The sequence below is a fragment of the Streptomyces sp. UC4497 genome, assembly GCF_054871485.1.
The window spans coordinates 1-111,007 of the sequence record NZ_JBTYHB010000013.1 but is presented as its reverse complement, the minus strand read 5'-3'; the positions used below and the strand labels follow the sequence as shown (position 1 = coordinate 111,007).

111 protein-coding genes (1 of these 111 cut by a window edge) are annotated in these 111,007 nt (G+C 71.1%); 64 read left to right on the top strand and 47 right to left on the bottom strand.

Features of this window, described 5'->3' with window-relative positions; all coding sequences use genetic code 11:
- The 3 genes in view from ACYSUO_RS20190 to ACYSUO_RS20180 are tightly spaced (each overlapping or abutting the next) and all read left to right on the top strand, a layout consistent with a single transcriptional unit that may run on beyond the window.
- Positions 1-377, top strand: the 3' portion of a protein-coding gene (locus ACYSUO_RS20190; RefSeq protein WP_461777561.1) for a PadR family transcriptional regulator. Its footprint begins 148 nt before the window's first position; 377 of the gene's 525 nt are visible here — the last part of the coding sequence; its start codon lies off the left edge, out of view; the stop codon is at positions 375-377.
- The gene (locus ACYSUO_RS20185) at positions 374-1,069 is read left to right on the top strand and encodes an ABC transporter ATP-binding protein (RefSeq protein ID WP_461777560.1); all 696 of its coding nucleotides are present in this window, start codon (positions 374-376) and stop codon (positions 1,067-1,069) included. Before ACYSUO_RS20190 ends, ACYSUO_RS20185 begins: the two co-directional genes overlap by 4 nt.
- On the top strand, positions 1,066-3,354 hold the full coding sequence (locus ACYSUO_RS20180) for an ABC transporter permease (protein WP_461777559.1): 2,289 nt from the start codon (positions 1,066-1,068) through the stop codon (positions 3,352-3,354). The genes ACYSUO_RS20185 and ACYSUO_RS20180 overlap by 4 nt, the downstream gene beginning before the upstream one ends.
- Positions 3,355-3,391: 37 nt before the next feature.
- On the opposite strand, the gene ACYSUO_RS20175 is transcribed toward ACYSUO_RS20180, so the two are convergent.
- Positions 3,392-4,300, bottom strand: a complete 909-nt coding sequence (locus ACYSUO_RS20175; RefSeq protein WP_461777558.1) for a LysR family transcriptional regulator — start codon at positions 4,298-4,300, stop codon at positions 3,392-3,394.
- 144 nt (positions 4,301-4,444) lie between these two features.
- Between ACYSUO_RS20175 and mdlC the strand changes: the two genes are divergently transcribed.
- The 5 genes from mdlC to ACYSUO_RS20150 all read left to right on the top strand — a co-directional run bounded on the left by mdlC (position 4,445) and on the right by ACYSUO_RS20150 (position 11,044).
- Positions 4,445-6,028 (top strand): benzoylformate decarboxylase, encoded by a 1,584-nt coding sequence (mdlC, locus tag ACYSUO_RS20170; RefSeq protein ID WP_461777557.1) that lies wholly within the window; start codon positions 4,445-4,447, stop codon positions 6,026-6,028.
- 2 nt (positions 6,029-6,030) lie between these two features.
- Positions 6,031-7,488 (top strand): benzaldehyde dehydrogenase, encoded by a 1,458-nt coding sequence (locus tag ACYSUO_RS20165; RefSeq protein ID WP_461777556.1) that lies wholly within the window; start codon positions 6,031-6,033, stop codon positions 7,486-7,488.
- A 112-nt stretch (positions 7,489-7,600) separates the two neighbouring features.
- The gene (locus ACYSUO_RS20160) at positions 7,601-8,833 is read left to right on the top strand and encodes an MFS transporter (RefSeq protein WP_461777555.1); all 1,233 of its coding nucleotides are present in this window, start codon (positions 7,601-7,603) and stop codon (positions 8,831-8,833) included.
- A 68-nt stretch (positions 8,834-8,901) separates the two neighbouring features.
- The gene (locus ACYSUO_RS20155; protein ID WP_461777554.1) at positions 8,902-9,387 is read left to right on the top strand and encodes a GNAT family N-acetyltransferase; all 486 of its coding nucleotides are present in this window, start codon (positions 8,902-8,904) and stop codon (positions 9,385-9,387) included.
- A 100-nt stretch (positions 9,388-9,487) separates the two neighbouring features.
- Entirely contained in the window at positions 9,488-11,044 is a 1,557-nt protein-coding gene (locus ACYSUO_RS20150; RefSeq protein WP_461777552.1) for an MFS transporter, read from the top strand.
- Here the strand turns inward: ACYSUO_RS20150 and ACYSUO_RS20145 are convergent.
- From ACYSUO_RS20145 to ACYSUO_RS20125, 5 genes are all read right to left on the bottom strand, one after another.
- Positions 11,028-11,972 carry a PDR/VanB family oxidoreductase gene (locus ACYSUO_RS20145; protein WP_461777551.1) on the bottom strand — a complete coding sequence of 315 codons (945 nt, stop codon included), beginning with the start codon at positions 11,970-11,972 and terminating at the stop codon, positions 11,028-11,030. The two genes, ACYSUO_RS20150 and ACYSUO_RS20145, sit on opposite strands and share 17 nt — an antisense overlap.
- Positions 11,969-12,139, bottom strand: a complete 171-nt coding sequence (locus ACYSUO_RS20140; RefSeq protein WP_426895741.1) for a hypothetical protein — start codon at positions 12,137-12,139, stop codon at positions 11,969-11,971. Before ACYSUO_RS20140 ends, ACYSUO_RS20145 begins: the two co-directional genes overlap by 4 nt.
- Positions 12,136-13,158: an aromatic ring-hydroxylating dioxygenase subunit alpha gene (locus tag ACYSUO_RS20135; RefSeq protein ID WP_461777550.1), complete on the bottom strand. Its 1,023-nt coding sequence runs from the start codon at positions 13,156-13,158 to the stop codon at positions 12,136-12,138. The genes ACYSUO_RS20140 and ACYSUO_RS20135 overlap by 4 nt, the downstream gene beginning before the upstream one ends.
- Before the next feature lie 95 nt (positions 13,159-13,253).
- A complete protein-coding gene (locus ACYSUO_RS20130) occupies positions 13,254-14,021 on the bottom strand; it encodes an IclR family transcriptional regulator (protein WP_461777549.1) in 768 nt (255 codons plus the stop codon).
- A 9-nt stretch (positions 14,022-14,030) separates the two neighbouring features.
- Positions 14,031-14,843 carry an alpha/beta fold hydrolase gene (locus ACYSUO_RS20125; protein WP_461777548.1) on the bottom strand — a complete coding sequence of 271 codons (813 nt, stop codon included), beginning with the start codon at positions 14,841-14,843 and terminating at the stop codon, positions 14,031-14,033.
- 177 nt (positions 14,844-15,020) lie between these two features.
- On the opposite strand from ACYSUO_RS20125, the gene ACYSUO_RS20120 reads away from it, so the two are divergent.
- The 3 genes from ACYSUO_RS20120 to ACYSUO_RS20110 all read left to right on the top strand — a co-directional run bounded on the left by ACYSUO_RS20120 (position 15,021) and on the right by ACYSUO_RS20110 (position 17,861).
- Positions 15,021-15,878, top strand: a complete 858-nt coding sequence (locus ACYSUO_RS20120) for a Cof-type HAD-IIB family hydrolase (RefSeq protein ID WP_461777547.1) — start codon at positions 15,021-15,023, stop codon at positions 15,876-15,878.
- A 177-nt stretch (positions 15,879-16,055) separates the two neighbouring features.
- Positions 16,056-17,393: a lipase family protein gene (locus ACYSUO_RS20115; protein ID WP_461777546.1), complete on the top strand. Its 1,338-nt coding sequence runs from the start codon at positions 16,056-16,058 to the stop codon at positions 17,391-17,393.
- Positions 17,394-17,453: 60 nt separating this feature from the next.
- A complete protein-coding gene (locus ACYSUO_RS20110; RefSeq protein WP_461777545.1) occupies positions 17,454-17,861 on the top strand; it encodes a RidA family protein in 408 nt (135 codons plus the stop codon).
- Between the two features lie 67 nt (positions 17,862-17,928).
- Here ACYSUO_RS20110 and ACYSUO_RS20105 read toward each other — a convergent pair whose 3' ends face one another.
- The 3 genes from ACYSUO_RS20105 to ACYSUO_RS20095 all read right to left on the bottom strand — a co-directional run bounded on the left by ACYSUO_RS20105 (position 17,929) and on the right by ACYSUO_RS20095 (position 20,408).
- Positions 17,929-19,410: a SulP family inorganic anion transporter gene (locus tag ACYSUO_RS20105; RefSeq protein WP_461777544.1), complete on the bottom strand. Its 1,482-nt coding sequence runs from the start codon at positions 19,408-19,410 to the stop codon at positions 17,929-17,931.
- A gap of 8 nt (positions 19,411-19,418) precedes the next feature.
- The gene (locus ACYSUO_RS20100) at positions 19,419-20,000 is read right to left on the bottom strand and encodes a carbonic anhydrase (RefSeq protein ID WP_461777543.1); all 582 of its coding nucleotides are present in this window, start codon (positions 19,998-20,000) and stop codon (positions 19,419-19,421) included.
- Positions 20,001-20,078: 78 nt separating this feature from the next.
- Positions 20,079-20,408 (bottom strand): hypothetical protein, encoded by a 330-nt coding sequence (locus ACYSUO_RS20095; protein WP_461777542.1) that lies wholly within the window; start codon positions 20,406-20,408, stop codon positions 20,079-20,081.
- A gap of 203 nt (positions 20,409-20,611) precedes the next feature.
- On the opposite strand from ACYSUO_RS20095, the gene ACYSUO_RS20090 reads away from it, so the two are divergent.
- The gene (locus ACYSUO_RS20090; RefSeq protein WP_461777541.1) at positions 20,612-21,346 is read left to right on the top strand and encodes a nitroreductase family protein; all 735 of its coding nucleotides are present in this window, start codon (positions 20,612-20,614) and stop codon (positions 21,344-21,346) included.
- Positions 21,347-21,355: 9 nt separating this feature from the next.
- Here the strand turns inward: ACYSUO_RS20090 and ACYSUO_RS20085 are convergent, their stop codons facing one another.
- The 5 genes from ACYSUO_RS20085 to ACYSUO_RS20065 form a co-directional block, all read right to left on the bottom strand.
- Positions 21,356-23,008 carry an ABC-F family ATP-binding cassette domain-containing protein gene (locus ACYSUO_RS20085; protein WP_461777540.1) on the bottom strand — a complete coding sequence of 551 codons (1,653 nt, stop codon included), beginning with the start codon at positions 23,006-23,008 and terminating at the stop codon, positions 21,356-21,358.
- 81 nt (positions 23,009-23,089) lie between these two features.
- Positions 23,090-24,724, bottom strand: coding sequence for a ribosomal protection-like ABC-F family protein (gene abc-f / locus ACYSUO_RS20080; protein ID WP_461777539.1), 1,635 nt, complete (start codon positions 24,722-24,724; stop codon positions 23,090-23,092).
- 214 nt (positions 24,725-24,938) lie between these two features.
- A complete protein-coding gene (locus tag ACYSUO_RS20075) occupies positions 24,939-25,427 on the bottom strand; it encodes an HPP family protein (protein ID WP_461777538.1) in 489 nt (162 codons plus the stop codon).
- A 148-nt stretch (positions 25,428-25,575) separates the two neighbouring features.
- Entirely contained in the window at positions 25,576-25,755 is a 180-nt protein-coding gene (locus tag ACYSUO_RS20070) for a hypothetical protein (RefSeq protein ID WP_461777537.1), read from the bottom strand.
- 131 nt (positions 25,756-25,886) lie between these two features.
- Positions 25,887-26,444 (bottom strand): Dps family protein, encoded by a 558-nt coding sequence (locus ACYSUO_RS20065; protein WP_461777536.1) that lies wholly within the window; start codon positions 26,442-26,444, stop codon positions 25,887-25,889.
- A gap of 143 nt (positions 26,445-26,587) precedes the next feature.
- Here ACYSUO_RS20065 and ACYSUO_RS20060 point away from each other — a divergent pair, with 143 nt between their 5' ends.
- From ACYSUO_RS20060 to ACYSUO_RS20050, 3 genes are read left to right on the top strand one after another with little or no spacing between them, the layout of a single operon-like run.
- Complete coding sequence (locus ACYSUO_RS20060; protein ID WP_461777535.1) at positions 26,588-27,460, top strand: ABC transporter ATP-binding protein; 873 nt, start codon at positions 26,588-26,590, stop codon at positions 27,458-27,460.
- Positions 27,457-28,440, top strand: coding sequence for an ABC transporter substrate-binding protein (locus tag ACYSUO_RS20055; protein ID WP_461777534.1), 984 nt, complete (start codon positions 27,457-27,459; stop codon positions 28,438-28,440). The genes ACYSUO_RS20060 and ACYSUO_RS20055 overlap by 4 nt, the downstream gene beginning before the upstream one ends.
- A 4-nt stretch (positions 28,441-28,444) precedes the next feature.
- Positions 28,445-30,499: an iron ABC transporter permease gene (locus tag ACYSUO_RS20050; protein ID WP_461777533.1), complete on the top strand. Its 2,055-nt coding sequence runs from the start codon at positions 28,445-28,447 to the stop codon at positions 30,497-30,499.
- Positions 30,500-30,557: 58 nt separating this feature from the next.
- Here ACYSUO_RS20050 and ACYSUO_RS20045 read toward each other — a convergent pair whose 3' ends face one another.
- Complete coding sequence (locus ACYSUO_RS20045) at positions 30,558-31,031, bottom strand: peroxiredoxin (protein ID WP_461777532.1); 474 nt, start codon at positions 31,029-31,031, stop codon at positions 30,558-30,560.
- Positions 31,032-31,152: 121 nt separating this feature from the next.
- Between ACYSUO_RS20045 and ACYSUO_RS20040 the strand changes: the two genes are divergently transcribed.
- The 3 genes from ACYSUO_RS20040 to ACYSUO_RS20030 all read left to right on the top strand — a co-directional run bounded on the left by ACYSUO_RS20040 (position 31,153) and on the right by ACYSUO_RS20030 (position 32,507).
- On the top strand, positions 31,153-31,359 hold the full coding sequence (locus ACYSUO_RS20040) for a hypothetical protein (RefSeq protein ID WP_306321985.1): 207 nt from the start codon (positions 31,153-31,155) through the stop codon (positions 31,357-31,359).
- 280 nt (positions 31,360-31,639) lie between these two features.
- On the top strand, positions 31,640-32,110 hold the full coding sequence (locus tag ACYSUO_RS20035; RefSeq protein WP_461777531.1) for an SsgA family sporulation/cell division regulator: 471 nt from the start codon (positions 31,640-31,642) through the stop codon (positions 32,108-32,110).
- A gap of 112 nt (positions 32,111-32,222) precedes the next feature.
- The gene (locus ACYSUO_RS20030) at positions 32,223-32,507 is read left to right on the top strand and encodes a hypothetical protein (RefSeq protein ID WP_426895706.1); all 285 of its coding nucleotides are present in this window, start codon (positions 32,223-32,225) and stop codon (positions 32,505-32,507) included.
- A gap of 90 nt (positions 32,508-32,597) precedes the next feature.
- Here the strand turns inward: ACYSUO_RS20030 and ACYSUO_RS20025 are convergent, their stop codons facing one another.
- Positions 32,598-33,344 (bottom strand): IclR family transcriptional regulator, encoded by a 747-nt coding sequence (locus ACYSUO_RS20025; protein ID WP_461777530.1) that lies wholly within the window; start codon positions 33,342-33,344, stop codon positions 32,598-32,600.
- 179 nt (positions 33,345-33,523) lie between these two features.
- On the opposite strand from ACYSUO_RS20025, the gene ACYSUO_RS20020 reads away from it, so the two are divergent.
- The 10 genes from ACYSUO_RS20020 to ACYSUO_RS19975 all read left to right on the top strand — a co-directional run bounded on the left by ACYSUO_RS20020 (position 33,524) and on the right by ACYSUO_RS19975 (position 40,883).
- Positions 33,524-34,684: an amidohydrolase/deacetylase family metallohydrolase gene (locus tag ACYSUO_RS20020; protein ID WP_461777529.1), complete on the top strand. Its 1,161-nt coding sequence runs from the start codon at positions 33,524-33,526 to the stop codon at positions 34,682-34,684.
- A 45-nt stretch (positions 34,685-34,729) separates the two neighbouring features.
- Positions 34,730-35,125 (top strand): hypothetical protein, encoded by a 396-nt coding sequence (locus tag ACYSUO_RS20015; protein WP_461777528.1) that lies wholly within the window; start codon positions 34,730-34,732, stop codon positions 35,123-35,125.
- 24 nt (positions 35,126-35,149) lie between these two features.
- Complete coding sequence (locus tag ACYSUO_RS20010; RefSeq protein WP_266718416.1) at positions 35,150-35,518, top strand: SFCGS family glycine-rich protein; 369 nt, start codon at positions 35,150-35,152, stop codon at positions 35,516-35,518.
- Complete coding sequence (locus ACYSUO_RS20005; protein WP_461777527.1) at positions 35,515-35,850, top strand: DUF4312 family protein; 336 nt, start codon at positions 35,515-35,517, stop codon at positions 35,848-35,850. Before ACYSUO_RS20010 ends, ACYSUO_RS20005 begins: the two co-directional genes overlap by 4 nt.
- Before the next feature lie 4 nt (positions 35,851-35,854).
- Positions 35,855-36,643, top strand: a complete 789-nt coding sequence (locus ACYSUO_RS20000) for a DUF4311 domain-containing protein (protein WP_426895695.1) — start codon at positions 35,855-35,857, stop codon at positions 36,641-36,643.
- A 13-nt stretch (positions 36,644-36,656) separates the two neighbouring features.
- The gene (locus ACYSUO_RS19995; RefSeq protein ID WP_461777526.1) at positions 36,657-37,412 is read left to right on the top strand and encodes a DUF4310 family protein; all 756 of its coding nucleotides are present in this window, start codon (positions 36,657-36,659) and stop codon (positions 37,410-37,412) included.
- A 26-nt stretch (positions 37,413-37,438) separates the two neighbouring features.
- Positions 37,439-38,542 carry a DgaE family pyridoxal phosphate-dependent ammonia lyase gene (locus tag ACYSUO_RS19990; RefSeq protein ID WP_461777525.1) on the top strand — a complete coding sequence of 368 codons (1,104 nt, stop codon included), beginning with the start codon at positions 37,439-37,441 and terminating at the stop codon, positions 38,540-38,542.
- A complete protein-coding gene (locus tag ACYSUO_RS19985) occupies positions 38,539-38,802 on the top strand; it encodes an HPr family phosphocarrier protein (RefSeq protein WP_426895689.1) in 264 nt (87 codons plus the stop codon). The genes ACYSUO_RS19990 and ACYSUO_RS19985 overlap by 4 nt, the downstream gene beginning before the upstream one ends.
- Before the next feature lie 29 nt (positions 38,803-38,831).
- Positions 38,832-39,425 carry a bifunctional 4-hydroxy-2-oxoglutarate aldolase/2-dehydro-3-deoxy-phosphogluconate aldolase gene (locus ACYSUO_RS19980; RefSeq protein ID WP_461777524.1) on the top strand — a complete coding sequence of 198 codons (594 nt, stop codon included), beginning with the start codon at positions 38,832-38,834 and terminating at the stop codon, positions 39,423-39,425.
- A gap of 84 nt (positions 39,426-39,509) precedes the next feature.
- Positions 39,510-40,883 carry an FG-GAP repeat domain-containing protein gene (locus ACYSUO_RS19975; protein ID WP_461777523.1) on the top strand — a complete coding sequence of 458 codons (1,374 nt, stop codon included), beginning with the start codon at positions 39,510-39,512 and terminating at the stop codon, positions 40,881-40,883.
- Here ACYSUO_RS19975 and ACYSUO_RS19970 read toward each other — a convergent pair.
- Both ACYSUO_RS19970 and ACYSUO_RS19965 read right to left on the bottom strand, forming a co-directional pair.
- Positions 40,880-41,296 (bottom strand): 5-carboxymethyl-2-hydroxymuconate Delta-isomerase, encoded by a 417-nt coding sequence (locus ACYSUO_RS19970; protein WP_461777522.1) that lies wholly within the window; start codon positions 41,294-41,296, stop codon positions 40,880-40,882. The two genes, ACYSUO_RS19975 and ACYSUO_RS19970, sit on opposite strands and share 4 nt — an antisense overlap.
- 182 nt (positions 41,297-41,478) lie before the next feature.
- Positions 41,479-42,843: an FAD-dependent oxidoreductase gene (locus ACYSUO_RS19965; RefSeq protein WP_461777521.1), complete on the bottom strand. Its 1,365-nt coding sequence runs from the start codon at positions 42,841-42,843 to the stop codon at positions 41,479-41,481.
- Between the two features lie 251 nt (positions 42,844-43,094).
- On the opposite strand from ACYSUO_RS19965, the gene msrA reads away from it, so the two are divergent.
- The 3 genes from msrA to ACYSUO_RS19950 all read left to right on the top strand — a co-directional run bounded on the left by msrA (position 43,095) and on the right by ACYSUO_RS19950 (position 45,665).
- Positions 43,095-43,604 carry a peptide-methionine (S)-S-oxide reductase MsrA gene (gene msrA / locus ACYSUO_RS19960; protein WP_461777520.1) on the top strand — a complete coding sequence of 170 codons (510 nt, stop codon included), beginning with the start codon at positions 43,095-43,097 and terminating at the stop codon, positions 43,602-43,604.
- Between the two features lie 83 nt (positions 43,605-43,687).
- Complete coding sequence (locus ACYSUO_RS19955; RefSeq protein ID WP_461777519.1) at positions 43,688-45,415, top strand: MFS transporter; 1,728 nt, start codon at positions 43,688-43,690, stop codon at positions 45,413-45,415.
- A 100-nt stretch (positions 45,416-45,515) separates the two neighbouring features.
- Positions 45,516-45,665 carry a hypothetical protein gene (locus ACYSUO_RS19950; protein ID WP_266718429.1) on the top strand — a complete coding sequence of 50 codons (150 nt, stop codon included), beginning with the start codon at positions 45,516-45,518 and terminating at the stop codon, positions 45,663-45,665.
- 8 nt (positions 45,666-45,673) lie between these two features.
- Here the strand turns inward: ACYSUO_RS19950 and ACYSUO_RS19945 are convergent, their stop codons facing one another.
- From ACYSUO_RS19945 to ACYSUO_RS19930, 4 genes are all read right to left on the bottom strand, one after another.
- Entirely contained in the window at positions 45,674-46,840 is a 1,167-nt protein-coding gene (locus tag ACYSUO_RS19945; protein WP_461777518.1) for a MalY/PatB family protein, read from the bottom strand.
- Between the two features lie 3 nt (positions 46,841-46,843).
- Entirely contained in the window at positions 46,844-48,433 is a 1,590-nt protein-coding gene (gene malX, locus ACYSUO_RS19940) for a maltose/glucose-specific PTS transporter subunit IIBC (protein WP_461777517.1), read from the bottom strand.
- Between the two features lie 133 nt (positions 48,434-48,566).
- Entirely contained in the window at positions 48,567-49,166 is a 600-nt protein-coding gene (locus tag ACYSUO_RS19935) for a cysteine hydrolase family protein (RefSeq protein WP_461777516.1), read from the bottom strand.
- 7 nt (positions 49,167-49,173) lie between these two features.
- Positions 49,174-50,142, bottom strand: coding sequence for an LLM class F420-dependent oxidoreductase (locus ACYSUO_RS19930; RefSeq protein ID WP_461777515.1), 969 nt, complete (start codon positions 50,140-50,142; stop codon positions 49,174-49,176).
- A gap of 177 nt (positions 50,143-50,319) precedes the next feature.
- On the opposite strand from ACYSUO_RS19930, the gene ACYSUO_RS19925 reads away from it, so the two are divergent.
- Together ACYSUO_RS19925 and ACYSUO_RS19920 are read left to right on the top strand one after the other, a co-directional pair.
- The gene (locus tag ACYSUO_RS19925) at positions 50,320-50,913 is read left to right on the top strand and encodes a TetR/AcrR family transcriptional regulator (protein ID WP_461777514.1); all 594 of its coding nucleotides are present in this window, start codon (positions 50,320-50,322) and stop codon (positions 50,911-50,913) included.
- A 26-nt stretch (positions 50,914-50,939) separates the two neighbouring features.
- Positions 50,940-52,181 (top strand): NADH:flavin oxidoreductase, encoded by a 1,242-nt coding sequence (locus ACYSUO_RS19920; protein ID WP_461777513.1) that lies wholly within the window; start codon positions 50,940-50,942, stop codon positions 52,179-52,181.
- A 26-nt stretch (positions 52,182-52,207) separates the two neighbouring features.
- On the opposite strand, the gene ACYSUO_RS19915 is transcribed toward ACYSUO_RS19920, so the two are convergent.
- From ACYSUO_RS19915 to ACYSUO_RS19905, 3 genes are all read right to left on the bottom strand, one after another.
- The gene (locus ACYSUO_RS19915; RefSeq protein WP_461777512.1) at positions 52,208-52,861 is read right to left on the bottom strand and encodes a dihydrofolate reductase family protein; all 654 of its coding nucleotides are present in this window, start codon (positions 52,859-52,861) and stop codon (positions 52,208-52,210) included.
- Positions 52,862-52,939: 78 nt separating this feature from the next.
- Positions 52,940-53,680 (bottom strand): hypothetical protein, encoded by a 741-nt coding sequence (locus ACYSUO_RS19910; RefSeq protein WP_461777511.1) that lies wholly within the window; start codon positions 53,678-53,680, stop codon positions 52,940-52,942.
- Positions 53,681-53,831: 151 nt separating this feature from the next.
- A complete protein-coding gene (locus ACYSUO_RS19905) occupies positions 53,832-54,626 on the bottom strand; it encodes an SAM-dependent methyltransferase (RefSeq protein ID WP_461777510.1) in 795 nt (264 codons plus the stop codon).
- Positions 54,627-54,923: 297 nt separating this feature from the next.
- Between ACYSUO_RS19905 and ACYSUO_RS19900 the strand changes: the two genes are divergently transcribed.
- Positions 54,924-55,649, top strand: coding sequence for a GntR family transcriptional regulator (locus tag ACYSUO_RS19900; RefSeq protein WP_461777509.1), 726 nt, complete (start codon positions 54,924-54,926; stop codon positions 55,647-55,649).
- 118 nt (positions 55,650-55,767) lie between these two features.
- A complete protein-coding gene (locus tag ACYSUO_RS19895; protein ID WP_461777508.1) occupies positions 55,768-56,529 on the top strand; it encodes a sulfite exporter TauE/SafE family protein in 762 nt (253 codons plus the stop codon).
- 42 nt (positions 56,530-56,571) lie between these two features.
- Here ACYSUO_RS19895 and yicI read toward each other — a convergent pair whose 3' ends face one another.
- A complete protein-coding gene (yicI, locus tag ACYSUO_RS19890; protein WP_461777507.1) occupies positions 56,572-58,800 on the bottom strand; it encodes an alpha-xylosidase in 2,229 nt (742 codons plus the stop codon).
- Between the two features lie 369 nt (positions 58,801-59,169).
- On the opposite strand from yicI, the gene ACYSUO_RS19885 reads away from it, so the two are divergent.
- From ACYSUO_RS19885 to ACYSUO_RS19870, 4 genes are read left to right on the top strand one after another with little or no spacing between them, the layout of a single operon-like run.
- Positions 59,170-60,411, top strand: coding sequence for an ABC transporter substrate-binding protein (locus tag ACYSUO_RS19885; protein WP_461777689.1), 1,242 nt, complete (start codon positions 59,170-59,172; stop codon positions 60,409-60,411).
- A 15-nt stretch (positions 60,412-60,426) separates the two neighbouring features.
- On the top strand, positions 60,427-61,377 hold the full coding sequence (locus ACYSUO_RS19880) for a carbohydrate ABC transporter permease (RefSeq protein WP_461777506.1): 951 nt from the start codon (positions 60,427-60,429) through the stop codon (positions 61,375-61,377).
- A gap of 5 nt (positions 61,378-61,382) precedes the next feature.
- Entirely contained in the window at positions 61,383-62,207 is an 825-nt protein-coding gene (locus tag ACYSUO_RS19875) for a carbohydrate ABC transporter permease (RefSeq protein ID WP_461777505.1), read from the top strand.
- Positions 62,208-62,215: 8 nt separating this feature from the next.
- The gene (locus ACYSUO_RS19870) at positions 62,216-63,604 is read left to right on the top strand and encodes a GH1 family beta-glucosidase (RefSeq protein WP_461777504.1); all 1,389 of its coding nucleotides are present in this window, start codon (positions 62,216-62,218) and stop codon (positions 63,602-63,604) included.
- Positions 63,605-63,641: 37 nt separating this feature from the next.
- Here the strand turns inward: ACYSUO_RS19870 and ACYSUO_RS19865 are convergent, their stop codons facing one another.
- Complete coding sequence (locus tag ACYSUO_RS19865) at positions 63,642-65,180, bottom strand: cellulose binding domain-containing protein (RefSeq protein ID WP_461777503.1); 1,539 nt, start codon at positions 65,178-65,180, stop codon at positions 63,642-63,644.
- 429 nt (positions 65,181-65,609) lie between these two features.
- Here ACYSUO_RS19865 and ACYSUO_RS19860 point away from each other — a divergent pair, with 429 nt between their 5' ends.
- Positions 65,610-66,188 carry a TetR/AcrR family transcriptional regulator gene (locus ACYSUO_RS19860; protein WP_461777502.1) on the top strand — a complete coding sequence of 193 codons (579 nt, stop codon included), beginning with the start codon at positions 65,610-65,612 and terminating at the stop codon, positions 66,186-66,188.
- 68 nt (positions 66,189-66,256) lie between these two features.
- The gene (locus tag ACYSUO_RS19855) at positions 66,257-68,236 is read left to right on the top strand and encodes an oxidoreductase (RefSeq protein ID WP_461777501.1); all 1,980 of its coding nucleotides are present in this window, start codon (positions 66,257-66,259) and stop codon (positions 68,234-68,236) included.
- A 58-nt stretch (positions 68,237-68,294) separates the two neighbouring features.
- Here ACYSUO_RS19855 and ACYSUO_RS19850 read toward each other — a convergent pair whose 3' ends face one another.
- Positions 68,295-69,215 (bottom strand): helix-turn-helix domain-containing protein, encoded by a 921-nt coding sequence (locus tag ACYSUO_RS19850; RefSeq protein ID WP_461777500.1) that lies wholly within the window; start codon positions 69,213-69,215, stop codon positions 68,295-68,297.
- Positions 69,216-69,375: 160 nt separating this feature from the next.
- Between ACYSUO_RS19850 and ACYSUO_RS19845 the strand changes: the two genes are divergently transcribed.
- Complete coding sequence (locus ACYSUO_RS19845; RefSeq protein WP_461777499.1) at positions 69,376-70,194, top strand: phytanoyl-CoA dioxygenase family protein; 819 nt, start codon at positions 69,376-69,378, stop codon at positions 70,192-70,194.
- A gap of 36 nt (positions 70,195-70,230) precedes the next feature.
- On the opposite strand, the gene ACYSUO_RS19840 is transcribed toward ACYSUO_RS19845, so the two are convergent.
- Entirely contained in the window at positions 70,231-70,554 is a 324-nt protein-coding gene (locus tag ACYSUO_RS19840; RefSeq protein WP_461777498.1) for a hypothetical protein, read from the bottom strand.
- Between the two features lie 185 nt (positions 70,555-70,739).
- Between ACYSUO_RS19840 and ACYSUO_RS19835 the strand changes: the two genes are divergently transcribed.
- On the top strand, positions 70,740-71,387 hold the full coding sequence (locus ACYSUO_RS19835) for a GNAT family N-acetyltransferase (protein WP_461777497.1): 648 nt from the start codon (positions 70,740-70,742) through the stop codon (positions 71,385-71,387).
- Between the two features lie 61 nt (positions 71,388-71,448).
- Here the strand turns inward: ACYSUO_RS19835 and ACYSUO_RS19830 are convergent, their stop codons facing one another.
- Both ACYSUO_RS19830 and cynR read right to left on the bottom strand, forming a co-directional pair.
- Positions 71,449-71,526: a 50S ribosomal protein bL37 gene (locus ACYSUO_RS19830; RefSeq protein WP_370443954.1), complete on the bottom strand. Its 78-nt coding sequence runs from the start codon at positions 71,524-71,526 to the stop codon at positions 71,449-71,451.
- A gap of 87 nt (positions 71,527-71,613) precedes the next feature.
- Positions 71,614-72,555 (bottom strand): transcriptional regulator CynR, encoded by a 942-nt coding sequence (cynR, locus tag ACYSUO_RS19825; RefSeq protein ID WP_461777496.1) that lies wholly within the window; start codon positions 72,553-72,555, stop codon positions 71,614-71,616.
- A gap of 183 nt (positions 72,556-72,738) precedes the next feature.
- Here cynR and ACYSUO_RS19820 point away from each other — a divergent pair, with 183 nt between their 5' ends.
- From ACYSUO_RS19820 to ACYSUO_RS19805, 4 genes are all read left to right on the top strand, one after another.
- Positions 72,739-73,248 (top strand): nucleoside deaminase, encoded by a 510-nt coding sequence (locus ACYSUO_RS19820; protein ID WP_461777495.1) that lies wholly within the window; start codon positions 72,739-72,741, stop codon positions 73,246-73,248.
- A gap of 84 nt (positions 73,249-73,332) precedes the next feature.
- Positions 73,333-74,769, top strand: a complete 1,437-nt coding sequence (locus ACYSUO_RS19815; RefSeq protein ID WP_461777494.1) for an MFS transporter — start codon at positions 73,333-73,335, stop codon at positions 74,767-74,769.
- A 118-nt stretch (positions 74,770-74,887) separates the two neighbouring features.
- A complete protein-coding gene (locus tag ACYSUO_RS19810) occupies positions 74,888-75,733 on the top strand; it encodes a PP2C family protein-serine/threonine phosphatase (RefSeq protein ID WP_461777493.1) in 846 nt (281 codons plus the stop codon).
- Between the two features lie 100 nt (positions 75,734-75,833).
- Positions 75,834-76,820, top strand: a complete 987-nt coding sequence (locus ACYSUO_RS19805; RefSeq protein WP_461777492.1) for an MASE1 domain-containing protein — start codon at positions 75,834-75,836, stop codon at positions 76,818-76,820.
- Positions 76,821-76,826: 6 nt separating this feature from the next.
- Here the strand turns inward: ACYSUO_RS19805 and ACYSUO_RS19800 are convergent, their stop codons facing one another.
- The 4 genes from ACYSUO_RS19800 to ACYSUO_RS19785 form a co-directional block, all read right to left on the bottom strand.
- Positions 76,827-77,585: a class I SAM-dependent methyltransferase gene (locus ACYSUO_RS19800; protein WP_461777491.1), complete on the bottom strand. Its 759-nt coding sequence runs from the start codon at positions 77,583-77,585 to the stop codon at positions 76,827-76,829.
- A 139-nt stretch (positions 77,586-77,724) separates the two neighbouring features.
- Positions 77,725-78,174, bottom strand: a complete 450-nt coding sequence (locus ACYSUO_RS19795; RefSeq protein ID WP_461777490.1) for a Fur family transcriptional regulator — start codon at positions 78,172-78,174, stop codon at positions 77,725-77,727.
- Positions 78,174-78,380, bottom strand: coding sequence for a DUF2180 family protein (locus tag ACYSUO_RS19790; protein WP_461777489.1), 207 nt, complete (start codon positions 78,378-78,380; stop codon positions 78,174-78,176). The genes ACYSUO_RS19795 and ACYSUO_RS19790 overlap by 1 nt, the downstream gene beginning before the upstream one ends.
- A 109-nt stretch (positions 78,381-78,489) precedes the next feature.
- The gene (locus tag ACYSUO_RS19785) at positions 78,490-79,821 is read right to left on the bottom strand and encodes a family 43 glycosylhydrolase (protein ID WP_461777488.1); all 1,332 of its coding nucleotides are present in this window, start codon (positions 79,819-79,821) and stop codon (positions 78,490-78,492) included.
- Between the two features lie 301 nt (positions 79,822-80,122).
- Between ACYSUO_RS19785 and ACYSUO_RS19780 the strand changes: the two genes are divergently transcribed.
- From ACYSUO_RS19780 to ACYSUO_RS19760, 5 genes are all read left to right on the top strand, one after another.
- Entirely contained in the window at positions 80,123-81,373 is a 1,251-nt protein-coding gene (locus ACYSUO_RS19780; RefSeq protein ID WP_461777487.1) for an ROK family transcriptional regulator, read from the top strand.
- A 19-nt stretch (positions 81,374-81,392) separates the two neighbouring features.
- Entirely contained in the window at positions 81,393-82,205 is an 813-nt protein-coding gene (locus tag ACYSUO_RS19775) for an ABC transporter permease (protein ID WP_461777486.1), read from the top strand.
- Positions 82,202-82,981 carry an ABC transporter ATP-binding protein gene (locus ACYSUO_RS19770; RefSeq protein ID WP_461777484.1) on the top strand — a complete coding sequence of 260 codons (780 nt, stop codon included), beginning with the start codon at positions 82,202-82,204 and terminating at the stop codon, positions 82,979-82,981. Before ACYSUO_RS19775 ends, ACYSUO_RS19770 begins: the two co-directional genes overlap by 4 nt.
- A gap of 63 nt (positions 82,982-83,044) precedes the next feature.
- Positions 83,045-84,031, top strand: a complete 987-nt coding sequence (locus ACYSUO_RS19765) for an aliphatic sulfonate ABC transporter substrate-binding protein (RefSeq protein ID WP_461777483.1) — start codon at positions 83,045-83,047, stop codon at positions 84,029-84,031.
- Positions 84,032-84,045: 14 nt separating this feature from the next.
- Positions 84,046-84,858 carry an MOSC domain-containing protein gene (locus ACYSUO_RS19760; RefSeq protein WP_461777482.1) on the top strand — a complete coding sequence of 271 codons (813 nt, stop codon included), beginning with the start codon at positions 84,046-84,048 and terminating at the stop codon, positions 84,856-84,858.
- A gap of 107 nt (positions 84,859-84,965) precedes the next feature.
- On the opposite strand, the gene ACYSUO_RS19755 is transcribed toward ACYSUO_RS19760, so the two are convergent.
- Positions 84,966-85,943 carry a LacI family DNA-binding transcriptional regulator gene (locus ACYSUO_RS19755; RefSeq protein WP_461777481.1) on the bottom strand — a complete coding sequence of 326 codons (978 nt, stop codon included), beginning with the start codon at positions 85,941-85,943 and terminating at the stop codon, positions 84,966-84,968.
- Between the two features lie 254 nt (positions 85,944-86,197).
- Here ACYSUO_RS19755 and ACYSUO_RS19750 point away from each other — a divergent pair, with 254 nt between their 5' ends.
- From ACYSUO_RS19750 to ACYSUO_RS19740, 3 genes are all read left to right on the top strand, one after another.
- The gene (locus ACYSUO_RS19750) at positions 86,198-87,559 is read left to right on the top strand and encodes an NCS2 family permease (protein ID WP_461777480.1); all 1,362 of its coding nucleotides are present in this window, start codon (positions 86,198-86,200) and stop codon (positions 87,557-87,559) included.
- A 47-nt stretch (positions 87,560-87,606) separates the two neighbouring features.
- Entirely contained in the window at positions 87,607-89,325 is a 1,719-nt protein-coding gene (locus tag ACYSUO_RS19745; RefSeq protein ID WP_461777479.1) for an adenine deaminase C-terminal domain-containing protein, read from the top strand.
- Between the two features lie 172 nt (positions 89,326-89,497).
- Entirely contained in the window at positions 89,498-89,842 is a 345-nt protein-coding gene (locus ACYSUO_RS19740) for a WhiB family transcriptional regulator (RefSeq protein WP_461777688.1), read from the top strand.
- Between the two features lie 56 nt (positions 89,843-89,898).
- Here ACYSUO_RS19740 and ACYSUO_RS19735 read toward each other — a convergent pair whose 3' ends face one another.
- The 5 genes from ACYSUO_RS19735 to ACYSUO_RS19715 all read right to left on the bottom strand — a co-directional run bounded on the left by ACYSUO_RS19735 (position 89,899) and on the right by ACYSUO_RS19715 (position 95,868).
- Positions 89,899-91,245: a DUF3100 domain-containing protein gene (locus ACYSUO_RS19735; protein ID WP_461777478.1), complete on the bottom strand. Its 1,347-nt coding sequence runs from the start codon at positions 91,243-91,245 to the stop codon at positions 89,899-89,901.
- Positions 91,246-91,249: 4 nt separating this feature from the next.
- Positions 91,250-92,467 (bottom strand): amidohydrolase, encoded by a 1,218-nt coding sequence (locus ACYSUO_RS19730; RefSeq protein WP_461777477.1) that lies wholly within the window; start codon positions 92,465-92,467, stop codon positions 91,250-91,252.
- A 10-nt stretch (positions 92,468-92,477) separates the two neighbouring features.
- The gene (locus ACYSUO_RS19725; protein ID WP_461777476.1) at positions 92,478-94,034 is read right to left on the bottom strand and encodes an aldehyde dehydrogenase family protein; all 1,557 of its coding nucleotides are present in this window, start codon (positions 94,032-94,034) and stop codon (positions 92,478-92,480) included.
- A gap of 13 nt (positions 94,035-94,047) precedes the next feature.
- Complete coding sequence (locus tag ACYSUO_RS19720; RefSeq protein WP_461777475.1) at positions 94,048-94,917, bottom strand: NAD(P)-dependent oxidoreductase; 870 nt, start codon at positions 94,915-94,917, stop codon at positions 94,048-94,050.
- A 78-nt stretch (positions 94,918-94,995) separates the two neighbouring features.
- On the bottom strand, positions 94,996-95,868 hold the full coding sequence (locus ACYSUO_RS19715) for a MurR/RpiR family transcriptional regulator (protein WP_461777474.1): 873 nt from the start codon (positions 95,866-95,868) through the stop codon (positions 94,996-94,998).
- A gap of 157 nt (positions 95,869-96,025) precedes the next feature.
- On the opposite strand from ACYSUO_RS19715, the gene ACYSUO_RS19710 reads away from it, so the two are divergent.
- Complete coding sequence (locus ACYSUO_RS19710; protein WP_461777473.1) at positions 96,026-97,072, top strand: enoyl-CoA hydratase/isomerase family protein; 1,047 nt, start codon at positions 96,026-96,028, stop codon at positions 97,070-97,072.
- A gap of 18 nt (positions 97,073-97,090) precedes the next feature.
- Here ACYSUO_RS19710 and ACYSUO_RS19705 read toward each other — a convergent pair whose 3' ends face one another.
- The 4 genes from ACYSUO_RS19705 to ACYSUO_RS19690 all read right to left on the bottom strand — a co-directional run bounded on the left by ACYSUO_RS19705 (position 97,091) and on the right by ACYSUO_RS19690 (position 101,262).
- On the bottom strand, positions 97,091-97,567 hold the full coding sequence (locus tag ACYSUO_RS19705; protein ID WP_461777472.1) for a nucleoside deaminase: 477 nt from the start codon (positions 97,565-97,567) through the stop codon (positions 97,091-97,093).
- 65 nt (positions 97,568-97,632) lie between these two features.
- Positions 97,633-98,418 (bottom strand): SAM-dependent methyltransferase, encoded by a 786-nt coding sequence (locus tag ACYSUO_RS19700; protein ID WP_461777471.1) that lies wholly within the window; start codon positions 98,416-98,418, stop codon positions 97,633-97,635.
- Positions 98,419-98,466: 48 nt separating this feature from the next.
- Positions 98,467-100,023 carry a purine-cytosine permease family protein gene (locus ACYSUO_RS19695; protein ID WP_461777470.1) on the bottom strand — a complete coding sequence of 519 codons (1,557 nt, stop codon included), beginning with the start codon at positions 100,021-100,023 and terminating at the stop codon, positions 98,467-98,469.
- Positions 100,024-100,053: 30 nt separating this feature from the next.
- The gene (locus ACYSUO_RS19690) at positions 100,054-101,262 is read right to left on the bottom strand and encodes an ROK family transcriptional regulator (protein WP_461777469.1); all 1,209 of its coding nucleotides are present in this window, start codon (positions 101,260-101,262) and stop codon (positions 100,054-100,056) included.
- Positions 101,263-101,428: 166 nt separating this feature from the next.
- On the opposite strand from ACYSUO_RS19690, the gene ACYSUO_RS19685 reads away from it, so the two are divergent.
- From ACYSUO_RS19685 to ACYSUO_RS19670, 4 genes are read left to right on the top strand one after another with little or no spacing between them, the layout of a single operon-like run.
- Positions 101,429-102,370: a carbohydrate ABC transporter permease gene (locus ACYSUO_RS19685; protein WP_461777468.1), complete on the top strand. Its 942-nt coding sequence runs from the start codon at positions 101,429-101,431 to the stop codon at positions 102,368-102,370.
- A gap of 16 nt (positions 102,371-102,386) precedes the next feature.
- Positions 102,387-103,307, top strand: a complete 921-nt coding sequence (locus ACYSUO_RS19680) for a carbohydrate ABC transporter permease (protein ID WP_461777467.1) — start codon at positions 102,387-102,389, stop codon at positions 103,305-103,307.
- A gap of 10 nt (positions 103,308-103,317) precedes the next feature.
- Positions 103,318-104,658: an ABC transporter substrate-binding protein gene (locus tag ACYSUO_RS19675; RefSeq protein WP_461777466.1), complete on the top strand. Its 1,341-nt coding sequence runs from the start codon at positions 103,318-103,320 to the stop codon at positions 104,656-104,658.
- A 31-nt stretch (positions 104,659-104,689) separates the two neighbouring features.
- A complete protein-coding gene (locus ACYSUO_RS19670) occupies positions 104,690-105,892 on the top strand; it encodes a Gfo/Idh/MocA family protein (protein WP_461777465.1) in 1,203 nt (400 codons plus the stop codon).
- A gap of 43 nt (positions 105,893-105,935) precedes the next feature.
- Here ACYSUO_RS19670 and ACYSUO_RS19665 read toward each other — a convergent pair whose 3' ends face one another.
- Positions 105,936-106,679 (bottom strand): VOC family protein, encoded by a 744-nt coding sequence (locus tag ACYSUO_RS19665; protein ID WP_461777464.1) that lies wholly within the window; start codon positions 106,677-106,679, stop codon positions 105,936-105,938.
- Positions 106,680-107,027: 348 nt separating this feature from the next.
- On the opposite strand from ACYSUO_RS19665, the gene ACYSUO_RS19660 reads away from it, so the two are divergent.
- The 3 genes from ACYSUO_RS19660 to ACYSUO_RS19650 all read left to right on the top strand — a co-directional run bounded on the left by ACYSUO_RS19660 (position 107,028) and on the right by ACYSUO_RS19650 (position 109,181).
- Complete coding sequence (locus tag ACYSUO_RS19660; RefSeq protein ID WP_461777463.1) at positions 107,028-107,444, top strand: STAS domain-containing protein; 417 nt, start codon at positions 107,028-107,030, stop codon at positions 107,442-107,444.
- 53 nt (positions 107,445-107,497) lie between these two features.
- On the top strand, positions 107,498-108,601 hold the full coding sequence (locus ACYSUO_RS19655) for a DUF4037 domain-containing protein (RefSeq protein WP_461777462.1): 1,104 nt from the start codon (positions 107,498-107,500) through the stop codon (positions 108,599-108,601).
- Positions 108,602-108,716: 115 nt separating this feature from the next.
- Positions 108,717-109,181: a hypothetical protein gene (locus tag ACYSUO_RS19650; protein ID WP_461777461.1), complete on the top strand. Its 465-nt coding sequence runs from the start codon at positions 108,717-108,719 to the stop codon at positions 109,179-109,181.
- A 51-nt stretch (positions 109,182-109,232) separates the two neighbouring features.
- Here ACYSUO_RS19650 and ACYSUO_RS19645 read toward each other — a convergent pair whose 3' ends face one another.
- Complete coding sequence (locus ACYSUO_RS19645) at positions 109,233-109,547, bottom strand: hypothetical protein (RefSeq protein WP_461777460.1); 315 nt, start codon at positions 109,545-109,547, stop codon at positions 109,233-109,235.
- Positions 109,548-109,733: 186 nt separating this feature from the next.
- On the opposite strand from ACYSUO_RS19645, the gene ACYSUO_RS19640 reads away from it, so the two are divergent.
- Positions 109,734-110,786, top strand: a complete 1,053-nt coding sequence (locus ACYSUO_RS19640; protein ID WP_461777459.1) for an LmeA family phospholipid-binding protein — start codon at positions 109,734-109,736, stop codon at positions 110,784-110,786.
- Positions 110,787-111,007 lie beyond the last annotated feature (221 nt).

Sequence of the window (111,007 nt, the reverse complement as noted above, 5' to 3'; positions counted from 1 at the left end):
ACGGGAAGGTGGCGGTCGGCGAGTCCGAGCCGGGGGAGGGGCCGGACCGCAAGCGGTACGTGATCACCGACAGCGGCGTCACGCAGGTGGAGGCCTGGCTCGTCGAGCCGGTCGCCCCCGAACAGCACCTGCAGACCGTGCTGTTCACCAAGGTCGTCCTCGCGCTGCTCCTGGAGCGGGACGCGCAGGCGTACCTCGACACCCAGCGGGCCGCCCACATGCAGCGGATGCGCGAGCTGACCGAGCTGCGCCGCACCGGGGGACTCGTCGACAGGCTGCTCGCCGACCACGGCCTCTTCCACCTCGAAGCCGACCTGCGCTGGATCGACATGACCGTGGCGCGGCTCGGCGCGCTCGCGGCGGAGGTGCGCTCATGAGTGCGGTGACAAGCCTGGTCGAGGCGCGCGACGTGGTGCTCTCGTTCGGCAGCACCCCCGCACTGCGGGGCGCCGAACTGTCCGTGGAACAGGGTGAGATCGTCGCCGTGACGGGACCGAGCGGCTCCGGCAAGTCGACGCTGCTGCACTGCCTCGCGGGAATCCTGGTGCCCGACGAGGGCGAGATCCTCTACGACGGGCGGCGCATCGACGCCCTGCGCGAGACCGAACGCAGCGCGCTGCGCCGGGACCGCTTCGGCTTCGTCTTCCAATTCGGCCAGCTCGTACCCGAGCTGACGGCCGAGGAGAACGTGGCGCTGCCGCTGCTCCTCGCGCGCGGCCGCCGGTCCACCGCGCTGCGTGAGGCCCGCGGCTGGTTCGAGCGGCTCGGTCTGGCCGGTCTCGAAGGACGCAGGTCCGGCGAGTTGTCGGGCGGGCAGGCCCAACGGGTCGCGCTGGCACGGGCGTTGGTCGCCCGGCCGCGGGTGCTCTTCGCCGACGAGCCCACCGGCGCCCTCGACTCGCTCACCGGTGAACAGGTGATGGACCTGCTGGTCGGCTCCGCCCGCGAGCAGGGCACCACCGTCGTCCTTGTCACCCACGAGCCGCGCGTCGCCGCCTTCGCCGACCGGGAGGTCATCGTCCGCGACGGCAGGGTGACACCGCTCTCCATCGAGCGGGCCGTCTCATGATCCGGCTCGCGCTCCGCCTCACCGTCGCGGGCGGTCGCGAGGCGCTGGTGCGGCTGACCGTGATCGCCGCCGCCGTGGCGGTGGGCGTCGCGCTGCTGCTCTCCACACTTGCCGCCATCCAGGCCACCCGGACCCAGAACGACCGCAACGCCTGGCTCAACACCGGCGGCGAGTTCACCCAGAGCCGGAGCGCGCGGGCCGCGGGCGCCGACCCGCTGTGGTGGCTGCTGCGGGCCGACCACTACGACGGCGGGCTCATCGGCCGCGTCGACGTGGCGGCAACCGGGCCCAGCGCGCCGGTGCCGCCGGGCCTGCCACGCCTCCCGGGCCCCGGCGAGCACTACGTCTCCCCGGCGCTGGCCGAGTTGCTGCGCGCCACGCCCGCCGGTGAGTTGGCGGACCGCTACCCCGGCCGCCGGGCGGGCACGATCGGGAGGTCCGCGCTGCCCGGACCCGACTCCCTCGTCGTCGTGGTGGGACACCGCCCCGGCGACCTTGCGGGGAAGGAGGGTGCCCGGCGCGTCACGACCATCGAGACCCAATCACCCAGCAGTTGCAGCGGCCCCAACTGCGACATCGCCGCCGGTATCAACGCCCAGGGCATGGCGCTCATCCTCTCGGTGGTCGCCCTGGCGCTCATCTTCCCCGTGCTGATCCTGACCGGCACCGCCAGCCGCCTCGCCGCAGCCCGCCGCGAGCAGCGCTTCGCCGCGATGCGTCTGGTCGGCGCGACACCGGGACAGGTGTCGCTGATCTCCACGGTCGAGTCCGCGGTCGCCGCCGTCGCCGGTACGGCGGTGGGCTTCGCCCTCTGGTACGCCCTGCGGCCCCTGGTGGCGCGGGCCGACCTGACCGGCACCCGGTTCTTCACCGGGGACATGTCGCTCGGCGCGGCCGAAGTGCTGCTCGTCGCCGTGGGTGTGCCGGTGGCCGCGGCGGTCGCGTCGCGCGTGGCACTGCGCCGCGTGCGGGTCTCACCGCTCGGTGTGACCCGCCGGGCCACGCCCCGGCCCCCGAGGGCCTGGCGGCTGATCCCGGTGGCGCTCGGCCTCGGGCAGCTGTGGTGGGTCATCGGGCGTGTCCCCGAGGGCAGCTCGGGCCAGATACTCGCCTTCGTCCCGGGCATCCTGCTGATCCTGGTCGGCATCGTCCTCGCGGGCCCATGGCTGACGATGGCCGGGGCGCGGCTGCTGGTGCGGTTCACCCGTCGGCCGGCGCTGCTCGTCGCGGGGCGGCGCCTCGCGGACGACCCGAAGGCCGGGTTCCGCGCGGTCAGCGGCCTCGTCCTCGCGCTCTGTGTCACCAGCACGGCGGTGGGCATCATCACCGCGGTGGTCGCGGAGAGCGGAGTGCCCGAGGACAAGGTGGCGTTCGGCAGTTCGGTGGTCGGCGAGTACGACCGGCAGTTCGGGTCCGGGCCCACCCGGAAGCCCCCGGCAGCACTGCCCGCCGCGACCCGGTCGGAGCTGGAGTCCGTGCCCGGCGTCCACAGCGTCATGGTGGTCCGCACGAATCCGCTCGGCATCCCGGATCCCGTCGAGCCGACCCCGCCGAAGGGGGAGCCGCCGATCCTGGCGGGCCTGGTCCCCTGCGCCGAGCTGGCGCGGATGCCCGCACACAACAGGTGCCCGGCGGGGGCCCGGGCCGCCGCGATCCCACCGGTTTTCTCCCGGTTCGGCGTGCAGGAGGATCGGGCCTGGCCCGCCGTATGGCCCGCGGCGAAGATCGAACCGCAGCGGCTCGAGTCCCTGCCGGTGAGCGAGATCATGGTGACGACGGACGGCTCCACGGCGGCGATCGAGCGCGTTCGCACGCTCCTCACCGCGGCGTACCCCGATGAACTGCCGCCGTACACCGTCGAGGAGGACTACGCGCAGCAGTGGGGCGACATCGCGGGCTACCGGCAACTGGCCACCGTCGTCATCGTGATCAGCTTCCCGATCGCCGGATGCAGCCTGGCGGTCGCCGTCGCCGGCGGACTGAACGAACGCAAGCGCCCCTTCGCCCTGTTGCGGCTGAGCGGAGTACCGCTGAGCACCCTGCGCCGGGTGGTGCTCCTGGAGAGCGCCGCGCCGCTGCTGATCGTCGCGGCGCTCGCCATCGGGCTGGGCTTCCTGACCGCGCAACTCTTCCTGCAGGCGCAGTTCGACTACTCGATACGAGCGCCGGGGCCGGGCTACTACGGCCTGACCCTCGCCGGGATGGTCGTCTCGCTCGCCGTCATCGCCTCCACGCTGCCGCTGCTGCGGCGGATCACGGGACCGGAGACGGCACGCAACGACTGACACCGCGGCGCCCGCCCTTCAAAGCGGGCACCGCGCTTCACGCCTGCGTTGCGTCGACCAGCGTGTCCCGCATGAAGTCCACCAGCCAGTGCTGCGCCGGAGTGAGGGCGTGCGCGTGCCGGGCGTAGACCGAGACCTGCGCCGGTTCGATGTCGATCGGAAGCTCAAGGAGCCGCACCCGGTGGTCGGCGGCGAACATGCGGGCCACCAACCGGGGCGCCACCGCGACGAGTTCGCTGTCCTGGATGAGGTACGGCAGGCCCGCGAACCGGGTCACGTCAAGGACCACGCGGTGCAGCAGACCGTGCGCCTCCAGGGCGCGGCGCGGCCCCTCGTGCCCGGCGGGCCCGGAGACCGTCACATGCTGCTCGGCGCCGAGCGCGGCCAGGTCCACGGAGCGGCCGCGCAGGCGCGGGTGATCGCGGGCCACCACGGCGACGTATCCCTCGGAGAACAGCGGGATCCGTGCCACCCGTGCCGAGCCGAGCAGCGGCGAGGCGATGAACGCGTCGATCTCCCCGCGGCCCAACTGGTCGGCGGCGCCGCGGATGTCGAGCGGCCGCACCGTGAGCGTGGCGCCCGGCGCCTGTCGCGGCAGGGCGGCCATCAGGCGCGGCAGCAGGGCCACCTCGCCCAGATCGGACAGGCACACGGTGAACGCGGCGCGCGCCGTCGCCGGGTCGAAGGAGTGGGAGCCGCTCACGGTCGTCTCGATCTCCGAGAGGGCGCGGTGGAGCGGCTCGTACAGGGCGCGGGCCGTGGTTGTCGGGGCGAGCCCCGCGCCCGTGCGGCGGAAGAGTTCGTCGTCGAAGCGGCGGCGCAGCTTCTGCAGCCCATAGCTCACGGTCGGCTGGGTCACGTGCAGGGCCTCGGCGGTCGCCGTCACGCTGCGGGTCTCGTAGAGCAGCACGAAGGTCCGTACGAGGTTGAGGTCGAAGTCCCGCATGGTCACTCCCGTCCGCTGCCTCATTCGCCTGCTGCCCCCATTATCGATCCTGTCTATGAAACGGGTAGGCAACATTGATTGGAGCACGGTCGGCTTTATTTCTAGGCTCAACCACATCACCGCCGGTCAAGGAGGAGTCTGCGCATGCCGACCGCACGCCGGATCGCCCACGCGTTCCTCGAGCGACAAGGCCTGACCACGATCTTCGGGAACCCCGGATCGAACGAACTGCCCTTCCTGGCAGGACTTCCCGAGTCCTTCCGCTACGTCCTCGGCCTGCACGAAGGCGTCGTCGTCGGCATGGCCGACGGATACGCCCAGGTCACAGGACGCCCCGCACTGGTCAATCTGCACGCCGCCGCCGGCTCCGGCAACGCGATGGGCGCGCTCACCAACGCGGTGTACGCGCGCTCGCCCCTGGTGCTCACGGCGGGCCAGCAGGTGCGCTCCGCCGTCGGCCTGGAGGCGATGCTCGCCAACGTCGACGCCCCGCAGCTGATGCGCCCGCTCGTCGGCCACTCCGCCGAACCGGCCTGCGCCGCCGACGTCCCGCGCTCGCTGGCCCAGACGGTCTTCGAGGCCGAGTTGCAGCGCCGCCCCAGCTATCTCTCCGTGCCGTACGACGACTGGGACGCCGACGTCGACCCAGGGGCCTGCGAGGTCCTGGAGCGGCGGGTGCGGCGCGGGCTCGCCCCGGACGAGGAGCAACTCGACGACCTCGTACGGGACGTGGGCGCCGCCCGCGATCCCGTGCTCGTCCTCGGCGGTGACATCGACGCGGCCGGGTACTTCGACCGGGCCGTGGCCTGCGCCGAACACCTCGACCTGCCGGTGTGGGTGGCGCCCTCGCCGCACCGCCTCCCGTTCCCCAACCGGCACCCGCTGCTGCGTGGGGTGCTGCCCGCCGGAATCGGCTCCGTGTCGTCGGCGCTGGCCGGGCACGACCTGGTGCTCGTCGTCGGCGCGCCCGTCTTCCGCTACCACCAGCACGTGCCGGGCCCCTACCTGCCGGACGGCGCCCGGCTGATCCAGGTCACCGACGACGCGGGCGCCGCGGCCCGCGCGCCGATGGGGGAGGCGCTGGTCGCGGATCCGGGTCCCGTGTTGACGGCGCTGGTGGACCGGCTGCCGCAACGGGCAAGCGGGCCAAGGGAGTTCACGCCCCCGTCCGACCCCGCCACCGCCTCCGGCGGCGCCCTCCACCCCGAGGAAGTCTTCGCCGCCCTCCGCGACACCCAGCAGGCCGACACCCGCTACGTCGTCGAGTCGACCTCCACCAACGGCGCCTGGTGGCGGCAGATGGACCTGCGGCGCCCCGGCTCCTACTTCTTCCCGGCCTCCGGCGGGCTCGGCTTCGGTCTGCCCGCCGCCGTCGGCGCCGCGATGGGCGACCCGGACCGCCCGGTCGTCGCGGTCGTCGGCGACGGCTCCGCCAACTACGGCATCACGGCGCTGTGGAGCGCCGCCCACTACCGGGTACCGGTCACCTTCCTCATCCTGCGCAACGGCACGTACGGTGCGCTGCGCTGGTTCGGGACGCTGCTCGACACCCCGGACGTGCCGGGCACCGAGATCCCCGGCCTCGACTTCACCGCGCTCGCCGCGGGGTACGGGGTGCCCGCCACCGCCGTGACCGAACTCGCCGACCTGCGCGAGCAGTTGAAGAAGAACGCGACCGACGGGCCCCGGCTCATCCAGGTCGACACCCACCCCACCTCACCGGAGTGAACATGACTCTCCTCGAAGACCCCGTATGGCACGAGCGGATCCACCTCGACGGCTGGACCGAGGGAAGTGGGGGCACGTCCGCCGTCGTCGAACCCGCCACCGGTCGGCAGCTCGGGTCGATCGGCAGCGCCACCGCCGACGACGTCGCCCGCGCCGCGACCCGCGCCGCCGAGGCGCAGCGGGAGTGGGCCCGCACCGCCCCCGCCGAGCGCGCCGCCGTGCTGCGCCGGGCCGGTGACCTGTTCGCCGAGCACGCCGAGGAGATCAAGGGCTGGATCGTCCGCGAGGCCGGCTCGACGCGCGCCAAGGCGACCGTCGAGACCGACTTCGCCGCCGCCGAGTGCTACGAGGACGCGGCCCTGCCCGCGCACCCGCTCGGCGACGTGCTCAGCAGCGGCGAGCCCCGCTGGTCGTTCGCGCGCCGCGTACCCGCGGGCGTCGTATCGGTCATCGCCCCGTTCAACTTCCCGCTGATCCTCGGCATCCGCTCCGTCGCGCCCGCGCTCGCCCTCGGCAACGCCGTGCTCCTCAAGCCGGACCCGCGCACCGCGGTCTGCGGCGGTGTCACCATCGTCCGCATCTTCGAGGAGGCGGGCCTTCCCGAGGGGCTGCTGCACCTGCTGCCCGGCGACGCGAGCGTCGGCGCCGCCGTCGTCGAGGCACCCGAGGTCTCCGTCGTCTCCTTCACCGGCTCAACTGCCGCCGGACGCAAGGTCGGTGAGGCCGCCGCCCGCAACCTCAAGAAGGTCCACCTCGAACTCGGCGGCAACAACGCGCTCGTCGTGCTCCCCGGCGCCGACCTCCCGGCGGCCGCCTCGGCCGGCGCGTTCGGCTCGTACCTCCACCAGGGCCAGATCTGCATGGCGACCGGCCGCCACCTCGTCCACGAGTCGCAGGCCGAGGAGTACGTGGCACTGCTCGCCGAGAAGGCCGCGAACCTCCCCGTCGGCGACCCCGCCACCGGCGACGTCGCCCTCGGCCCGATCATCGACGGCCGGCAACTCGCCCACATCGACAAGGTGGTGACCGACAGCGTCGCCGCGGGCGCGAAGGTCGTCGCGGGCGGCGAGGCCGACGCCCCGTACTACCCGGCGACCGTGCTCACCGGCCTCGACGACGACAGCCCGGCATGGCGCGAGGAGATCTTCGGCCCCGTCGCACCCGTGCGCACCTACCGCGACCTCGACGAGGCGGCCCGCATCGTCGACGCCTCGCCGTACGGCCTGTCCGTCGGCATCCTCGGCGACGTCGGCACCGCGATGACCCTCGCCGACCGGATCCGCTCGGGCAAGGTGCACATCAACGAACAGACCGTCATGGACGAGCCCGCCGCGCCCTTCGGCGGCGTCGGCGACTCCGGCAACGGATCCCGGTTCGGCGGCGCGCAGGCCAACATCGAGGCGTTCACCGAGACGCAGTGGGTGACCGTGCGCCCGCAGATCGCGCCGTACCCCTTCTGATCCCCGCAGAGGATCCGGCCCCACCGTAAAAGTCGCCTGTCGTAAAAGTCCCCTGTCGTCCAGGAGCAGCGCGTCCCCGTCCCCATCCGCTCATCAGGCAAGGAGCACGCCAATGACGACGTCTCCCACGCGGGCAGCCGGTACCACGGCGGTGCTGTGCTGGCTGACCGTACTGCTCGAGGGGTACGACCTGGTGGCGCTCGGCGCCACCATCCCCACCCTGCTCAAGACGCACCACCTCGGTTTCACCGCGGCCGATGCCACCGCGGTCGCCACCGTGTCCCTCGTCGGGGTCGCGGTCGGCGCCGCGGGGCTCGGCCCGCTCACCGACCGCTTCGGCCGGCGCGGCATGCTCATCGGCTCGGTGCTGCTGTTCTCGGTGTTCACGCTGGTGACACCGCTCGCCCCGAACGTGGCCGTGTTCGGCGGCTTGCGCTTCCTCGCCGGGCTCGGCCTCGGCGCCTGTATGCCGGTCGCCCTGACCGTCATGTCGGAGAACCTGCCCGAACGCCGCCGCGCCAGCGCCAGCACGTTCACCATGACCGGCTACCACGTCGGCGCGGTGCTCACCTCGGTGCTCGCGCTCGCCGTGGCCGGTGACTGGCACTGGCTGTTCTACGGCGGGGGAGTGGCGGGCCTGCTCGTCGTCCCGCTGATGTTGTGGAAGCTGCCGGAGTCCGCCGCGTACCTCGCCGCCAGGCAACAGCCCGAGACCGAACGCATCGGCATGCGCGACCTGCTCGGCCCGCGCGTGCGCCGCACCACGCTCGCCGTGTGGGGCGGCTCCTTCATGGGCCTGCTGCTCGTCTACGGGCTCAACACCTGGCTGCCCCAACTCATGCGCAGCGCCGGCTACCCCATCTCCCGCTCCATCGCGCTCCTGCTCGTCCTCAACGTCGGAGCCGTCATCGGGCTCGTCGTCGCCGGGATCGTCGCCGACAAGTACGGCATCCGACGCGTGGCCCGCATCTGGTTCGCGGCGGGCGCCGTGCTGCTCGCCGTCCTGAGCCTGCGCATCGACAGCAGCCTGCTGCTCAACGCGCTGGTGCTGCTCACCGGCGTCTTCGTGTTCTCCGCGCAGGTCCTCATCTACGGGTACGTGGCCCATGTCTTCCCGGCCCGCACCCGCGGCACCGCGCTCGGCCTCGCCTCCGCGGTGGGCCGGCTCGGCTCGATCACCGGGCCGTTCGTGACCGGCGCCCTGGTCACGGCGGGCATCGCCCACCCCTGGGGCTTCTGGTTCTTCGCCGGTGTCGCGGCCCTCGGACTCGGGGCGATGCTACTGCTGGCTCCGCCGACATCCGACGACCGCGCCAGGACACCGAACGCGGCGTTCACCGGCTGACCGGCCCCCGAGTTCACCAACTGGGCGCCCCCGACAGGGCGGCCGGGACCCGTGCCAGACTCGGCCCCATGAAGATCAGAGACATCCGGGACGGGGACTGGGAACGGATCTGGCCGTTCTGGCGGCGGATCGTGCGCGCGGGCGAGACCTACGCCTGGGATCCCGACACCAGCGAGCCCGAGGCCCGCGCCCTGTGGACCGAGGGCGCGGGCAAGCGCGTCCTCGTCATGGAGGACGACGCGGGCACGCTCGTCGCGACGGCCTACGTGAAGCCCAACTACGGCGGTCCGGCGCGCGACACCGCGAACGCCGGGTTCATGGTCGACCCCGACCACGGCGGCCACGGCCACGGCCGCGCCCTCGCCGAACACGTACTGACCGTGGCCGAGCGGGACGGCTACCGCGCCATGGTCTTCAACGCCGTCGTCGAGACCAACCCGGCGGTACGGCTGTGGACTTCGCTCGGCTTCATGATCCTCGGCACGGTGCCCGAGGCGTACGACCACCCGCGTCACGGCAGGGTCGGACTGCACATCATGCACCGCGCCCTATAGGCCCTGGTGGGGTGGGGCGGACGCGGGCCATCCGTTGAGTTAGGGTTACCTAACCAGCGGGGTGGTCCCCGTGTTCTCCGCCTGCCCACAAGGAGCCCGCATGACGGCGACGCCCGCCGCCGAACAGCCGACCGCACCCGCGCCCGCCCGGCCGAGGGACCCGCGCCGCTGGCTCATCCTCGGCGTGATCTGCCTCGCCCAACTCGTCGTCATCCTCGACAACACGATCCTCAACGTCGCCGTCCCCACGCTCACCGACGACCTCGGCGCCGGCACCGCCGACGTCCAGTGGATCATCAACGCGTACGTGCTGGTGCAGGCGGGACTACTGCTCGCGGCCGGGGCCGCCGCCGACCGCTACGGCCGCAAGAAGCTGCTCCTGACCGGTCTCGTGCTGTTCGGCGCGGGCTCGCTCGCCGCTGCGCTCTCGCACACCACCGGCCAGTTGATCGCCGCGCGCGCCGGCATGGGCGTGGGCGGCGCACTCCTGTTGACCACCACCCTCGCGGTGGCCGTGCAGGTCTTCGACGACGACGAACGGGTCCGCGCCATCGGCGTCTGGGCCGCCGTCAACGCCCTCGGCTTCGCGGCGGGACCGCTGGTCGGCGGCGTCCTCCTCGCGCACTTCTGGTGGGGCTCGCTCTTCATCGTCAACGTGCCCGTCGTACTGCTCGGCCTGTGCGCCGTCAGCATCCTCGTGCCGGAGAGCAGGGCCGAGCAGAGCCACCGCCCCGACGTACTCGGCGCGCTCCTGTCGACGATCGCGATGGGCTCCCTCGTCTACGCCGTCGTCTCGGGCCCGGACCACGGCTGGTCCTCTCCGTACGTGCTCGCGGGCGCGGGCCTCGGGGTTTGCGCGCTGACCGGGTTCGTGCTGTGGGAGCGGCGGGTCACCGACCCGATGCTCGACATGAGCTTCTTCCGCAACCGGACGTTCACCGGGGCCGTGATCGGCGCCGTGCTGATCACCTTCGGCAGCGGGGGAGCGCTCTTCCTGCTCACGCAGCAGCTCCAATTCGTCCTGGGCTACGGCCCGTTGGAGGCCGGTCTGCGCACTGCCCCGTTCGCCCTCACTGTCGTCCTGCTCAACTTCAGCGGCATTTCGGCCCGGTTGAGCAAGCGGCTCGGCATTCCGGGGTCCGTGGCCGTCGGCATGACCCTGCTCGCCTGCGGACTCGCCGCGGTCGCCCTCGCCGGGCGCGTCGTGGACGGCTACGGCGGCCTGCTCGTCGGGCTCGTCCTCATGGGCGTCGGCTGCGCGTTCGCCAACCCGGCGATGGCCGTCGCCGTGATGGGCGCGATCCCCCGCGAGAAGGCGGGTGCGGGCGCCGGTATCCAGGGCACGGTCACCGAGTTCGGCAGCGGCCTCGGCGTCGCCGTCCTGGGCGCCGTGCTCAGCGCCCGCTTCTCCGCGCTCGTCCCGGTGGCCGCGGCCTCGCTGCCCGCCGCCCTGGCCGCGACCAACTCGGCGGCCGAACGCCGCACGGTGACGCGGGCGTTCGGATCCGCCCTGGAGACCGGTCAACTCGTCGGCGCTGCCGCAGTGTTGACGGGCGGCCTGGTGGCGGCCACGCTGCTGCGTCGCGCGGAGCACGAGACGCATGCGGAGGCCGAGCCCGAGGCCGCCACGGACGGGGCGGTCACAGATCGAGCGTGAGTCGCTCGCCCTTCGCCCGCGAGACGCACACCATCATAGTCTCGTTGGCGTCCCGCTCGGCGGCGGTGAGCACGCTGTCGCGGTGGTCGACCTCCCCGGCGAGCACGTCCGTCTCGCAGGTGCCGCACGTGCCCTCGGTGCAGGAGTACAGCACCTGGATCCCGGCCTCCTGCAACGTGGCGAGGATCGTCCGGTCCGCCGGGACCTTCAACGTCCGTCCGCAGGAGGCGAGTTCGACCTCGAAGGCCGTGTCGCCGCTGGTGTCGGTCGCCGTCGGGGTGAACCGCTCCGTGCGCAGCGCCTCGGCCGGCACGAGCCCCTCGACGGCGGCGAGCAGCGGCTCGGGGCCGCAGGCGTAGACGAGCTCACCGGGCCGCAGGTCGGCGAGAGCGGCCGGAAGGTCGAGCAGGCCCTCGACGAGTTCGATCCGCCCGCCGGGGTGCCGGGCGGTCAGCTCCTCGGCGAACGCCATCGTCGCGCGGGAGCGGCCCCCGTAGTGCAGGGACCACCGCGCGCCCTGGTCGGCCGCCGCGGCCAGCATCGGCAGGATCGGAGTGATGCCGATGCCGCCCGCGACGAACCGGTACGCGGGCGCCGGTTCGAGCCGGAAGTGGTTGCGCGGCCCACGGGCACGTACCGCCGCGCCTTCCTGGAGCTCGCCGTGCACATGCGCCGAGCCGCCCCGCCCGTCCGGCTCGTGCAGCACCGCGATCCGCCAGGAGTGCGCGTCCCCGCCGCACAGCGAGTACTGACGTTCAAGACCCTCGGCCTCGGAGAGGATCAGGTCGATGTGGGCGCCCGCCTCCCACGCGGGCAGCGGTGCGCCGTCCGGGCGGCGCAGGAGCAGGGAGACGACGCCGTCGGTCTCCTGGCGGCGTTCGGCGACGACGAGGTCGTACGTGTCGAGGGGGACGAGCGGGTCGCTCACGGGGTGCGGTCCTTCTGGTCGGGGGCCTGCGGGTGGTCCGGGTGGGCGAGCATCCACTCCCACATGGCAACCGGGTCCTCGCTCGTGTGCCGCTCACCGCAGTGGCAGTGGCCGTCGAGGATGTCGGTGCCGGGGAGCCATTCGATGCGGTAGACGGGCCGGTTCATCCGGCGGCCAGCTTCTCGAGGATGCGGCGTGCGGCCAGGCCGCCCGTGTCGATGTTGATGCTGAGCTCCTGGTAGCCCTCCGGCTCCGTGTCCAGGGTGCGCTGCAGCAGATTCAGCGCGTCGACGTCCTGCATGACCACCTTGTGGTTGAACTCCCGCAGGAACGTGGTGACGTCGGCGTCCTCGGTCGCGAAGTTCCGCGAGACCGCCCAGAAGTCGTACACCTTGCCGGGCGAGGACGGGGTGATCGCGTACGTGATCTCCGTGCGGAACGCGGGGGTCTCCTGCCCCGACGGGCTGATCGTGCTGTGCAGCAGATACAGGCACGGCGCGTGGTACTCGATGTCCTGGCGCCGGTCGATGCGGCCCTCGATACCGGTGGAACGGGCATAGAACGGAGGGCACTCGGCGTCCTTCATGTGCCGCGACACCCGCACGATCCCGGACTCCTCGTCGACCTCCGTGGCGATGGGAGTCTCGGCGACCTCGGGCGTCCCGATGTAACCGCCGTGCAGATACGTCTCGTGGGAGAGGTCCATCAGGTTGTCGACCAGGAGCATGAAGTCCGCGTCGATCGGCTCCATGCCCTCCACGGTCACGAAACCGTCCGCGACCAGGTGCGGGGCGCGCGGGATCGCGCTCTTGTCGGCCTGCTCCGGGTCACCGACCCACACCCACACCATCCCGTCGACCTCGGCGACCGGGTACGAGCTCACCCGCGCGGTCCGCGGCACCCGCTTCTGCCCCGGCACGAACACGCAGGTGCCCGTCGTGTCGTAGGTGAACCCGTGGTACCCGCACACCACCCGGTCCCCGTCGAGCCCGCTCGCCGACAGCGGGTAGCGGCGGTGCACACAGCGGTCCGCCAGCGCGACCGGCTCCCCGGCCTCGGTGCGGTAGAAGGCGATCGGCTCACCGAGGATCGTGCGGCCGAGCAGCTCCCGGCCGACCTCCGTCGCCCATGCGGCGACGTACCACTGGTTGCGTGCGAAGGCCGAGTACGACGGGTTTCCGGTCATGACGGGTGTCCCTCCAGTCACCGCGCGCGGCACCGTCGCCGCGCGTCACCGACCACCCTGGTGACCTGGGCCACAGGCCCACAACGCGACTTCCGTCAGACGGAAGCCGGGGGAGTACTCGACGCGGGTTGCCAGCCCAGAGCGCGCGAAATGCCGCGTCCGGCCAGCTGCACCGCAGGAATCAGCGCAGGCGTCCGCGCGCCCTCGACCGGTACGACGACGGACACCGCGGCGACCACATCCCCGCGTGGCCCGCGCACCGGAGCGGCCACCGACAGTGCGTCGTCGGTGATCTGACGGTCGCTCACCGCGACGCCGCTGCGCCGCACTTCGGCCAGCATCCGGCGCAGTCGGACCGCATCGGTGACGGTGTAGGGGGTGAACGTGTCGAGCCCGCCCTCGGGGTAGCGGTCCTGGAGATCGGGGTCGCCGTGCGCGAGCAGCACCAGACCCACGCCCGTCGCGTGCAGCGGCCAGCGCGCGCCGACCCGTGAGTGCACGCCGACCGCCGAACGGCCCGACAGGCGCTCGATGTAGACGACCTCCAGGCCGTCGCGCACCGCGAGGTGCACGTTCTCGTGCGTGGACTCGTACAGGTCCTCGAGGAACGGCAGAGCCGCCTGCCGCAGACCGAGGCCGCGCGGGGCGAGCGCCGCGATCTCCCACAGGCGCAGGCCCACGTGGTAGTTCCCCGCCTCGTCGCGCTCCAGGGCGCCCCAGCGGGAGAGCGCGCCGACGAGCCGGTGCGCGGTGGGCAGGGGAAGCTCGGCGCGGTGCGCGAGCTGGGTCAGTGTGAGCGACGGATGGTCCTGGTCGAAGGCGCCGAGCGCGTCGAGCAGCCGGTCGCTCGCGGAACGGGTCACGAGCTCGCCCTACCCGGTCGGGCAGCGGTCGCGGAGGAAGTCCAGGAGCACGGCGTTGAACAGCTCGGGCTGCTCGACGCCCGGCAGGTGCCCCGCCCCGTCGATCACCCGCAGCACCGAGTCCGGCACCAGCTTCACGATCTCCTCGGCGTCCGGGACCGGCGTGTACACGTCGTCCGCGCCGACCACGACGAGCGCGGGAACCCGGGCCGCCGCGAGGCTGTCGCGGTAGTCGGGGCGCTCGGCCCGCCCGCGCAGCGCCGCCGCGGCCCCGCGCGGGTCGGTGACCTGCATCATGCCGAGGACGTGCGCGGCGACCTCCGGCAGCGCGGCCACGTTGTACCGCGCGAGCATCTTGTCGATGACCTCGTTCGCGTACCCGCCCATGCCCTCGGCGAGCAGCCGTACCGCGAGCCGGTTGCGGCGCAGCTTGCCCTCGGGGGTCTCGGCCGGCGCCGAGGTGTCGGACAGGACGAGCGCGCGGGTGCGGCCCGGGTGCCGCAGATGGAACTCCATGGCGATCTGGCCGCCCATCGACACACCACCCACGACGGCGGTGTCGATGTCCAGCTCGTCCAGGAGCGCGGCGACGTCGTCCGCGAAGCGCGAGAGCAGCACCTGCCCCGGAGTGACGTCGCTCTCGCCGTACCCGCGCAGATCGGGCAGGAGCACCCGGTACCCGGCCGTCGTGAGCGCGTCGGCCTGCGCGGCCCACAGGGTCCGGTTGAAGGGATGCCCGTGGATCAGCACGATCGCGACGCCGTCCGCGGGACCGAGGTCGTCGTACCGCAAAACGGTGCCGTCCTGCGTGAATCGGGGCATGGAGTGCTCCAGGTTGGGTGGGACCCGCGCGGGGTGAGTGCCGGAACCGTACGGCGCGCGCGTGGGCATGATCAAGAGTGTTGGCCGGTCAGAGCGGCCGGGACGGCCCTCCTAGACTGGTGGCGCCGCGCCCTCGTCCCCTGGCCCGCGGCCCGCACCACCGAACCAGGAACCACCGTGAACACCCAGCACCACCAGGCGACCGCCGCCACCCCGCCCGACATCCGCCTGGTCGTCACCGACATGGACGGCACGCTCCTGGACGGGGACGGGAAGATCCCGGACTCCCTCTGGCCGCTCTTGGCCGAAATGAACCGCCGGGGCATCGCCTTCTGCCCCGCCAGCGGCCGGCAGTACGCCACGCTCGCCGCCCAGTTCGACGCCGTGGACGACGGCGGCATGGTCTACGTCGCGGAGAACGGCGCGTACGTCGTGCGCGGCGGCGCCGAGGTCAGCTCCGATCCGCTGGAGCCGGCCGTCGTCGAGTGGATCGTCAAGGCGGTGCGCGCCCTCGTCGAGGAGGGCGGGGCCGACGCGGGTGTCGTCGTCTGCGGGAAGCGCTCCGCCTACGTGGAGCGCTCCGACGAGGCGTTCATGGAGCAGGTCCGCACGTACTACGCCGCCCACGAGATCGTCGCCGACGCCACCGCCGTCGAGGACGAGTTCGTCAAGGTCGCGCTCTTCGACTTCGGCAACGCGCAGGACACCATCGCCCCGCTCCTCGCCCCGCTCACCGACTCGCACCAGGTCGTCGTCTCCAGCAGGCACTGGATCGACGTCATGAACCCGGCCGCGAACAAGGGCGCCGCCGTCCGCAGGCTCCAGGACGCCCTGGGGGTCACGCCCGCGCAGACCATGGTGTTCGGCGACTACCGCAACGACCTGGAGATGCTGGACACCGCCGACTGGTCCTACGCCATGGCCAACGCCCACCCCGACGTCCTCGACCGCGCCCGGCTGCGCGCCCCGGCCAACACCGAGAACGGCGTCGTCCGCACCGTCAGCGACCTCCTCGGGCTCGCGGTGCAGCCGTAAATTACTGAACCGTAACCTTCCCGGTGCTACCCGCGGTAACGGTGTTCTGGATAACGTCCGGCAAGGCGTGCGGTGGCGGTGGGACGACCGCCACGAACGCGCCGTCGGCCTGCCCGATGTTCCGGCCGACAGCCGCCAGGCGGGGGTCGACTCCCGCCCGTAGACCGGAGGTTCGCCATGCCCGCCGCCCCCACCCGCCTGCTGGCCGCTGCCGTCACCGTCGCCGCATGTGTCGGCGCCCAGGCCGTGCCCGCCGCGGCGGCCACCGGATCGGAGGCCTCCGGCGACACGGTCTCGCGCGGTGTCACGATCCCCGCGTTCTACAACCCGCCGGCCGAACTGCCCGCCGCCAACGGCTCGTTGATCCGCAGCGAAGGGCTCCCGCTCGCCCTCAGCCTGCCCGGACTGAACGGCCCGCTGCCCGGCAAGGCGACCCGCATCATGTACAAGACCACCGACTCCAACGGGAAACCCGCGGCGTCCACGGGCGCGTACATCGAGCCCAGCGCCAAGTGGCGCGGCTCCGGGCCCCGTCCGCTCGTCGCGCTCGCCCCCGGCACGCAGGGGCAGGGCGACCAGTGCGCCGCGTCGATGGGGCTCGAGCACCCCATCGTGTTCAACGGGCAGACGCTGGTGGCCGGTTACGAGGACCTGGCGATCTACCGGCTCCTCGCCAAGGGCGTCGCCGTCGTCGTGACCGACTACATCGGCCTGGGCGCCACCGACCGCCTGCACACCTACGTGAACCGGCAGGACGAGGCGCACGCGGTGCTCGACGCCGTGCGGGCTTCCCGCGCCCTCAAGGACGCCACCGTCACCAGCGGTTCACGGGTCGGCCTCTTCGGCTACAGCCAGGGCGGCGGCGCCACCGCCGCTGCCGCCGAACTCCAGCCGACGTACGCACCGGATGTCACGCTCTCCGGCACGTACGCGGGGGCGCCGCCCGCCGACCTGACCGCGACCACCAAGGCCATCGACGGAACCGACCTCGTCGGCGCGCTCGGCTGGTCGCTCAACGGGTTCCTGCAGTCCGACCCGGAGCTTCGGGCGATCGCCGACAAGCACCTGAACGACAAGGGCCGGGCCGCCCTGAAGGACCTCTCCACGGCGTGCGTCGGCGACGCCATCCTCGGCTACTCGTCCAAGAAGAGCTCGGCCTGGACGAAGGACGGCAAGAGCCTGGAGGACATCATCAAGGCCGAACCGCGCCTCCAGGAGTTCCTCGCCCAGCAGCGCATCGGCACCATCGAGCCGCAGAGCCCGGTGCGCGTCGCCACGGGGGTGAGCGACAACCTCGTCCCGCACGGCCAGGCACGCCAGTTGGCCGTCGACTGGTGCGGCCGCGGCGCCCAGGTCACATACAAGGCGGTGAACATCCCGGACGTCGGCCGCGCCCTGATCAACCACTTCGCCCCGCTGCTCACCGACCAGGGACCGGCCATCAACTGGCTCACCGACCGCCTCTCGGGCGAGCCGGCCGCGTCCACCTGCGGCGAACTTCCCGCGCAGCGCTGACCGTACGGGCGGGGGCCGTGGCACGATGACGGACCACCGCACCCGCCCGAAGGGAACCCCGTGCCCCGCGCCGTCACCCTGATCCGCTCCGACGCCCTCTCCGATGTCGCCGAGTACGCCTACGCGGCCACCGCGCCGGCCGAGGCGCGGCTCGTCTTCCTCGCCGGTTCCTGCCCGTTGGACAAGGACGGCTCGACCGTCGCGGTCGGCGACCATGCCGGTCAGGCGGCCCAGTGTGTCGCGAACATGCGCCTCGCCCTCGACGCGGCCGGCGCCGGTCTCGAGGACGTCATCAGCACCCGCGTCCTCGTCGCGTCGACGCGGCAGGAGGACCTGGTCAAGGCCTGGGAAGTGGTGCGTGACGCCTTCGGCGACCACGACGTGCCCAGCACCCTGATGGGGGTCACCGTGCTCGGCTACGCCGACCAGCTCGTCGAGGTCGAGGCGGTCGCCGCGGTGGTCGACTGAGACATGCGAAGGCCCCGACTCCCTTGCCGAACAAGGGAGTCGGGGCCGATGCGTCTCGATGATCCGATCAGGCCGAGGTGACCTTCACCGGCTCCGTCTCCGAGGAGCTGTGCCGTTCGGCCCAGTTCTCCAGAGCCGTGCGGCACGCGTGGTCCAGGTGGTGGACCCCGCTCAGGTTCAGCTCGACCGGGCGGTCCTGCGGGAGCGCCTCCAGGCTGTCGAGGATCTTCGGCAGCTTCAGGAAGGTCGCGTTGCCCGTCAGGTGTGCCTGGATCGGGCCCGCTCCCTTGTCTATGACCTCCAGCTTCACGTGCGAGGCGTCCCAGGCGGTCTTGATGACCGACAGGGCGAGGCCGATGAGCACGCCCTCGAACATGCTGATCGCCACGATCGACACCGCGGTGACGACCAGGATCAGCGCCTCACCGCGATGGTCGCGCCAGAGCTTCACCAGGGCCCGTGCGGGAACCAGCTTCGCCCCGGAGTGCACGAGCACGCCCGCGAGGGCCGGGATCGGGATGTAGGCGAGCAGCGCCGGCAGCAGCGCGGCGAACAGCAGCAGCCATACGCCGTGCATGACCCGGGACGCCTTCGTCTTGGCGCCCGCCTGCACATTCGCCGAGCTGCGCACGATCACCGCGGTCATCGGCAGCGCGCCGAGCACACCGCACACCGCGTTGCCCGCGCCCTGCGCGAGCAGTTCCTTGTCGTACTGGGTGCGCGGACCGTCGTGCATCCGGTCCACGGCGGCAGCGCTGAACAGTGACTCGGCGGACGCGATCAGGGTGAACGCCACGACCGTGCCGAGCAGACCGACGGTGGCGAGCTCACCGAACGCGTCGAGGGGCGGCGGCTGGATCGAGCCGATCAGACCGGTGACCTCGACGGTGGCCACGGGCGAGCCGAACACGGCGGACACGAGTGTCGCCAGGCCCACCGCGGCGAGCGGCCCCGGAACGACGCGCACCTTGCGCGGCATGTACTTCCAGAACACCAGGATCGCGACGGTCCCCGCGCCGAGGGCGAGGGAGGTCAGCGCCCGGGTGCTGCCGAGGGCGTCGAAGAACGCCGCCGGCAGACCGGCTATCTTGCCGAGCCCCGACTCCGGGGCCTTGGCGTCGAGCACCGAGTACATCTGGCCCGCGATCAGGACCAGGCCGATGCCGGCGAGCATGCCCTCGACGACCGAGACCGAGATGGCCCGGAAGTAGCGGCCCACCTTCAGCGCGCCCATGGCGATCTGCAGCGCACCGGTCGCGAGCACGATGACACCGAGGACCGGCAGGCCGAACTCCTGCACGGCCTCGTACACGAGCACGGTCAACCCGGCGGCCGGGCCCGACACTTGGAGGCTGCTGCCGCGCATCAGGCCGGTGATGATACCGCCGACGATGCCGGTGATCAGGCCGATCTCGGCGGGCACACCGGAGGCGACGGCGACGCCGACACACAGCGGAAGTGCCACCAGGAACACGACGAGCGAGGCGGTGAAGTCCGCCTTGAGATGAGGGAACTTCGGGGTTGGGGTGTGGGGGGTGGTTTCGGTCATGGTGGCGCTCACAGGGTCTCGAACGTGTCGGTGTCGACACGGTGCTCGCGGACGCCGCCGGTGTGGACCTCGTAGTACCAGCCGCGCAGCGTGAGGCGGCCGTCGGCGAGCCGGCGCTCCACACACGGGTAGGAGCGCAGCCGCAGCAGCTGGGCGAGGACGTGCTGTTGGACGGCCGAGGAGACCGTGACGTCGGCCGGGTCGCAGCCTCCGGGCTCGTCCGCGGCGTGCGCGAGCCAGTCCCGGACGGCGGGCACGGCCTCGAGGTCGTCGCCGCGCACCAGCGCGCCGACCGCCCCGCAGTGCGAGTGCCCGCACACGACGATGTCCTGGACGCCGAGGACTTCCACGGCGTATTCGATGGTGGCGGTCTCCCCGCAGGGGGTGTCGCCGGCGTACGGGGGCACGATGTTGCCCGCGGTGCGGAGCTCGAAGAGCTCACCGGGGCGCGCGCCCGTGATCAGGGCCGGCACGACGCGAGAGTCGGAGCAGGTGATGAAGAGGACCTGCGGGGACTGGCCGTCGGCGTGACTGGCGAACTCCTCAGGGCGCTGGCCAAACGTGCGGGCGTTGTCGATGAGGGGCTGCATGTGTGGTGATTCCTCCTGGCGCGCCGGTATGGCGCGTCGGACGGGCAGGACAGGTGGGAAAACAACAGCTGTCGGGAATCAGCAGCGGAAGACCTGAAGGGACGCCGCTGTCAGCTCGTCGATGGATCTCTCCGGGCGGGCGTACGAGGCGTGCGGAGCGGTGGCCGACGCCTCGGTGACGTCCGGCGCGGGTGACTCGGCGTAGGGGCACGGCAGTTGGGTCGAGCCCGAGGCCGTGCGATGGCGGTCGCGGGTGCGGACCGCTTCGGCAGGACCCTGGGGCTCCGTCCCCTCGCCGTGACAGGCCTTGATGTCGGCGGGCTTCGCGACCGAGGTATGTGCGGACGCGAACGAATGTCCGGATGCGAGGAGGGGAAGCGACAGCAGCAGGGCGATGACAAAGGCCATCGCCGTGCGCTTCCTCCCACCTCGGGACATGTTCCCCCCTCGCGTATCTCTCACCAAGAGATCGCCAACGTAAGGTCAACTGCTGGTCAAGAGCCAGGTTAACTCTGCAAAGGTGGCTCGTGGGTTAACTGGGTGTTTCGGCTCGAAGGATGGGCGAAAGATGGGGGTGTTTTGGCGCGAATGACACCCCTAGACTCGCGATCATGAATCAAGTCACCACAGACACCGGCACACCCCAAGTCGCCGACGACGCAGCCCTGTTCGGCACCATGGCCACGATGCGTGCCATGCGTCGACTGCGCCCGGAACCCATTCCCGACGAGCTGCTGGAAAGGCTGATTCAGGCGGCCGTGTGGGGGCCCAGTGGCGGCAATATGCAGCGTTACGAGTACGTCGTGGTCACCGACCCGGTGGTTATGGCGGAACTGGCACCTTTGTGGACACGATGTGTGGACGCCTATCTGGCGACCACCGGCAAGCACGCGCCCGAGGGCATGGACGAAGCGGCGTACGGGCGCATGGTCGCAGCCATCGAGTACCAGCGCGACCACTTCGCCGAGACACCGGCGCTCGTCATCCCCTGCTACCAGTTCCCGCCGTCCCGCGTCGACGAGGAGGGACTGCAGGCCTCGGTCGCCGCGCTCGGCCCCACGGCGGCCGCCGCGATGGCGAGCACGCAGGAGCGCTTCGCGGCGCTCGCGGAGGGCTCCTGCGTCTACCCCGGCGTACAGAACCTGCTGCTCGCCGCGCGCGGCCTCGGCCTCGCCGCCAACATCACCATCTGGCACCTGATGCTGGAGGACGAGTGGAAGGCCGCGCTCGGCATCCCCGACGGCATGCGGACGTTCGCCGCCATCCCGATCGGCTGGCCGCTCGGCCGCTTCGGTCCGGTGCGCCGCAGGCCGGTCGCGGAGGTGCTGCACCGGAACCGCTGGTAGACCGCGCGCTCAGTCCTCGCGAGTCTCCCGCCGGAGCCGGATCTCCCGGCCCTTCCAGCGCTCGCGCAGCCAGCGGTCGTGGCAGGCGACGACGATGGCGCCGGGGCCCGCGCCCAGCGCGTCCTCCAACTCGTCGCACAGCGTGGGGGACAGATGGTTCGTCGGCTCGTCGAGCAGCAGCAGCTCCGGCGGATTCGCCACGAGCAGCGCGAGCGCGAGCCGGCGCCGCTGGCCGACCGAGAGCTGCCCCACGGGCTGGTCGAGGTCGGCCGGGCGCAGCAGGCCGAGCCCGGCCAGCGGCATCGCCTCGGCGCGCGCGAACCCGAGTTCCTGCGCGTACGTGTCCCGGGCGGTGCGCTCGGGCCGCGCGAACACGGAGTCCTGCGCGAGCAGCCCCACCGACAGGCCCGGGCGTCGGTGTGTGTCGCCCCGCGCCGTCAGCTGCCCGGCGAGAACCGCCAACAGGGTCGACTTCCCGGTGCCGTTGGCGCCGGTGACCAGCAGGCGGTCCTCGGGTGTCACGTCGAGCCGGCCCAGGGTGAGCCGCCCGGGGACATCGACCGCCCGCAGGGACACGAGCGGCTCGTCGATGTCTTCGACCGACATGTCAGCGGCGGACATGTCGGCGAGGCGGTCGGGCCGAAAGCGCAACGGCGGCGGGGGCGCGGCGACCTGTGTGCGTTCCAGTTCCTCGAGGCGGCGGGTGGCATTGCGGACCCGGCGTGAGATCTGGCTCTGCACCCGGTTGGCGCGCTTGCCGTAGCCCATCTTCTCGTTGTCGCGCGGCCCGCGGTCGGGTGCGACGCGGCGCGCCGAGACACCGGCCGAGTGCCGCAGCTCCGCCAATTCCTCCTGCTCCTCGGCGAACCGCCGCTCCCACCGCTCCCGCTCGGCCCGCTTCTCCGCGCGGTAGGCGCTGTAGTTGCCGCCGAACCGCACGGGACCGTCCACCGCCGGATCGAGGTCGACGAGGTCCGTGCAGACGGCGTCGAGGAACGCCCGGTCGTGGCTGGCGAGGACGACCACGCCCGGCAGCGCCCGCACCTGTTCCTCCACGAACAGGGCGGCGTCGTCGTCGAGATGGTTCGTCGGCTCGTCGAGCAGCAGCGCGGTGGGACGGCGCACGAGCAGCGCGGCCAGGGCGAGCCGTCCGCGCTGGCCGCCGGAGAGCGAACCCAGGGTGCGGGTGTGCGCGAACGCCCCGAGGCCGAGACCGGCGAGGGTGATCTCGGCACGCCGGTCCGCGTCCCACGCCTCGTGCTCCCGGGCGCGCTCGAGCAACTGGCCATAGGTGTCGAGCAGTTCGGCGTAGGTGGCGGAGTCCTCCGGGGTCTGGGCGAGCCGATCGCCGAGCCGGTCGAGCTCGGCGAGTTCGGCCCGGGTCTCGCGCAGTGCGTCGTCCAGCACGTCCGCGATCGTCGTCGTGGCGTCGTACGGCGCCTCCTGCTGGAGGAAGCCGAGGTCGGGCGGCCGGACGACACTGCCCGAATCGGGCGTGTCGACGCCGGCGAGAAGGCGCAGCAGAGTCGACTTGCCGACCCCGTTCTCGCCGATCAGGCCGATGCGGCGGCCCGGAGCGGCGGTGAGTGACACACCGTCGAGGACACGACGGGTGCCGAGGGTGCGGGTCAGTTCGTGGGCGATGAGGGCGTGCTGGGGCATGAGGTGTGTTCCGTTCGACGTGAAGCCGTGGGGCCCGCCGGGCGTACGCCTCGGGACGGGCCATGTCGTCACGCCGGCGGATCACATCTCGGGCGCCCCCACCTCGGTCAGCCCGCCGCCCGCGAGCCGCAGCCCGCGCTCCACGCCGATCCGCGCGAGGAACCGCTCGTCGTGGCTGACCACCATGAACGCGCCCTGGTAGGAGGCGAGCGCGCTCTCCAGCTGGCCGACGCCGACCAGGTCGAGGTTGTTCGTCGGCTCGTCGAGGAGCAGCAGCTGCGGGGCCGGCTCCGCGCACAGCACGCAGGCCAGGGTGGCCCGCAGCAGCTCCCCGCCGGAGAGCACCCCGACCGGCAGCTGGGCGCGCGGGCCGCGGAACAGGAAGCGGGCCAGCAGATTCATCCGCTCCGCCTCGGGGCGCCCCGGCGCGAACGCGGCGAAGTTCTCCGCGACGGTGCGCTCGGGGTCGAGCAGGTCCAGACGCTGCGACAGATAGGCGATCCGGCCGTCGGCCCGCTTCACGCTGCCGCCGCTCGGCTGGAGATCGCCGCTCACAAGCCGCAACAGGGTGGTCTTTCCCGCCCCGTTGGGGCCCGTCAGCGCGATGCGCTCAGGACCTCGCACCGAGAAGTCGACGCCCCCGTCGGCGAACAGGTCCTGCTCGCCCCGGCGGACCTGCGCGTGCTCGGCGAGGACGAGGGTGCGGCCCGCGGGCACCTTGGTGTCGGGAAGATCGAGGACGAGGCGCGGATCGTCGCGCACGGCGCGCTCCGCCTCGTCGAGGCGCGCCTTGGCCTCTCCGACGCGGGCCGCGTGCGTCTGCCCGGCCCGGCCCGCGGACTCCTGGGCGCCGCGCTTCATGTTCCCGGCGAAGATCTTGGGCAGTCCGGCGCTCTTCAGGTTGCGCGCGGCGTTGCTCGCGCGGCGCTCGGCGCGCTCGCGGGCCTGCTGCATCTCCCGCTTCTCGCGCTTCACCTCCTGCTCGGCGTTGCGGACGTTCTTCTCGGCGACCTCCTGCTCCGCGCCCACCGCCTCCTCGTACGCGGTGAAGTTGCCTCCGTACCAGCGCAGTTCGCCGTGGTGGAGTTCGGCGATCCGCTCCATCCGGTCCAGGAGCGCGCGGTCGTGACTGACGAGCAGCAGGCAGCCGTTCCAGCGCTCCAGCACGTCGTAGAGGTGGCGGCGGGCGTCGAGGTCGAGGTTGTTGGTCGGCTCGTCGAGGAGCAGCACATCGGGCCTGCGCAGCAGCTGGGCGGCGAGGCCCAGGGAGACGATCTGCCCGCCGCTGAGCGTGTCGAGGCGCCGGTCGAGGCCGAGGGCGCCGAGGCCGAGGGAGTCGAGTTCGGCGCGGGTGCGCTCCTCGATGTCCCAGTCGTCGCCGATGACGGTGAAGTGCTCCTCGCTCACGTCCCCCGACTCGACGGCGTCCAGGGCCCGCACGATCTCGGCGACACCGAGCACCTCGGCCACGGTGAGCGAGCCGGCCAGCGGCAGGTTCTGGGGGAGATGCCCGAGCACACCGTGCACGGTCACCGAGCCGCCGGTGGGCCTCAGCTCACCGGCGATCAACTTGAGAAGGGTGCTCTTGCCCGCGCCGTTCGGGGCCACGAGCCCGGTGCGGCCGGACGGCACGGAGAAGGACAGGCCGTCGAACACCGGGGTGTCGTCGGGCCAGGAGAAGGACAGGTTCGAGCAGACGACGGAAGCGTCGGACACGGAAGCAGACCTCACGTGGGAGACGGGCAGGCCGATACGGCTGCCCGGAACAGGAAAAGGGGACGACTGTGAGGCCACCGAGGCGGTGCGTCAGCGCACCGGCCACTGGCCTGTCAGAGCCGGGTGATCACCCGGAGATGTCGTCGTCCACCGCCATGTTCGTTCTCCTCAAGAGGCGAAAGGTCCAAGAACACTAGCAGCTATGGACGCGCGGTCACCAGTTCAACGGGTAGCGGACCGGGTGTCCGCCGATCCGGCCCGGCAGCAGCCCGATCAGGACCAGCAGGGCGGTGCCGAGGGTCAGCAGGGCGAGAAAGGGGACGGGGTGCGGGGCCTGCAGCACGACGATCACCGAGGTGGCGGCCGCGGGGGAGTGGGAGAGGTGCGTGAGCATCATCGCCCCCAGCGAGAGCCCGGCGGCGACGGCCGCGCCCCATCCGTTGCTCCCCGTCACCGCGAGCGTCCCGAACCCGATGGCGGCGGAGATCAGCTGGCCCCCGACGAGATTGCGCGGCTGCGAGATCGGCAGCCCGGGCGCGCCGTGCACCAGGGCGGCGCTCGCGGCGAGCGGGGGTATCAGGAGCGGCTGCCGCAGCAGCACACCGACGCCGACGAGCACCAGCAGGGCGCCGATCGCGAAGACGGTGGCCCGCAGGGCGTGCAGCGGATGGGGGCGGGGGACGGCGGACGGGGGCGTGGACATGCGATCTCCGGGCAGGGGAAGCGGGGGCCCGGTGATCATAAACAGAATGTTGAAGCCCTGGCATTTTGCTTGCCTCTGAGGCAAGAAGGCGGCGAGCTCGCTGCACGAGAAGACGGCGGGCCCGCTGCTCAAGAAGACGGCGGGCCCGCTACTGCCGTCGGTTGTCCTCCGCGATCCGTGTGGCGCGCGAGCGCACATCCGCCTCGGACAGGCCCGCGTCGCACACGATCGTCATCACGCTGCCGTCGTCCAGCGACACCTGCCGCATCTCGACGCCCAACTTCCGTGTGCGCTGCGGCTCTTCGTCGGACAGGGAATCGTCGGGCATGAGAGCTCCTCACGGTCGACGCCGCGCTGTGCCGCGTCGACTCAACAATGGACGAACTCCCACGGTAGGCACACCGGGTGGTGCGCGGGGTGCACCGGCGGGGCGCAGTCACACGATCGGGCCCGTGGGCCTCACCGTACGGCCTGGTGTGCCGCCTCCGTCTCGGTGTCGGCGTCGCCGGTACGCAGGGCGCCGCCCGCCGTCTCGAGGTGGGCGCGGACGAACCACTGGAACTTCTCGAGCTCGCGCAGCTGTCCGATCAGCAGGTCCTGGGTGGCGAGGTCGATCCTGCCGGTCTGCTCGACCGCCTTGCGGACATCCTCGATCAGGCCTGTGTAGACGACGTCGAGGGCGCCGAGATGGGCGATCGCGTCCGCCCGGCCGACGCTGTAGTCCTCCCAAGTACGCGCGGCGACGAGCACGCCCGGTGTGCCGTGGCTGACGCCGCCGAGCGCCGCGGCGCGCTCCGCCACGTCGTCCGCCATCGCGCGGACCTTGTCGACCTGCGGGTCGACCATCTCGTGCACGGCGATGAAGTGCGGTCCGACGACGTTCCAGTGGATGTGCTTGAGCGTGAGGTGCAGATCGTTGAGCGCGTGCAGGCGCAGCTGCAGGATGTCGATGAGCTCGCCCGCCTCGGTCACGTCGAGACCGGGGACGGTGTACTTCGGGTTGCTCCGCAGAGCCATGGTGCGTGTCTCCCTTCGGACTTCGAGCTGATGAGCTGCACTGTCCGACTACCCCGCATGCGAGATCCATTCATGATCGGCCCGGGTCGGGGAGGCGGCCCCCGGGGTTCCCCGATGGGTAAGGTTAGGCTAACCTTCAGCACGTGAGATCTGGTGAACGCGCAGGTAGCGCCCCTCGTCCGCGCGGTCACGAACTGTCGGCCGAGCATGTGACCGTGTCGTACGACGGAGTCGACGTCGTGCACGACGCGGCCCTCGTCCTCAAGCCCGGTGAAGTGACCGCTCTCGTCGGTCCGAACGGCAGCGGCAAGTCCACGCTGTTGCGGACCATCGCACGGCTGCAGAAGCCCCGGCACGGCACGCTGAGCCTCGACGCGGGCACCTCCGACGCCGCCGACGGCTTCGACCTCACCGCCCGCCAGTTCGCCCGCCGCGTCGCCCTGTTGACGCAGAGCCGGCCCACGCCGGGCGGGCTCACCGTGCGCGACGTCGTCGAGTTCGGCCGCTACCCCTACCGCGGACGGTGGGGGCAGGCCGACGCCGACGGCGCCGAGGTCGTCGCGCGGGTCCTGGCGATGACCGGTGTGGAGACACTCGCGGACCGGGGTGTCGACCAGCTCTCCGGCGGGCAGTTGCAGCGCGTGTGGCTGGCGAGCTGCCTCGCCCAGCAGACCGGCGTGCTCCTCCTCGACGAGCCGACCACCTACCTCGACCTGCGCTACCAGATCGAACTCCTCGACCTCATGCGGGACCTGGCGGACGACGGCGGCATCGCCGTCGGCGTCGTCCTGCACGACCTCGACCAGGCCGCAGCCGTCGCCGACCGGATCGCGCTGCTCAGCGACGGCCGCGTCATCGCCGACGGCGCCCCCGAGGACGTACTGCGCTCCGAGCGCCTCACCGAGACGTACGGCATCCGCGTCGATGTCGACACCGACCCCTTCACCGGACGGCTGCGCACCCGCGCGATAGGCCGTCACCACAGCAGAAGCGAAAGGCTCCAGAGCACCTCATGAGACGCCCCCTGATCGTCGCCGCATCGGCCGCCGCAGCGGCCCTCGTCCTCTCCGCCTGTGGCACGTCCGAGCCCGCTCAGACGGATCCCGACATCACGGCCGAGAAGATCACCCTGACCGGTGCGGACGGCTCCAAGGTGAGCCTGGACGGCCCGGCCACCAAGGTCGTCGGCACCGAGTGGAACGTCGTCGAGTCCCTCGTCACGCTCGGCGTCGACCCCGCCGGTGTCGCCGACGTCAAGGGCTACAAGGCCTGGGACACCGCCGCGCCGCTCACCAACTCGCCCAAGGACATCGGTACTCGGGGCGAGCCCAGCATGGACAGCATCGCGGGCCTCACCCCGGACCTCATCATCGCCACGAACGACCTGTCGGCGTCCGCGATCAAGCAGATGAAGAAGATCGCCCCGGTCCTCACGGTCAAGTCGGCCGACGGCGCGGACCAGGTCGGCACGATGTTCGAGACCCTCGACACCATCGCGAAGGCCACCGGCAAGCAGGACGAGGCCAAGGCCGCCAAGAAGGCGTACGAGTCGAAGCTCGCCGAGGGCAAGAAGGCGCTCAAGGACGCGGGCGCCGACGGCTCGAGGATCGCCACCGCCGACGGCTACTCCGCCTCCAACCAGGTCTCCGTGCGCGCCTTCACCAACACCTCGCTGCTCGGCTCCGTCAACGAGGACCTCGGCCTGAAGAACGCCTGGAAGGTCAAGGGCGACAAGGACTACGGCCTGGCCACCACCGACGTCGAGGGCCTCACCGGGCTCGGCGACGACGTGCAGTTCACGTACATCGGCAACAAGAAGGCCGGCGGCTCCGACGTCTTCACCAAGGACCTCGCCGACAACTCCGTGTGGACGTCGCTGCCCTTCGTGAAGGCCGGCGACGTGCACCGACTGCCCGACGGCACCTGGCTGTTCGGCGGACCGAAGTCGATGGAGCACTACATCGACGGCGTCGTCGCCGCCCTGACGAAGAAGTAGGCACGTGGCCGTCACCGCACCTCCCCGCACTCTGACGGCGCCGTCCTTCGGCGCCGTCGGGGTGACGGCCGGGCTCGCGCTGCTCGTGGCCGTGCTCGCCGTCGTCGACATCACCTACGGCACGGCCGACGTCGGCGCCCGGCAGGTGTGGCAGGCCCTCACCGGGCAGGCCGAGGCGGGCGACGCCTCCGTCGTCGTCGCCTCCCGGCTGCCGCGCATGGTGGCCGGACTGCTCGTCGGCGTGGCGCTCGGCGCGGCCGGCGCCGTGCTGCAGGCCGTGAGCCGCAACGTGCTCGCCTCGCCCGACACCCTCGCCGTCAACGCCGGTTCGTACCTGGCGCTCGGCGTGCTCGCGGCCACCGGCGCGACCGCCTCCGTGTTCGCGTCCTCCGCCGTCGCCCTTGTCGGCGGACTCGCCGCGGCGGCCGTCGTGCTCGGCCTCGCCGGACGCGGCGCCACCACCGTCCGCCTGGTCCTCGCGGGCAGCGCCCTCGCCCTCGGCCTCAACGCCGTCACCGAGTCGCTGATCCTGCTCTTCCCCGAACAGACCGAGGGCCTCTACCAGTGGAACCAGGGCAGCATCGCCCAGAACGGTTTCGCCGGTGTGGCCCGCATGGCGCCCCTCGTGGTCGTCGCGCTCCTCGGCCTCGTGCTGCTCGCCCGCCGCGTCGACGGTCTCGCCCTCGGGGACGACGCGGCGCGCGGCCTCGGCATCCCGGTGCGCGGCACCCGCGTCACCGCCGTCGTGCTCGCCGCGCTCCTCTCGGCGGCCGCCGTCACCCTGGCCGGACCGATCGGCTTCGTGGGCCTGTGCGCCCCGGCCCTGGTCAGGCCGGTGGCCCGCCGCGTGCGTTCGCTCGTACGGCACCGGGTGCGCATCCCCGTCGCGGGCCTCGTCGGCGCCGCCCTCGTGCTCGGCTCCGACCTGCTGCTGCGCGCCGTGACCTCCGCCCAGGTCGCGGTCACCGTGCCGACGGGCGTGGTCACCAGCGTCGTCGGCGCGGTGTTCCTGGTCGTGATGGCGCTGCGGCTGCGCGACGGGGAGGCCGCAGCGCCCCCCGACCGGCTGCGCATCCCGAACCGCAAGGTGTTCGCGGTCACCGTGGCCGGCCTGGCGGCAGTGCTGATCGGCACGGCCGTCGCGGGCGTCCTCCTCGGCGACAGCGCCCTGCTCCTCGGCGACGTCGTCAACTGGGCGGGCGGACAGGCCGGTCAGGCCATCACGTTCGTCCTCGACACCCGGGTGCCGCGCGTCCTGGCCGCGCTGTGCGCAGGCGCGGCGCTCGCCCTGTCCGGCACCCTCGTGCAGTCCGTGACCCGCAACCCGCTCGCGGAACCCGGCGTCCTCGGCGTCTCCGGCGGCGCCGCGCTCGGCGCGGTCCTGCTGGTCACCACGGTGCCCGGCGCCGGTTCGTGGACCATCGCCGCGGCGGCGTTCGCGGGCGCGGGCGTCACCTCCGCGATCGTCTTCGGCCTCGCCGCCAAGGGCGGATTCCAGCAGAGCCGGCTCGTCCTGATCGGCATCGGCACGGCGTCGGGGACGGCGGCCCTGATCAGTCTCCTGATCGTGCTCACCGACCGGTTCAGCGCGACCAAGGCCCTGGTGTGGCTGTCCGGTTCGACGTACGGGCGCAGCTTCCCGGACGTACTGCCGGTCGCGGCCGTGCTCGTCGTCGGCGCCGTCATCGCGGTCGCCCGGCGCAAGGAGCTCGACCTCGTCTCCCTCGACGGGGACACGCCCCGCCTCCTCGGCCTCGACCTCGCGCGCGGTCGCCTCGGCTTCCTGGTGCTCAGCGTGCTGCTCAGCGCCACGGCCGTCGCCGCCGCGGGCACGATCGGCTTCGTGGGCCTCGTCGCGCCGCACGCTGCCCGCGCCCTGGTCGGGCGCAGGCACGTGCGCGTCGTGCCCGTCGCGATGCTCCTGGGCGCGGCCCTGGTCTGTCTCGCGGACCTGCTGGGCCGCTCCGTGATCGCCCCGGCGCAGCTGGGCGCGGGCCTGATGACGGCCGTCGTCGGCACGCCGTACTTCGTGTACCTGCTGGTGCGCGGACGGCGTTAGAGGCTGGTGTCGAACTTCGCGCCTGCCCGGCGGCTCCGGACGCCGGGCAGACGGTTCCTCAACCCGCCTTCGTACGCAACACCTCGAGAGCCCGGTCCGCATGCGCGCTCATCCTGAACTCGCTGCGGACCACCTCGAGCACCTGCCGATCGGTGCCGATCACGAACGTGGCGCGCTTGGTCGGCAACGGGCCGAAGCCGCGCGCCACCCCGAACCGGCCGCGCACCTCGCCCTCCGGGTCGGACAGCAGCGGAAACCCGAGCGTGTGCCGCTGCGTGAACTCCCGCTGACGCTCGACGGCGTCGGAGCTGATCCCCACCGGGCGCGCGCCGACCGCCGCGAACTCCGCCGCCAGATCCCGGAAGTGGCAGGCCTCCGCGGTGCAGCCGGGGGTGAGCGCGGCCGGGTAGAAGAAGAGCACGACCGGCCCCTCGGAGAGCAGGGACGACAGCGAGGTGGGCGCCCCCGTCTCGTCGGGCAGGGTGAAGTCCTCGACGACGGATCCGGCGTGGATCCGGGCGGACGTGGGCATGGGGCCTCCCAGGGCTCGACAGTGGACGCGTGTGTCGTCCACGTATACCGGACGGTAAGTAGTACCGAACAGAATGTGCCCCAGGGATGTTGAGCCGGTGCAAGCTGGGTAGGGGCGGCTCATGGACGTGTCGCATGACCAGAACGTGGAGACGGCAGTGGCCGCTGCCGCCTTTCTCTCCGGGCAGCAGGTCACCGAGAAGCAGTGCGGTGGCTGCGGAACCGTGGTGGCGGGCATCAACGGCCGCTATGCGTGCGGCGCTTGTGGCTGGATCAACCACTGGTCGGACGGTGACACCCACCTGCCCGGTGCGGAGGACGACGTCTGATCGACGCCGCGGGGGAGTGGTGTGATCGAACGTTCCTGCGGTGCCCGCCCCTCGCGTCGAACTGGTTGTGAAGGCCGTCGGGTCATTCACGCATATGCCACGGGTTGTATGCCCCTTGGCCTAAGGTTTGGAATGTCGCCCTTGTCGGGCGACACAGCACAGTCCGGCGGGAGCGGTGATGGGCCGGGCGACCCACGTGTCCGGCAGTGCCGCCGGGTGCGGGGCAAGGAGTGATGAGTGCTCCCGCGCAGGTGCGACAGCAGGGATGAGGTGGGTCAGGGTGAGCCCTGACGAACGGCACACGTATGGGCGCCTGGAGGCGCTGGCGGCGGGAGTCATCGCCTACCCGGACGGCGAGCGGCTCGCGTGCGAGGTCCAGTTGCAGTACACCGCGGACGACCCCCTGGTCGTCCGGATGGTCGTTCCCAAAGGGCAGGCGCGCGGCGGGAGTTGGGTGCTGTCCCGCGATCTGCTCTCCGCCGGTCTCAGCGGCGCGGCCGGTATCGGCGACGTGACGGTGCGGCCCGTGGCGCAGGAGGGCGAGCCCCTCGGCGTGGAGATCGAGATCCGCGACGCACGCGCTGGCGAACCCGTCCGCTTCGTGATGGGGCACCGGGCGCTGCTCACCTATCTGGAGCGCAGCCACGCCCTCGTCCCGTTCGGCGCGGAGGCCGACCAGGGCGCGATGGACCGGGAGTTGGAGCTGTTCCTCGACGAGAGGGGGCGACCCGGGGAGGCCGGGAATGCGTGATAACCCGCGTATTGCGCCCTTCGTGTGATCCTCGGCCCCGGCCGCAACCGGCGCACGGTCCCCGGTGCTCTCTGCCTTCGAGACAACGGCGTACGCCACGAAGGAGGCCGGCATGCACACCATCACGACCGGGCTGGACGAAGAGCAGATCCGCGCCATCGACTGGGCCGACGACTGGCTGCTGGCCCCGCCGAACCCGGCGCACCGCCTGCCCTCCCGGATCGACCCGAAGGACATGCGCCGCCTCGAACTGAACGCCGTCCTCACCGCGTCGGGCATCGCCCCCTCGCCCGGCGACACGGAAGCGATCGACCAGCTCAGCGCGCTCCCGGACGCCGTGCACGCCACCCTGCGCCGCTGGCTGGGATGTTGCGGTCAGTGCGGGTGCGCCGCCTGACTCCCGCCGTGACACCGGGTGGCGACACCACCGGGACGGGCCCCTTCACACCTGGTGTGAAGGGGCCTTGGTGTGTCATCGGGGACGTGGTCACAGGCGGCGGGACACGTCCTCTGCCGCCTGCCGCACCGCTGGAGCGAACCCGGCCAGCTGCTCCTCGGTGACGAGGAAGGTGAGCGAGGAGACCGAGACGGCGCCGACCGGTGTGCCGTCCGCGTCGAGGACCGGGGCCGCGATCGAGCAGATCGAAGCGTCCGCCTCCTCGTAGTCGGTGGCGTACCCGGCATCGCGGATCGCGGCCAACTCCTTGATGAGACCGGTCCGATCGGTGTGCGTGTGGGGGGTGCGGGCGGGCAGGCCGGTGCGGTCGAGGACGGCAGCGGCCTCCTCGGGAGGAAGATGGGCCAGCAGCGCCTTTCCCGCGGCGGTCGCGTGCAGCGGCAGTGGCGCCCCGACGTCGGTGGCGATGCGGTAGGCGTGGCCCGGGTCGACCTTGTGCGTGTACGTCGCGTGGTCCCCGCTCGGCACCGCCAAGTGCACGGCCTGGCCCAGGCGTTGCTGCAGCGCGCGCAGCACGGCGTCGATGCCGACCGCGTCGTCCGCCAGCACCTGCGCGGCCATCGTACGCAATTGGTTGCCGCAGCCGTAGCGGCCCTCGCCGTCGGCGGCGGCGTACCCCTCCTCGACGAGCGTGGCGAGGACCCGGTGCGTGCTGGCCTTGGAGACGCCGGAGCGCTCCGCGATGTCGCCGAGCCGGTGCGGTCCGTCCGCACGCGCCACCGCGTGCAGTACACGAAGCGCCTTCACGACGGAATTCGCGGGCTTGCTCGCTTCCATTGACCCTCCGAGGAGACGCGGGCTATGTTTCCACTCGATCCGCCGAGCGGAACGCCATTCTACTCCACGGAACGTACTCGGGTCCTCGACTCGAGTGTCCAGCAGCGGTGTGCCCAGCCGCGCTCCGCTGCGCCCGTCGTCGCACGCACCACTTTCATGCCGGGGAAAGGTCGCCGTCCATGGCTGTGCACGCAGCTCCTTCCGCAGGTCCGCAACGATTCGATCTCGTCGTCTCCGGTGGGCTGTTGGCCGACCCCCTGAGCCCGGCGCCCTTCGCCGGTGACCTCGCCGTGCAGGGCGGCCGCATCGCCGCGATCGGGGAGCCCGGCACGCTGGCCGGACAGGCGCGCGTCGACGCGACGGGGCTGCTCGTGGCACCCGGCCTGATCGACCTCCACTCGCATGTCTACGCGCCCCGCACCTCGCTCGGTGTGCCTGCCGACACGGTCGGCGTCGAGCAGGGTGTCACCACCGTGGTGGACGCGGGCAGTTGCGGCAGCGACCACTGGGACGACTTCGCAGGCAACGTTGTCAACGTTGCCGCGACCCGCGTCCTGAGCTGGCTCAACATCTCCCGGCACGGCCTCGTCCACGGCCGCACCGAACTCGCGGGCGGCCCCGGCGACATCGACGAGGCGGCCACCGAGAAGCTGCTGCGCGAGCACCCCGACCGGGTGCGAGGCATCAAGGTGCGGATGAGCTCCTCGGTCCTCGGCGACAGCGGCCTCGAACCTCTGCGGGCCGCGAAGCGGGTCGCCGCGCGCGTGGGCCGGCCGGTCATGGTGCACGTCGGCAACGAACCGCCGCGCCTCGCCGACGTACTGGACCTGCTCGGCGAGGGCGACGTCGTCACGCACGCCTTCCACGGCAAGCCCGGCGGCCTGTTCGGCAGCGAGGGCGCCGCGCGCCGGGCCGTGGCGCGCGGGGTGCGGCTCGATGTCGGTCACGGCAGCGCGAGCCTCAACTTCGCCACCGCCGAACGGGCCCTCGCCGCGGGCTTCACCCCGCACACCATCAGTACCGACGTACACGTCGGCAATGTCGAGGGGCCGGTCCACTCGCTCGTCACCACGCTCAACAAGCTGCTCGCGCTCGGCCTCGACACGCACCAGGCGATCCGGTGCGCGACGCTGCACCCCGCCCAAGTCCTCGGGCTTGAGGATGAGTTGGGCACTCTGCGCGTCGGTGGCGCCGCCGATCTGACGCTGCTGCGCCTCGTCGAGCGCACCGCCGTACTGACCGACGCCGACGGCGACACACGTACCGCCCACACCCAGCTGGAGGCGGTCCGGACGGTGCGCGCCGGACGTCTCCACACCCCCGGGACCTCCACCGGCTGAGTCCCACCCACCGACCGCTCCACCGAACCACCGAGAGGCCCGTGAATGAGCACGCCCCTGATCGAACGGCTCGCGACGGCCGTCCAGGACACCACGCAGCCCGTCACCGACGAGGACCGGGCCGACCTGGCGGAGTTCCTGCCGATCGCGCTGGCCCACGCGCAGGTCGCCGGGATCGTCTTCGACGAGACACGGGTGCTCGCCCTCGCCGTGCACGCGCTCGCCTTCGTCCGCCGGGTGCGCACCGTCGAACACCTCGACCCGCTCGACCCGGAACTGGCCTCCGAACTGCGCGCCGAACGCATCGCGTCCGCCCGCACCCTCATCGACACCTACTGCGCCCCGCGCGAATTCCTCGCGGGAGACACCGAAGTCCTGCTGCTCGCCCTGCACTTCGAGGCGGCGGCACAGCTCCAGCACCAGTCCACCCCTCAGGCCTGACCCCACCCACCAAGGAGCACCGCCATGACAGTCAAGATCGTGATCGGACACCGGCTCGGCAAGGGCCAGGCCGTCGCCGACGGCGTACGCGCGGCGGGCGGCGAACCCGTCCTCATCGCCGGCCCCGGCGCCGACATGAAGGTCGGCGACGTGATGGCCGCGGAGGGCGCCGCGCTCGGCATCTCCTTCTGCGGCAGCGGTGGCGCGGGAGCGGTCACCGCCAAGGCCAAGTACGGCCACGACATCGAGTTCGGGATGCGCTCGGCGCAGGCCGGGGTGACCGCAGTGGAACAGGGTCGCACCGTCCTCGGCTTCGGCTTCCTCGACAGCGAGGAACTGGGCTTCAAGGTCACCCAGGCGCTCCTCAAGAAGCTGGGGGAAGACGCCTCGTGAAGCAGACCCGCCACACCCTGCGGCTCACCGGCTCCGGGCCCACCAGGGACAAGGCGTTCGCCACCGCCATCGGCCAGGTGCAGTCCTCCGTCGACAAGGTGACCGACGGCGTGTGCTTCCGCGTGGAGCCCCTCGAACTCGAGGTCGTCGCGGCCGTGGAACACCGCTGGACGGAACGCTTCCTCGGGCTTCTCTTCCCCCGCACCCGGCAGCGCTTCGAACTCACCCTGCGCGTCGAGGTGCAGGTGGCCTCGCTCGACCTGGAAACCGTCGACTTCACGGTGCGCGAGGAGCGGCTCTCGCCGGTCCAGCACGCCCTGCACATGAGGTGACCCGATGAACGAGACCCTCACCGTCCTGCTGGAGTCCCTCGTCATCGGCGGACTCATCGGCTTCGGCGCCTCCGCGGGCGTGGCCCGCATGTTCCACGCGCCGAAGGTCCAGGGCATGGGCGCCTTCCGTACGCTCGGCGAGCTGAACGCCTGTCAGAACGACCCGGTCGCGCACTTCTCCTTCGGGCTCGGGTTTTTGTTCAACGCCTGGTCGAGCGCGGTGGGGACCGGTGCGCTCACCTCCGACGTGGACCACCGCATCGTGCCGCACTGGACCGCGTCGGTCGCGATGATCAAGAACCGCAGGCTCGCCGAGACCCTGCACAACCCGCGGCGCATGGCCATCACCGGCACGGCCGTCGGCATGGTCCTGGTCACCCTCCTCAACACCACCGCCGCCTCGATCCCGCACTCCCTGCAGGAGGTCGCGGCCAAGGTGCTGGGGCCCGCCTCGGAGTGGCTGATCAACCCCGTGATGCCGATCATCTTCTGGATGGCCGCCGTCGACGCGGGTCGGCGCGCTGGCGCCTGGGGCACCGTCCTCGGCGGCCTCGGCCACCTCGTGATGGGCAACGCCGTGCCCGGCATCGTGCTCGGCATCGTCATCGGCAAGGGCGTCGACGACCTGGGCTGGACGAAGGTCACCAAGTCCCTCGCCGCCGTGGTGCTCACGCTCTTCGCCGCCAGCACCTTCCTGCGCGGGGCCGACCTCACCCTGCTCCAGCAGCTGAACGTCGACATCCCGCACTGGCTCACGCACCTCCACGACGTGACCGGCACCAAGCCCGAGTGAGGCAGGCACCGACATGACCGACACATCAACCTCCGCCACGGGTGGCATACCGGCGCAGAACTCCGGCTCCGGCTCCGGTTCCGGCGAACAGCGGGCCAAGGGCGGCTTCCTGACCAAGGTGCCGGGCGAGGGCAGCTTCTGGCTCTCCGAATGGGCCTTCCCCGTCTTCGTCGCCTGCCTGGCCGCCGGCATCTTCACCGGCACGCAGCTCTACTACACGTACGGGACCGGCGTGTTCAGCGACGTCGCGGTCGCCTCCATGCTCAAGGCCGGTATGGAGAACGGCAGTTACGGCGCCGCGGCCGCCTTCGGCGCCGGCTTCCTGTTCGCCCGCGTCATCGAGGGACCCATGGTGGGCATCCTCGACATCGGCGGCTCCCTCCAGACCGGCGTCGGCATCGGCATCCCCGCCATGCTGCTCGGCGCCGGATTCACCGCCCCGCTCGAACACTTCTGGCTCGCCATCCCGGTGGGCGCCCTCCTCGGTGCCGTCATCGGGGTGGCGATCCTCGCGATCCGGCGCGCCACCGTGAACTCGACGGGCGGCACCTCCACCTTCGGCGCCGACGTGATGATGGGCGCGGGCAACTCCGCCGGACGCTATCTGGGTCCGCTCGTCATCATCTCCGCCGCCACCGCGTCGCTGCCCGTCGGCATCGGCTCGACCATCGGCGCCGCCCTCTTCTACAAGTGGAAGAAGCCGCTGACCGGCGGAGCCATCATCGGCGCGATGCTCGCGGGCCTCTTCTTCCCGATCCCCGGCAAGTGACCCCACCCCTGCCCTTAGGACGTACCGTGCACTCTCTCCACCACGACCTCGGCACACCACCCGCCATCAACGCCAGCGGCAAGATGACGGCCCTCGGCGGCAGCGTCCTCAGCGACGGCGTCGTCGCCGCGATGGGCCAGGCCGCCCGCCACCACGTTGTCATGGACGACCTGATGGCCGCCGTCGGCCGCGAGATCGGCCGCGCCACCGGCACCGAGGACGGCTGCCCCACCACCGGCGCCGCCTCCGGCATCGCCATCGCGGTCGCCGCCGTCATCGCCGGCACCGACCTGTCCCGCATCGAAACCCTGCCCGACGCGGGCGACGCCCCCTGCGAGGTGATCCTGCCGCGCGGCCACTCCGTCCACTTCGGCGCGCCCCTACGGCAGATGGTCGCGCTCGGCGGCGGCCGCCCCGTCGAGGTCGGCTCCGCGAACAAGGTGAGCGCCGACCACCTGGCCGGCGCGATCGGCCCGCGCACCGCGGCCCTGCTGTACGTCCAGTCCCACCACGCCGTGCAGAAGGGCATGGTGTCCCTGCCGGAGACCATCGAGGTGGCCCGCGCCCACGACCTCCCGGTCGTCGTCGACGCCGCGGCCGAGGGCGAACTGCGCCGCTGGCCCGCCACCGGCGCCGACCTCGTGATCTACAGCGGCGGCAAGGCCGTCGGCGGACCCACCTCCGGGATGATCTGCGGCAGCTCCGCGCACATGGCGGCGTGCCGGGCCCAATACGGCGGCATCGCCCGCCCGATGAAGGTCGGCAAGGAGACCCTCTTCGGCCTCGTGCAGGCCCTGCGCGAGTACGGCAACGCCCCGAGCGGCGGGCACCGGCCGCGCATGGAGAAGCTCGCCGCGCGCCTCGCGGACCTGCCGGGCCTCACCACCCGCGTCGTCAGCGACGAGGCGGGACGCGACATCCACCGCACCGAACTCACCGTGGACCCCGATACGGCGGGCCGTGACGCGGCGACTCTCGCGGCCGAACTCGCAACGTTCGGCGTGTACTTGAGGGACCATCACGCCGTGACGGGACGCCTCGCGATCGACCCGCGCCCCATGAACCCCGAGGAAGAGGAACAGCTGGTCGACCGGCTGACCGCACTGCTGGACGGAGAGAACAACCGATGACCGTCGTCGAACGCCGCCTGGTGGTCACCGAGGAAGCCGGCCTGCATGCCCGCCCCGCCGCCGCATTCGCCCAGACCGCCGCCCGCGCCACCTCCGATGTGACCGTCGCGCGGGAGGACGGACACGAGGTCCCCGCCCGCAGCGTCCTGTCGCTGATGACACTCAACATCCGCTGCGGCGACGCCATCGTGCTGCGCGCCCGCGGGGCCGACGCCGAGTCGACCCTGGACGCCCTCGCCGAGATCGCGGCCCCGGCATGACCACAGCCCGTACCCGACCGGAGTCCACCATGCACGCCGAAGTCATCGACGCCCTGCGCGCCGCGCGCGTCACCCCGACCGTGCGCGAGGCCGACGCCGACACCGCGGACGCGGTGGCCCGCACCCTCGTGAACTGCGGACTCACCGCCTTCGAGTTCACCGCCACCACACCCGGCTGGGAGGACCTGGTCACGGCCTGGGTGAAGGAGTTCCCGGAGGTGACACTCGGCCTCGGCACCGTCACCTCGCCCGAGATCGCCGAACGCGCCCTGGCGGCCGGTGCGCACTTCTTGGTGAGTCCTTTCCAGGTGCCCGAGGTACGTCCCGTCGCCGACGCCGCGGGCCGGCTCCTGGTCGAGGGCGGACTCACCCCGAGCGAACTGCGGATCGCGGCGGACCGGGGTGTCGCCAAGCTGTTCCCCGCGCACGTCGGAGGCATCGCCTACCTGAGGTCCGTGCTCTCCGTGCTGCCCGGCGCCCGGATCATGGCGACGGGCGGTGTGAGCGTGGACGACGCCGACAAGTGGCTCGCCGCGGGCGCCTTCTCGGTCAGTATCGGCAGCGACCTCACGCGCGGCGACGTAGCGGCGAACGTGTCCCGGCTGAAAGAGCGCGTCGGGTGAGGGGAGTTCAGAGAGCCACGCGTCGGCATAACGGAGCGATCTCGGCACTGGAAACAGGGCGAGCGCATCCGTTGTAGTGGCTCCATGACATGCGAGCCGACAGCACCTCCGCGCCGCGGGCCGTGGTGGCGACGGGGCACCGCCCTCCTCGCCACCGCTCTGGTCCTGGGCACCGCCACGGGCGCCCGCCACCAGGAGGGTTACCCGCGGATCCAGGACAGCGCCTGCGAAGCGTCGGCCGCGAAGGCGAAGAACTCGGGCACCCCTGCTCCCGACCTCGACGGCGACGGCAGCCCGGACCTGGCGCTCGGTGTCCCGGCCGGCAACGGTGACGTCTACCAGACCGGCCGTATCGCCCTGCTGCACGGCGCCAGGCCCGGCGACCGCATGGTGTTCACGCCCACGGACTTCGACCTGCCCGAGCACGACTCGATGACGGACGGCGAGAGCGGTCCGACCGTCGCCGACCTGGACGGCGACGGCCATCTCGACCTCGTGGCGGGCGGCAGCGCCCACGTGCAGTGGGGCGGCGCACACGGCCCGGACCCCGGCCACGTAGCCGCGCGCATCCCGCTTCCGCACATGGGCAAGGGCCAGCCGGTACGGATCAGCAAGGGCGAGGACGTCTACGAGGACCCGACGGTGGCCGGGGACTTCGACGGCGACGGTCGGGTCGACCTGGCCACCTACCGCACCGGCCTGCACGAGCGTCACCTCGTGGTGCTGCGGGGCCCGTTCACCCGTACCGGCAAACCGGCGAGGATCACCGAACGCACCGACCCCTACGGCAGCTCGGCCGACGCCGTCACCGGTCTTCGGCTGATCGCGGCGGAGGTCACGGGCGACCGGGCCACCGACCTGCTGGTGCACAAACCCGGAGCGCCGGAAGCGCTCCGGCTGTTGGCCGGGGGAGTGGACACCGCGAGCGGCCTCGCCGCGCGGCCCGCACCGCTGCCGCGCGGCGAGAACGTCGCAGTCGGCGACTTCGACGGCGACGGACGGCCCGACATCGCCCTCGGCGACAGCGGCGTCCCCATGGACGACGAGTTCGCACCGCGCGACCGCAAGGGCAAGGTGACCATCCGTTACGGCAGGGCGCCCGAGGCCCCGGTCGTCATCGACGGCGGCGTGCGCAAGGGAGGTTTCGGCATCGACCTGATGGCCGCGGACGTCAACGGCGACGGCTGCGATGACCTCGCCGTCCGCAGCGACGACGACCGGGTGGGCGGGCACGACCGGATCGACATCCTGCGGGGCGGCTCCTCGCCGGGCCTGGGCTCCGAGCCGTGGCACTCACTGCCGCGGCCCTCGGGCCGGATCGAGGACGCCGCCGATGTCGACGGCGACGGCCGCGACGAACTCGTCCTGGCCTCGGGCCACACCTGGCGGGTGGTCGACGGTTCGGGGAAGCAGAGGGAGTCGTTCGACGTCCGGAAGGTGGCGCGGCCGCTCACCTAGGCGGCGGGTGTGCACCCGTGGCGCTCGGGACGGGAGCCCGTCGCGCCAGTGAACTCGCGGCGCGTCGGATACAGGCTGTACGCCGCTAGGGGGCGCACCTCGGCCGAACACACCACGTCGGCACCGGCGGCCGCGCCCACGTGCTCCAGGAGCAGCGCCAGAATCCGCTGCGACAGGCGTGTCATGGTCCGCTCGCTGCGCCCCGGGAGCAGCGCCACCTCCACGTGCACGACCGGCACGTCGTCGTGCTCGCTGCCGACGACGTACGTCTCCGTGGCGGCACGGAAGAACGTCTTGCAGGTGCCGCGCGAGCCCGACCCCTCGACGACCAGGGCGTGCAACGCGGTGGCGAGGGCGGCCCGGTCGAGGGTGTCGGTGAGCGTGGGCGAGTAGTCGACGGTGATCTGAGGCACGGCGCCTCCGCGGCGGACAAGGTGGGTGGGTTTTACATCTACCTGTCGACCACTTTATCCCGTCGCACGTCACGCCTTGAACGCGCGGGTACGGGGGAGAGGGACGCGCGGGTACGGGTGCGGGGAACGCACGGGTACGGGTGAGGGCCCGGCCGAGTCCGACCGGGCCCTCACCCGTCATGTCACGCCTCGCTGGCGTCGAGCATCTCCGCGCGCTCCACGATCTTCACGCGCTCACGGCCGTGCGGCTCGCCGAGCGCCTTCTCGGCGGCGTCCAGCTTGTACCAGCCGTCCCAGGTCGTGTACCGGATGCCGCGCTCGCCGAGGAACTCCTCGACGGACTCCGGGGTGGGCGAGACCGGCGTCTGCAGGCGGCCCTCCGCGTGGTCGGCGAGCAGGTTCGCGATCGTCTCGTTGGCGTCGCCCTTGGTGTGCCCGATGAGGCCCACGGGGCCACGCCGGATCCAGCCGGTCACGTACGTCGACTGCAGGTGCTCACCGTTCTCCTGGATGACACGGCCGCCCTCGTCCGGGACGGTGCCGGACTTGATGTCCCAGGGGAGCTTGGGCAGTTCGTCGGAGAGGTAGCCCACTGCGCGGTAGACGGCGCCGAGGTCCCAGTCGGTGAAGTTGCCGGTGCCCTTGACGTTGCCCGTGCCGTCCAGCTCGGTGCGCTCGGTGCGCAGGCCGACGACGCGGCCGTCCTCGCCGAGGATCTCGGTCGGCGACTCGAAGAAGTGCAGGAACAGCTTGTGCGGGCGGTCGCCCTCGTCGCGGATCGCCCAGTTCTCCAGCGTCTTGGCGACCATGTCGGTCTGCTTCTCGCTGCGGCGGGCGGCGATCGAGCCCTCGTCGTAGTCGATGTCCTCGGGGTTGACGATGACCTCGATGGACGGGGAGTGGTCCAGCTCGCGCAGCTCCATCGGGCTGAACTTGGCCTGCGCGGGGCCACGACGGCCGAAGACGTGGACCTCCAGGGCCTTGTTCGCCTTCAGTCCCTCGTAGACGTTGGCCGGGATCTCGGTCGGCAGCAGCTCGTCCGCCGTCTTCGCGAGCACGCGCGCCACGTCGAGCGCGACGTTGCCGACACCCAGGACGGCGACCTTCTCGGCCTCCAGCGGCCAGGTGCGCGGCACGTCGGGGTGGCCGTCGTACCAGGACACGAAGTCCGCGGCGCCGTACGAGCCCTCGAGCTCGATGCCCGGGATGTCGAGCGCCCGGTCCGCCGTCGCACCCGTGGAGAAGACGACCGCGTCGTAGAAGGCGCGCAGGTCGTCGAGGTCGATGTCGCGCGGGTAGTCGACGTTGCCGAACAGGCGGACCTGCGGCTTGTCGAGCACCTGGTGGAGGGCCTTCACGATGCCCTTGATGCGCGGGTGGTCCGGCGCGACGCCGTAGCGGATCAGGCCGAACGGCGCCGGCATGCGCTCGAAGAGGTCGATGGACACCCCCGGCTCGGAGGCCGCTTCGGACTTGAGCAGGGCGTCGGCGGCGTAGATGCCGGCGGGGCCGGCTCCGACGATGGCGACCCTCAGGGGGCGAGGCATGGTTCAGGTTCCCTTCGAGGTGGTTCCCGTGGTCCGTACGCGCAGGTCGGGCCACGAGTGCTTGAAGGGAAGCCTAAAGTAAGGCAAGCCTTAGAAAGTAGGCGGGTCCGGTCTATGGGCACATAAGGCTGCCTTATGGGGGTCGATAGCTTGGCTTTAGGGGCTCCGCCTAAGCTGGAAGATCCGTGGGTCGCGCTCTGTTGGACCCGTTGGGAACTGTTCGTCGTGTCAGGTAATGCAGGGAGTGGCGTATGTCAGAGGTAACCGAGAGGGCAGTGCTGGCGGGTGGCTGCTTCTGGGGCATGCAGGACCTGATCCGCAAGCGGCCCGGCGTGCTGTCGACGCGTGTCGGGTACTCCGGCGGTGACACGCCCAACGCCACGTACCGTAACCACGGCGACCACGCCGAGGCCATCGAGATCGTCTATGACCCTTCCGTGATCACCTACCGGGACCTGCTGGAGTTCTTCTTCCAGGTGCACGACCCGACCACGAAGGACCGCCAGGGCAACGACCTGGGGCGCAGCTACCGGTCCGCGATCTACTGCGTGGACGACGCGCAGCGCCAGGTCGCCGTCGACACCATCGCGGACGTCGAGGCGAGCGGCCTGTGGCCCGGGAAGGTCGTGACCGAGGTCGAGCCGGTCGGCGACTTCTGGGAGGCCGAGCCGGAGCACCAGGACTACCTGGAGCGCTACCCGGAGGGCTATACCTGCCACTTCCCGCGGCCGAACTGGAAGCTGCCGAAGCGCGCCGCCTGAGTTCGGGGGCCGGGTGCCGCTCGGAGGAGAGCGGCACCCGCACGCATCTTGTTTCCATGTACACGTAAATGCATGATGACGGCATGCAGCAGCGGGTAACGACGAAATCGAGCCCCTTCAAGCAGCCGAAGGCCGTCTGGGCCGTCGCGTTCGCCTGCGTCATCTCCTTCATGGGTATCGGTCTCGTGGACCCGATCCTGCCCGCCCTGGCCGACAGCCTGCATGCCACGCCCAGCCAGGTGTCCCTGCTGTTCAGCAGCTATCTCATCGTCACCGCGGTCGCGATGCTCGTCGTCGGCTGGTTCTCCAGCCGCTTCGGCGCCAAGCGCACCCTCGTCATCGGCCTGAGCGTGATCGTCGTCTTCTCGGCGCTCGCCGGAGCCACCGGCTCCATCAACGGCATCGTGGGCTTCCGCGCCGGCTGGGGACTCGGCAACGCGCTGTTCATCGCCACCTCCCTGGCCGTCATCGTCGCCTCGGCGAGCGGCGGATTCGGCGGCGCGATCATCCTCTACGAGACCGCGCTCGGCCTCGGGATCGCCGTCGGGCCGTTGCTCGGCGGCGAGTTGGGGGCGATCAGCTGGCGCGGTCCCTTCTTCGGCGTCGCCGTCCTGATGGCCGTCGCGCTGGTCGCCACCATCGCCTTCGTCCCCGATCTGCCCAGGCCCAAAAAGATCACGTCGCCGATCGCACCGCTCAAGGCACTGCGCCACCGCGGCCTGCTGACCATGGGCATCATGGCGCTCCTCTACAACTGGGGCTTCTTCACGATGCTCGGGTACGCCCCGTACCCCATGGAGCTGGACGCCCACGAACTCGGCCTCGTCTTCACCGGCTGGGGGCTCCTGGTCGCCCTGTTCAGCGTGTACTTCGCGCCGCGCCTCCAGGCGCGCTACGGCACCGCCGCCGTCCTGTACGCGAATCTCTTCTGCCTCGGCGTCGTGATGGCCGTCATCGCCGCCGGGGTCTCGACGCCGACCGTGGTGATCGTCGCGGTCATCGTCAGCGGCGCCTTCATCGGCATCAACAACACGCTCACCACGCAGGCCGTCATGCTCGTCTCACCGGTGGAGCGCCCCGTCGCCTCGTCCGCGTACGGCTTCCTGCGGTTCATCGGCGGCGGCCTCGCGCCGTACGTCGCGGGCAAGTTGGCCGATGCCATGGACCTGAGCGTGCCCTTCTACCTGGCCGCGCTCACCTTCGTCCTCGCCATCCCGGTCCTCGCCAGCGGGCACCGGCTGCTGCGGCAGGCCGAGGCGGACCCGGGCGGGGGCGAGCCGGTGCAGCCGTCGTTCACACCTGTGGGAGCCGTGGCTCCGAGCACCGACCCGCGCGTCGTCGTCGCCGTCGGGGACCACGACAGGGCGCCCGCCATCGTCGACGCGGCCGCGCGCCTCGCCCGGGACACCGGCAGCCCGCTGGAGGTCGTGCACGTCCGGCAGACCGCCGTGGTCGACGACCAGGCCGCCGACGCCGAGGACCTCGCCCAGGCCCGCGCCGCCGTCCAGGACCACCTCGACCGGCTCGCGGCTGCGGGGACGGCCGCCACCGGGCAGGTGCTGAACAGCGTCGGGGACCACGCCGCCGCCGGCCGCGCGCTGGCCCGGCACGCGGCGGACGTCGGCGCCCGCGTCGTGGCCGTCGGGCACTCGCCGCGCGGCCCGCTCACCCAGTTCGCCGACGGCAGCTTCACCACCGCCCTCACCCACGCCTGCGCGTGCACGGTCGTCCTCGTCGCCACCGGCACGGACTCCGCGCCGCGCCCACTGACCGCGGCCGCACTGGCCCAACTGCGCGGCGCGGGCGCCTGACGCGCACGGGTCGACGTTTGCCCGAGCCGCATTCGGTAAGGAGCAAGATCAGTCGACAACGGGGAGGTACAGGAGAATGTTCGCTCCTGGGAACGGGTGGGTGCGCACGCGCACCGAGGAGGACACCAAGGCCTTCATCAAGGAGAAGGAGCTCGAACGCTCCATGGAGCCGGGGAAGGGCACCGCGATACTGACAGGAATCGTGGTGCTGTTCCTCCTCGGCTGGCTGGTGTACGCCCTCGTCCGCTGACCCGACCTTCAGCGGATCGCGCGTACACCGTCGATGAGGGCAGTTACCCCGCGCTCCACCTTGGAGCGCGGGCAACCCACATTGAGCCGCACATGACCGGCGGCGCCGTACGCCGTGCCCGGCATGATCGCCACCCGCTGCCGCTCGACCAGCTCGCGCTGGAGCGCCTCCTCGTCCACACCGAGGGGGCGCAGGTCGATCCAGGCGAGGTAGCCGGCCTCGGGTGGCGTCCAGCCGAGCTCGGGGAACGCCTCTGCCAGGCGCTGAGCCACGTATGACAGATTGCCGCGCAGGTACGTGCCGAGCGCGTCCAGCCAGGCGCCGCCCTCCCGGTAGGCCGCGATGTGGCCGACCACGGACAGCACCGCGGGGGACGACAGGCCGTCGGCCTCCTTGAGGCGGCGCAGGTACGCGTCCCGGGAGTCGGGGGCCCCGACGATGCCGTAACTTCCGGTCAGTGCCGGGATGTTGAAGGACTTCGACGCGGACGTGACGACCGCCCACCGGGTGCCCGAGTTCGCGTGCAGCGCCCACGGCCGGTGGACGGCCGGCGGGTGGGCGAGGTCCGAGTGGATCTCGTCGCTGATGACCGCCACGTCGTGGCGCGCGCACAGTTCGGCCATGCGGTCGAGCTCCGCCGCCGTCCACACGTGACCGGTGGGATTGTGCGGGGAGCACAGCAGCAGCACCGAGGTGTCCGGCAGTGACAGCAGCCGCTCCAGCTCCGCCCAGTCTCCCAACGGGCAGGTGAGCAGCCGCCGTTCGTGCGCGGCCACCGTCTTCGGGAAGGCGTCGTACGTCGGCGCGTGCGCCACGACGCCGTCGCCGGGCCGCGACCACAGGCGCAGCAGCTGACCGACCTGGTAGATCACGGACGGGCCGTAGACGATCGACTGCGGGTCCACGGGTGTGTCGTACCGGGCGGCGTACCAGTCGACGATCGCGGACAGGAAGTCGTCGTGGCGCCAGCGGGAGTAGCCGAGCACGCCGTGGTCGAGCCGGGCGCGCAGCGCCGTCAGGACCTCGGGGGCCGTCTCGAAGTCCATGTCGGAGATCGTGAACGGCAGCAGATCCGGCACGCCGAAGCGGTCCTCGACGTAGTCCCACTGCGTGCACCAGGTGCCGTGCCGGTCGACCAGGGTGTCGAAATCGTAGGTGGGGGAGGTGTGTGGCACGGCTCAGCCCACCGGGACCATCGTGGCGATGGCGTCCTTCACGGACTGCACCTGCGGGCCGATGACCACCTGCACGGTGTGTGCGTCGAGCTTCACGACGCCGACGGCGCCCAGCTTCTTCAGGCGCGGCTCGTCCACGCGCTCCGCGTCCTCGACCGTCAGCCGGAGCCGGGTGATGCAGTTGTCGAGGGACGTGATGTTGTCCGCGCCGCCGATCGCGTCGAGGATCGCCACCGCGTCGTACTTCCCGGCGACCAGCTCACGCGGGGCCCCGGACTCGTCCGCCTCCTCCGCGGATTCCTCGGCCTCCTCCTCGCGCCCCGGCGTCTTGAGGTCGAAGCGCTTGATGGCCCAGCGGAACAGGAAGTAGTAGACGGCGAACCACACGGTGGCGATGACCGGCACCAGATACCACTTGGTGGTCGTGCCTTGCAGGACACCAAAGACGAGCCAGTCGATGACATTGCCGTCCGTGTTGCCGATGAACACCCCGAGGACGGCGGCGGCGAGGAAGCCGAGACCGACGAGGACGGCGTGCAGGAAGTACAGCCACGGCGCGATGAACAGGAACAGGAACTCCAGCGGTTCGGTGATGCCGCCGACGACACAGGCCACCACACCGGAGACCAGGAGCGCCTTGATCTCGGGGCGCATGGACTTGCGGGCGCAGTGGTACATCGCGAGCGCGGCGCCCGGCAGTCCGCCGAGGTAGGCCGCCATCTTGCCCTGCGACAGGAAGTGGGTGGCGTCGGTGACGGCGGCCGTGGGCGGCTTGGAGCAGTTCAGCTGCGCGTAGAACATGTTCAGCGCGCCGGAGACCTGGTCCCCGCAAACCGCGCCGGATCCGCCGACGTCCGTGAAGCGGAACATCGCGACGAGGATGTGGTGCAGGCCCACCGGGCGCAGCAGCACCTCGCCCATGCCGAAGAAGAACGGCCCGAAGACCCCCGCGTGACCGATCGCGCGGCCCAGGTCGGTGATCCAGCCGTTGAACGTCGGCCACACCAGCGGGATGAGCAGACCGAGCACGCTCAGCGTGAGCGCGGAGATGATCGGCACGAAGCGCAGGCCACCGAAGAAGGCCAGCGCGTCGGGCATCCGCTGCGTACGGAACCGCTGGTGGAGCAGGCTGACAACGATGCCAACGGCGACCGCGCCGAGGAGTCCCGTATCGATGGACTGGATGCCGATGACATCGGCGATGCCGTAGTGGGCGATCGCCTTCTCGTCGTCGAAGTCCACGCCCTTGGCGGTGAGGTAGAAGTTCACCGCCAGGTTCATCGCGGCGTAGCCGACGAAGCCGGAGAAGGCGGCGACGCCCTTGTCCTCGCGGGCGAGTCCGAGGGGGATGGCCATCGCGAACATCACGGGCAGGAACTGGAAGGCGACCTGGCCGGTGTTGGCCATCCACGTGAAGACCAGGTGGAAGCCCTGGCCCTGAAGGAAGGTCAGGTTGCCGGTGACGGCGTCGCTGGAGAGCGAGGAGCCGATGCCCAGCATGATGCCGCAGAACGCGAGCAGCGCCACGGGGAGCATGAACGTCTTGCCGAGGCTCTGGAGGAACTCCCAGAGCGCGGCCTTGGTCTTCTGCATGGGGGTCTATCGTCTTTCGGGCCTGGACGGGAGGCGGGCACAAGTCGGCCACCTGGCGGATGAGATCACAGCAGGTCGCGCCATGTCCATGGCCGACCTCGCCCGCCTTCGGCCCCTGTCCTCGAAGTCCACCTCAGCCCTGGTCCTCGAACGTCACCTCCGAGGCGGCGGCGATGCGTGCGCCCATGTTGCGCCGCATCATCTCCAGCGCGGCGTCGGCGAGATCCGGATGGATGGCGGCCACCGCGTCGTGCGGCACCGTGGTCCGCAGATGACGGATGTGCGCGTCGAGCGCGGAGTAGAGCACGCACTGCTCGGTGACCTGGCCGCACAACACGATGTGTCCGACGCCCAGTTCCCACAGCAGATACGACAGTGGTGTCTCGTAGAAGATCGAGTGGCGGGCCTTGACGACGAAGAGGGAATCGGCGTCGGGCCGCAGCGGCTCCACCAACTCGGCGTGCGGCCCTGCCAGCGCCGTGTCCACCAACTCGCCGTGGTGCGAGCGCCATTCACCGAAGTTGTCGTTGGCGTAGATCACCGGGGCACCGGCCGTGCGCGCCCGGTCGAGCAGGTCCACGATGGCCGGGACGACGGCGCGGGACGCGGGCAGCAGCAGCTCCGCGTCGGCGTGGTCGTACGTGTTGATCATGTCGATCACGACGAGCGCCGAGCGATCGGCCGACGGCGCGGAGGCGGGGGTGGGTGCGGGCTCGGAAGCGGGCTCGGTCATCGCTCGGTCACCCGAAGGCGTCGCGCAGCGCGGGCAGCAGCTTCTTGGTGGACCACTCCTGGAAGGCGTGCTGCTGGTCGCCGCCGATCTGGACCAGGGCGAGACCGGTGAACCCGGCCTCGGCGAAGGGGCGCGCCGCCTTCACGAACGTGTCCACGTCGGCGCCGCACGGAATCGAGTCCGCGACGTCGTCGGGCCGCACGAACTGGGTCGCGCCCTGGAACGAGTCGGGGTGCGGAAGCTCGGAGTTGACCTTCCAGCCGCCGCCGAACCAGCGGAACTGCTCGTGCGCGCGGGCGACGGCGGCCTCGCGGTCGGGGTCGTAGGAGACCGGCAGCTGTCCGATCCGCGGCTTGCCCTCGCCGCCGTGCCGGTCGAAGGCGGTCAGCAGCTCCGCCTTGGGCTCGGTGGCGATGAGCAGATCGGCGAGCCGGCCCGCCAGATCACAGGACTGCTCGCCCGATACGGCGATACCGATCGGTGGGGCGGTCTCCGGCAGATCCCACAGGCGGGCCGAGTCGACGTCGTAGTGCTTGCCGTGGTGCGTGACGTGCCCGCCCTCGAACAGGGAACGGATGATCGTCACCGCCTCCTCCAGCATCTCGTGCCGCACATCCACCGCCGGCCAGCCACGGCCGACCACGTGTTCGTTGAGGTTCTCCCCGGAGCCGAGCCCGAGGCGGAAGCGGCCCTGCGACAGCAGCTGCAAGGTCGCCGCCTTCTGGGCCACCACCGCGGGGTGGTAGCGGAAGGTCGGGCAGGTCACGTACGTCATCAGCGGCAGCCGCGACGTCGCCTGCGCGACGGCTCCGAGCACGCTCCAGGCATACGGGGAGTGGCCCTGGGAACGCAGCCAGGGAAAGTAGTGGTCACTGGTCACCGAGAAGTCGAACCCCGCCTCCTCGGCCCCGACCGCGTGGTCCACCAGCTCGCGGGGTCCCGCCTGCTCGGTCATCAACGTGTATCCGATGTCCATGTCCACTGCGTCCCCGATCATCCGGGGTTCTAACAGTTTCATTGGATGTGTTCGGCATTGTCGACCGCCGGGCACGGTCTGTGACCCCGCCGAAGCCCCCGGGTGCGGCCCCCACCAGGGTGAGGGAAGTTTCCATCACTGATTGAAAAGTGTGTCGCGCCGTGCTGTCCTGTGCCCATGCCCACCGACACCACACGGGCGGCACTGCTCGACGCCGCCGAGCGGCTCTTCCTCGCCAAGGGGTACGAGCGGGTGTCGGTCCGCGCGGTCAACGCGGCGGCGGGCATGAACCCGGCCGCGGTGCACTACCACTTCGGCACCAAGGAAGACCTGGTCGCCGCGCTGCTGCAGAGCCGGCTCGGCCCGCTGTGGGCGCAGCCGCTCGCCGACGTGGAGCGCAGGACGGCCGCCGGAGAGGCGCCGCGTGTCGAGGAGTTCGTCGACGTCCTCGTGCGACCGCTCGACGAGCTGACCCGGACCCCGCACGGCCGCATGCTGCTGCACCTGCTCGCCCGCGTCGTGCTGAGCCGCCGTGAACTCCCCTTCGACGAGCGGTGGTTCGGTCATCGGCCGTGGCGCGAGCTGTTGTGCGCCGCGCGGCCCGACCTCTCCCGGCTACAGGCCGGGCACCGCCTGCGCATGACGTTCGACCTGCTGCTCCAGCTCTACGGGGAGCCGCAGTCGGCCACCGCCGAGCTGGGCGGCACGCCCCGGCCCCCGGCGGAGGCAGTCATCGCCTTCGTCGCGGCAGGCCTGAACGCCCCACCCTGAACCGACAGTTGAGGAGTTGCACAGCCATGAGCACAGCAGACTCCATCCGCGACACCACCGGGCCCGCCGCGCCAGACCTGCTCGCCCCCGCGCGGCTCGGCCCCCTCACCCTCCGCAACCGCGTGATCAAGGCGGCCACCTTCGAGGGCGTCACCCGCGATGCCCTGGTCAGCGACCGGCTCGTCGAGTACCACCGGCGCCCCGCGGCCGGCGGTGTCGGCATGACGACCGTCGCGTACTGTGCCGTCGCCCCCGAGGGCCGTACCGAACGCGACCAGATCCACATGAGGCCCGAGGCCGTTCCCGGCCTGCGCCGGCTCACCGAGGCCGTGCACGCGGAGGGCGCCGCGGTCTCGGCGCAGATCGGCCACGCGGGACCCGTCGCCGACCCCGTCTCCAACGGGCTGCCCGCGCTCGCGCCCAGCCGCTTCCTGAACCTGCAGTCCTTCCGCTTCGCCCGCCCGGCCACCCGCGAGGACATCGCGCGTGTCACCCGCGCCCACGCCCGCGCGGCGCGCATCGCGGTCGAGGCCGGATTCGACGCGGTGGAGATCCACCTCGGCCACAACTACTTCGCGAGCGCCTTCCTCAGTCCGAGGCTCAACAAGCGCAAGGACGAGTACGGCGGCACCCTCGCGAACCGGGCCAGGGTCGCCCGGGGCGTGGCCCGCGCGGTCCGCGACGAGGTCGGTGACGAGATCGCGATCACCGCCAAGCTCAACATGGACGACGGCGTGTCCGGCGGCATCTGGCTGGACGAGAGCCTGCGCACCGCCGCCTGGCTGGAGGCAGACGGCAGTGTCGACGCCCTCGAACTCACCGCGGGCAGTTCCCTGCTGAACCCCATGTACCTGTTCCGCGGCGGCGCGCCCGTGCGCCAGTTCGCGGCGACGTTCCCCCAGCCCCAGCGGTTCGGCATCGAGCGCGTCGGAAAGAAGTTCATCCGCGCCTACACCTACGAGGAGGCGTTCCTGCTCCCCTCGGCGCGCCAGTTCCGGGCCGCGCTGAAACTGCCGCTGATCCTGCTCGGCGGCATCGCGGACCGCGAGACCGCCGAACAGGCCATGACCGAGGGCTTCGAGTTCGTGGCGATGGGCCGCGCGCTGCTGCGCGAACCCGACCTCGTCAACCGCTTCGCCGAGGACCGCGCGGCGGACCGGCCCACACACTCGCTGTGCATCCACTGCAACCGCTGCATGCCCACCATCTACACCGGTACGCGCTGTGTCCTGATCGAGCCGGAACCCTTCCACGCGCGCGGCCACTGACTACGTGACCCCACGCGCGCCGGGTGTCACTTCCGCCAGAACAGATGGTGTCGCACCGCGCCCGTCGGGCTCGGCACGACATCGAGGTGGAAGCGGTCGAGGAGGTCGTCGGGGGAGTCCCAGAGCTTGGAGCCCGAGCCGAGCTTGACACCGTCCGCGACCGCCACGTGCAGGGTGTCGACGAGGTCCGCCTCGAGGAACTCGCGGACAGTGGTGGCGCCACCGCCCAGCCGGATGTCCTTGCCCTGCGCGGCCACCCTGGCCTGCTTGAGAACGGTGCCGGGGTCGGCGTCGACGAAGTGGAACGTGGTGTCCGACAGCGTGATCGACGGGCGCGTGTGGTGGGTCATCACGAACACCGGGGTGCGGAACGGCGGCTCCTCACCCCACCATCCGCGCCACTCGTGGTCCTGCCAGGGCCCGTTCTGCGGGCCGAACTTGCCCCGGCCCATGATCTCGGCACCGATGTTGTGGTGGAAATCCCGCGTCAGATAGTCGTCGATGCCGCGGGAGCCCCCCGGTTCCGTGCGATTGGGCCAGCTCGCCGTGGCCCCGGCCCAGGCGAACATGCTCCCCGGGTCGGCGTGTCCGAACGGCCGCTCAAGGCTCTGACCCTGACCGGCGCCGAATCCGTCCGCGGACACGTTGAAATTCTGGACCTTCAGCAGTTGCTGTTTCACGGGGCTCCTCCTACGTGATCGACAACTGTGAGACTGCCACGGCGAACGAGACTCATCGCGCAGGCGACGAGCGGGGTGTCACGCGGCGCCGTCCTTCGCCGCGGCCTTGCTGTCCACCGCCTTGTCCTGGCCGGCCTTGGTGTCCGCCGCGGTCTTGCTGTCCGTGGCCGACTTCGAGGGCGTGCCGGTGGCGGGCACGGCGACGTAGAACACTGAACGCTGCTGCCGGGTGCGCTCGGCGCGGGCCTTGGCGACCAGGGCCTCCAGCGTGTTGCGGACGACCTTGGTGCTGAACTCCCGCTTGGGGTGCTTCTTTTGCAGCGTCGAGGTGATTTCGGCGGCCGAGCGCGGGCTGGTCTCGGCGCCCAGCTGGGACACGATGAGCTCGACGAGCGTGGAGCCCTGGGGCTCGGTCTTCTCGGCGGCGGGCGCGGCGGGCGCGCTGGGCTTGGTGGCTGCCGCGGTCTTGGCGGGCTTCGCGGCCTTGGCCGCCTTCGCGGGGGTGCCGGCCGGCTTCTTGGCCTGCGCGGGCTTCGCCGCCGTCGTGTCCCGTGCCTTCTGGCGCGGAACCTTGCCCGCGGCCTTCCCGGCCGGCTTCTCGGCGACGGGCGCCGGAAGGGGCGGGAGCTTCCCGCTGCCGAGGGACTTCAGCATGCTCTCCAGCAGCGTGCGGTTCTCCTCGAGGGTGCCCAACTGGGCCTGCAGTGCGGCGATTTCCTCGCTGACCCGCTTCAACTCGCTTTCGTTGTTCGCGATGTCGTCCTGGATCCGGTCGGCGTAACGGGACTTGAGCTCGGTCTGGTTCGTGGTGTCCGCCATGATGGCTCGCTCTCGTGGAAAGGAGTGATCTGTCGGTGTGTGCACGTGTGTGCTGTAGGGCCGGATGGTACTCACCCGGGTGCCCATCGTGTGGCACGTCAGCGCAGATCGGTCTCCTTTTACGGTACGGGAGTTGGCGTGTTGACGCGCATCAGGGCTTGCGGCCGATGCCGCCGAAGCTGCTGACGGGCTCCGGGAGTTCACCCTCGACGTCATCGGGGCGCCACTGGGACACCGAGGTCAGACCCGGTTCGACCAGCTCGAATCCCTCGAAGAAGCGGCCGATCTGCTCGGGGGTGCGATTGGTGCGCGGGTTGTTACTGGTGCTGTTCCACTGCTCGACCATCGCGCGGGTGGCTTCGGGGTGGTACACCTCGGTGCTGTCGCACAGAACCAGGTGACTGCCGCTGGGCAGCGCGCTCTTGAGTTCCTCGACGATCGTGTAGGCGCGGTCGTCGGTGACATGGGCGACGACCCCGAGCAGCATCAGGGCGATGGGACGGGTGAAGTCCAGCGTGTCGGCGGCCTGCCGGAGGATGTCGGCGGGGTCGGTCAGATCGGCCTCGATGTAGTCGGTGGCTCCCTGCGGAGTGCTGGTCAGCAGGGCCTCCGCGTGCCGCAGCACGACCGGGTCGTGGTCGACGTAGACGATGCGCGCCGTGGGGTCGTTGCGCTGTGCCACGTCGTGGGTGTTGTCGATGGTGGGCAGCCCGGTGCCGATGTCGAGGAACTGGTCGATGCCCACGTCCCGTACGAGGTGGGAGACGGTACGGGCCAGGAAGGCGCGCTGCGCGCGGGCCACGTGCACGATCTCCGCGTTGACCTGCTGAATGGCATCGCCGACCTGGCGGTCGACCTCGTAACAGTCCTTGCCGCCGAGCCAGTAGTTCCAGATGCGGGCCGAATGCGGGGAGTCACTGTCGATCAGCGGACGGTCCTGAGGCACGAGTCGCTCCGAAAGGTCGATGGGTGGCCGTGGATCATGCGTCAACCAGGGTATTCCATGCGGGAGTTGATACGTCGCCGTGGTGCGGGTGCGCCCGGTGTGCCGGGCGGTGGTCGGGGTGGCAGGTGACTGGTGGGCGCGCGGTGGGTGTGACGGCGGTGACCGGCGTTGCCCCCGATGACTGCCGCTCCGTCGCAGGTCAGGCGTTTGTGCAGGTCGGAGGGGGTGGCGTAACACCCGCGAAACATCGGAGGGCGTACGGTCTGCCGTCACATGCACCACGGAGAAGGGACGGGCATGGAAGACCGTGACGGATCGCGGGCCGACCGGGCACGCCGTGTCGCCGACGTGCTGCGCCAGCGCATCGTCGACGGCGCGTACGACGGTGTGCTCCCGGACGAGCGCGCCCTCGGCCGGTCCCTCGGAGCCACCCGCAACGCCGTGCGCGAGGCGCTGAACATGCTGCGGGACGAGGGTGTCGTGACCCGGCGGCGCGGCATCGGCACCCTCGTGACCGGCCACAAGGCCGGCCACGGCCTCTCCCGACTGGTCGGCCTCGCCGAGGAGTTGACCGCGTACGGCACGGTCACCAACGAGGTGCGGGAGGCACGTGTCGTGCCGCACGCCCCGCCCGCGATCACGCAACGCCTCGGCCTCCCGGAGCGCTCCGAGGCGGTCTACATCGAGCGCCTGAGATCACTCGACGCGGATCCGCTCTCCCTGGACTCGACCTGGCTCGCCCCCGACATCGGCCGGCCGCTGCTCGACCGCCACCTGGCGGGCCGCGATCTGTTCGCGCTCATCGAGGAGACCAGCGGCACACGGCTCGGCAGCGCCGAGGTGACCGTGCACGCCGTCACGGCGGACCCGGACACGGCGCGCCTGCTGGGCGTGGCGGAGGGCGCCGCGCTCTTCACCATCGACCGGCTGACCCGGCTCGCGGACGGCCGCCCGGTCGACGCCGAGTCACTGCGGGTGCGCGCGGACCGGTTCGCCCTGCGGGCCGTCCTGCCGAGGGACTGAAGGAGCTGAAGGGGTCCAGGGGTTGAAGCAACCGGGGATCTGAACGGGGCGAGGGATTGAAGCAACCGAACATGCGAAGCGAACGACAAAGAGCACGGCAGAGCGGGTGGGAGCGCACATGACCCTGGACACCACACACCTGGTCCTCCTCGCGGTGGCCGGGCTGCTCGGCGGCATCGGGATCACCGCCATCGGGCCCGGCGGAGTGCTGCCCACCATCGGACTGTTCCTGTTCTCCGGCCTCACGCCCGCGGGCGTGGCGGGCACCGCGATCGTCACCCACGTCGCCACCGGCCTGCTCGGCACGGCGGCGTACGCCCGGTCGGGACAGCTCCGCGACCCGGGGACCCGGCGCTGCGCCGCCGCACTCGCCGGCGCCGCGCTGGTGGGGGCGCCGCTGGGCGTGCTGTGCAACACCCTGGTCGCGGGACGCGGCTTCGGGATCCTGCTGGCCTGCGCGGTCGTCGTCACCGGCATCCTGGTGTGGGTGCGCGACCGGCGCGCCCCGGACGGCGCCGAGCGGGCGCACATCCCGCTGGGCCGCACGGTCCTGATCGGCGTCGTCGTCGCGGTCGTCGCGGGTCTCTTCGGGCTCGGCGGACCCATGCTGAGCGTGCCCCTGCTCGTGGTGGCGGGGCTGCCGGTGCTGTCGTCGTTGGCCGCCGCCCAGGCCCAGTCGATCGTGATCGCGAGCGTGGGCACGGTGGCGTATGTGCTGCACGGAGCCGTCGACTGGCGGCTCGCGGCCCTGGTGGGCATCCCGGAGCTGGTCGGCGTGCTCATCGGCTGGCGCATCGCCCACGCCCTCCCGGCCCGGCGCCTGAAGTACGCGATGGTGGCGTTCCTCCTGGCGTCGGCGCCGTTCCTGGCACTGCACTGAGCAGGGCCCAGCGCCTTGCATCGCACCAGGCCCAGCCGCGCGTCAGATCTGCTTCACCGTCACCTCATCGACCCCGTGCCCCTCCACGACCGCAGCCTCCCCGGTCGCACCGTCCCGCACCACCCGATACGTCCCGGCCACACCGCCGTGCGTATCGGGCACCGTCACCGTCACATCCTCCGCGTCCGGAGTGACGAGCAGCGTGAGCCCGGTGAGCCAGTCGCCGTCCGGGCGTGACGCGTCCGCGCCCATCGGCAGGACCGCGCCAGGACGCACGTACAGCGGCAGACTGTCGAAGCCGTGCCGCTCGCGCCGCCAGACCGGGCCCTCGACCCGCTCGCCGGTGAGGAGATGGGTCCACGTGCCCTCGGGGACGTAGAACTCGACATCGCCGTCCGCGGAGAACACCGGCGCCACCAGGAGGTCGGGGCCGAGCATGTACTGGCGGTCCAGGGCGCGCGCCGTGGGGTCGTCGGGAAAGTCGAGCAGCATCGGGCGCATCAGCGGCACGCCCGACGTGTGCGCCTCGACCGCCGCGCCGTACAGGTACGGCATCAGGCGGTGCTTGAGCTTCGTGAACTGCCCTGCCACGTCGACCGCTTCGTCGCCGAACTCCCACGGCACCCGGTACGAGGACGAGCCGTGCAGGCGGCTGTGCGAGGAGAGGAGACCGAAGGCCAGCCAGCGCTTGAAGACCGCCGCGTCGGGGGTGCCCTCGAAGCCGCCGATGTCGTGGGACCAGAAGCCGAAGCCGGACAGGGAGAGGGACAGCCCGCCGCGCAGTGACTCCGCCATCGCGCCGAACGACGACCAGCAGTCGCCGCCCCAGTGCACCGGGAACTGCTGCCCGCCCGCCGTCGCCGAACGGGCGAAGAGGACGGACTCGCCGCGGCCGCGCTCCTTCTCCAGGAGGTCGAAGACGACCTGGTTGTACAGGTGCGTGTAGTAGTTGTGCATGCGCTCCGGGTCGGAGCCGTCGTGCCAGACGACATCCGTGGGGATGCGCTCGCCGAAGTCCGTCTTGAAGCAGTCGACACCCTGGTCAAGGAGCACCTTGAGCTTGCCGCGGAACCAGGCGCAGGCTTCAGGGTTGGTGAAGTCGACGAGCGCCATGCCCGCCTGCCACAGGTCCCACTGCCAGATGTCGCCGTTCGGCCGCTTCACCAAGTAGCCCTGCGCCGCTGCCTCTTCGAACAGGGCCGACTTCTGCGCGATGTACGGGTTGATCCAGACGGAGATGCGCAGTCCGCGCTCCTTGAGGCGGGCCAGCATGCCCTCCGGATCGGGGAAGACCGCGGGGTCCCACTCGAAGTCCGACCACTGGTATTCGCGCATCCAGAAGCAGTCGAAGTGGAAGACGCTCAGCGGGATGTCGCGCTCCGCCATGCCGTCGACGAACGACGTCACGGTCTCCTCGTCGTACTGCGTCGTGAACGACGTCGTCAGCCACAGGCCGAACGACCACGCGGGCGGCAGCGCCGGGCGGCCGGTCAGCGCGGTGTAGCGGCGCAGCACGTCCTTCGGGGTGGGTCCGGCGACGACGTAGTACTCGATCGACTGGTCCTCGACGCTGAACTGCATCTGGCCGACCGACTCCGAGCCGATCTCGTAACTGACCCTTCCGGGGTGCGCGACGAACACCCCGTAGGCGCCCGCGGGGGAGACGTGCAGGCTGAACGGGACGTTCTTGTACGCCTGTTCGCTGCTCGTGCCGCCGTCGGCCTGCCACATGTCGACGACCTGGCCGTTCCTGACGAACGGGGTGAAGCGCTCGCCGAGGCCGTAGACCTGCTCCCCGACGCCGAGCGACAGCTGCGCGGCCATGTGGTGCGCCCCGTCGCCCGTCCGGAAGAAGGCGGTGCCCTTGCGGTCCGAGGAGGTGACCTCGCGGCCGTCGGCGTCACGGAAGGACAACTGCCAGGGTGCCGCCTCGTCGAGGCACACGGACAGCGCCCCGCTGGACAGCTCGACCGTTGCGCCGTCGCGGCGCACCGTACCCGCGCCCGCGTCCTCGCCGGGCAGTCGGAAGTCGGGCCCCGGGTGGCGCTTTCCCGCGTGGTGGGTGACGCGGACCCCGATGACGCCCTCGGCGGGTGTGAAGCAATCGACGGTCAGCAGAGGGGAGTTGAGGGTGTCGCCGCGCCGTTCGATCCGCTTGACCGCCGCGAACGCGGTGAAGCGGTCGGCGTCGACGCGGACGTCACGGACCTCGGTGGCGTACGAGGCCTCGACCCCGTCGCGCATCAGCCAGAAGCCGTCGGTGAACTTCATCATCTTCCTCGGGGTGGGCAATGTGCGTGGGCAAGGCGCCGCTACACCGCATTTGAGCCCACGCGCATCGAAAGATCAAGAGGTCGGCACAAGGAATCGTCGAAGCGCTTCGATTCCAGCTTAATCCGCGTTCGCAACGGGGTGTAGCAGGCTGTGCGCGAGCGATGAAGTCGGTCCCAAGGTCTGGTGTCGAAGCGCTTGATGACGTATTAGTCATGGCGGAAAACAAAAACGCGCTCTGCGTGTGCGGCGCGGGCCGGAGCCGTACCGCGCGATGCGAACACCTCGCCGGGACACGGGAGTTCCGTCGGGGCCGGCCACCCCTTCAAGGCTTGGGTATCCACCGTGACAGCAGCACTTCCACCGGACGTGCCGCGCCCCCGGCGCGGCCGCCGCGGCCGAAGCACCACCGCGGCACTCACCGCCGCTTCCGCGCTCGTCGCAGGCGCGGCGCTCACCGGTTGCGGCGCGGGGCGCGACCCCGGTGTGTTCACCGTTCTCAACTCCTCGACCGACGCCTCGTACCACGGCTGGGACGCCGCCACGCTGAAGCGCTGCAGCACAAAGCTCGGCCTCACCATCGAGCAGCAGAGCGTGCCCGCCGCGCAGGTCATGCAGAAGTCGCTGCGCATGGCGTCGTCGAAGTCGCTCCCGGACGTCATCCAGTTCGACGCCTCCGAGATGCCGACGTTCGCGGAGGCCGGCGGCCTCGTCGACCTGCGCTCCCTTGGCCTGTCCACCAAGGACATCCCGAAGGGCATCGTCGACTTCGGCTCGTACAAGGGGACGTACTACGGGGCCGCGCGCACGGTGAACACCCTCGCCCTCTTCTACAACAAGGACATCCTGAAGAAGGCCGGGCTCGAAGTGCCCACCACCTGGGACGAGATGAGGGAGACCTCGAAGAAGCTCACCCAGGGAAGCCAGTACGGGATCGCGCTGAGCGCGGGCGGTGCGGAGGACGGCGTCTTCCAGTTCGCGCCGTTCATGTGGTCCAACGGCGGCGACGAGACGAACCTCGCCTCGGACAAGGTCGCGGGCGCCCTCGACTACTGGAAGGGCCTCATCAAGGACGGCTCGCTGTCCAGGTCGACCGTCAACTGGACACAGGCCGACGTCAACGACCAGTTCATGGCCGGCAACGCCGCGATGATGATCAACGGTCCGTGGCAGGTGGAGACGCTGAACACCAAGAAGAACCTGCACTGGGAGATCGCGAAGATCCCGGTCCCCAGCAGCGGCGACAAGTCCGTGGGACCGCTCGGCGGCGCCGTCCTCACCGTCCCGAAGACCGAGGACACGGGCCGCCAGAAGACCGCGGCGAAGATCATCCGCTGTATGTCCTCCGAGCGCGAGCAGATCACCTACGCCCGCAACAGCTGGATGGTCCCGGCCAACGAGAAGGCCGCCGCGACCTGGCGCAAGGAAGTGCCCGAACTCGACGCGCTCGCCGACCAGGTGGCCACCGCCCGCTCCCGCACCGCGAAGGTCGGAGCGCGCTGGTCGTCCGTGTCGCTCGCCCTCCAGAGCGCCTTCCAGTCGGCGCTGACCGGGCAGTCCAGCGAGGCCGCGCTGAAGAAGGCGCAGACCCGCGCCACGAGCGGGAACTGAGGGGGACACACCGTCATGTCGACCACCACGGCCACCGCGCCCTCCGTCCGAAGCGCGGCAGTTCAGAAGAAGACCGACCCGGTGCGCGCGAGGCGCCGCCGCAGGCTGAGCCAGTGGGGGTTCATCGCCCCCGCCGTCGTCTTCATGCTGCTGTTCTTCGGCTACCCGCTCGTCCGCAACGTCGTGATGAGCTTCCAGGACTTCTCGCCGTCCACCTTCTTCGACGGCAAGTCCCCCTTCAACGGCACCGACAACTGGAGCAAGGTCTTCAACGACGACCTCTTCGGCAAGGCGCTGTGGCACACCATCGTCTTCACGATCGGCTCGCTGATCGGCCAGTTCGGCATCGGGCTCGCGCTCGCCGTCTTCTTCACCAAGCGGTTCCCGCTCAACGGCTTCCTGCGTTCGCTGATCCTGCTGCCCTGGCTCGTCCCGATGGTCGTCTCCGGCATCGTGTGGCGCCGGATCCTCGACCAGGACACCGGCGTCCTCAACTCCTTCGCCGAGACCATCGGCCTCGGTGGCGCCACCCCGTGGCTGACCAGCCCCGGCATGGCCCTGTTCTCCGTGGTCATGGTGAACATCTGGATCGGCATCCCGTTCAACATGGTGATCCTCTACGGCGGGCTCCAGGAGATCCCCAAGGAGCTGTACGAAGCCTCCTCCCTGGACGGCGCGTCCGCCTGGCGCACCTTCCGCTCGATCACGCTGCCGCTGCTCAAGCCCGTCATCACGGTCGTGCTCGTGCTCGGCTTCATGTCGACGGTGAAGATCCTCGACCTGATCCTCGCCCTCACCGACGGCGGCCCCGCCGACGCCACCCAGACGCTCGGCACCCTCACGTACCAGAACTCCTTCGTCCAGCTCGACTTCGGCGCGGGCGCCGTCGTCGGCAACGTCCTCATCCTCATCTCCGCCGTCTTCGCGGTGTTCTACCTGCGGGCCAACCGCTCCGAGGGGAAGTGACCGGCATGGCGAACGCCACCACCACGTCCGGGCGGCGCTGGGGCGCCACCGTCGCCGGGATCGTCATCCTCGGCGTGATGCTGTTCCCGCTGTACTGGATGATCAACACGGCGCTGCAGCCGGAGTCGGGACTGCTCGAGGTCTCGCCCGTGCCGCACTCGCTCGACCTGTCCGGCTTCACATCGGCCATCACCGAGCAGGGCGGCCACCTGCTCACCTCGCTCGCGGTCGCGCTCGGCGCCGTCGTCATCTGCCTGGCGATCGCCGCGCCCGCCGCCTACGGGCTCGCCCAGTTCCGGCTGCGCGGCAGCCGCACCATCGTCTTCGGCACACTCATCACGCAGATGGTGCCGGGCATCGTCATCGCCAACGCCCTCTACAGCGCGTACGTCGATCTGGGCCTGGTCAACTCCTACTTCGGCCTGATGCTCGCCGACGCCTCGCTCGGCATCCCCTTCGCCATCGTCCTCATGCGCTCCTTCATGGTGGCGATCCCGAAGGAGGTCATCGAGGCGGCCGAGGCCGACGGTGCGGGCAAGCTGCGCACCTTCATCCAGGTCGTGCTACCGATGAGCCGCAACTCCCTGATCACGGCGGGCCTCTTCTCGTTCCTGTACGCGTGGAGCGACTTCATGTTCGCGCTCACGCTGAACACCACGGACGACGTCAAGCCCGTGACGCTCGGCATCTACCAGTACATCGGTGCGCACGTCGGGGACTGGGGGTCGGTCATGGCCGCGTCCGTCCTGTCGGCGATCCCCGCCGCCGTGCTGCTCGTCCTCGCCCAGAAGTACATCGCCGCCGGGATCACCGGCGGATCCATCAAGTAAGGCCAGCCATGAGCGACGTGAACCCTCTGCCCGTGTTCCCGGAAGGATTCGTCTTCGGCGCGGCCACCGCCTCGTACCAGATCGAGGGAGCCGCGAAGGAGGACGGCCGCGGCCCCTCCATCTGGGACACCTACAGTCACACCCCCGGCCGCACGCACGACGGCGACACCGGCGACGTGGCCTGCGACCACTACCACCGCTACCCCGAGGACGTGGCACTGCTGCGCGACCTCGGCGTCGACTCGTACCGCTTCTCGATCGCCTGGCCACGTATCCAGCCGACGGGGGAGGGGCCCGCCAATCCGAAGGGCCTGGACTTCTACTCGCGGCTCGTCGACGAACTGCTGGAAGCGGGCATCGAGCCGGCCGCCACGCTGTACCACTGGGACCTGCCGCAGGCACTGGAGGACCGCGGCGGCTGGCGCGTCCGCGAGACCGCCGAACGGTTCGGTGAGTACGCGGCGATCGTCGCCGAGCACCTCGCAGACCGCGTCCCGCGCTGGATCACCCTCAACGAGCCCTGGTGCAGCGCCTTCCTCGGCTACTCGGTGGGCCGCCACGCGCCCGGAGCGCAGGAGGGAACCGGCGCCCTGGCGGCGGCACACCACCTGCTCGTCGGCCACGGCCTGGCGATGAAAGCGCTGCGGGCGGCGGGCGTACGCGAGGCGGGCATCACCCTCAACCTCGACCGCAACGTCCCCGCGACCGAGGCGGCCGCAGACCGCGCGGCCGTCGCCCGCGCCGACACCCAGCACAACCTCGTCTGGACGGAACCGATCCTCGCCGGCCGCTACCCGACGACGGAGGACGACACCTGGGGCGAACTCATCGCCCGCCAGGACTTCCGCCGCGCAGGCGACCTCGACCTCATCGGGCAGCCGCTCGACTTCCTCGGCGTCAACTACTACCGCCCGATCGTGGTCGCCGACGCCCCGCACCGCGAGCCGGACCCGGCGCGCCGCGTCGCCACCGACAACCGGTACGAGGAGCGCCCCTACCCCGACGTGCGGCGCACGGCGATGGGCTGGCCCGTCGTTCCCGAGTCCTTCACCGACCTGCTGACCACGCTGAAGGCCCGGTACGGCGACGCCCTCCCGCCGATCCACATCACGGAGAACGGCACCGCCGAACACGACGAACCGGCAGCCGACGGCACCGTGCACGACACCGACCGCGTCAACTACCTGCACAGCCACCTGACGGCACTCCGCGCGGCGATGGACGCGGGCGTCGACGTGCGCGGCTACTACGTGTGGTCGCTGCTCGACAACTTCGAGTGGGCCCTCGGCTACGCGAAGCGGTTCGGCGTCGTCCGCGTCGACTACGACACCCAGGAGCGCACGCCGAAGGACAGCTACCACTGGTACCGGAAACTGATCGCGGCGCACCGGGGCTGACGCCCGTGTTCAGGGACGGTTGGTGCGTCGTCCGACGTCAACGTATGTGTGACAAGAACGCCTTCATGAACGCGTCGGTCGACTGGCTCACGCCGCTGCACGTCGCTGCCGCGGGGCCGCCCGGGCCGTCGGGGCACGCGCGGTCGCGGGTCGCCGACCACAGGGAGACCCAGGCCATGCCCTTGGACTTGGCGAACGCGCCGAGTTCGGCGGCGTCGGAGAGCGTGAAGACCTCTTCGTCGATGTCGTTGACACCGATCATCGGGGTGACGGCGACACGGTTCCATACCTCGCGGTCCGAGCCGCCGATGATGTCCTTGAGCTGTGCGTGCGTGGCCTCGGCGGCATCGATGGCGTACTTGCCCATCCGGCCGCGCGGGTGCGGCGCGGGGGAGGAGCCGAAGTTCATGGCCATGGCGTTGACGGAGCCGATGTCGACACCGTGCCCCTTGGCGTTGCGCAGCAGCGAGAGCCCGTCCGCGGTGATGCCGCGCGGCAGCGCGGGCAGCGTGAACGACACGTCCAGGCCGGGGTGTTGGCGTTGCAGCGCGGCGACGACCCGGTTGCGCCGGTCCACGCTCGCGCGGTCGGTCAGCGCGTCGCCCTCGATGTCGAAGTCGACCTTGGTGAGTTTGTAGTGGTCGATCACGTCCTCGTACGCGGAGGTGAGGCGTGACACCGACGTGCAGGTGCGGGCGAGTTCGTTGCCGCTCTGCCCGCCGAAGGAGACACGTACATCGCCGCCCGCGGAGCGCAGTGCGCCGATCTTGGCGGCGACGGGGTTGTCGTCGAGCGTCGACCTGCCCCACTGCGGGGTGCAGGCACCCTTGGGCTTCACGAAGGCGAGGGTATAGGTCTTCACGCCCGTGCTGCGGGCGGCCCGGGGCAGGTCGAAGGCGGGGGAGAGGGAGGTGTCGACGTAGGGCGCGAACGAGACGGGCTCGGGAGGGGCGCTGGAGTGTGTCGGCTTCGGCTTTGGTGTGTGCTTCTTCGGCGGGGAGTTGGAGGGCTTCGGTGACTTGCTTTCGGCCGGGCTCGGGGCGGGTATCGCTCCGATCGTGCACGGGGCGCCGTCGACGGAGCAGTCCGTGGGGCGCGCGCCGGATGTCGAGCGGGCCTTGAGGGCGAGCGTGACCGAATCCCCGGCCGCAAGCGGGGCGGCACCCCGGCGGGCCTCGGCGGTCACGTGTCGGCCCTGCACCGCGTAGTGCGCGTGCGACAGCGAGGAAAGGGTCGCGCCCTTCGGCAGCGTGAAGGACAGCTTCCAGTCGGTGGCTGTGGCCTCGCCGCCGTTGTGGATCACGTAGCGGCCGGTGAAGGCGCCCTGAGAGGTGGCCGTGCCCTGGTAGCGGGCGGTCAGTGAGGCCGGTTCATCCCCGCCCGTGGCCAGCAGGACCCCGCCCACCGTGGCCGCGACCAGCACGGCGCCGCCGGCCACGAACGCACCGGTGCGGCGTCCGGCCAGGGCGGCCCGCGTGCGCTCCGTGCCGGCGGACGCGCGCGCGGCCAGCCACGCGGCGGGCGAGGTGCGCGGCTTGCGCCGCTTTCCGGCGGGGCCTCGGGGCGGGGGCGCCATGGGGGTCCTTCACGATCGGGTGCGGGGCACGGCGGCACATCGTAGGCGCTGTGTTCGACTTGTGCCCGCTCGGTGCGCGCCGGGCACAACTCGGCCCGCCCCACTGTGAGTTACCCGACTCCGCATGCGTGATGTCTCCGGCCACTTGGCGCGAATCGCCACGTCTCCGTGCGAGACCGGCATGTCAGGCGTCTCGATGCGCCAAGTGGTGGGGTGCCGTTCTTGTATCGGGCGGCAATACCCGTACAGGCTCACGGAAATGAGGAGGATGGCGGCACTGGTCGGGGCGCCGCCGATTCCGCCGCACGCCGCCAGCGAGGGATGTGTCACACGGGCAGGGGGTGCCTGTGTGACAGCTCACAATAATGCGTTATTATTTTCTGGCTACTTGGGGGCGCGGAGGCGTTCGCCAACGCCGGGGGAGGGCTTGTGGTCGACCGTGAGGACGTGTTGCGGGCGGCAGCCCGTGTGCTGGCCGAACGCGGCCTGGATGCCGCCCGGCTGCGGGATGTCGCCCGCGCCGCCGGAGTGTCCATCGGAGCGCTGCAGCATCACTTCGACACGCGGGACGACCTGTTCCGTGAGGCCTTCGAGTGGTCCATCGAGCAGCTGATCGCCCGCTGGCGGGCCTCGGCGGCGGACGAACCGGATCCGTGGCACCGCTTCGAGCTGCTCGTCCAAGCCCTCACCGGAGACCCGGAGTTGGAGCGCCGGTGCGCGACGTGGACGGAGTTCTGCGCGAGCGCCGCCCGTCACCCCGGGCTGCGTGACGGCGTGCGGTCCGTGCACGAGGAGTGGCTCACGCTGCTCACCGGCATCGTCGAAGACGGCGTCATCCAGGGGGACTTCGTGCCCGTGCTTCCGGTGGACACGGCGATCGCCTCCGTCGCGGTCCTGGTCGACGGCTGTGACATGGCGGTGGCGGCAGGGGGCGGCATGACGCCCGAGCGGTATGCGGAGCTGCTGCTCGGCACGGCCCGCACGATGTTCGGCGTCCGGGTGCGATGAGTGTGTGAACAGGCCAGAAGTGCACGGTAGTTGAAGCGCGCCGTGGCGCGCCGGGACGGAGAAGCCGCATGGAGCCGCAGTCGCAATCGCAGTCGTCGCAAGCGCAGTCGCAGTTCCCGCATCTGTTCAGCCCGCTGCGGATCGGAGGCTTGCGGGTGAAGAACCGCGTCGTGTCGTCCGGGCATGACACCGTCCTGGTGCGCGACGGCAAGGTCACCGACGAGCTCGTCGCCTACCACGCGGCGCGGGCCGAGGGCGGCGTGGGCCTGATCGTGGTCCAGGTCGGCGGTGTGCACGAGAGCGCGCACTACACCTCGCACGTCCTCATGGCAGACGACGACTCGTGCGTCGAGGGATACGCCCGCCTCGCCGAGGCCGCGCACCGGCACGGCGCCGCCGTCTTCGGACAGATCTTCCACCCGGGCCGCGAGATCCTGGAGTCCCCCGACGGCAGCGCACCCGTCGCCTGGGCGCCCTCGGCCGTGCCCAGCGAGCGCTTCCACGTGATGCCCCGCGCGATGACCGGCGAGGAGATCACCGAGGTGATCGAGGGCTACGGAGAGGCGGCCCGGAGGCTACGCGACGCTGGCCTCGACGGCGTCGAAGTGGTCGCCAGCCACGGCTACTTGCCCGCCCAGTTCCTCAACCCGCAGGTCAACCACCGCACCGACGGTTACGGCGGCAGCGCGGACGCCCGGCTGCGCTTTCTGCGCGAATCCCTCGCGGCCGCACGCCGCCACGCCGCCGACGACTTCGTCATCGGCCTGCGCATCTCCGGCGACGAACTCGCCCACGACGGACTCACCCCGGAGCTGGTGTGCGACGTCGCGGCCCGACTCGACGCAGATGGGCTCGTCGACTACGTGTCGGTGTGCGCCGGAGGCTCGGCGACCCTGTCCGCCGCGCAGCACATTGCACCGCCGATGGCCCACCCGGCCGGCTACACCGCGCCGATGGCCGCCCGCGTACGGGAGGTGGTGAACGTGCCGGTCATGGTCGCGGGACGCATCAACCAACCCCAAGAAGCGGACACCATCATCGCCAAGGGTCAGGCCGACGCCTGCGCCATGACCCGCGCCCTGATCTGCGACCCCCGCATGCCGGGCAAGGCCGAGCGCGGCGACACCGAAGCGATCCGCGCCTGCATCGGCTGCAACCAGGCCTGCATCGGTCACTTCCAGTCGGGCCACCCCATTTCCTGCATCCAACACCCGGAGACCGGACGCGAGTTGCGCTTCGGAGCGCTGCCTCTGATCACCCGGCGCAAACGCGTCGTGGTCGTCGGAGGCGGCCCGGCGGGACTGAAGGCGGCGGCGGTCGCGGCGGACCGCGGACACGACGTGACCCTGTACGAGGCCGGCCGACGCCCGGGCGGTCAGGTCCTGCTCGCCCAAGAGCTGCCCGGCCGGGCCGAGTTCGGGGGAGCGGCCACCAACCTGGAGGGCGAGGCACGGCGCGCCGGGGCCCGCATCGTCACCGACACCCGCGTCGACCACGCCCTGCTCGCCGACGCCGCCCCGGACACCGTGATCCTGGCGACCGGCGCGCAGCCGCTGCGCCCTTCGCTGGAATGCCTGGACGACCCTGTTGTCCTCGACGCCTGGCAGGTCATCCAGGGCGCCCGCACACCGCGCGGCCGCATCCTCGTCGCGGACTGGCGCGGCGACTGGGTCGGCCTGGGCGTCGCACTCCTCCTCGCCCAGCAGGGACGCCGCGTGACCCTGGGCGTCACGGGCTTCGCCGCGGGCGAGTACCTGCAGCAGTACGTGCGCGCGGCCATGCTGACGGCGGCGGTGCGCGCGAAGATCGAGGTCCTCCCCAACGTCCGCCTCTACGGCGCCGACAACGACACGGCCTACCTCCAGCACACCCTGACGGAGGAGCCCGTGATCCTCGACGACATCGCGGCCGTCGTCCTGGCCCAGGGCCACACACCCGTCACGGACCTCACGGACCACCCCGGCGCCGTATCGATCGGCGACTGCGTGAGCCCTCGGTCGGTGGAGGAAGCGGTCCTTGAGGGGCTGCGGGCGGGGGCTGCGGTGTGAAGGGGCGGCGCGCCGGTATGACGACGGTCGCCGGGCGACACAGACAGTCGGCCCGCCGCTACCGCCCCCGCTCCTCGGATGTCCCCGCCCGGTACACACTCGGCGGCACCCCGAAGCGTTCGCGGAAGGCGCGGCTGAAGTGGAAGGGGCTCGCGAAGCCCGAGGACCGGGCGACCTGGCCGATGTCCAGGTCGGTGGCGTCCAACAGCTGCTGGGCGTGGCCGAGGCGCGCGGCGCGCACGGCCTGCATCGGCGTGCGGCCGGTCTGCTCGGCGTAGAGGTGCGCGAACCGTGACGGGGACAGGGCGACTTGGCGCGCCAGGGAGCGGACCGTGTGCGGGCCGCCGGGGTCCGCGGCGATGATCGCGTCGGCCTGCCCCATGCGCGGATCGTAGGATGCCGAGGCGGCCCGGCCCGCGGCCGCGGTGCATCCGGTGGCCAGGAGCAGCACCTCCTCGATCGCGCCGAGCGCCAGTTCCCGGCCGGGCCCGGCGGAGGCGATCGCGATGCCCGCCGGGTCCTGGGCGGGCGGCGCCTCCCCGTCGGACCAGCGAGCGTCGGCGTGCAGCCGCCGGAAGGCCGCGTCGACCCGGCCGCGCGCCGCTTCGGGCACGCCCGCGACGCAGTACACCCCGCCGTCCCGGCCGTGCTCGCGCAGCCAGGCGGGCCAGGCCGCGCGCGGCTGGAAGTGCACCCACCAGCCGCCCCAGGAACGTACGGAAGGGTCGGTGCGGTAGGCATGCCGGCGGTGGGCGGGCAGCACGGCGAGGTCACCGGGGCGCTGCGCGACCCAGGGGCCGCTTCCCCGCACCTGGCCACGCCCCTCGGCGGTCCACATGAGCAGCCAGTTGGCGGCGCCCGCGGCGCGGGTCACCCGGTAGTCGGCGGGCTGCGAGAACGGCGAGGCGACGAGCAGCTGCGCCGGCGGGGACGGAGTGTCGGCAGCAGTTTCAGGCAGGTGCGCGCTGGTGCCCGTCATTCGGTGTCCGCCACCCCCGACCGTAGTTTCGGATCAGTCCGCTTCCGCGTGGACCGCGAGTCCGCAGCAGTCCAGCACACGGTCCGTGTGCGCTCAAGAGATGCCCGCCAGACATCCGCCAGACATCCGCCGGAGACCCGACCGCCGAGAGGAACACCCCGTGCAGACCCACGAGTTCGCCGCCCCCGACTCAGTCGCCTTCCAGGAACAGTTCCGCAAGCGTGGCTACGCGATCGCCCCGGCCCTCTTCGACGCCGCCGAAACACGCGAACTCACCGACGAGTTCATGCGCCTGCAGGCCACGGGCCCCGTGCCCGGCCACTTCGAACCCAAGCCGCAGCCGGCCGGCGCCGCCCTCGACCCGCTCCTCGCCTACCCGCGCGTGATGCAGCCGCACCACTTCAACGACCTGGCGAGGCGCCGACTGCTCGACCCGCGCCTCGCGGGCATCCTGACGGGCCTCTTCGGCGAGGAACCGCTCGCCGCGCAGAGCATGTTCTACTTCAAGCCGCCCGGCGCCCGCGGCCAGGCCCTGCACCAGGACAACTTCTATCTGCGGGTCGAACCCGGAACGTGCATCGCCACCTGGGTCGCCCTCGACCACATCGACCGGGACAACGGCGGACTCGAAGTCGTCCCCGGTACCCACCTGATGGACCTGTTCTGCCCCGAGGAGGCGGACGCGAGCGTGTCCTTCGCGCGCGAGTACGTGCCGCCGCCCGCGGGCCTCATCCCCGAGCCCGTCGACATGGCACCCGGCGACGTCCTGTTCTTCAACGGCACGCTGGTGCACGGCTCAGGACCCAACCGCACGGCCGACCGCTTCCGCCGCTCGTTCATCTGCCACTACGTCGGCCGGTCCACCGAGCGCATCGCCGGCTACTACGGCCTGCGGACGATGGACGGGCAGCCGGTGGAGGCGCAGGAGAGCACCGGCGGCGGCCCGTGCGGAACCGAGTTCGCCCCGGCCCCGCACTAGTCACCCAACGACTCACACCGTTAGCCATCCAACGACTCACACCGTTTCCGGCCCCGACCTTCCGTTGATCTTGTCGATGGCCTGGCGGGCCTGCTCACCCGGGGCCCGCCCGTTCGGCACGGACACCGGAAGGGCCGCGGCGCCGGTCTGGGGCGGCTTCGCGTGGGAGGCGGGCGGACGGGAGCGCAGCCGGTGGCTCACCGCCTCGTCCAGCGTCACGGCCCGCTGCGCCCGCGCGGCGAGCCTGCTCGCCTCCTGACCGATCGCGGCGACGTCCTCCCACGTCAGCCGCAACACCACGGCGAGTTCCGCCTCACCGTCCGGCAGTGCGTGCAGCGGTGGTTGGCCGGATTCCGACATCTCTACGGTCCTCCTCCACGCCTCACAGCGCGTAGCGGTCAGTGCGTCGCAGAGAGATACGAACGCCCCGGCGGACCCGTTCAGCCTCCTCGGGACGCGGTGGGCGCGGAAAGGAGGTGAGCGGCGGCGAAGATCCCGATAGCGTCGCCGCCTCAACGCCGCGCAGTCGAGAGGAGCTTGGTGCCATGCGTCCCTGGTTGGAGATGCCCGTACTCAAGGGGGACCTGGTCGCGCTCGAGCCGCTTTCGGCCGCGCACACCGACGATCTGGCTCGTGCGGCCGAAGAAGACCGCGGCCGCTACGGCTTCACGCTCGTTCCCCGCGCCGACCAGGTCGAGTCCTATATCGAGGGCCAGTTCGCCCGTATCGAGCAGGGGCTCGTCCCGTTCGCGCAGATCCGGCGGAGCGACGGTCGCGCGGTGGGGTGCACAGCGTACTGGGACCCGAGGTTCTGGCCGGGCCGGGAGAGAAGGCCGCGCGCCGTCGAGATCGGCTTCACCTGGCTCGGCGCGTCCGCGCAGGGGACCGGGGTCAACGCCGAGGCCAAGTTCCTCCTGATGGCCCACGCCTTCGAGGAGCTCGGAGTGGCACGGGTGGACCTCAAGACCGATGCCCGCAACGAGCGTTCACGCCATGCCCTGTTGGCTCTCGGCGCCACCTTCGAGGGCGTACTGCGCAACTGGTCGATGTCATGGGCGCCGGGGGAGGAGGGCCGGCTGCGGGACTCGGCTATGTACTCCGTCGTCGCCACGGAGTGGCCGCGGGTCAAGGCCCGGCTGACCGAGCGCGTCGCCGGCCACGCGGACGGACATGCGGACGGGCATTCCGCGTGAGACGCGAAAGCGGGGCGGCAGAAAGTTCTGCCGCCCCGCTCTCTCTTGCTGCCGTCAGTCCTTAGGACTGCGGACGGCTGCCGTGGTTGGCGCCGTTCTTGCGGCGGGCCTTCTTCTTACGGCGTCGCTTCGAGGACATCGATACCTCCCAGGGTGTGGTGTTTCTTGTCGTTCTCCCTGGATCTGTCCAGGCAGCGCCCGGGCTCATACCCGTGATCATGCGTGCTTAATGTGTGTTCTGGGTCACATGGGTTTGAGGCTCTGGCGGCCGGAACGGATGAGCCTCGATGTGCTCGCGTACGAGCCCGGCGAAAGCCTCCGCCGCCGCGCTCCGGTAGCCGTCCGCGCGGCTGAGGAGAGCGGCCGTACGCGTGGGCAGGGGAGGGTCGACCGGGAGCGGGGTCAGGTGCGGATGGCCGTGGGTGACCGGGTCGGGGAGGACGGTGGCCAGGCCGGTGCGCTGCACGATGTCGATCAGGGTCTGCAGGGAATTGGCCTCGACCGCGATCAGGGGCCGCACCTGGTGCTCGGCGAAGTACGCGTCGATCCGGCCGCGGGTGGCGAAGTCCCGGCTGAGCAGCGCGAGATGCAGCCGGTCCAGGTCGGCGGCGGCCCACGGTCCGGCATCCGGTTGGCCCGAATCGGCCCCGTTACCCATGACCAGGCTCAGGTTCTCCGTGAACAGCGGCTCCACCGAGATCCCCGGCAACTGACCACCCCGGAAGGCGATCCCCAGGTCGCACGCGTCCGCGAGCAGCTCGGCCTCCAGCCGGTCCTGCGTCAGCTCCCGCACGGCGACCGTGATCCCCGGATGCCTCTCCCGCAGCGCGGCGATGAGTGGGCCGAGCAGGTACGCGGTGAACGTCGGCGTCACCCCCAGGCGCAGATGCCCGCGCGACAGATCCCGTACGTCGTGCAGCGCACGCTCCCCGGCGGCCAGGTCCCGCAGCGCGCGCCGCGCGTGGTCCAGATACGCGCGCCCCGCGTCCGTCGGGCGCACCGTGCGCCCGCTGCGATCGAGGAGCTGCACGCCCAGATTCCGCTCCAGCTGTCTGACCTGCTGGGACAGAGTCGGCTGGGAGATCCGCAGCGCCTCGGCGGCGCGAGTGAACCCCGCGTGCTCGACCACGGCCATGAAGTAGCGCACCTGACGCAGCTCGACGGTCATACCCCCAGCGTAGAAGCAGGTATAGAGAACACCAATACAACCCATGCCCATCGAGTCTTTGACGCTATAGGTCCAGCCGATGCACCGTGAACCCATCGGCCCGCTCCTCCGGAAGTCCTCCGGGAGCCCTCCAGGAGTCTTCCGGGAGCGACCGGATCGGAACAGCAAGAGAAGGAGCTCTCCATGGACGTCAAGGACTTCGCCCAGCGCACCATCGACATCGCCCGCGCCAATGTCGCCGACGGAGGACGCCCCTTCGCCACCGTCATCGTCCAGGGCGCCGAGATCATCGCGGAGAGCCCCAACCAGGTCGCGCAGACCAACGACCCCACGGCCCACGCCGAGATCCTCGCCATCCGCGAGGCCTGCACGAAGCTGGGCACCGAGCACCTCACCGACGCCACGATCTACGTCCTCGCCCACCCGTGCCCGATGTGCCTGGCCGCGCTCTACTACTGCAGCCCCGCCGAGGTCGTCTTCGTCACGACCCGCGAGGAGTACGCCCCGCACTACGTGGACGACCGCAAGTACTTCGAGCTCGACACGTTCTACGGCGAGTTCGCCAAGGACTGGGACGAGCGCCGACTGCCGATGACCTACGAGCCGCACGCCGACGCCGTCGAGGTCTACCGCGAGTGGCAGCGGCGCAACGGCGGCGAGCGCCGCGTCCCCGGCGCCCCCACCGGCTCCTGAAGCCCTGACGGGGCGCGCCCGCCGCCCACCTCCTGCCCGAACAGCGCCCGCTTCCCGACCGAACACCACGGACGACCACATTCGATGACACAGGACTGCGCCCCGGCCACGACCACCGGCGCCTCGTCACCGCCCGCCCCACCGCGCCGCTGGTGGGGTCTGGGTGTGCTCGGGCTCGCCCAGCTGATGATCCTGCTGGACGCGACCATCGTGAACGTCGCGCTGCCCTCCATGCAGCGCGACCTCGCCATGAGCGACGCGGCCCGTCCCTGGGCCATCACCTCGTACACCCTCGCCTTCGGCGGACTGCTCCTGCTGGCGGGCCGGATCGCCGACCTCGTGGGCCGCAAGCGGGTCTTCCTGACCGGCCTGGCCGGCTTCGCCGTCGCCTCCGCGGCCGGCGGCGCGGCCCCGGGCTCCGGGACGTTGTTCGCGGCGCGCGCCCTCCAGGGAGTGTTCGCGGCCCTGCTTGCCGCGAGCGCGCTCGCCCTGATCACGACGACCTTCCCGGACCTCCGCGAACGCCGCCGCGCCATCGCGATCTTCGGCGCGCTCGGCGGTGCGGGTGGCGCCCTCGGTGTCACCCTCGGCGGCGTGCTGACCGAGACCGCGGGCTGGCGCTGGTGCCTGTACGTCAATGTCCTCTTCGCCGGGGCCGTTCTCGCCGGCAGCGTGCTCATGCCGCCCGACACGGCGCCGCGCACCCGCGGTCGCCTCGACGTCCCCGGGGCGCTGCTCGCCTGCGGCGGACTGACCCTGCTCGTCTACGGGTTCAGCGCGGCGGAGCACAGCGGCTGGACGGGCCGGCCCGTGGTGACGGCGCTGTCGGCGGGCCTGGTGCTGCTCGTGCTCTTCGCCTGTTGGCTGCGCAAGGCCCGCACCCCGTTGCTGCCGCCGCGTCTGCTGCGCGATCCGGCCCGGGTGGCGGCCCTCGTGGCGGGGGCCTGCCTGATGGCGGCGCAGCTGTCCCTCTCGCTCTTCCTCACCTTCCACCTGCAGACCGTCCTCGGCTGGTCGGCGGCACGCACCGGCCTCGGCTTCCTGCCGCTGAGCCTGATCACCACGCTGACCGCGACACAGCTCGGCACCCGGCTGCTGCCCCGGCTCGGCGCGCGCGTGATGATGGCGAGCGGCCTGTGCGTCGCCGCGTCGGGCCTGTGGTGGCTCAGCCGCCTGACAGTGAACGCGGACTACGCGACCGGCATCCTGCCCGGACTGGCCCTGTTCGGCATCGGCATGGGCGCCACCTTCCTGGCCCTGATGACCACCGCCACGTCCCACCTGCCGCCCGAGGACTCCGGCATCGCCTCGGCCGCCCTCAACTCGGCCCAACAAGTCGGCGGCTCGATCGGCTCCGCCGTCTTCAACACGGTGGCCGCGGGCGCGGCCGCCGCCTTCGTGGCCCCGCACCGCACCGCGCTCCTGCACGGCTTCACCACGGCGGTGCGCTGGCCGCTGGCGGGCCTGCTCCTGGCCGCGCTCGGCACTGCGGTGCTCGCCCGCCCTCGCCGCACCGGGTAACAGCGCAGCCAGGGGACAAGTAGAGGGAAGACGCCGTACCGCTCGCGCGGGCCGTTAACGTGCGACCGGGCCAGTCCGCGGGCACAGTGGGGAAAAATCTCCTGGAACGGGGCGAACCATGTTCCGCAGCGAGTCCCTCGAGGACGGTCAGGAACTGCTGACCAAGCTCGGTGCCCTCACCGCCCGGGCGCGGGAGCTGGCACAGCTGCAGCGCTCACGCGTCGAACTGGCGGTGGCGCTGCAGCGGGGCATGCTCCCCCGCGACCTGCCCCAGCCCGAGGGCGTCCGCCTCGCCGTGGGCTACATGCCCGCCAACCACGGACTCAACGTCGGCGGCGACTGGTACGACGCCTTCACCATGGCCGACGGCTGCATCGGCCTGTCCATCGGCGACGTCCAGGGGCACAACATCCAGGCGGCCGCGTACATGGGGCAGGTCCGCGTCGTGCTGCGCGCGCTCGCCTCCGTCACCGGAGACCCGGGGGAGCTGCTCGGCCGCACCAACGACCTCCTGGTCTCCCTGGACACGGACCTGTTCGCCACCTGCACCTTCCTGCGGCTCGACCCGGCCAGCGGCACCCTGGAGTGCGCGCGGGCCGGTCACATCCCGCACATCTGGGCCACCGCCGACGGCAGGTCCGGCATCGACGAGGAGGAGGGCGGGCCCCCGCTCGGCGTCCTGGAGGGCGCCACCTTCCCCGTCGCGTGCCACCGGCTGACGACAGGTGGTGTGTTCGTGCTGCCCACCGACGGCGTGGTCGAGGGCCCCTCCCTCGACCTCGACGACGGTCTCGGCCAGGTGCGGCGGCTCGCCGAGGTCACGGCCGCGGCCGGTCTCGGCGTCGACGCACTGGCCGGGGGCGTGATGAAGCTGGCGGATTCGGTGGGCCACGAGGACGACGCCGCCGTCCTCGTCGTCGGCCACGACGTCGGCGCCGCGGTGCGACGCCGGCCGAACGGCTGAGGGGGGCGCGACGTACACGGGCGGGGGGTTTCGCGTGGCCGAGGAGACCCGCTCGGTGTCTGATGGCTGAGTGGTGGTTTCTCGGCGGTTCCGGCCGGCCATGGAGATGGCCCTGAAGGCACTTGTCGTGGCTGCCTGCTATTACGCGGCAGGGCGCCTCGGCCTGCTGGGACAGGTCGGCGTCGAGGGCGTGGTCGTCACCCCCATCTGGCCGCCGACCGGCGTCGCCGTCGCCTCCTTACTGGTGTTCGGCGTGGCGGTCTGGCCCGGCATCGCCCTCGGCTCCTTCCTCGTGATCACCTCCCTCACCACCCCCGACCTCACCTCGATCGTCACCGTCGCGGGCAACACCGCAGGGCCGCTCTGCGCCCTTCTGCTGCTGAGAGGGGTCGGATTCCGGCCCGACGTGTCACGGCTGCGCGACGGGACCAGCCTGGTCTTCCTCGGCGGCCTCGGCGCCATGCTGATCAGCGCGACGGCAGGTGTCGCGCCACAGGTGTGGACGGGGTCGCTGGCCCCGGGGGACTTCCTGCCCGTGTGGCTGGCCTGGTGGGTGGGCGACGCCATGGGTGTGCTGCTCGTGACCCCGCTGCTGCTCGTGCTCTGCCGGGGCACACTCCTGCCCCGTCGGCAGCGGGTGGGGCGCATACCCGTACGACGTTGGGTGGAGGGCGGGTGTCTGGTGGCCGCGGCCCTGTTGCTCGTGCCGTTCGCCGTGCTCGGCTCGCCGAGCATGCTCTTCCTCGTCTTTCCGCTGCTGATCTGGGCGGCGCTGCGGTTCGAGCTGGCCGGAAGCATGCTGTGCGCGCTGTTCGCGTCCGTGCTCACCACGTTCGCGGCGCACCAGGAGCGCGGTACGTTCCTCGACCTGACCAACATCGAGGTCATGACCAAGCTCCAGGCCTTCAACGGAGCCGCCGCGCTGACGGCGCTCCTGCTGTCCGCGCTCGTCACGGAGCAGCGGGCCACCCGGCACTCGGTGCAGAACGCGTGCAACGAACTCGCCGAGCTGCTGGAACACCTCGCCGCGGGCGAGGACCCCACGGAGTCCTCGGGCAGACGCCCGCCCGAGGCCCCCGACGGATGAGCCGGCTCAGGGACGCCGGGCGGTGAGCAGCTCGAAGGGCGGATTGGCCTCGTAGGCGTCCCAGAAACCGGCGGGGAACGCCGCGCGGCCCTCGTCCGAGACGGCCAGTGGCGACCAGGCGACGTCGGTGAAACCGGCCCGGGTCAGGGCCTCGGCGTAGACCTCGCGGCGCGGGAGATTGGCGACGAAGGAGACCGGCTCGGGGTCCAGGAACGCGGTGACACGCACCCGCGGACCCACCTCGACACGGCTCCCCTCCAGCTCGCAGTGGAAGCCGTACGGGCGCGGGCCCGGCCCGTCGAAGTCGTAGTCGGGGCTCTGGTTCAGGGCGTAGAAGGTGCCGCCGGGGCGGACGGCGGCGTGGATGGTGCGGCACATGGCCGTCATCGCGTCGACCGTCTCGGAGTAGTTGAGCAGGTTGACTGCGGTGGCGATGTCGTAGCGCCGCCCGCCGAGCGCGTCGGTCGTGGCGACGTCCCCGACGGCGTACCGCACGCCGAGCGGGTCGGCGCTCTCGATGCGGCGGGCGACGTCGACCATCTCGCCCGAGACGTCGATGCCGCACACCTCGGTGGCGCCGCGCCGCTTGAACAGGCGGCTGTAGAAACCGGTGCCGCACGCGAGGTCGACGACGGACCTGCCGCGCACCTCGCCGACCAGCTCCAGAAAGCTGGGCACCTCCACGTAGCGGGCCAGATGGAGAGCCTTGAAGCCCTCGAATGCCTCGCCGATCCGGTCGTACTGCTGCTCCGCGCTCGTGCTCACGCTGCCTCCCCGTACGGGCTCGGTCATGTCTGCGAGCAGTCTTCTCGCGGCACACCGCCGGGGCCGACTGGCGGGAGCCACAAAGATCGCGGCGCGGGCTCGGGCGCGTGCACAAGGCCCGCGCGCCGGATCCCGGGTGTCAGGAAGGCCGCTCCGACGCACGGCTGCAGTCCGCGCACCGGCCCCACCAGGTGACCTCGGCCTCGTCCACGGTGAAGCCGCTGTCCTCGATCGGGTCGAGGCAGGGGGCCGCGCCGACGGCACAGTCCACGTCCTCAATCCGGCCGCAGGAGCGGCAGACCAGATGGTGGTGGTTGTCGCCCACGCGCAGTTCGAACCGGGCGGGGGAGCCCGCCGGCTCGATGCAGCGCACGAGGTGGACCCGGGTGAGGTCCTCCAGGACGTTGTAGAGGCCCTGACGCGACAGGACCGCGGAGGAGCCCTCCGGCCCGGACGGTCCGATCCGCTCCTCCAGGTCGGCCGCCGACGCGTGCGGCAGGACCTGGAGCGCGGCCAGCACGGCGCGCCGCTGCGCCGTGCTGCGCAGACCCCTGCGCCTGAGGAGCTCGCCCGCGTCCTGGCCCCTCATTACGCGGCCTCGGCGGCCAGGCAGGTGCGGCAGACGACGCGCCGCCCGGCGATGCGGCTGGTCGAGCGGCTCATGCCGTTGGCCCGCTGGATGTGCGTGGCCAGCACGCGCGAGTGGTCGTGGCAGGTGGCCAGGCCGCAGCGGGTGCAGATGCCGATGCCGGTCGAGTCGGGACGGTTTTCCTGCATGCAGTCGTAGCAAGCCATGTGGGGGCCTCCGTGGTGATTTGTTACCGGAGGTGGCAGGCGTCACTGGCTGCGCTGATATGTACCTCGGTTTCTTCCAAGGTACGTCCCAGTTTGGATCGAGTCCAATCTAGGTCCGCTTCACGTACAGGCGGTTGCCCTGCGGCCCGGTCCACTCCAGGCGTACGACACCGGCCATCGCGGCGTCGCCCGACCGCGACGGGTCGGCCCAGTAGCCGAAGGCGGGGTTGCGGAAGAACGTCGCCCACAGGCCGCCGTGGTGGTCCTCGAAGAAGTTGTTGTGCCCGGCGCCGACGCCCGCGGTCCAGCGCTTGGAGTACGGGCCCTCGAAATGGTCGGCCACGGCGACGACGGCGTCGTACTGGTACTGCGTGCGGCCGGTGCCTGCCGGGTCGTAGGCGTAGCGCGTGCTCCCGTCCGCGCCCTCCGAGGTGCGGTCCCATGCCGCGTGCACCAGGAAGTACTTGCCGCCGTACTTGAAGACGTACGCGCCCTCCAGGTACGGCTCCGGGGAGTACGGGGTCTGCTGGAACGCCGGGAGGTTCGTCGTCGGGACGATGTCCTCCATGTCGGGACGGAACTTGGCGTACAGGTTGTTGTGCAGGACCAGCCACGCGTCGTCGCCCTCCGTGTAGAGGCCGCCGTCGATGTGGTGGTACGCACCCGGCTTGATGAACGAGGGGCCGCCGATGAACGCGTCGCCGAACGGCTTGTCGAGATTGCCGTCGACGAGCCGGTAGGGGCCCTCGACCCCGCCGTCGCTCACCAGCATGAAGGAGCCGACCAGCTTGGAGTGGTCGCCCATGCACGCGACGATGTACCACTTGCCGCGGAAGCGGTGCAGCTCGGGCGCCCAGGCGTTGGCGCGCTTGCCGAACTGCTCGTCGTGCCAGTACTCCTGCCACGGCGCGACCACCGTGCGCCCCGGCCGGTTCTCGTCCACGAACTCCGGCGACCACACCTTGCCGCGTTCGGCGCCGGGCCGAATGCCGGTGGTGTCGGCGAGGCGCCACGGGCCGTGCAGCGACGGGGCGGTCCACACGAAGATGCCGTCGTTCCAGGGCCCGGCCGCCGAGAGCCCTGGCACCCGGGTGGTGCCGGTGGCCACGTAGAGCGGACGGCCGTCGACGACGAAGCAGTTGACGTAGGTGTCGCGCATCCAGACACGCCCCAACTCCTTGTCACGCGGCCGCAGTTCGAGCGGCAGGACGAAGGAGTTGTCCTCGCGCGGCCAGAGGTCCTTGCGGGTGTCCGCGAGCCCGTACGGTTCGAGGGCGGGCCAGTTGGGCGGATACGGCCGCCCCGCCGCGGGCCGGGTCGGCCGTGCGGGCTGTGCGAGCGCGGAGCCCGCGGGGAGCGCCACCGCGCCCATGGTTCCGGCGATGCCGGCCAGCACTCCGCGGCGGCCGATGTGCGCTGCGTTCGTCTCGTCCCGGGTCATCAGGCGTGGCTCCTCGGCTGGTCGGTCTCGGGTGTGTGCAGCATGCTTCAGCGGGTTCACGATTTAAGTCAAGAGCACCTACATAAATGGGTGCGAGAGTGCCGGTCCGACGGCGACGAGGGTGCTGGTCAGCGGCGAATGTTGCAGTCGTGTGGCGTTCCCCGAACGTGACGTGACCCGGTCGCCTCCGGCGTCCTTCTGCGTCGTCGCAGGTCAAGTCCATTGCGGGGGAGTGGTGTTGAAGAAAGGAGTGTCGCGAGTATTTCGTTCCGACTCATTGACGAAAATCGTCGGCCCTCACATGCTGTGCGGCATGCACGAACACGACGGCCCGCTGACGCGGCTCCGGCGCGGCCACGAGCAGTCCGTTCTCGAGCTGCTGCGCAAGCAGGGCCCGCTGAGCCGCGCCGAGTTGAGCACCCGCAGCGGGCTCTCCCGCACCACGCTCCACGACATCGTCGCCGCCCTGGTGGGCAGTGGCGCCGTGGTAGCCAGCACTCCGCAGGTGGAAACGCGCAAGCGCGGCCGCCCGGTGGAGAAGCTCAGCCTCAACCCGGCAGCGGGTGAGGCGGTCGGCATCGACTTCGCGCGCCGCGCCGTGCACGTCGCGGCCGTCAACTTCGCCCATGAAGTGGTCGGTTCGGCGAGCGAGTCACACGCCCCGGACCTCTCCTGGCCCGAACGCGTCGAGCACGCGGAACGGCTCCTCGACGCCCTGGCCACCGGCCCGCCCGATGCCGATGAGGGCGGGACCGGTGGTCAGGGCCCGTCCTCCGGCGTGCACCTCGACGCACTCACCGCGATCGGGGTCGGCGTCGTCGGCCCGATCGCCGACCCCGGCAGCGAACACGCCCACGCCCAGGGCATCGACGGCCTGCCCGACCTGCTGCGCAAACGGTTCGGTGTGCCGGTCCTGCTGGACAACAACACCCGGCTCGCCGCCCTCGCCGAAGCGGTCTGGGGCGCGGCGGCCGACAGCAGCGACGTGCTCTACCTGCGCCTGTCGCACGGTGTCGGCGGCGGCCTGGTCGTGGGCGGCGCCCTGCACCGCGGCCGCTACGGTCTGTCCGGCGAGTTCGGACACATCACCGTGGACCCGGTGGGCGGCCGCACCTGCGAGTGCGGCGGCACCGGCTGCCTGGAGACCCGCGCCTCGCTCGACGCCGTACTGAGCCGCTACCGCGAATCCGGCGGACAGGCCGAGGACCTCGCCGGATTCCTCGAAGCGGTCGCCGCCGCCGAACCGACAGCCCTGGCGGTCCTTGAACACGTCGGCAGCGACGTCGGCGGCGTCCTGGCCGCCGTCTGCCACGTCGTCGGCGCGGGCGTCATCGTCGTCGGCGGCGAACTCGCCGAGGCGGGACCCGCCCTCCTCGACCCGGTCGAACGCGCCCTGCGCCGACACCTGATGCCGATGGCCCAGCACCACGTGGACCTGCGCCGCGCGAAGCTCGGCGAGGCCGGCAGCGCGCTCGGCGGCATCGCCCTCGTCCTCCACGAATCCCCCCTGCTCACCCAGTACCCGCAGCCCGTCTCCGAGGAGCACGCGTGAAGCCATCAGCGAGGAACCCATGGCTGTGATCACCCCCGCTCAGAAGACCACCGCCGAGACCCGGCGGCAGCAACCGCGCCGCGGCCGCGGCCGACCCCTGATCCTGAACGTCGTAGCCGTGGCGGCAGGCATCGCCGTATGGGCCGTCGTGGCAGCCATGGGCTGGGTCGAGAACCTGCCCACACCGGCGGCCGTGGCCGCGAAGGCCGGCACCATGATCTCCGACGGCACCCTGGCCGACGACACTCTCGCGAGCCTGCGCCGGGTTCTGTTCGGCTACGCCCTCGGCGTGCTCGCGGCGGTGCCGATCGGCTTCCTGATGGGCTGGTACCCGACGGTGCGCGCCCTGGTCGAGCCGTACATCCAGTTCTTCCGCACCATCCCGCCGCTCGCGCTGATCCCGCTGGCCGTGGTGCTCCTCGGTATCGGCGAGGTGCCGAAGATCGCCGTGATCTTCCTGGCGTCGTTCATGGCCTGCGTCGTCTCCTCCTTCCAGGGGGTCGTCGACGTCGACAAGACACTGATCAACGCGGCCCGGGTGCTCGGCGCCTCGGACCGGACCATCTTCGCCAAGGTGGTCGTCCCCGCCTCCACACCCTTCATCCTCGTCGGCATGCGCATCGGTCTCGGCGCGTCCTGGGCGACCGTGGTCGCCGCCGAACTCATCGGCGCGCAGGAGGGGTTGGGCTACCGGATGCAGAAGGCGTCCACCTGGTTCGAAATGGACACGATCTTCGTGTCCCTGATCACTATCGGTGTGCTCGGACTCGTCATGGACCGGCTACTGCTGCTGGCCGAACGGCGACTCACCGGCTGGCAGGAGCGTCGATGAACAGCAAGATCAGTTTCCGTGAAGTGGTGAAGACCTTTCCGCTGAAGGGTTCCACCTTCACCGCACTGAACGGCATCAGCCTCGACATCGCCGATCAGGAGTTCGTCACGGTCGTCGGTCCCTCGGGATGCGGCAAGTCCACCCTGATGAGCATGGCCGCCGGACTCCAGGAACCCGACTCGGGCGCCGTCCTGGTCGACGGCACACCCGTGTCCGGGCCGGGACCCGACCGGGGTGTGATCTTCCAGCAGTACGCACTGTTCCCGTGGCTGACGGTCCGCCAGAACGTGGAGTTCGGCCTCAAGTTGGCCTCCGTGCCCACCGCGGAGCGCCGCCGTCGCGCCGCGGCGGCCATCGCCCTCGTCGGCCTCGACGAGTTCGCCGACGCCCTGCCCAAGACGCTGTCCGGCGGAATGAAGCAGCGCTGCGCCATCGCCCGCGCCTACGCGGTCGACCCCCAAGTCCTGCTGATGGACGAGCCGTTCGGCGCGCTCGACGCCCTGACCCGGGTGCAGCTGCAGGACCAGCTCCTCGCGACCTGGAGCCAGGAGAAGCGCACCGTCCTGTTCATCACCCACGACGTGGACGAGGCGGTCTACCTCGCCAGCCGCGTCGTCGTGATGGCCGCGAGGCCCGGCCGTATCCACCGCGTCGTCCAGGTAGATCTGCCCTACCCGCGCACCGAACAGATCCGCCTGTCACCCGAGTTCCGGCGCATCCGCAACGAGGTGTGGACCTCGGTCTACCACCAGGACGCACCGGCCGACGCCGCCTGACACACCATCACCCGCACTCTCCCGCCCCGTAGCTCACGCGCACCACCCGAGAGGACTTCCAGCATGCCCAGAAGCAGGATCAGGCGCACCACGCTCACGGCGCTGCCCGCCGCCCTGATGCTCCCGCTCTCCGTCACCGCCTGCTCGGGCAGCGGCTCGGGGGACGACAACACGGTCCGCTTCGGCTACATCGCCGACTACAACGGCGCCAGCCTGCTCGCGATCGCCGAGAAGCAGGGCCTGTGGAAGAAGGCGGACCTCACCGCGAAGGTGAAGGCGTTCAACAACGGTCCGGTGCAGATCCAGGCGCTCAGCGCCGACAGCCTCGACTACGGCTACATCGGTCCCGGCGCCATGTGGCTGCCCGCCTCCGGCAAGTCCAAGGTCATCGCCATCGACACCCTCACCTACGCGGACCGTGTCATCGGCCAGCCCGGCATGAAGTCCATGAAGGACCTCAAGGGCAAGCGGGTCGGCGTCCCCGAAGGCACCTCCGGGGACATGATCCTCAACATCGCGCTGGCGAAGGCCGGGATGACCACGAAGGACATCACCAAGGTCAACATGGACCCGTCCACCATCGTCTCCGCCTTCTCCTCAGGAAAGATCGACGGCGCCGGCTTCTTCTACCCCGCCATCGACACCATCAGGAAGAAGGTCCCCGGCCTGCACGAGATAGCGAGCACCAAGGACACCAAGGACTCCTTCCCCACCGCGTTCGTCGCCGGCAACAAGGTGCCCGAGGCCAAGAACAAGAAGGTCATCAAGGTGCTCCAGCAGGCCAACGACTGGCGCCAGGAACACCCCGAGGAGACCATCAAGCTCACCGCCAAGATGCTCCAGGTCACCGAGGCCCAGGCCAAGGCCGACGCCTCCCACGTCGAAACGCTCTCCACGAAGGACCTGGTCACCAAGACCAAGAGCGGAGAGGTGGACACCTGGCTGAAGAAGCTCGGCGACTTCTTCGTCCGCAACAAGCAACTGGACGACAACACCGACCCGGGGAAGTATTACGTGGCCGATCTGTACTCGGAGACGTACGCCAAGTAGGGGAGCGCCGACGCATGACACCCGTTCCAGCACTCCAGGTCACCTCGCTGACGACCACCGCCATCAAGGGACTTGGGGTGGTGCGGCGCGACGAGGTCGAGCTGACGAGAACGGGGGTCGCGGGCGACCGGGCCTTCCTCATGGTGGACGCGGAGGGCAACCTGCTGTCCATGACCCGCACGGGAGCCTGGGCCGAATACACCGCCCACTACGTGGCGGAGTCCGGCGTCCTGACCGTGAACTGCCCCGACGGCGCGGCGGCCACCGGCGAGGTGCGCCTCGGTGACGCGCTGGAGGTCGACTTCTTCCGGCACCACAAGGTGACCGGGCGCGTGGTCGAGGGACCGTGGGCCGAGCTCTTCTCGGACCGTGTGGGGCAACGGGTGCGGCTGGTGCGCCCTGATGCCGACAACGGCGGAGTGGATCTGCGGCCCGTCACGCTCCTCGGTGATGCCTCCGTGGACGAACTGGCCCGCAGGTCCGGGCTCGACGCGGTCGACAAACGGCGCTTTCGTATGACGCTCGGCTTCTCCGGCGGCGAACCCCACGCCGAGGACAGCTGGGAGGGGCGGACGGTGCGCGTCGGCGGCGCCGTACTGCGCGTCGAGGGCCCGGTGAAGCGGTGCGGCGCGGTGAACCGCGACCCGGTCGACGGCTCCGGGGGAGTGCGGACACTGTCCCTGATCAAGGGGTACCGGGGGCTGGGCGAGAGCACCTTGGGCCGCGGCGTGCTGTTCGGCGTGTACGCGGACGTGGTGACACCGGGCCGGATCGCGGTCGGCGACACACTGGAACTGGAGGCGGCCCCGGCGGCGCCGAGCCACTGAGCCGGCTCGCTGACGCCACCCACCTTCTTCAGGACATCCGCGGCGGCGCCACCTTCACGACACCAGCAGCAGCGGCGCACCCTCAGAGCACTCGCAGCGCCGCCCCCTCAAGACACCCGCGGCCCCGCCGTCGACGCGCGGAGCACCGGCGCCGCGGGCACCCGGGACGTCACCGTGCGCCGCTGCCCGTCGATCAGTTCGTGGAGGCGGGTGACGGCGAGCGTGCCGACCTCCCGCAACGGCACGTCCAGCGCGGTCACCGGCGGAGTCGTCGCCCCGAGCGTGCTCAGGTCGTCGGCCGCCGCCAGGCTGATGTCCTCGGGAACGCGCCGCCCGGTCGCACCGAGCCCGTGCAACAGGCCCAGCGCGAGATAGCTGTTGTACGCGAGAACGGCCGTGGCCGCGCCCGGCAGGGTGCGCGAAGCCTCGATGCCCGCGTCGAACGTGGGCGGCAGCGGCCCCAGCACATGGACGCGGGCGCCCGCCTCGGAAGCCTGCGCGGTGAGCGCCGCGCGCCGCTGCTCGTCCGCCCAGGAGCCCGCGGGCCCGGACACGTAGGCGATCTCGCGGTGGCCGAGATCCAGCAGATGGCCGAGGAGTTCGGCCAGGCCCGCCGCGGTGTCGGCGACGACGGCGGGCAGCCGTCCCACCTGACGGTCGACGAGCACCAGCGGCCGACGCTTGAACCGCTCGCGCAGCGCCGCGTCCGTGCCCACCGGAGTCACCATGATCAGCCCGTCGGCCTGCTCGGACAGCCGGTCGGCGAGCGCGGCCTCGCGCTCCGCGTCGTACTCGGACACCGCGATGAGCAGATGGCTCTCGGTGTCCTCCGCCGCCTGCTGCGCGCCGATGACCAGGGGAGCGAAGAAGGGGTTGGAGAGCGTCGGCACGATCAGGCCGATCAGCCCCGTGCGCCCGGTGGTCAGGGCGCGGGCCGCCGCGTTGGGCTGAAAGCCCAGCCGGTCCGCGGCTTCCCGCACCCGAAGCCGCGTTCCCTCCGCGACCATGTCGGGGCGCTGCAACGCCCGCGAGGCGGTGGCCTTCGACACCCCCGCCGCGTGCGCCACGTCCATGAGTGTCGCCACTGTTGCCCCCTGCTGCCCGCGTCGCGTGTGCCGTTCGGCCTTCGGCCCGAGTCACCAGTTGTTCCGAGGAACTGCCCGGGCCGCTGTTCACTTTCCCTTTATGCCGTGTCATGATACCTGCAACCGGTCTCTGCAACCGGTTGCAGAGACTGGTTGCAGAGACCGTACCCAGCCGGGTGCCCGCACGCCCCGCGCACTTTTCGCGCCGACGTCGCCGCAGACCCCTGCCCACCCCTCATCCCGCCGAGGTCCCCATGTCCACCACCGCTCCGCCGTCCGGCGAGCAGGCCGACGCCGCCCCCGAGTCCTCGTCACTCGTCGAGCGGCTCTTCCGTGTCCGCGGCCGCGGCAGCACCCCGCGCACGGAACTCGTCGCCGGCGCCTCGATGTTCATGGCTGCCGCCTACGCCGTCGTCGTGGTCCCCGGCCAACTGGCGGGCGCGGGCGTGCCGCACGGCGCCGCGACCACCGCCGTCATCATCGCCATCGCGCTGGCGACCCTGGCGATGGGCCTCATCGCCAACCTGCCGTTCGTCGTCGCGCCCGGCCTCGGCGGGGTGGCGCTGATCGCCTTCACCATCGTCGGCCAGGACCACGTCCCGTGGGACACGGCGCTCGGCATGGTGTTCTGGTCCGGCGTCGCCTTCCTGGTGCTGACCCTGCTCGGCATCCGTGACCTCGTCACGCGCCTGATGCCGATGAACCTCAAGTACGCCATCAGCGGCGGCCTCGGCCTCTACATCGCCCTCATCGGCTTCCGCGACGCCGACCTTGTCGTGGGCAACGCCGACAAGGCCGCCCTCGCCGTCGGTGACCTGTCGAAGCCCGCCGGGCTGCTCGCGCTGGGCGGTCTGCTGCTGCTCACCGCGCTCGCCTCGCGCAAGGTGCCCGGCGCGTTCCTCATCACCATCGCGGCCGTCACGATCGTCGGCATCCCCCTCGGGGTCACGGACGTCCCCGACAGCCTCTTCGCCGCCCCCGACTCGCCCGGGCCGCTGCTCTTCCACATCGACATCCTCGGGGCGCTCAAGCCCGAGTACTTCCCGTACATCTTCGCCTTCTTCGTGTCCGAGTTCTTCTCCATGACCGGCACCCTCCTCGCCGTCTCGGGGCGCGCCGGGCTGCTCGACAAGGACGGCAACATCCCCGGCTCCCGCCGCCCCTTCCTCGTCGACTCGGTGTCCGTGATGGGCGGTTCGGCCGTCGGCGCCCCGTCGATGACGGCCTACCTGGAGTCGTCGGCCGCGGCCGACGCGGGAGGCAAGACCGGCCTCGCCTCCGTGTGGGCGGCGTGCGGCTTCGGACTGCTGCTGCTCGTCACGCCGTTCGCGACGCTGATCCCCTCGGCGGCCACCGCGCCCGTGCTGATCTACATCGGCCTGAACATGCTCGGCGCCCTCAAGAACGTCGACTTCAAGGATCCGACCAACGCGATCCCGGCGGCCCTCACCGTCGCCACCACGCTGTTCTTCGGCAACTTCGGCACCGGCATCGCGGTCGGGCTCGCGGCCCACGTCCTCGTCAAGACGGTCAGCGGCCGGGTACGCGAGGTGCCCTGGCCGCTGTGGATCGTCATGGTCCCGCTGGGCTACTACTTCTACACACTCGTCCCGTGACGGCGCCCCGCCCCTGTGACGACCCCCTTCTGAAGGAGCACGACCCCATGAGTGAGCAGCACGACCTCCGGATCAGCGGCGGGCGCGTGGTGTCCACCTTCACCGGCGAGGAGTTCGCCGCGGACGTCCTCGTACGAGGCGAGACGATCAGCGCGGTGCTGCCGCCGGGCACCCCGGCCGACGCCCGCGAGGAGATCGACGCGACCGGCATGCTCGTCGTCCCCGGCTTCGTCGACGCGCACATGCACATCGAGAGCGCGTTCCTGACGCCGCAGGAGTTCGCCGCGGTGACGCTCGCTCGCGGCACGACGACCGTGCTCGCCGACCCCCACGAGATCGTCAACGTCGCCGGGCGCGACGCCATGCGCTGGATGATCGACGCCGGCCGGGAGACCGCCCAGACCCAGCTGTGGGGCGTCCCGTCGTGCGTGCCCGCCCTGGAGGGCCTGGAGCACGCCGGCGCCGCGCTGTCCGCGGACGACATCGCGGAGATGCTGCGCTGGCCCGGAGTCATCGCGCTCGGCGAGGTCATGGACTACCGGGCCGTGGTCGCGGGCGACCGCCGCATGCACGAGATCACCGCCGCCGCCCGCGCGCAGGATGTCATTCTTGACGGCCACTGCCCGAACCTGACCGGCGCCGAACTCAGCGCCTACCTGGCCACCGGAGTGGACTCCGACCACACCAAGAACCGCACCGAGGTGGTCCTGGAGAAGGCCCGCCTCGGCATGACGATGATGCTCCAGGAGAAGTGCCTCAGCGAGGAGGTGGCCGAGGCCCTCCTCGCACTGCCGCAGCTCCCGCCGCTGTGCCTGGTGACCGACGACCTGGCCGCCGACCACATCGTCGACAAGGGACACCTCGACCACATCGCGCGGGTCGCGGTCGCCGCCGGATTCCCCGCGCACGTCGTCCTGAAGGCCCTGACGTGGACGCCGGCGCAGCGCCTCCGTCTCCACGACCGCGGTGTCGTTTCGCCGGGCAAGCGCGCCGACCTGGTGCTGCTGCGCGGCGAACTCGCCTCGTTCGAACCGGCGTTGGTGCTGTCCGGCGGCCGGGTGGTGGGCCGGGACGGCGCGCCCGCGCGCTCGGTGGCGGGCGCCGAGGCCCCGGCCGTCGCACCGCTCGACAGCCGCCTCGACGTCGAACCGCAGGACGCGGACACGTTCCGCTGGACCGTCGACCTGCCCGACGGGGAGCACGCCTTCCGCGCCATGCGGGTCAACGAGCGGGACACCTACACCGAAGCGGCGGAGATCCGACTCCCGGTCCACGGTGGCGAAGTGCAGTGGGAGGGCCGCACCGCCCTCGTCCGCGTGCGCAACCGCTACGGACGCGAGGGCGCGGTCTTCGCACCCCTCCTCGGCCGCGAACTGACCGAGGGCGCCGTGGCGTCGACGTACGCCCACGACAGCCACAACCTCCTGACCATCGGCACCTCCCGCGTCGCCATGGCCGCCGCCGCGTCGACCGTCGTCGCGGACGGGGGAGGCGTCGCCGTGGTCGGCGGACCCGAGGGCCAGTCGATCGCGGCGCGGATGCCGCTGCCCGTGGGCGGCGTGCTGTCCGCCCGCCCGGCCGGGGACGTCGCCGACCAGGCGGCCGCGGTGCGCGCGGCGCTGGAGAACTGGGGCTGGCGCCACCTCAACCCGTTCATGAGCGTGTCGACCCTGACCCTCGCCGTCTCACCCGCCCTCAAGATCACCGACCGCTCCCTGGTCGACGTCGTGCGCCGCGAGCCCGTGGGGGCCACGACGGGAGCCTGAGCCGCGCGGTCGCGTCCGGCCCCCCACTCCGCTCTGTGTGCGTCACCACACCCCCTCGAACTGCCCGTAACGGCACGCCATTTGTCCGTTTCGGATCGTCAATTGACCGTGTGTTCAGAGGGGGTGGGGTGCGCGAGCTGCACGTATGGCCTAAAGTGACGACGCGACTACGCTGAGAGGCGATACGGAGAAGGGGGCGGGAGAAGTGCGCGACGATCAGATTTCCCGGTGGGATCAGGCGGCATGCCGCACAACGGACCCCGACGAGTTGTTCGTCGAAGGGGCCGCGCAGAGCAGCGCCAAGCGCATCTGCGGCGGATGCGTGATCAAGACCGAATGCCTGGCCCACGCACTGGATCAGCGGATCCAGCACGGGGTCTGGGGCGGGATGACCGAGCGCGAGCGCCGCGCCCTGCTGCGCCGGCGACCGACCGTCACCTCGTGGCGCAGCCTGCTCGAGGCCGCCCGCGCCGAGCACGAGCGGCCTGTCCGAGCGGAGCACGCGGGGGTGTCGTGAGGGGGGGGTCCTCAGGGACTGAGCCGAACGACGGACCCTGATCCGTCAGAAGGACCCTAGCCCCACGCCCCGAGCGTGAACTCGGCGATGACGACCGAGAGCAGGAACGACGCGGTGATGGCCACGAGCCCGACCGGGACGATCTTCCAACCGATGCGGCGCAGCAGCGGCAGATCCTTGCCGAGGGAGAGCCCCGCCAGCGTCAGCATGATGGTCGCGATGGACAGGAAGTCCACCGACGACACAAGGCGGTTCAGTGTGTCGGAGGCGAAGAACCACGGACTGGACACGTACGCGCCGACGGTGGTGATCCATACGATCGCCGAGATCTTCCGGCTGACCTTGGCCAGGATGAGCCCGACCAGCACCAGGGCCAGCAGCACGGCGTAACCGCCGATGATGTCCAGGCTGATGTGCCCCGCCGCGACGGAGGCGGTGCCGATGCCGAGCACCGTCAGCACGCCGAGCGACAGCCAGAGCGGCAGCTTGATCTCGCCCGCCGCCGAGGCCACCTGCTCGCGAAAGGCCCGGTTCTCCGCAGCGCTCTGCTCATCCTCGTGCGGTTCGGTCGGCGCGGCCCCTGTCGCCTCCGTGCGCCCGCGGCGCGTCAGGAAACGGTAGAAGCGGTCCGCCAGCGGCAGCGCCAGGTAGATGCCGACGTACACACCGAGGATCGTCGTGATCAGGTTGGAGACCGCGGCCATGCCCAGGATGGCCTGCTCGTCGCCGGGATAGGCGGCCACGATGCTGGCGGAGGACGCGGCCATCATCGACCCGGAGCCGACACCCGCGCCCATCGCCAGGGCCAGCGGGTCGAAGATGTTCCAGTTCGACACCAGCGAGGTCAGGAGCGTGATGAACACCGCTCCGAACATCGTGCCGAACACGTACATGGCGAGCACACCGCGGTACTGGTCGGAGTCGGGACCGTACTTCTCCGAGACCATCGCGAACGACGGCTCGCGGTCCAGGGAGAACGTGGCGCCCACCGTCGCCTTGCCCATGCGCAGCAGCACGGCGAGCGGCAGCGCGATCGCGACCGTGCCGAGCAGATGCCCGATCTCCTGGAGCAGCAGCGCGGGACCGGCGTCGGCGAGCGTCGGGAGGCTGGGGCCGATGTTGAACGCCAGTCGGGCGACCAGGATCATCACCGCGACGCCGACGAGCGCCGCCGCCACCTTCTGCAGATCGATGCCCAGCGGCCGGAACTTCTGGATCGACACCAGCAGACCCAGCAGCAGGCCCCACACCATGGGAAAGATGATGATGGAGCCGATGCCCAGGTCGATGTCGAGTTCACCGATGAACTGCACGACCAGCGCGATCACCAGGGCGAGCCCGGCGATCGGCAGCGTCTGACGTGTCCGCGTGCCGCGGTCGTTCGGCTTGACGAGGGTGGACATGTCGTCACCCGGCCCTTCTGATGTCACGGTGGTAGGCGGCGCCCTCGAAGCGGGCACGCTGCTCGGGATCGCCCGCGGCGTCGACGACGGTCCAGGCGAGCGCGCGGGCCGCTTCGAGCATCAGCTCGTACGCCGCGTCGGTATCGGCGACCGCGGTGAATCCGTGGGAGTGGATGGGCACTTCGGCCCCGGGGATGCTCAGCCAGGGGTGCAGACTCGGGATGACCTGACTGACATTGCCCATGTCGGTCGATCCGCCGCCGAGCCGGCCACTGGACGTGGTGTCACGGCCGAACGACTCCATCGCGGCCGTCCAGTACCCGGCCAACGCGTCGTCCTGGACGAGCGGTTCGTACAGCGGCTCGGTCGCCTCGATGACCACCTCGGTGCCGCTCGCCAGGGCGGCCCCTTCGAAGCAGCGCCGCACGCGGGCGAGGAGTGCCTCGTACTCGGGCAGGGTGAACGCCCGGCACTCGAAGTCGACGACGGCCCGCTCGGGGATGATGTTGGTGGCCACGCCGGCCTCGGACACGAACAGCGCCACGCGATGGTCGCCGGGGATCTGCTGGCGCAGCAGCCCGATGGCCACCTGGGCGATGGTGGCGCCGTCCGCGGCGTTCACACCCTGGTGGGGCGCGGCCGCCGCGTGCGCGGCACGGCCGGAGAACACGGCACGGTAGCGGCCGACCGCCTGCGCGGTGGTCCCCGCCGGGTTGTACGAGACACCGTCCTGCACCGGGTGCACCATCAGGGCCAGGCCCACCCCGTTGAACGCGCCCGCCTCCAGGAGCAGTGACTTGCCGCCACCGTGCTCCTCGGCCGGAGTGCCGATCGCCTTGAGCGTGATGCCCAACTCGTCGGCGTACGGGGCGAGGGCCAGGGCCGCGGCCACCGACGCACCGGCGATGAGATTGTGCCCGCAGGCATGGCCGACCTCGGGCAGCGCGTCGTACTCGACACACAGCGCCACCGTCAGGTCGCCGCTTCCCGCGGTCGCCGTGAACGCGGTGGGCAGACCGCCCGTGCCGTGCTCGACGGTGAACCCGCCCTCGGCGAGCAGCGCGGTGATCGCCGCCGCGGACTCGGTCTCCTCGAAGGAGAGCTCGGGACGGGCGTGCAGGGAGCGGGCCAGGGACAGCACCTGTCCCTCCCATTTGGTGACACCGGCGGAGGTGTCCTTCTTGAGTCGGTCGCCCTCGGCGACGGTGTGTGTCCGGCTCATGGAGAACTCCTCAGTAGCTCAGCGACGGGAACGGGGAACCGGCGGCACACGTGGGCGTCCACACGGCCTTGGTCTGGGTGTACTCGTCCAGCACGCCGGGGCCGGAGGACCGGCCGTGCCCGGAGTCACCGAAGCCACCGAAGGGCACGGCCACGTGGATCGTCTTGTACGAGTTGATCCAGAAGGTACCTGCCTTCACGGAGCGGGCCACATGGTGGGCCCGAGCGACATCCTGGGTCCACACCGCGCCCGCGAGCCCGAAGGTGGTGGCGTTGGCGCGCTCGATGGCCTCGGCCTCGGTGAAGAAGGAGTCGACCCCGACGACCGGGCCGAACACCTCGGTGGTCTCCAGCACATTGGCGGGGCTGACCCCGTCCAGCACGGTCGGCAGCACCCAACGTCCGTCCACGAGAGGGGAGTTGGTGACCTGGGTGGGCAGGCTCGCCGCCGTGGCGCGGCGGGCGCCGCCCGCGATGCCGGCCTCGACGAGCGAGGTGACCGTGGCGAACTGCGACTCCGTGATGATCGGGCCGACCTCGGTCTCCGGGTCCAGCGGATCGCCGACCCGCAGCCGGGCCGCCCGCTCCGCGACACGCGCCACGAACTCGGCGTGCACCGACCGCTCCACCAGCAGCCGCGAACCGGCCACACACGACTGCCCGGCCCCGGAGAAGATCGCGGAAACGGCGCCGTCCGCCGCCCGGTCCAGATCGGCGTCGGCGAACACGATGTTGGCGCTCTTGCCGCCCAGCTCGAGAACCGTCGGGATGCCCGCGGCCGCCGCCGCGACGGCCACCCGCCGCCCCGTGCCCACCGAGCCGATGAAGGACACCTTCCCGACCCGCGCGTCACTGGTGAGGGTGGCGCCGACGGTGGAACCCAGGCCGGTGGCGACGTTGAACACACCGTCCGGCAGCCCGGCCTGGTGTGCCAGCTGCGCCAGGCGCACCGTGGATGCGGGCGTGAACTCGCTGGGCTTGACCACGACCGCGTTGCCCGCGGCGAGCGGCGCCGCCGAGTTCCAGCCTCCGGTGAACAGCGGCGCGTTCCACGGCGTGATCGCCACGACGACACCCCACGGAACCCGCTCGGTGTACGTGTGCCAGTTGCCGGGGACCGGGATGGTGTGTCCGAGCAGCTTGTCCGCCCAGCCCGCGTAGTAGCCGAACATCTCGGCGACCTTGGCGGCCTCGCCGCGGGTGTCGCGGATCGGCTTGCCGGTGGTGGCGGACTCCAGCGCCGCGAGTTCCTCGACGTGCTCGGCGACGGTACGGGAGACCTCCCGCAGGATCGCCGCGCGCTCGAAGGGGTCGGTGGCGGCCCACACCTCGGCGCCGCGCACCGCGCTCGCGAGGACGGCGTCGGCGCCCTCCGTGCCGGCGTCGGCGTAGTCGGCCACCCACTCCGAGGTGGCGGCGGACGTGAGGCTGACGGCTTCGCCGCGGCCGGGGAGTACCTGGCCGTCGACGAACGAGCCGAGCCCCTGCGGGAAGTGAGCGTCCAGTGCCGCTCGGGCGGTGGCGGCACCGGAGGTCGCGGAGCCGATCGAGAAAGTCGTGGTGTTCATGGTGCGTCGGTCCTTAACGCGTGAGGGTCGGTGCGACGGTGCGGGCTATCTCGGAGAAGTCGGCGGCCGGGCCCAGTTCGGCCAGGGCCTCCTGCCACCGCTCGCTCGCGGCGGCCAGCAACTGAGGTGTCCCACCGCGCTGCTTCGCGGTCTCGACGGCCAGGGCGGCGTCCCGCGCCATCAGTCCGAGCGAGAACCCGGAGTCGTACGTGCCGCTGAGCACCCAGTCCGGATACATGGCGGCGGACGCCTTGCTGGCACCGGACGCGCCACTGATTCCGGCGGCGGAGGCGGCCGGGTCGACGCCGTAGGACTTCGCGACGGCCAGCGCCTCGCCGACCGCCACCAGGTTGACCGCGGCCAGCATGTTGTTGAGCAGCTTGACCACGTTGCCCGAGCCGGGTCCGCCGAGGTGCCGGAACTGGCCGCCGGTGAGGGCGTCCAGGACGGGCCGCGCCGCGTCGAGCGCGTCCGGCTCGGCGCCCACGAAGGCGGTCAGCCGACCGGCGACGGCGCCGGTGCGGCCACCGGAGACGGGCGCGTCGACGAACGACACACCATGCTCGGCCGCGAGCGCCGCACACGCGGCCGAGGTGTCGGGCTGCGACGTCGTGGTGTCGACGACCGCCACCGTGCCCGGGCGGGCCAGCAGGGCGGGCAGGCTCGCCTCGACGACCTGGGCCGAGGGCAGGGACAGCACCACGTACGGGGTGCCGGCGAGCTGCTCCAGCGTGTCGACGGCGTCGACACCGGCCTCCTGGGCGGTGTCCCGGGCCGCGGGGGAGGGGTCGTACCCGCGGACCTGCCAGCCGGCGGCGACCAGCGCGGTGGCCATGGCGCCGCCCATCGAACCGAGGCCGACGACGGCGATGTGCTTGCTCATCTGTGCTCCTTGCGCGAGGGAGGGGGCAGGAGGCGCGGCGCCCCCGTCGCTCGGGGTGTCAGTCGAGATATCGGGCGGTCAGTCGAGATAGATGTCCAGGTCACGCCACAGCTGCTGGGTGCGGCGGATCGCGGCGTGGCTGCGCTCGGGCTGCGCCGCCTGCATACCGGCGAGCAGCCCGTAGACCACCGACGTGGCGGCGGTGACGGACTGGAAGAACGAGATGCCTTCGGACGGCACGATCAGCAGGTGGTCGGCGATGGAGGTGGCGAGCCGCCCGCGCCGCATGTCGGTGATCGCGACGACGGTGGCCCCCGCCTCGCGGGCGGACTCCGCGGCGGCGATGACCTGCTTCGTGGAGCGCCACATGTTGACGACCAGGAGCACATCACCCGGCCCGACGTTGTTCACCGCCGAGGCCAGGTGCACACCGGCCCGGTTCTCCAGCGTGATCGGGTAGCCCATGGTGGAGCCGAGGTGTGCCATCACGGTGGCGGGACCCGCGAAGGAGCCGACGCCGATGACGAGGATCGACCGGGCTTCGGCCAGCGCCGCGATGGCGGCCTCGGCCTCCGTCGCGGAATTGCTCTCGAGGGTCTGGCGCAGGTTCTCCAGGTCGTGCGTCAGCGCGTCGTGCAGCGGGCTGCGGTGCTCGCCGTGCTCGGTGAGCGTGTCCTCGGTGGAGATCTGCACCAGGTACCGTGCGCGCAGCTCCCGCTGCAGGTCGGGCCAGCCCTGGTAGCCCAGGGTCTGCGCGGCCCGGACGACCGTGGAGCTGTTCACGTCCGCCCGCTCGGCGATCTGCGCGATCTCGGCGTACGAGGCGAGCTGCGGATTGCGCACGATGACGTCGACGACGCGGGTCTGGGCCTTGGACAGGGGCACGTCGGGCAGGGCGTCGCCCAGCCAGTCGGCCTGGCCGGGGTTCTTGGGGGTGCGAGGTGAAGGCACGGGCGTTGCTTTCTGAGAGAGAGGCAATCTGCAAGTGCGATTGCACAAACGTACCCCGCAATTTCAATTGCGGGAACCCCTCTCTGCGACCCGTCGGCCACGCCGCCGCAGGTGATAGAGATGGTCCTGCCGTGATCTTCACCGGAAGGAACCACCGTTGAGCTCCGACGACGCCCCCGTCCTGCGGGCCGTGGAGGGACGCGCCGCGTACCTCGCCCTGAACCGGCCCCGGGCCCTGAACTCGCTCACCCACGCCATGCTGCGATCCCTCGCACAGGCCCTCGACACCTGGGCGGACGACCCCGCCGTCGGGACCGTCGTGCTCCAGGGCGCGGGGGAGCGGGGCCTGTGCGCGGGCGCCGACATCCGGCTCTTCCACGACGACGCGCGCAGCGGCGACCACCGGGCGTCGGCGGCCTTCCTGAGCGCCGAGTACCGGCTCAACTCCCGTATCGCGCACTATCCGAAGCCCTACGTAGCCGTCATGGACGGCATCGTCATGGGCGGTGGCGTCGGCCTGTCCGCGCACGGCGGCATCCGTATCGTCACCGAACGCTCGAAGGTCGCGATGCCCGAGGTCGGTATCGGCCTGGTCCCCGACGTCGGCGGCACGTACCTGTTCACGCGCGCGCCCGGACACCTCGGCACCCACCTCGCGCTCACGGGCATGGCGGTCGGCGCGGCCGACGCGCTGCTGTGCGGCCTCGCCGACCACTACGTACCGTCCGAGGCCCTGCCCCGGCTGCTGGGCGAGCTGGCCGGGGCGGAGCCGGGCGAGGTCGTCGCACGCCACACGGAGCAGGCACCGCCCGGCGTCCTCGCCGAGCAGCAGACCTGGATCGACGCCTGCTACGCCGCGGACACGGTCGAGGAGATCGTCGAGCGGCTCTTCGCCACCGGTGATGTGGCTGCCAAGGAGGCGGCGGACCTGATCCTCTCCCGGTCGCCCATGGCCGTGAAGGCGACGCTCGAATCCCTGCGCCGCGCGGCCCGCCTCGACTCGCTGGAGCAGGTCCTCGACCAGGAGTACCGGGTGGTCTGCGCGGCCCTGGACACCCACGACCTGCCCGAGGGCATCCGCGCGCAGATCATCGACAAGGACCGCGACCCCCGCTGGTCCCCGGCGACCCTGGCCGAGGTCGGACCCGCCGACGTGGAGCGCTACTTCGCGCCGCTGGGGGAGCGGGAACTGGGCCTCGGCTGAGGCCCCCCGGGGTAGGCCTCAGGAGCCCTGTGCCAGCCGCCGGTGCAGCTCCTTCACGGCCGGCACCAGCTCGTCCACCGGACCCTCGACCTTCACCGAAGGGGCGACCTCCTGCACGGGCAGGGCGTTCACCGGGCCCTGGGGCCGCCCCCATTCGGCCAGCCACTCGGACAGCTGCGCCGAGGACGCCACGTACACGATCCGGTCGAGCCCGACCCAGGCATGCGCCGCCGAGCACATGGGGCAGTGCTCACCGGAGGTGTACACCGTGGCGGAGGCCCGCTCCTCGGGGGTGAGGTGTTCGGCCGCCCAGCGGGCCAGCTCGAACTCGGGATGACGTGTCGAGTCACCATCGGCGATCCGATTGCGATCCTCGGCCCTGACCTTCCCGTCACCGTCCACCAACACCGAGCCGAACGGCTCGTCACCGGCGTCCAACGCCTCGGCGGCCAGCTCCACGCACCGGCGCAGGTGGTCCAGTTCACGCTCTTCCACGGCGGCCTCTTTCGCTACGGGGGACGGGCCTCTGTCGCAGCCATCCTGTCAGCGCACCACGTGAATTACGGAACGCGGGCGACGCCGACATAGAACCCGCTCAGCTCCTCGGCGGGCGCGGGCCCCGACTGGTACCACTTGGTCGCCGTCACCAGGCCCGGCTCCACCAGCTCCAGGCCCTCGAAGAACGGCTCGACCTCCGCCCGCGTGCGCATCCGCAGCGGGATCTCGCCCTTGCGGTACGTGTCGGTCACGGACTTCACCAGGTGCGGGTGCTCGTCGGTCGTGCCGTGCGACAGCACCAGGTAGCTGCCCGTCGGCAGCGCGTCGACGAGCGCCCTGGTCAGGCCGTACGGGTCCTCGTCGTCGCCGATGAAGTGCATCAGCGCGATCATCGACAGGGCGACGGGACGGGAGAAGTCCAGGAACGTGCGCGCGTGGTCGAGGATGACATCGGGGCGGCGGACATCCGCCTGGATGTAGTCGGTGGCCCCCTCGGGAGCGCTCACCAACAGGGCCTCCGCGTGCCGCAGCACGATCGGGTCGTTGTCGGCGTACGAGACCCGGGCGGACGGCACGATGCCCTGCACGATCTGGTGGAGGTTGGGCTCGGTCGGGATACCCGTGCCGATGTCGAGGAACTGATCGATGCCGTTGCCGGCGAGCCACGCGGCGGCCCGGTGCATGAACGCGCGGTTGCGCAGGGCGTTGTGGCGGGCCTCCGGCGGCAGCTTCTCCGCCACCGCCTGGTCGACCGGGTAGTGGTCCTTGCCGCCCAGCAGCCAGTCGTAGACACGGGCCGGGTGGGGTCTGCTCGTGTCGACGCGGTTCTCGAAGGGCTGTGCCGTCATGGCTGACTCCATGTGTATGCGAAGCGGGGCTGAGGGGTGCGGCGTCACTCACGCGGCGCCGGTCGGTACCTCCGTCGGTACGTCCCCCGTGATCGGCGGCACCTCCGCCTCCGAACTGCGCACCAGACGCGGCCCGTTCGGTCCGTACACCGCGCGCGGTTCGGGGAAGAGGAACAGCAGGGCGAGATAGACGACGGCGGCCAGAGCGAGGCCGACCGGGAGCGAGATGTCCGTACCGCCCGCGAGGGTGCCGAGCGGGCCGACGAACTGGCCCGGCAGATTCGTGAACAGCAGCGCCAGGCACGCCGAGACCAGCCAGGCCGACAGACCACGCCAGTTCCAGCCGTGCGTGAACCAGTAACGCCCGCCGCGCTGGCGCCGGTTGAAGACCTGGAGCGCCTCCGCGTCGTACCAGCCGCGCCGGGTCACGTAGCCGAGAGCCATGACGACCATCCACGGCGCGGTGCACGTGATGATGAGCGTGGCGAACGTGGAGATCGACTGGGCGAGGTTCAGGGCGAACCGGCCGACGAAGATGAACGCGATCGACAGCGAACCGATGAAGACCGTCGCCTGCACCCGGCCGAAGCGCGGGAACACCGAGGAGAAGTCGAGGCCCGTGCCGTACAGCGCGGTCGTGCCCGTCGCCATGCCGCCGATCAGTGCGATCAGGCACAGGGGGAGGAAGTACCAGCCGGGGGAGACGGCCAGGAGCCCGCCCACATAGTTCGGGGCCGCCGGATCCAGGTACTTCTCCGCCTTCGCGGCGATCACCGACGCGGTGGCGAGGCCGAACAGGAACGGCAGCAGTGTCGCGATCTGCGAGAGGAACGCCGCGCCCATGACACGTCCGCGCGGCGTGGTCGCCGGGATGTAGCGCGACCAGTCACCGAGGAACGCGCCGAACGACACCGGATTGGACAGCACGATCAGCGCCGAACCGATGAACGACGGCCAGAACATCGGCGTCGACGTGGAGGCGAACGAGCCCGTGTAGCCGGGGTCGAAGTCCCCCGCGAACGCGAACACACCGAGCACGAACAGCGCCGACGCGGCCAGCACCGCGATCTTGTTCACGAAGAGCATGAACCGGAACCCGTACACGCACACCGTCAGGACCAGCCCCGCGAACACCGCGTACGCGACACCGTAGGAGAGGTCCGACTCCGGCAGCCCCGCCAGCCGGTGCGCCGCGCCGATCAGCGCGTCGCCCGACGACCACACGGAGATCGAGAAGAACGCGATCGCCGTGAGCAGCGACAGGAACGAGCCGACGACGCGTCCGTGCACACCCAGATGCGCGGACGAGGACACCGCGTTGTTCGTGCCGTTGGCCGGCCCGAACACGGACATCGGCGCCAGCAGCAGCGCGCCCGCCACCAGCCCCAGGACCGTCGCGGCGAGCCCCTGCCAGAAGGACAGGCCGAACAAGATCGGGAACGCGCCGAGCACACACGTGGCGAAGGTGTTGGCGCCACCGAAGGCGAGACGGAACAGGTCGAGGGGGCGGGCCGAGCGGTCCCCGTCGGGAATCCGCTCGACACCGTGGGTCTCAACTTCCGTGACACTGGGGGACGTTGTGGCGCCGGGGGCCGCGTCGGCCATGCGTAACCGCCTTTTGGATCTTGCCGGACTTCAACGGGGTGACGGTACCCGTGACCCGGCGGCGGCACGGGAGCCGGGTCCTGGATCGGCGGTCCCCAGGACCAGCACCTGAATCGCCAACACGGCCCCGCCGCGCGCCCAGTCGTGGAAGTCGGAGACCTTCGTCTCCAGATGGACCGGGTCGGCCCGCGGGTGGCGGTTCGCGCGGATCGCCTCCTCGATCGCGGGGGCCGCCACGTCGACGAGGCCGACGCCCTCCCCGGCGAGCAGGATCTTCTGCGGCATCGCGAAGTTCGCGATCTGCGCGACGAGCGTGCCGAGCGCACGCGCCGCCTCGCCGACCACCCGCGCCGGGAGCGGTTCGCCCTCGACGGCGCGCGCGAGGATCTCGTCGTACGTGATGTCCTCGCCCGTGGCGGCCCGCACCTGGGCGCGGATGCTCGGGATCGTGAGGAGGGAGACGGCGCTGCCCCGCCGGCCGTCCGCGGAGAGCGGACCGGAGGGATCGACGATCCAGAAGCGGCCCACGCCGAGCCCGTCCTCGGCGGTCTCCACCCGCCGCCCCCCGCTGACCAGGCCGTACCCGAGCCCCGCCCCGATCGTGAGCACGGCGAACCGGTCCAGGCCCCGGCCCGCCCCGAACCAGCTCTCGGCCTCGACGAGGGCGCTCACATCGTTCTCGACGACCGCGGGCAGCCCGGTGCGCTCGCGCACGAGCCGCCCGAGCGGCACGTCCCGCCAGTCGAGGAACGCCGACTCGTCGACGACCGACCGGTCCTGCGCGCGGCCGCCGAGCCCGATCCCGATCCCGGACAGCGAAGGAAACTCCTGGGCGAACGCATCGGTCAACTCGCCTATGGTCGCGACGACTTCATCCGGTTCCCGGCTCGCGAGCGGCGCGTCGCGGCAGGCCACGATGTCACTTCTGAGTGTGGTGACAACGCCGTAGACCGTGTCCGCGGTGATCTTGAATCCGGCGAAGGTGCGGGACTCGGCGACGATGTCCAGGGGGCGGGACGGGCGGCCCTGGCGGGACTCCGGGCGAGCCGGGCCCTCCGGTGCCTCGACCAGCAGCCCCGACTCGATCAGTGGCTTGGTCAGCCGGGTGAGACTGCCCGCCGACAGGTCGAGGCGCCGCGCGAGCTCACTGCGTGACAACGGCCCACGGGTGAGCACCTCCAACGCCACGGCGCGCTCGCCCGAACTCAGTGGCACCCAGGTGTCCGCCTTCGCGCTCATCTCCAACCCCTCTCCCCGTTCCTTCTGTTGCAAAAGGAATGACGTCACTCTAAGTCGCAGCAACCCCTGTCAGGTAGTCGCTGCACGCGTCTTGACGGCCCGAAAGTTCTGCGGCGAAAGTAACCAGGCCGAGGACGAGGCCGAATCGCAGACGAGGGAGTCCCCGATGACTGTCGCCTCCAGCAGCCCGCCGAGACACCTGCCGCTCACCGACAGTGCCCCGCGCGAGAAGCACAAACGCCCCCTCGGGGACGGCGCGATCGCCGCACTCTTCATCGCCCCGGCCCTGCTCGGCTTCGCCGTCTTCCTGCTGTGGCCAACCCTGCGCGGCATCTGGCTGAGCTTCACCCGCTTCAACCTCCTCACACCACCGGAGTGGGTCGGCCTCGCCAACTACGAGCGCATGGTCAACGACCCCATCTTCTGGGACTCGTTGAAGGTCACCCTCGAATACGTCCTCGTCAACATCGGCGTGCAGACGGTGGCCGCGCTCGGCATCGCCGTCCTGCTGCACCGGCTCACCCAGTCCTCCTTGCTGCGCGGCATCGTCCTCACGCCGTATCTGATGTCCAACGTGGTCGCCGGCCTCGTCTGGCTCTGGATGCTCGACACCCAACTCGGCATCGGCAACGAGATCATCGCCGCCGTCGGCCTCGACCGGATCCCGTTCCTCGCCGACGAGACCTGGGCCATCCCCACCATCGCCCTCATCAACGTGTGGCGGCACGTCGGCTACACCGCGCTGCTCCTCTTCGCGGGACTCCAGGCGATACCCCACGACATGTACGAAGCGGCGCGCGTCGACGGCGCGAGCGAGTGGCGGATGTTCACCCGCATCACCATGCCGCTGCTCCGCCCGGTCCTCGCGGTCGTCCTCATCATGACGGTGATCGGGTCCTTCCAGGTCTTCGACACCGTCGCCGTGACCACGGCCGGCGGGCCCGCCAATGCCACCAACGTGCTGCAGTTCTACATCTATGGCTCGGCGTTCGGCCGCTTCCAGTTCGGCTACGCCTCCGCGATGTCCGTGGCCCTGCTCGTCGTGCTCAGCGTGATCACCATCGTCCAGTACCGGATCACCCGGGCCGGACAGACCGACCTCGGCTGAAGAGAGGAGCACCGACATGGCCACCACCACCGCACCCGCGCACACCGTCCGGCCCGCCCGGCGCCGGCCCTCCTTCGGGCGCGCCGTCGCCTGGACCACGATGGGCGCGATCGTCCTCGTCACCCTGCTGCCGTTCTACTGGGTGCTGCGCACCGCGCTCTCCTCCAACCCGGGCATCGCCGCCGACCCGACCTCCGTGCTCCCCGTCGACCCGACGGGCGGCGGCTTCGAGCGCGCCCTCGGGCTGCAGTCGACGAAGGAAGCCGTCGCCCAGGGCGGCGCGGGCGGCGGCCTCGACTTCTGGCGCTACCTGCTCAACTCGACCGTCGTCTCGACACTGATCACCATCTGCCAGATCCTGTTCTCCGCCATGGCCGCCTACGCGTTCGCACGCCTCAACTGGCGTGGCCGCAATACCGTGTTCGCGCTGTTCCTCGGCGGTCTCATGGTGCCTTCGATCTTCACGCTGCTGCCGAACTTCGTGCTCGTGAAGGAACTCGGGCTGATCGACTCGCTGCTCGGCATCGCGCTGCCCACAATGTTCATGACCCCGTTCGCCGTCTTCTTCCTCCGCCAGTTCTTCATGAACATCCCGCGCGAGGTCGAGGAGGCCGCGCTCCTGGACGGCGCGGGCCGGATCCGGATCTTCTTCCGGGTGCTGCTGCCCATGGCGTCCACCCCGGTCATCACCCTCGCCGTGCTGACGTACATCACCTCCTGGAACGACTACTTCTGGCCGCTGATGGTGTCGTACAGCGACAGCTCCCGCGTCCTCACCGTCGCCCTCGCGATGTTCCGCGCGCAGACCCCGCAGTCCGGCTTCGACTGGTCCGGGCTCATGGCGGCGACCCTCATCGCGGCGCTCCCGATGCTGGTGCTTTTCGCGGTGTTCGCGCGCCGCATCGTCAGCTCCATCAGCTTCACCGGACTCAAGTAGGAGGCACCGGATGCGATTTCGTACGCTCGTCGCGCTGACCGGAGCACTGGCGCTGTCGCTGACCGGGTGCGCGGGCAGCGACCCCGCAGCCCGCTCATCGAGAACCGTGACGTACTGGCTGTGGGACGCCAACCAACTGCCCGCCTACGAAGCCTGCGCGAAGGACTTCGAGAAGCAACACCGCGGACTGGAAGTGAAGTTCACCCAGATCGGCTGGGAGGACTACTGGACCAAGCTCACGGCGAGCTTCATCTCCGGCACCGAGCCGGACGTCTTCACCAACCACATCCAGAAATTCGGCCAGTTCGCCGACCTGGAGGTACTCGAACCCCTCGACGACCTCGGCATCAAGGACACGGACTACCAGCCGGGACTCGCGGCGAACTGGGTCGCCCAGGACGGACACCGCTACGGCGCGCCGAAGGACTGGGACACCGTCTCGCTCTTCTACAACAAGAAGATGCTCGACGACGCCGACCTCACCCCGAAGGACCTCGACGGGCTGCGCTGGAACCCCAAGGACGGCGGCACCTTCGAGAAGGCCATCGCCCACCTCACCGTCGACAGGAACGGTAAGCGCGGCGACGAACCCGGCTTCGACAAGCACAAGGTCAAGACCTACGGCCTCGCGACCAACGGGGCAGGGGACGGCGACGGCCAGACCCAGTGGAGCCCGTTCACCGGCTCCGCCGGCTGGTCCTACACGGACAGGAAGCGGTGGGGCGAGGAGTACCGGTACGGCGACAAGACCTTCCAGTCCGTCATCGAGTGGTACTTCGGCCTCGCGAAAAAGGGCTACATGGCGCCCTTCACCGCCTGGAACGCCGGACTCAACCAGTCCAACGCCCAGTTCGCCGCGGGCCGCGCCGCCACCGCCTTCGACGGCGCCTGGATGCTCTCCACCTACGCCGGGTTCAAGGGCATCGACTTCGGCACCGTCCGCAACCCCACAGGACCCACCGGCAAGCGCGCCACCATGATGAACGGCCTCGCCGACTCCGTCACCAAGGGCGCCCGCAACAAGGCGGGAGCCAAGAAGTGGGTCGCCTACCTCGCCTCCGACGCCTGCCAGAAGACGGTCGGCCGGTACGGGATCGTCCTCCCCGCCACCCCGGCGGGGACCGACACGGCCGTCGCCGCCTACAAGAAGAAGGGCATCGACACCTCGGCCTTCACCACCCCGGTCGACGACCGCAAGCAGTACCGCACCTTCCCCTTCCCGATCACCAACTACGCCGCCGACGTCTACGCCCTCATGCACCCGGCGATGCAGGACGTCTTCGGCAACGGGGCGCCCGCGAGCCGCCTCGACGAGACCAACGACCAGATCAACCTCCTGCTCGACCAGTGACCACGCAGCACGTAGCGAAAGGCATGCGCACATGACGTTCACCCTCGGCATTGTCGGCGCCGGACAGTTCGCCGGCGGTTTCGCCAAGTTGTTCCTCGCCCACCCGGGCGTCGACGCCGTCCACGTCACCGACCTGCTGCCGGAGCGGGCCGAGCAACTGGCCGCGAAAGAGGTCCTCGCCGGAACCTTCCCCTCGTACGAGGCGATGCTGGAGTCCCGCGACATCGACGCCGTCGCCATCTTCACGCAGCGCTGGACCCACGGCCCGCTCGTGCTGCAGGGCCTCGAAGCCGGCAAGCACGTCTACTCGGCCGTCCCGATGGCCATCACACGGGACGAGATCGCCGCGATCATCGACGCGGTCCGCCGTACCGGACTCACCTACATGATGGGCGAGACCAGCGAGTACAACCCTGCCACCGTGCACGCCCGCAACCAGATCGCCGACGGCGCCTTCGGCCGGCTCTTCTACGCGGAGGGCGACTACGTCCACGACATGGACCTCGGCTTCTACGAGGCGTACCAGTACAGCGGAGGCGAACGCTGGAAGGAGACCGCCAGCTATCCGCCGCTGCTCTACCCGACACACGCGGTCGGCGGAGTGCTCGGCGCGTGGCGGACCCACGCGGTCAGCGTCTCGGCGATCGGTGTGAAGGACGAGCGCGGCGACGGTGTCTTCGACACCGAGGTCAGTCAGTTCGGCAACGACATCTCCAACGCCACCGCGCTCTTCGAGGTCGCCGGTGGCGGCTCGTTCCGTACGAACGAGTTCCGGCGGGTCGGCTACCCCTCGCACATCAGGGAGTCACGTTTCCGGTTCTTCGGCACGGACGCCAGCATGGAGCAGCTCGCCACGGTCAGCTTCTGGCAGGACAAGAAGGGCGTGCAGGACATCACCGAACTCCTCGAACCGAAGCCCTCACTCAGCCCGGACGACCCGTCCCTGGAGAAGATCGCCCCCGCCCTGCGCGCCGCGTTCACCTCGGGCTCGGCCCCCGTCCACGACCGCTCCCGCCTGCCCCGCGTCTACGACGACATGCCCAACGGCCACGAGGGCAGCCACCACTTCCTGGTCGACGACTTCGTCACCGCGGTCAACACCCGCACCCTGCCGTCGGTGAACGCATGGGTGGCCGCGCGCTACACACTGCCCGGCATCGTCGCCCACGATTCCGCACGCCAGGGCGGCGCGCGCCTGGAGATCCCGGACTTCGGGGACGCGCCGGAGGCCTGAGCGGGGCCTGGCAGGGGTTGGGGCCCGTCGTTCGGATCAGGCCCTAACCCCGCCCGAGGACGCAGAAGTCGTGCCCCTCGGGATCGGTGAGACACGTCCACGGGATGTCGCCCTGGCCGAGGTCGATGTCGGTGGCGCCGAGGGTCCTCAGGCGGATGACCTCCGCCTCCTTGTCGTCACCGGCGTACGGCAGCAGATCGATGTGGACGCGGTCCTCCACGGTCTTGCCGTCCGACGAACGAAGAAACTCCAGATAGGGGCCCGCCCCCTGGGAGGAGCGCAACACCGCCTGCTCGTCGGTCACTTGGTGCACCGTCCAGTCCGTCACCCCGCCCCAGAACCGGGCCATGGCCCGCGGGTCCGCGCAGTCGACCACCACGGCCGCGATCGGCCCGGTGTCCCGGTAGACCTCCCGGGGCTCCAGCACGCAGAACTCATTGCCCTCCGGGTCGGCGAGCACGATCCACGGCACATCACCCTGACCGACGTCGACGGGCGTCGCCCCGAGCTCCTTCAACCGCGCGACCGTCTCCGCCTGATGGGCGGGGGTGGTGGTCGCGAGATCGATGTGCACCCGGTTCTTCGTCGCCGTCTTGGCGTGCGGGACGGTGACCACGTCGATGCACACGGCGCTCGCATCCGGCCACACGAAGCCGCCACCGGGCCACACATTGGTCACACCGGGCGCCTCGCTGGACACGCCCCAGCCGAGCGCATCCGCCCAGAACCGCCCGACGACCGCGTCGTCGAGGGCCTTGATGTTCACCTGAACCGGTCTCAGAGCCATGCCGCAGACCCTATGCACACCGCCGCCGCACGGGCACGTGTTGCCACCGCACAGGGATCATTTCGCCTGCCCGACGATGCGCCTGCCCAATGAGTCGCCCGTCCGATGAGCAGGAACGCGACGACGACCGCCGCCTCGATCATGACGAACCGGAACCCGAACGTCCCGCACGACTCGACGCGGGCCAGGCGTCGCGCCGACCGCCCCGACCTGGGCATGATGGGCCGGTGTGCCGGGGGAGTCGCGCAGGGCCGGTCTTCGGCATGCGTGGAGTGGCGGGGAGGGGGTAGGCGCGCCGCCGGAGGCGCTGCGCGTGAGAAGGGCGCCTCGGCGGCTGAAGGGACGGTTATGGGGCAGGCTCGGGTTCGGTTTCCTGTGCGCTGGGAGGACGGAGGTGTCCTGGTCGTGCAGGTCGTGGGCCGGTTCGATGCCGATGCCGCGGCGGAGCTGGGCGCACTGATGGGGCGGCTGGACGCCACGGGTCAGTCCGGTCTGGTGGTGGACTTCCAGGACGCCGAGCACTGTGGGGCCGACGGGGCGCGGCAGTTCGTCGAGGCGGGCCTGGAGATGGTGGCGGGCGGCGGCGCGCTGGCCCTCGTGGCGGACGCCGCCGAGCAGGCCGTGCTGCGCGCCGCGGGGGCGGACCGCCTGCCCCTGGGTGTGCACGACGATGTCGCCGCCGCCCTCGAAAAGGTCTCGGGACGGTCGACGGACACACTCGGTGACCGGGACGCCGGCGCGGGATCGGGCTCAGCGCTGCGCTAGGAGCCCGGCCCGCACAGCACCGGGACGCAGGGGGCGTACCGCACAGTGGTGCCATGACCAACTCCGACGCCCGGTTCATCTCCGGCCTCGAACTGTCCAGGGCCCTGTACGAAGAGGCCGTGCGGCCGATCCTGCGGGAGGCGTTCCCCGGGGTGCGGCACGCGGCCGCCCGCATCGGCGGTGGATCCGAGGTCCTCGGCTTCGACACACCACGGTCCGCGGACCACGAGTGGGGCCCACGGCTGGAACTCTTCCTGACACCCGAGGACAGGGCCGAACACGGCGCGCGTATCCACGAGGTCCTGGCACAGCGGCTGCCGAAGCACGTACGGGGCTGGTCCACGCACTTCCAGGAGAGCGGTAACCCGCTGGACCCGGTCGGCCGCATGCGGGCCACCGACGGCCCGGTCAACCACCGCGTCGACATCCACACCGTGGACGAGTGGGCCGGCGGACGCCTCGGGCTGCCCGCGGCCGACGCGGAACCGAGCGTGAGCGAATGGCTGGCCATGCCCCAGCAGCGACTCGCCGAGACCACCGGCGGCATGGTGTTCCACGACGAGCCCGGCAGCCTGACCGCCCTGCGGCACACCTTGGCGTGGTACCCGGGACAGGTGTGGCGGTACGTGCTGGCGTGCCAGTGGCAGCGCATCTCCCAGGAAGAGGCGTTCGTGGGCCGCTGCGCGGAGAGCGGCGACGACATCGGATCAGCCGTGGTGGCGGGCCGCCTCGTGCGCGACCTGATGCGCCTGTGCCTTCTCCTGGACCGACGCTACGTCCCGTACAGCAAATGGCTCGGCAGCGCCTTCGGCCGCCTGCCTGCGGCGGACAAGCTCGCCCCGTCACTGCGCGGCGCGCTCACGGCCCCGGATCACCCCACCCGGGAACGGCACTTGTGCGACGCCTACGAGGCCGTGGCCACGCTGCACAATGCGACCGGCCTGACCGCCCCACTGGACCCGAACCGACGCCCCTACCACTCCCGCCCCTTCCTGGTGCTGCACGCCGACCGCTTCGCCCAGGCCCTGGCCCGCACCCTCACACGCCCTGCTCTACGCGAACTGCCTCTGGTGGGCGGCGTGGACCAGTGGTCGGACAACACCGACCTGCTCCACCAACCCCGGGCCGTGCGCGCCGCGATGGACGCGATCCAGTGAGTCGACAGGGGCACGCGCGGCGGACCGGAACCGGCCCAGGAGCGGCGTGAACTGGTCCTGACGAAGCCGGGGACGGCCGGACACCATGGTCCGGTCGTCGGACGGGAGGGCCGTCGTGAGCGCGAGGGTGCGTGACGTGGTGCGGGACGTGGTCGCCGAAGTGGCGCCGGACGAGGTCCTGTTGCTGGACCGACTGGCACCCCTGGACGAGGGCCGGGTAACGCGCCTCTTCGAGCAGGGGATTCGAGCGCACCAGGGCCCGCTCGAATGCGATCACGTCGATGTCACCGCGCCGGTCACCCCGGTGGTGTGGCTGGCACTGGACGAGGCGGCCCGCCGCACCACCTGCCGGGCCGCCGCCCGCCGCTCGCGCCGCCGCACGCCGCTGCTGCACCACCTGTTCCGCCGCCGGCCCCAGCCACCGCCCGAGATCCGGCCCCTCACCACGCCCCAACTCGACGCCGTACGTTGCCTGGTACGCGACCACGCCCGCTCGGCGCACCTCGGGGAGGACGCGGCGACGGCACTCGCGGACGCCGTGACCTCCCGGCTGTCCCTGGTACTGACGGACGCGGGCTGACGCCGTCCGGTGATGGAGAAAACCCGCGTTCGGATGCCGAAGCGCCGGGAATCAGGACCGGGTGAGGGTGTAGGAGAGCTGATAATTGGCGCCATCCATACTGAAGTTGAGGATGCCGCTGCCTTTCTCGGTCAGCGTGTGCGACCCCAGGAGGTCACTGCTGTCGCCGGGCAGGCCATCGGCCTCGCGGAGCGTGATGGTGACCTCGTCGTCGAAGGCGACGTACTCGTCGATGGCGTACTTCTGGCCCCCGCGCATGTTCGGCAACAGGATGTTCTGGCCGTTCACAGTGAGCTTGGGGTCGTCGCGGCCGACCCAGTCCTCGGTCTCGATGCACTTGAGCGTCTTCAGATGAAGGTTGGCCATGCTGCTGCTCCCCGTTCTTACCGGTCGGTCTTCCGTCGGCTGGTCGGCCGTACCCCCGCAGGTAAGCATCGTGAACTGCGGGTCTTCCTGCCGGTGCGCGGGGTCGATACGCAATCTTCACGGGTGCGGCACGGGTCGTAGGGCGGGGACTTGGGTGTGGGTGCGGTCGTGTGTTCGTATGTGGCGGTGATTGAGAACGGCCCTCCCGAAGAGTCCACGGCACACATCCCCGACCAGGCGGCTGCCCCGGGCGACTACGACGCCCCCTTGGACCGCAAGGCCCGCAAAGCCCGCCGACGTGCGGCGCGCAGGGTGCTGCGCTCTCCCGCCCGTACGGCGGCGAAGGCGACGGCAACCCTCGTCGTGGTGCTCGCGTTCCTCGCGCTGGGGGACCGCTGGGCGGTGCTCTACGCGGAGAACATGGCGGCAGAGAAGGTGCAGGAATCGCTGAAGCTGCACGCCGAACCCGAGGTGCACATCAACAGCTTCCCCTTCCTGGGCCAAGTCGCCATGGGCAACATCGACAATGTGGAGGTCAACGTGCCCCACGTGCCCGCGGGTCCGGTCTCGGTCGCGCAGGTGAAGGGGTCGGTCGACGACATCCGGATTGTCGGCAGCCTCCCGTCCTCCGTCAAGGGCGCCGTCCTGAGCAAGGTCCGCGGCGACGTATTCCTGTCCTTCGACGACCTCAACCGCGAAGTCGGCGCCTCCCAGGTGAAGTTGGCCCCCGGCAAGCAGCACAACACGGTACAGGCCAAGGGCGATCTCCCGGTCGCCGGCAAGAAGGCCCAGATCCGTGGCCGCGCGCACCTGGAGCGGACCGGCGACCGCGGCCTGGCACTGTCTGTGGAAGACATCAAGATCGTGGTCCCGGGCCTGCTCACCTACACCCCGGGCAAGGGCGGCGGCCTCCAACTGGCCGCACCCACCGTCGACAAGATGGACGAGCGCGCGACCGAACAGGCCACGGGCCGCCCGCTCGCGCCGGGCACTCTCATGAAGGGCGGCGCCCTGGACGCGCTGGCCGACCACCCCGCGCTGCTCAAGCCCGCCGGCATCGACCCGTCGCTGATCGAGGGACTGCAGAAGCTGCAGGAGCCGAAGGTCGCCCAGAAAATGGAGTTCTCGGCCCAGCTACCCAAGGACATGCCCGGCGACCTGCGCCTGCGGGACATCACGGTCACGAACGAGGGCATCCGCGCCCAACTGACCGGCAGGGACGTGCCTTTGGGCACCTGACCACGTACGGACATCGCGCGGTCTGCGACTGGAGCCCGGTCGTGCCCGCGTGGAGGCCTCGATGGAACAACCGGGGCCGGGTGTGCGGTGCGGCCCCTGGCCATGAAGTACGTTGCCGCGGCCGTGGCGAGTACCGCGACGGCGGCGGTGCTGTGGCGTGGTGGTGTCTGGTGGTCATCTGCCCGCTCCCGCCGGCACGGGTCTGCGTGGTGCCCCCTCGT

Coding starts and splice junctions, on each gene's coding strand:
- ACYSUO_RS20185 (WP_461777560.1), top strand. CDS start 374: ATGAGTGCGGTGACAAGCCTGGTCGAGGCGCGCGACGTGGTGCTCTCG.
- ACYSUO_RS20180 (WP_461777559.1), top strand. CDS start 1,066: ATGATCCGGCTCGCGCTCCGCCTCACCGTCGCGGGCGGTCGCGAGGCG.
- ACYSUO_RS20175 (WP_461777558.1), bottom strand. CDS start 4,300: ATGCGGGACTTCGACCTCAACCTCGTACGGACCTTCGTGCTGCTCTAC.
- mdlC (WP_461777557.1), top strand. CDS start 4,445: ATGCCGACCGCACGCCGGATCGCCCACGCGTTCCTCGAGCGACAAGGC.
- ACYSUO_RS20165 (WP_461777556.1), top strand. CDS start 6,031: ATGACTCTCCTCGAAGACCCCGTATGGCACGAGCGGATCCACCTCGAC.
- ACYSUO_RS20160 (WP_461777555.1), top strand. CDS start 7,601: ATGACGACGTCTCCCACGCGGGCAGCCGGTACCACGGCGGTGCTGTGC.
- ACYSUO_RS20155 (WP_461777554.1), top strand. CDS start 8,902: ATGAAGATCAGAGACATCCGGGACGGGGACTGGGAACGGATCTGGCCG.
- ACYSUO_RS20150 (WP_461777552.1), top strand. CDS start 9,488: ATGACGGCGACGCCCGCCGCCGAACAGCCGACCGCACCCGCGCCCGCC.
- ACYSUO_RS20140 (WP_426895741.1), bottom strand. CDS start 12,139: ATGAACCGGCCCGTCTACCGCATCGAATGGCTCCCCGGCACCGACATC.
- ACYSUO_RS20135 (WP_461777550.1), bottom strand. CDS start 13,158: ATGACCGGAAACCCGTCGTACTCGGCCTTCGCACGCAACCAGTGGTAC.
- ACYSUO_RS20125 (WP_461777548.1), bottom strand. CDS start 14,843: ATGCCCCGATTCACGCAGGACGGCACCGTTTTGCGGTACGACGACCTC.
- ACYSUO_RS20115 (WP_461777546.1), top strand. CDS start 16,056: ATGCCCGCCGCCCCCACCCGCCTGCTGGCCGCTGCCGTCACCGTCGCC.
- ACYSUO_RS20105 (WP_461777544.1), bottom strand. CDS start 19,410: ATGACCGAAACCACCCCCCACACCCCAACCCCGAAGTTCCCTCATCTC.
- ACYSUO_RS20100 (WP_461777543.1), bottom strand. CDS start 20,000: ATGCAGCCCCTCATCGACAACGCCCGCACGTTTGGCCAGCGCCCTGAG.
- ACYSUO_RS20095 (WP_461777542.1), bottom strand. CDS start 20,408: ATGGCCTTTGTCATCGCCCTGCTGCTGTCGCTTCCCCTCCTCGCATCC.
- ACYSUO_RS20090 (WP_461777541.1), top strand. CDS start 20,612: ATGAATCAAGTCACCACAGACACCGGCACACCCCAAGTCGCCGACGAC.
- ACYSUO_RS20085 (WP_461777540.1), bottom strand. CDS start 23,008: ATGCCCCAGCACGCCCTCATCGCCCACGAACTGACCCGCACCCTCGGC.
- ACYSUO_RS20075 (WP_461777538.1), bottom strand. CDS start 25,427: ATGTCCACGCCCCCGTCCGCCGTCCCCCGCCCCCATCCGCTGCACGCC.
- ACYSUO_RS20070 (WP_461777537.1), bottom strand. CDS start 25,755: ATGCCCGACGATTCCCTGTCCGACGAAGAGCCGCAGCGCACACGGAAG.
- ACYSUO_RS20065 (WP_461777536.1), bottom strand. CDS start 26,444: ATGGCTCTGCGGAGCAACCCGAAGTACACCGTCCCCGGTCTCGACGTG.
- ACYSUO_RS20055 (WP_461777534.1), top strand. CDS start 27,457: ATGAGACGCCCCCTGATCGTCGCCGCATCGGCCGCCGCAGCGGCCCTC.
- ACYSUO_RS20045 (WP_461777532.1), bottom strand. CDS start 31,031: ATGCCCACGTCCGCCCGGATCCACGCCGGATCCGTCGTCGAGGACTTC.
- ACYSUO_RS20040 (WP_306321985.1), top strand. CDS start 31,153: ATGGACGTGTCGCATGACCAGAACGTGGAGACGGCAGTGGCCGCTGCC.
- ACYSUO_RS20030 (WP_426895706.1), top strand. CDS start 32,223: ATGCACACCATCACGACCGGGCTGGACGAAGAGCAGATCCGCGCCATC.
- ACYSUO_RS20025 (WP_461777530.1), bottom strand. CDS start 33,344: ATGGAAGCGAGCAAGCCCGCGAATTCCGTCGTGAAGGCGCTTCGTGTA.
- ACYSUO_RS20020 (WP_461777529.1), top strand. CDS start 33,524: ATGGCTGTGCACGCAGCTCCTTCCGCAGGTCCGCAACGATTCGATCTC.
- ACYSUO_RS20015 (WP_461777528.1), top strand. CDS start 34,730: ATGAGCACGCCCCTGATCGAACGGCTCGCGACGGCCGTCCAGGACACC.
- ACYSUO_RS20010 (WP_266718416.1), top strand. CDS start 35,150: ATGACAGTCAAGATCGTGATCGGACACCGGCTCGGCAAGGGCCAGGCC.
- ACYSUO_RS20000 (WP_426895695.1), top strand. CDS start 35,855: ATGAACGAGACCCTCACCGTCCTGCTGGAGTCCCTCGTCATCGGCGGA.
- ACYSUO_RS19995 (WP_461777526.1), top strand. CDS start 36,657: ATGACCGACACATCAACCTCCGCCACGGGTGGCATACCGGCGCAGAAC.
- ACYSUO_RS19985 (WP_426895689.1), top strand. CDS start 38,539: ATGACCGTCGTCGAACGCCGCCTGGTGGTCACCGAGGAAGCCGGCCTG.
- ACYSUO_RS19980 (WP_461777524.1), top strand. CDS start 38,832: ATGCACGCCGAAGTCATCGACGCCCTGCGCGCCGCGCGCGTCACCCCG.
- ACYSUO_RS19975 (WP_461777523.1), top strand. CDS start 39,510: ATGACATGCGAGCCGACAGCACCTCCGCGCCGCGGGCCGTGGTGGCGA.
- ACYSUO_RS19965 (WP_461777521.1), bottom strand. CDS start 42,843: ATGCCTCGCCCCCTGAGGGTCGCCATCGTCGGAGCCGGCCCCGCCGGC.
- msrA (WP_461777520.1), top strand. CDS start 43,095: ATGTCAGAGGTAACCGAGAGGGCAGTGCTGGCGGGTGGCTGCTTCTGG.
- ACYSUO_RS19955 (WP_461777519.1), top strand. CDS start 43,688: ATGCAGCAGCGGGTAACGACGAAATCGAGCCCCTTCAAGCAGCCGAAG.
- malX (WP_461777517.1), bottom strand. CDS start 48,433: ATGCAGAAGACCAAGGCCGCGCTCTGGGAGTTCCTCCAGAGCCTCGGC.
- ACYSUO_RS19935 (WP_461777516.1), bottom strand. CDS start 49,166: ATGACCGAGCCCGCTTCCGAGCCCGCACCCACCCCCGCCTCCGCGCCG.
- ACYSUO_RS19930 (WP_461777515.1), bottom strand. CDS start 50,142: ATGGACATCGGATACACGTTGATGACCGAGCAGGCGGGACCCCGCGAG.
- ACYSUO_RS19925 (WP_461777514.1), top strand. CDS start 50,320: ATGCCCACCGACACCACACGGGCGGCACTGCTCGACGCCGCCGAGCGG.
- ACYSUO_RS19920 (WP_461777513.1), top strand. CDS start 50,940: ATGAGCACAGCAGACTCCATCCGCGACACCACCGGGCCCGCCGCGCCA.
- ACYSUO_RS19910 (WP_461777511.1), bottom strand. CDS start 53,680: ATGGCGGACACCACGAACCAGACCGAGCTCAAGTCCCGTTACGCCGAC.
- ACYSUO_RS19900 (WP_461777509.1), top strand. CDS start 54,924: ATGGAAGACCGTGACGGATCGCGGGCCGACCGGGCACGCCGTGTCGCC.
- ACYSUO_RS19895 (WP_461777508.1), top strand. CDS start 55,768: ATGACCCTGGACACCACACACCTGGTCCTCCTCGCGGTGGCCGGGCTG.
- yicI (WP_461777507.1), bottom strand. CDS start 58,800: ATGAAGTTCACCGACGGCTTCTGGCTGATGCGCGACGGGGTCGAGGCC.
- ACYSUO_RS19880 (WP_461777506.1), top strand. CDS start 60,427: ATGTCGACCACCACGGCCACCGCGCCCTCCGTCCGAAGCGCGGCAGTT.
- ACYSUO_RS19875 (WP_461777505.1), top strand. CDS start 61,383: ATGGCGAACGCCACCACCACGTCCGGGCGGCGCTGGGGCGCCACCGTC.
- ACYSUO_RS19870 (WP_461777504.1), top strand. CDS start 62,216: ATGAGCGACGTGAACCCTCTGCCCGTGTTCCCGGAAGGATTCGTCTTC.
- ACYSUO_RS19865 (WP_461777503.1), bottom strand. CDS start 65,180: ATGGCGCCCCCGCCCCGAGGCCCCGCCGGAAAGCGGCGCAAGCCGCGC.
- ACYSUO_RS19855 (WP_461777501.1), top strand. CDS start 66,257: ATGGAGCCGCAGTCGCAATCGCAGTCGTCGCAAGCGCAGTCGCAGTTC.
- ACYSUO_RS19850 (WP_461777500.1), bottom strand. CDS start 69,215: ATGACGGGCACCAGCGCGCACCTGCCTGAAACTGCTGCCGACACTCCG.
- ACYSUO_RS19840 (WP_461777498.1), bottom strand. CDS start 70,554: ATGTCGGAATCCGGCCAACCACCGCTGCACGCACTGCCGGACGGTGAG.
- ACYSUO_RS19835 (WP_461777497.1), top strand. CDS start 70,740: ATGCGTCCCTGGTTGGAGATGCCCGTACTCAAGGGGGACCTGGTCGCG.
- ACYSUO_RS19830 (WP_370443954.1), bottom strand. CDS start 71,526: ATGTCCTCGAAGCGACGCCGTAAGAAGAAGGCCCGCCGCAAGAACGGC.
- cynR (WP_461777496.1), bottom strand. CDS start 72,555: ATGACCGTCGAGCTGCGTCAGGTGCGCTACTTCATGGCCGTGGTCGAG.
- ACYSUO_RS19820 (WP_461777495.1), top strand. CDS start 72,739: ATGGACGTCAAGGACTTCGCCCAGCGCACCATCGACATCGCCCGCGCC.
- ACYSUO_RS19815 (WP_461777494.1), top strand. CDS start 73,333: ATGACACAGGACTGCGCCCCGGCCACGACCACCGGCGCCTCGTCACCG.
- ACYSUO_RS19810 (WP_461777493.1), top strand. CDS start 74,888: ATGTTCCGCAGCGAGTCCCTCGAGGACGGTCAGGAACTGCTGACCAAG.
- ACYSUO_RS19805 (WP_461777492.1), top strand. CDS start 75,834: ATGGAGATGGCCCTGAAGGCACTTGTCGTGGCTGCCTGCTATTACGCG.
- ACYSUO_RS19795 (WP_461777490.1), bottom strand. CDS start 78,174: ATGAGGGGCCAGGACGCGGGCGAGCTCCTCAGGCGCAGGGGTCTGCGC.
- ACYSUO_RS19790 (WP_461777489.1), bottom strand. CDS start 78,380: ATGGCTTGCTACGACTGCATGCAGGAAAACCGTCCCGACTCGACCGGC.
- ACYSUO_RS19785 (WP_461777488.1), bottom strand. CDS start 79,821: ATGACCCGGGACGAGACGAACGCAGCGCACATCGGCCGCCGCGGAGTG.
- ACYSUO_RS19780 (WP_461777487.1), top strand. CDS start 80,123: ATGCTGTGCGGCATGCACGAACACGACGGCCCGCTGACGCGGCTCCGG.
- ACYSUO_RS19775 (WP_461777486.1), top strand. CDS start 81,393: ATGGCTGTGATCACCCCCGCTCAGAAGACCACCGCCGAGACCCGGCGG.
- ACYSUO_RS19770 (WP_461777484.1), top strand. CDS start 82,202: ATGAACAGCAAGATCAGTTTCCGTGAAGTGGTGAAGACCTTTCCGCTG.
- ACYSUO_RS19765 (WP_461777483.1), top strand. CDS start 83,045: ATGCCCAGAAGCAGGATCAGGCGCACCACGCTCACGGCGCTGCCCGCC.
- ACYSUO_RS19760 (WP_461777482.1), top strand. CDS start 84,046: ATGACACCCGTTCCAGCACTCCAGGTCACCTCGCTGACGACCACCGCC.
- ACYSUO_RS19750 (WP_461777480.1), top strand. CDS start 86,198: ATGTCCACCACCGCTCCGCCGTCCGGCGAGCAGGCCGACGCCGCCCCC.
- ACYSUO_RS19745 (WP_461777479.1), top strand. CDS start 87,607: ATGAGTGAGCAGCACGACCTCCGGATCAGCGGCGGGCGCGTGGTGTCC.
- ACYSUO_RS19735 (WP_461777478.1), bottom strand. CDS start 91,245: ATGTCCACCCTCGTCAAGCCGAACGACCGCGGCACGCGGACACGTCAG.
- ACYSUO_RS19730 (WP_461777477.1), bottom strand. CDS start 92,467: ATGAGCCGGACACACACCGTCGCCGAGGGCGACCGACTCAAGAAGGAC.
- ACYSUO_RS19725 (WP_461777476.1), bottom strand. CDS start 94,034: ATGAACACCACGACTTTCTCGATCGGCTCCGCGACCTCCGGTGCCGCC.
- ACYSUO_RS19720 (WP_461777475.1), bottom strand. CDS start 94,917: ATGAGCAAGCACATCGCCGTCGTCGGCCTCGGTTCGATGGGCGGCGCC.
- ACYSUO_RS19700 (WP_461777471.1), bottom strand. CDS start 98,418: ATGACGGCACAGCCCTTCGAGAACCGCGTCGACACGAGCAGACCCCAC.
- ACYSUO_RS19695 (WP_461777470.1), bottom strand. CDS start 100,023: ATGGCCGACGCGGCCCCCGGCGCCACAACGTCCCCCAGTGTCACGGAA.
- ACYSUO_RS19690 (WP_461777469.1), bottom strand. CDS start 101,262: ATGAGCGCGAAGGCGGACACCTGGGTGCCACTGAGTTCGGGCGAGCGC.
- ACYSUO_RS19685 (WP_461777468.1), top strand. CDS start 101,429: ATGACTGTCGCCTCCAGCAGCCCGCCGAGACACCTGCCGCTCACCGAC.
- ACYSUO_RS19680 (WP_461777467.1), top strand. CDS start 102,387: ATGGCCACCACCACCGCACCCGCGCACACCGTCCGGCCCGCCCGGCGC.
- ACYSUO_RS19675 (WP_461777466.1), top strand. CDS start 103,318: ATGCGATTTCGTACGCTCGTCGCGCTGACCGGAGCACTGGCGCTGTCG.
- ACYSUO_RS19670 (WP_461777465.1), top strand. CDS start 104,690: ATGACGTTCACCCTCGGCATTGTCGGCGCCGGACAGTTCGCCGGCGGT.
- ACYSUO_RS19665 (WP_461777464.1), bottom strand. CDS start 106,679: ATGGCTCTGAGACCGGTTCAGGTGAACATCAAGGCCCTCGACGACGCG.
- ACYSUO_RS19660 (WP_461777463.1), top strand. CDS start 107,028: ATGGGGCAGGCTCGGGTTCGGTTTCCTGTGCGCTGGGAGGACGGAGGT.
- ACYSUO_RS19655 (WP_461777462.1), top strand. CDS start 107,498: ATGACCAACTCCGACGCCCGGTTCATCTCCGGCCTCGAACTGTCCAGG.
- ACYSUO_RS19645 (WP_461777460.1), bottom strand. CDS start 109,547: ATGGCCAACCTTCATCTGAAGACGCTCAAGTGCATCGAGACCGAGGAC.